Origin of the sequence: Bradyrhizobium ivorense, assembly GCF_900696085.1 — a bacterium.
Taxonomy (GTDB): Bacteria; Pseudomonadota; Alphaproteobacteria; order Rhizobiales; family Xanthobacteraceae; genus Bradyrhizobium; species Bradyrhizobium ivorense.
This window is the reverse complement of record NZ_CAADFC020000004.1, coordinates 1,079,769-1,193,664: the sequence shown is the minus strand read 5'-3', so window position 1 is coordinate 1,193,664 and position 113,896 is coordinate 1,079,769. Positions and strand designations below refer to the sequence as shown.

Sequence of the window (113,896 nt, the reverse complement as noted above, 5' to 3'; positions counted from 1 at the left end):
GAGGTCAGTCAGCTCAACATCAAGGCGATGGTCGAAGGCGACTTCGCCCGGACCTATACCGATGCCGACAACAGCATGACGGTGTCGACCGATACCATCAAGAACATCGTCAATGTCGTCGCGCGTGAAAACACCGGGCTTTGTGCCGAGGAGTTCTGCCAGGTGCTGGCGAGGAAATATCTCGACACCTATCCGCAGATTTCATCCGTCGCTCTCACCTCGCACGAGACCAGATGGACCCGCCTGAGTTTCGACGGCAAGCCACATCCGCACAGCTTTGTGCTCGACGGCAACGGCCGTCCGACGGTCGAGGTTGCGATGGCGCGGGGCGAAGCGCCGACGCTGGCGTCAGGCGTCGACGGGTTCGCATTCATGAAATCGACCCAGTCGGGCTGGGAAAGCTATGTCAAGGATCGCTACACCACGATCCCGGAGACCGCGGATCGCATCTGCGCGACCAGCATGGTGGCGTCGTGGGCGTGGTCCGCAAAGCCGGCGAGCTATCCGGCGGCGAATGCAAGGATCCTCGATTCCTTGCTGAAGGTCTTTTCGACCACCTACAGCAAGAGCGTGCAGGACAGTCTCTACCGCATGGGCGAGGCAGCGCTTGCCGCGGTCTCCGAGATATCGGAGATCAGCATGGCCTGCCCCAACATGCACTTCATCCCGATCAATCTTGCGGCCTTTGGACTGGACAACAACAACGACGTGTTCCTGCCGACCGACGAGCCCCATGGGCAGATCGAGTGTACGGTGGGACGCGGCTAGCCCGATTGCGCTCCCGCCGGTGCAGGATCGATCCATTCTATCGCCGCCCGGCGGCGTCAGACGCTAGCCAAATTTGTTCAGCAGCGCCGGAAACAGCCGGTCGGGCTTGAAGGGAACGTCGGTGAAGCGAATGCCCGTCGCGTTGGCGATGGCGTTGCCGAGCGCGGCAGCGACGGGGTTGTAGGGGCTCTCGCTCATCGATTTCGCCCCCATCGGGCCGACACTGTCTGATGTGTCGGCAAAATAGACCTCGGTGCGCGGAACGTCGGCGAAAGAAGGTACGTGATAGTCCCGGAATTTTGGATTGATCACGCGGCCGTCGTCGCCGATCACCAGTTCTTCGTAGAGCGCCGCACCGAGCGATTGTGCGACGCCGCCCTCGACCTGACCGCGGCACTGCATCGGGTTGGCGACACGGCCGGCGTCCGCGGCCTGCACGCTCTTCAGGATCTTCAGCGCGCCGGTGCCCTTGTTCACGGCAACGCGAAACCCCTGCACGTTGAAGGCAACCGAACGCGGCGTTCCGCTCGACGTACCGCTTGCCTGCAGGGGGTGACCACCGGCACGCGCCGCTCGCGCAAGCTCGGAGTAGGGCAGTCGGTGCCGGCCGCAAACCGCATGATCGGCCTCCAGCAGGCAGATGCTCGGGTCATTTCCAGTCATCTGGCAGGCCAAAGCCTTCAGATTGCGCGCCAGGTTTTCGGCAGCCGCTTGCGTTGCACTACCGGCGACGAAAATCCCGGCACTTCCATAGGCGCCGGTGTCGTGGCCGCCATGCGCGGTGTCGGACTGTCGCAGGAGGATGCGGTCGACCGACGTTGCCAACGCGGTCGCTGCGATCTGACGATGGACCGTGCTCGTACCGTTGCCGAATTCGGCGGTGCCGACGGTCAGCTCGAAGCGTCCGTCGTCGCATAGCCTGATTGCGCAGTCCGCGATGTGGCCGGCCGGTGGCACGGTGTCGATCATGGTCAGGGCGATGCCATCACCGATCAGCCAGTCGGCGGAGAGCTGTGGTCGGGGGGCATCCTCCGTCATCGCGCGCTCGACCAGATCAAGACATTGGTCGAGGCCGTAGGAGCCGTACTCCACGTCGTGATATTCGGAGCCGGGCGGCGAGAGCATGGGATCGCCCGGCCTGACCACATTGCGACGGCGCATATCGAACGGCGAGATGCCGAGTTGCTTGGCCAACTCGTCGATCGCGGCCTCGACGGCGATCAGCGTCTGGGGCAGGCCATAGCCGCGGAAGGCGCCTGCCGGCAGCGTGTTGGTATAGCAGGCGACGGCGTCGACCTTCTTGTTGGGGCAATTGTAGACGCTGATGCATTCGCTGACCGCATGGAATAGCACCGGCCCCGCATGATTGCCGTAGGCGCCGGTGTCTGAGAGCACGCCGAGTTGCAGCGCGGTCAACCGGCCGTCCTTGTCTGCCCCGGCCTTTACGGTGATGCGCATCGGGTGCCGTGTCGAGGTCGCGATGAATTGCTCCTCGCGTGTGAGCTCGAGCTTGACCGGCCGGCCGGTGCGAAGCGCGGCGAGCGCGAGCACGTCCTCGACAAGCATCTCCTGCTTGCCGCCGAAGCCGCCGCCGACACGCTCGCAGAACACCCGGACCTTGTCGGGCGGCAGCTGGAAAATGCCCGCCAGCGCCCGGCGGGTGAGGAACGGGACCTGCGTGCTGGAGCGGACGTTGAGCACGCCCGAGGCATCAAGCCATGCCAGCCCGCCATGGGTCTCCAGCGCCGCATGCTGGACGCGCTGGGTGGTGAAGGTGCCTTCATAGGTGACGGCCGCCTCTGCGAGTCCGCGCGCGACATTGCCAAATTCACCATGTGTTTCGGCGACGATGTTGCGCGCGGCATTGGCGACGCGGTGCGTGGTCGTCTTGTCGGGATGAATCGGCGGGGCGCCGTCGGCGATCGCCGCGATTGGATCGAACACCGCGGGAAGGATCTCGTAGTCGACCCTGAGGCGGCGGCATGCGTCCTCTGCGGCAGGTTCGCTGTCCGCAACCACCGCAGCGACTTTCTGACCGACGAAGCGAACGATCGTGTCGAACACCCTGGTGTCATCGGGATCCATCCAGTCGCGCTCATGGCGGGCCGTCGAGAACAGGCAGTCGGGCGCATCCTCATGCGTCAGCACCGCGTGGACGCCTGCGACCTTCAATGCATCCGTCTTGTCGATCGCAACGATTCGTGCGTGAGCGTGGGGTGAACGCAGGAGCTTGATGTGCAGCAGGCCGTCGATCGCCGTATCGAAGGTGTAGGGCGCGGCACCGCGTACGATGAGCGGGCCCGCGGGGGCGGGAAGGCTGCGGCCAAAAGCCGGGCCGGCCACAGCATCCTCGATGTTGGTCTTGCCGTCGAGCGCGTCCTGGATCGAACGATAGCCGGTGCAGCGGCAGATATTGCCCTTTAGCGCAGCGTCCAGATCCTGTCGCTGCGCCTGATTCAGTGAGGCGCAGGTGAGGATCATGCCGGCCGTGCAGAAGCCGCACTGAAATCCTTGCGCATCGAGGAACGCGCGCTGCAGCGGATGCGTGCCGCCGATACCGCCCAAGCCCTCGATTGTGGTCACCGCATGGCCATCGGCGCGGAAGGCCGGGATCAGGCAGCTATGGACCGGCTCGCCGTCGAGCAGCACCGTGCAGGCGCCGCAATCGCCGGCGTCGCAACCCTTCTTGACGCCGAGATGACCGAGCTCGCGCAGGAACGTGCGCAGGCATTGTCCGGGACGCGGTAGAGTCGAGAACGTGTTGCCGTTGATCTCGAACGTCATGGGCGCGCCTGCAATTCGTCGCGGATCTCCTCGGCAAGCCGCAGCGTCATGTGCTTGCGCCACAGCGGTCTGCCGTGGACGTCGGTGTGGTAGAGGTCGTCCGCAATGTTCCGCAGGATCGTGTTACGCAGTTCGTCGGCACGAGGAATGGCTGGAAACGACAATTGCACAGGGCGGACCGTCGAGGCGGTGACGGTCAGTGTGAAGATGCCGTTATTGTCGAGGCTGCCGATCAGCAGTGCGGCTGAGCGGCCGACGGGCGTCAGCGAAATCTGGCGGAACGCCGAACGCCGCCTCAGGGCGGCGATCGGGATATCGATTTGCCGCAGCAGGTCACCGTGGGCCAGCACGTTTGCATGATCACCGGCCACGAAGTCCACGACCGGGATGGTCCGCTCGCCGCCGCCAGCCATCCAGATCGTGCACACGCCATCGAGTGCCGAGGTCAATGAAATCATCGGTCCCGCCGGAAGCGACATGCAGATGTTGCCGCCGACGGTCGCGGTCTTCCAGATCTTGAACGAAGCCAGAAAAGCACGACAGCACTGGCTGATCAGCGGCGCGGCCATCCAGTCCGGCGGGCAGGCGAGGGCATCGAGCTGCGCGACCGTACAGGTCGCCGCGATGCTCAGATGCGCGTCACCGATCGTGAGTGCCGGCCAATTCAGGTCGGCGAGATCGATCAGCCGGGTGAGATGCACCTGGGGCTCCGAGAACAGCCAGGTGCCGCCCGCGAGCCATGCATCGCCTGCCGTCCAAACGGGCAGTTGCGCCCGCGAGAGCGGATGGACGACCTCGGTGACGGTGTTCAAGTCCATGGATACGCCAACGCTTTCAACGAGATGCATCATTGACTATGAAGGCTTGCAAGAGCAACGCCAAGTCTCGCGGGACGTGGGATGTTCCTTGCAGGCGGGATGGGCGGTCGCCGGCCCGGGAGACGAAATGATGGATCAAATGCAGGCAATCTGGATCAAGGATCCACTGTCGATTCTGGCCGAGGGAGCCGAACGCGGCGTTGTGGTCCATGGCGGCAAGGTCGTCGAGTGCGTGGGGGCCGGGCATCAGCCGTCGACGGCAAATGTTGCGGTCTACGACGCGAGCGCCCATGTCGTGCTGCCCGGGCTGATCAATACCCACCATCACCTCTATCAGACGCTGACGCGGGCGCTGCCCGCCGCGATGGATCGCGAGCTGTTTCCCTGGCTGCAGGCGCTGTATCCGGTGTGGGCGCGACTGACTCCGCAATCGCTCGAGCTCGGCGTCAGCGTCGCGATGTCCGAGTTGCTGCTGTCTGGTTGTACTACGACCACCGATCACCACTACGTCTTTCCGGCGGGCCTCGAAGAGGCGATCGACATCGAGGTCGAGGTAGCAAAGCGACTGGGTATCCGTGTGCTGCTCACACGCGGCTCTATGAACCTCTCGCAGCGTGACGGCGGGCTGCCGCCGGATAGCGTGGTGCAGGACGAGGATGCGATCCTTGCCGACAGCGCGCGGCTGGTGTCGAAACATCATCAGCGTGGTGAGGACGCGATGGTGCAGATCGCGCTGGCGCCATGTTCGCCGTTCTCGGTGACAACGTCGCTGATGCGCTCGACCGCCGATCTCGCCCGCAAGCTCGACGTCCGGCTGCACACGCATCTTGCCGAGACTGAAGACGAGAACAGGTTCTGCCAGCAGATGTATGGCTGCCGCCCGCTCGATTACCTCGAGCAATGCGGCTGGTTGAATGCCCGGACCTGGCTCGCCCACGGCATCTTCTTCGAGGCGGCGGAGATGAAACGGCTGGCCGCGGCCGGAACGACGGTCAGCCATTGTGCCTGCAGCAACCAGATCCTGGCCTCGGGTTGTTGTCCGGTCTGCGAGATGGAGGAGGCCGGCGTCGCGATCGGGCTCGGCGTCGACGGTTCGGCGTCGAACGACGGGTCCAACCTGATGCAGGAAGTCCGTGCCGCGTTCCTGCTGCAGCGCGCCCGCTATGGCGTGACGAAGGTCAGCCACAGGGATGCGCTGCGATGGGCAACCAAGGGCTCGGCCGCCTGTGTCGGTCGCCCCGAACTCGGCGAGATCGCGATCGGCAAGGCTGCCGACCTCGCGCTGTTCAAGCTTGATGAGTTGCGGTTTTCCGGTTCCGGCGACCCGCTCGCCGCGCTGGTGCTCTGCGGCGCGCACCGGGCCGATCGTGTGATGGTCGGCGGCAGATGGGCCGTGATCGACGGCGCCATTCCCGGGCTCGATGTCGCTGACCTGATCCGCCGCCACAGCGCGGCCGCCGCTGCGATGCGCGCGGGATAGAGCACGAGGCGGGAGGCTCGGGCGGAATTGCCCGAGCCGAAGCCTTCTCAGACCTACTTCCCGGGAATCTTGTCGTCGATCCCCTTGATGTAGAAGTTCATGCCGAGGATCTGGGTATCCTCGAGATGATCGCCGCCCTTGCATTCGACGTCCTTGCCGTCCTGCGCGACGACGGGACATTTGAATGGATGCAGCTTGCCGGCCGTGATGGCGGCCTGGGTGTCCTCCGCCATCTTCTTCACGTCGTCAGGCATGTTGGTGTAGGGAGCCATCTCGAACATCTTGCTTTCGAGGCCGCCCCAAGTGTCTTCCGACTTCCAGGTGCCGGCGAGCTCGGCCTTGACGCGCTCGATGTAGTAGGGCGCCCAGGTGTCGAGGATCGAGGTGAGCTGCGCCTTGGGACCAAACTTGATCATTTCGGAGTCCTGGCCGAACGCGAGCTTGCCGCGTTCGCCCGACACCTGCATTGCGGCCGGGCTGTCGGTGTGCTGCATGATGATATCGGCGCCCTGGTCGAGCAGCGCCTTGGCCGCATCGGCTTCCTTGCCGGGATCGAACCAGGAGTTCACCCAGATGATCTTGACCTTGATGTTCGGATTGATGGTCTGGGCGCCCAGCATCGTCGCGTTGATGCCCGACACGACCTCCGGAATTGGGAAGGAGCCGATGTAGCCGAGCACGCCGGCCTTCGACATCTTGGCCGCGATCTGACCCTGGATGTAGCGGCCCTGGTACCAGCGCGCCGAATAGGTCGACATGTTCTTGTCACGCTTGTATCCCGAACAATGCTCGAAATGCACATTGGGATATTTTTTCGCGACCTTCAGCGTCGGATCCATGTAGCCGAACGAGGTGGTGAAGATCAGCTTGTTACCGGCGCGCACGAGTTGCTCGATCGCGCGTTCGGCGTCCGGTCCTTCCGGCACGTTCTCGAGGAACGTCGTTTCGATCTTGTCGCCAAGTTCCTTCACCAGGGCTTGCCGAGCCTGTTCGTGCTGATAGGTCCAGCCGAGGTCGCCGACCGGTCCGAGATAGATAAAGCCGACCTTCAATTTGTCGGCGGCCCAGGCGCCGCTATTGATGCATCCGGCCAGGAGAACCGCTGCGGCCGCTGCAAATAACGTTCTCTTCATCTCAATCTCCAAACGGGGAAACCATAGTTCGGAACGTGGGCGCCCCATCGCGGCACGTCCCGACTTCAAGCTAGCGGTCCGGCACGAATACGGTTCCGAGCGCGGCGGGCGCCGTCGAGCCGCCGGTGCGCGCGCGCGAGAGCAGAACCAGAACGATAATGGTCGCGAGATAGGGCAGCGACGACATGAACTGTGAGGGAATTCCGATGCCGGCGCCCTGTGCGTGGAGCTGAAGAATGGTGACGGCGCCAAACAGGTAGGCTCCGACGACCAGCCGGGCCGGCCGCCAACTCGCAAAAACGGTCAGCGCAAGCGCGATCCACCCGCGTCCTGCGGTCATGCCGGGAATGAAGAAAGGGGTGTAGGCAAGCGGCAGATAGGCTCCGGCAAGCCCGGCGCAGGCACCTCCGAACATCACCGCATAGAGCCGAATCCGCAGAACCGGATAGCCGAGCGCATGGGCGGAGATGTGGTTGTCGCCGCAGGCGCGCAAGATCAGCCCGGCACGCGTCCGATACAGGAACCACCAGACGCCGACCACCAGGGCGATCGAAAGATAGATAAATCCGTCCTCCCCGAACAGGATGCGCCCAGCCAGCGGAATATCGCTGAGGCCCGGAATGTGGAGGTGCGGTGCAGGCGTGATGCGTTCGCCGACGAAGCCCGCGCCGATCAGGCCGGACAGCCCGATCCCGAGGATGGTCAGCGCGAGGCCGGTCGCGACCTGATTGACCGCGAGCCCGAGCGCCATCAGCGCAAAGATCAGCGACATCAGGATGCCGGCAACCATGCCGCAGAGTGCGCCGACGATGATCGAACCGGAGAGCCAGGCGCCGCCGAAGCCGCAGGCGGCACCGACGATCATCATGCCTTCGACGCCGAGGTTGAGCACACCCGAGCGCTCGGTCACGAGCTCGCCGGTAGCTGCGAGCAGCAGCGGCGTGGAGGCCGCCAGCACCGACAGGATGATGGCCTCAATGAGCCCCACTTTGCACCTTTGGCGATGTGGAAATAAGCCGAAAGCGGTAGAGGATCAGGGAATCGCAGGCGAGCACGTAGAACAGCAGGATGCCCTGGAACACCTTGGTGACGTCCAACGGGATTTTCATCGCGATCTGGGCCTGCTCGCCGCCGATAAAGGTCAATGCGAGGAATAATCCTGCAATTAATATTCCAATTGGGTTCAGCCGCCCGAGAAAGGCGACGATGATCGCCGTGAAGCCATAGCCCGGCGAAACGCCTGGCTGCAGATGGCCGACTGGGCCCGCCACCTCGATGATGCCGGCGAGCCCGGCCAGCGCGCCGGAGATTGCAAAGGTCAGCAGCACCAGCTGGTTGGCGTTGAACCCGCCGAACCGCGCTGCCCGCGGCGCGGCGCCGACGACCCGGATCTCGAAGCCCTTGATGGTCCTGCCGAGCAGCACCGCGCCGGCGGCCACCACGAGCAGTGCGATGATCGAGCCAAGATGCAGCCGGCCGCCTTCGATCAGGGTCGGCACGGTCGCCACCGGATCGAACTCGGCCGTGGTCGGGAAGTTGAAGCCCTGCGGATCACGCCAGGGGCCGCGCACGAGATAGTCCAGCAGGAGGTCGGCGACATAGACCAGCATCAGCGAGGTCAGGATCTCGCTGGCGCCGAACCGCACCTTGCAGATCGCCGGAATCAGCGCGTAGAGCGCGCCCGCGACCGCACCGAGCACCAGCATCGCCGGCAACACCCAGTGGCCGGCATCGGTGCCCTGGGTCTTCACCGCGAGCCAGCTTCCGGCGACCGCGCCGATCAGGAATTGGCCCTCGGCGCCGATATTCCAAGCGTTGGCGAGATAGCACAACGACAGGCCGATCGCGATCATGACCAGCGGCGTCGCCTTGACTGCGATTTCCTGCAGCGAGTAGCCGTCGGTGAGCGGATCGATGAAGTAGACGGCGAGCGCGGCAATCGGATTCTTGCCGAGCACCGTGAACACGATGCAGAGGGTGAGGATCGTCAGCCCGATCGCGATCAGCGGTGAGATCAGCGCGATCGTGGTCGAGCGCTCGGCGCGCTTCTCAAGCACGAGTTGCATGAGCTGTCTCCGCCGCTTCAATGCTGCTGCCGCCCATCAGCAGGCCAAGTGTCTCGCGGCTGGCCTCGCGGGTTGGCACTGGGACCGACAAGCGGCCATGGAACATCACGGCGATGCGGTCGGTGATTTCGGCGAGTTCATCGAGGTCCTGGCTCGTCACCAGCACCGCGGCGCCGCCCGCGGCAAGGTCGAGCAGGGCCTGCCGGATCACGGCGGCCGCACCCGCGTCGACGCCCCAGGTCGGCTGGTTCACGATGAGCACGACGGGATCGCGGAGGATCTCGCGGCCGACGATAAATTTCTGCAGGTTGCCGCCCGACAGGCTCGCCGCTTCCGGATCGCGCTTGGCCTTGCGCACGTCGAAGGTCTCGGTGGTGAGGTCGACGGTCTTCAGGGTAGCTGCGGTGTTCACGAAGCCATGAAGCACCATGTTGCCGATGGCATGGCCGGTGAGGAGGGCGTTTTCCGACAGCCGCATGCGCGGTGCCGTACCGTGGCCGAGCCTTTCCTCCGGGATGAAGGCGGCTCCCAGCCGGCGGCGCTTGGTGATCGACAGATGTCCCGCCGCGTGTCCGTCGATCACGATGGTGCCCGGGTCTTTCGCCAGCCGTTCGCCTGAGAGGGCTGCGAACAATTCGTCCTGTCCGTTACCGGCTACACCGGCAATACCCAGTATTTCGCCACCGCGGAGCTCGAACGAGATGTGCTCGAGGCGCACACCATGCGGATCGTCGGGCGCGAGGCTGAGATCGTTGACCAGCAGGCGGGGCACGGTGATCTGCCGGCTCGCTGCCGCCTTCACCTCCTTGATCTCGCCGCCGACCATCATGCGTGCGAGCGACGCCGCCGTCTCGGCCTTCGGGTTGCAGGTCTCAACCTTCCGCCCGCCGCGCAGGATCGTTGCGGTGTCGCAGAGCCGTTTCACCTCTTCGAGCTTGTGGCTGATGTAGAGAATCGCTCGACCTTCGGCCTTGAGCCGGTCCAGGACGGTGAAAAGCTGGTCGGCCTCCTGCGGCGTCAGCACGGCGGTGGGCTCGTCGAGGATCAGGAACTGCGGAGTCTGCATCAGTGCGCGCACGATCTCGATACGCTGCCGCTCTCCGACCGAGAGCTGCCAGACTTCTCGCTTCGGATCGAGTGGAAGCCCGTAGGTGCGGGACACCTGCTCGAGCCGCGCCGAGATGTCCCTGAAGGCCTCCTTGCCGTCGAGGCCGAGCGCGACATTCTCTGCGACCGTCAGATTGTCGAACAGCGAGAAATGCTGGAACACCATGCCGATGCCGTGTGCGCGCGCATCCGAAGGACCCGACAGCACGATGGTCCGGCCCTGCCAGCGGATCTCGCCCTCGCTCGGCTGGATCAGGCCGTAGATCGCTTTGACCAGCGTCGATTTTCCGGCGCCGTTCTCGCCGAGCAGTGCATGGATCTGCTGTGGCCGGATTTCGAGATCGATCTTGTCGTTGGCGAGAAACGTACCGTAGCGCTTGGTCAGGCCGACCGTCTGCAGAAGCGGCGTTGCACCTGTGTGCTGCGCGGCAGATGTCGTGTCTAGCATCCCGGGATGTCGCATGCGTGAGGAGAGCAGGCAGCAATAGTGGGCCAGTTTTGCCGCACGCGTAAGTAGGGAAAAAGCGCCATTGCTTGCTTAAGCCTTCGGCAGGATTGAGCCTTTTCCGTAGATTTGCAGGGCGTTGGTCGTTCGGGCCACCATTCAGTGCGGTATGCGTTGTTGCAGAACTGCAACTGTCGATTCCAATTCGAATTGGGGTAGTCAGCGATGACGCGAAGTTGAGCAGGGCGCAATTGCGCGATTCCTGCGGATTTTACGCACGCCAGGCAGCGCCCTCCGCGGTGCGCGGAAATGTCGCGGAAATCGAGCAATGATGGGCATAATTCGAAAATTTCTGAATTTCATCGAAACCGAATTTCGCAACGATCGACGCTGACAAAACCGGTCGGGCTCGGCCGATCTCGCGGAGGCTGTTGATCAAACGCGCGTCAGCACGTGGAAAAACTTCAGGCTTCCCGTTCGCCCCGAAGCTGCGCAACGCTGTTGCGGAAGCAACGAACTCCTTGCGCTTCACTCTGGGGGTCTTTCACGATGTTCAACATTCGCCGAACCTTGTCGGCCGCTGTCTTGTCATTGGGGTTGGTACCGGCCGCCAATCTCGCGAGCGCCGCTGATCTGCCGGTCAAGGCGCCCAAGCCGCCCAAGCCGCCCGCCGACTTGCCCTTTTTCTTGGTCGTCGACAATCGCGTGACCTACTCCTACATTTTCTCCGGCACCGATCCGGGCGTATTTTCCGTCCGTCCTGACGGCAGCATCGATGGAAAGACCGCCAAGCAGGTCTATTCGTTCACGCACTTCGACATCTGGGCCTACGGCCAGAACTTCTTCACGATCTCGATGTACAAGTCGGACCACAACGACCCGGCATCGCCGTGTTCGAATGTCGGTGTAACCATCACCGGAGCTCCAGCAACCTGCGCCGGCGCCACCGAAATTTATGGCCTGTTCCGATCCACCTTCGGCTGGAACCAGATCTTCAACACGAAGGCGTTCAGCATGGGACCGCTGAACAATATCTCGTTCGAAGTCGGCATGGACGCCAACACGGAGAACAACTTCCTCGCGCCCGCCAAGCGTGACGTCGTCGCCGGTCTGCAGTTCGAGTTCAACCTTCCCTATAAGGGTTACATCAACGTGGCGCCGTTGATGTACTACGAGTTCGCCAATCACAACGCGTTCGACCAGTGCGGTCTGTTCGGGCCGGGTGTGGCTGGCGTGACCTGCATCAGCGACGGCAATACCAAATTCAAGCCGACCTGGGCCGTCGAAGTGAACTACTACATGGATCTCGGCTTCCTGCCCGAGAACATGCAGTATTTCTCGATCAGTGGCCGCGCCGGCTGGTACGGCAAGAAGGGTACCGAGAACGAACCGATGGCGTTCAATCCGGTCACCAACATCAGCACCGCGGTGGAGCTCAACTCCGAGCCGATCCGTTTGACCTTCGACGCGAGCAAGGCGTTCTGGGGACCGAAGTACTCGCACTTCGTGGACGTCTGGGTCGCCTATCGCTATTGGCAGAACAAGTTCGGCCTCGACCACGCCAAGAGCGTTGTCTGTAATGTCGCGCCGGGCGTCAGCAACAATTCCTGCACCGAGGAATCGCTCTATTCCGGTATCTCGGTGAAGTTCTGATCCACCTGACCCGTTCCGTCGGTGGATCCCCGGTGGCGCCGCGACACACCGCGGCGCCACTTTCACGTTCCCGCACGGCGGGGTTCTGGCCGCCGGAGCCGCTGCGCGACTATCGGGTCCAGGCGCCCTCGTGCACGATCGCGGCTTCCTCTTCAAGCAACGGGCCGACAACCTCGGTCTTGCGTTGACCGCTGTCGAACACGTTGCGACACGGCAGGTCGAGCGTCGGATTGTCGGGGTGATTGCCGGTCAGTTCGCGCAGCCGCTGCTCGCCCAGTCCGTAGACCACGCGGCCGATGCCTGCCCAATAGATTGCGCCGGCGCACATTGCGCAGGGCTCGGCGGATGAATAGAGCGTCGCGGCCGCCAGCACTTCGGGGGACAGCGTCGTACATGCCACGGTCGCCAGCAGTCGCTCGGCATGGGCCGTGCCGTCGCGCGACGGCATGAAGCCGTTCTCGGCCTCGAGCAGGAGGCTGCCGTTCCGATCGACGAGAACGGCCCCGAACGGATGATTGCCATGGCTGACCGCCCGGCGCGCGATCGTGAACGAATGTCTGAGAAAGCGCTCGTCGTCACGCGCTTGATTGGAGTGGTTCGTCCCAGTCATGAAACATCTCCTTGCCGCCGCAAACCGATCGCCAAGCCAGGGGAGCAGGATTGTGAGCGGCCCTATTCTCTGGCGCAGCGCCCTACGATGCCACCATCGTCAGCGATGCCAAGTCCGCTGACCGATCCCCTTTGCAAATCTCCACAATTGGTGGAGCAGGAAGGCAAGACCGTCGATTGGCTGCGCGGTCTCGCGTCTGGTCGTGCCTGAAAGCTGTTGCTCCAGATTGCGAGCAAAGTCCGCGGTCAGGCGGGCCGCGAGGTTCCGTACCAATCCGTCGCGCGCGATCTGGGCCAAGATGCCTCGCAGGCTGTAGCCGATCGATAGTTCGACGCGGGTTGCGGCCCCGGCATCGATGGCAGCGAGGCGGTAGCGGATTTCGCCTGAGGTCGAGGACCGGCTGCGCTGGTCGTCACCGGTTCCGACGATCCGGCCCGACATCGTATCGGGATCGCGCGCGATCCTGGCGGCGCCGCGGAAGGTCGCGGAAATCGGACCGAGCTTGACGCGAATCTGGCCCTCGACATGCTCCGCCGTCGGGGTACCGGTCAGCGAAACGCCGCGAAGGCAGGCTGCAACCCGCTTGATGTCGCCGAACATCGCAAATACTTCCCCGATGGGGGCGGCGATGGTGAAACTCTCCTCGAAAGTCCTGTCAGGCGCGAACTCCGGAATTGCTACTTTGCGGCTCGGGCCTTCTTTCGGCTCGACAGCGGCCGCCGGTCGGATCGTCGCCGGACCTCCGATGGCTGCGCCATTGCCGGATCCCACAGGTCCAAGTTGCTCGCGGCCCGCACCCGGCACAGGCCGGATGCCGCGCTTGCGTCTGTCCTCAATGACCGAGTGCACGGCGCGGACGATCCCGACATAGCCGGTGCAGCGGCAGAGATTGCCGCTCAAGCCAACGCGGATCGCGTGGTCGTCGGCGGCTTCGAGGCGCAGCACGAGATCGCGCGCCGAGATCAGCATCCCCGGCGTGCAATAGCCGCATTGCAAAGCGTGCTCGCGGGTGAATGCAGCGCGAAGTTCGGCTGCGATCTCATCCCTGTCGAGGCCTTCGATTGTGGTGATGCGAGCGCCGGCGCAGGCGGCTACAAAGGTGATGCAGGACCGTGCCGGCATGTCGTCGATCAGCAGCGTACACGCCCCGCAGACACCATGCTCGCAGCCGAGATGCGTGCCGGTGAGGTCGAGATGGTCACGCAGGAAGTCGGCGAGATGCGTGCGCGGTGCGACGGATGCCTTCACGGTACGCGCATTGACGTTGATGTCGATTGTCGTCACGCCGCCGCCTCGTCGATCGCCCGGCGCAGCACCGTGACATGGATGTGGCGGTCGGCAGGGCTCGTCATCCCGGCCTGAGCCAGGAGCGCATCTGCAGCGTGGGCGTCGAACTGTTGCCTGAAATTGTGGGTGATGCGGCCGCCGAACAGCTCCGCTGCGTCGACAAGGAAGATCGGTGCGGCCTCGACGGCGCCGATCACTACACGCGTTGTACCCAGCTCCGGATCGATCATCACGGCGGCGATCGCATGCGCAAACTCGCCCGGCTTGCGGCAGGCCTTGACGTAACCCCAGCGGGCCGAAGCGCGCATCACAGGCACGCGCACGGCCTCGACGATCTCACCCGCCTGCAGCACCGATTCCAGCGCGCCGGCGATGAAATCCTCGACGGCAAGGTCGCGGACACCGTGTGCGCTGCGCAGCGTTACCTTTGCGCCAAGAGCGGGAAGGGCCGAAACCCAGTCCGCGGCCGGATCGGCATGACTGAGCGAGCCGCCGATCGTGCCGCGGTTGCGCACGGCGCGGTAGGCGATGGCGCTGGCCACCCGCTGCATGGCGCCGCGCGTGACGTCGGGGATACGCCCGTCCTCGATGTCGCCGTGGGTCACGCAGGCGCCGATCACGAGTTCGTCGCCGCGGCGCTCCGCCTGTTTCAGCTCGGCAAGCCCCGAGATGTCGATGATCAACTCGGGCTGGACAAGGCGGAGGTTCAGCATTGGGCCGAGCGACTGGCCGCCCGCCATGATTTTCGTCGATTCGCCTGCCTCCGCCATGAGCGCGATTGCCGCCTTCAGGTCGGCAGGACGTTCGTAGGCAAAGGGAGCTGCCTTCATGCGGCCGGTCTTTCCGCCTCGCGTGCCGCGAGAACGGCTTCCACGATCCGCCGCGGCGAGATCGGCGAGTGCAGAAGCTCGACGCCGAGCGGCCGCAACGCATCGTTGACGGCATTGGCGATCGCAGCCGGCGGCGCGATGGCGCCGCCTTCACCGATGCCCTTGACGCCGAACATGGTGTAAGGCGAGGGGGTCTCCATGTGATCGAGCCGCGGCGCCGGGACTTCCGTCGGCCCAGGGAGCAGGTAATCCGCAAGCGTTGTCGCAAGCGGCTGGCCTGCACCGTCGAACGGCATTTCCTCGTAGAGCGCAGTGCCGATGCCTTGTGCGAGGCCGCCAAAGATCTGGCCGTCGACGATCATCGGATTGACCAGCACGCCGCCGTCCTCGACGATGACGTAGTCGAGCAACTCGACTTCGCCGAGATCGGGGTCTACCGCAACGGCGACGGCATGCACGGCATAGCTAAAAGTGCCGCTGTCGCGGCGCGGCTTGTAGCCGCTGGTGGACTCCAGGCCTGCCGGATCGACGTCGGGCGGCAGGTCTTGCGGCCGGCGGTACCAGGTATGCGCGATCTCGGAAAGCGCGATGCTGCTGTTCGGTCCGCACACGCGGCCGTCGCACAGCGAGACTGAGGCGGGATCAAGCTGCAGGAGCTTGGCGCCGATGCGCTTCGCACGCTCGGCGATTTCCGCGCAGGCCGTCCCAACCGCGCCGCCTGCCATCACCATCGCGCGCGAGCCCCACGTCCCGGTCGAATAGGGGGTCAGTGCGGTGTCGCCGTGGATCACCCGCACTTTGGCGGTGTCGATACCGAGAATTTCGTGCGCGACCTGCGCCAGAGTGGTCTCGAGGCCCTGGCCGTGCGAATGCACGCCGACCCGGATCTCCAGCCCGCCATCCGGCGTCATGCGCGCGGTGGCCTGTTCATGACCTGGCACCATCGGAATGCCCCAACCGGCATAGACGGAGGTGCCGTGCGCGGCCTGCTCGCAATAGACCGAAAGACCCAGGCCGATCAGCCGCCCGTCGACCTCCTTGAGACGCTGGCGCTCGCGCCACGAGGCGACGTCGATCGTCGCAACGGCGCGCCTGATGGCTTGGGGATAATCGCCGCTGTCGAAGTGCTTCCTGGTGATGTTGTCGAACGGCATTTGCTCAGGCCGGACCAGATTACGCAGCCGCACTTCCGCGGGCTCGAGCCCTGCTTCTCTTGCCACCGCGTCGAGCATCAACTCCAGCGCGAAGCAGACCCCGGTTCGGGCCACACCGCGATAAGGCAGGATCGGGCACTTGTTGGTTGCGACCGAATATGTCCGGCAGCGATAGGCAGGCATGCGATAAGGCCCGGGCAGGATACTCGCGACTTGCGCAGCTTCCAGACAGGCCGAGAAGGGATAGGAGGAATAGGCCCCGGAATCGACGATCGCCTCGCAATCGATGCCGCACAAGGTGCCGTCGCGGTCGGCATAGACGGTGATGTTGTAGTGGTGTTCGCGGCAGTTGGCGCTGGCGGTCAAGTGCTCGCGTCGATCCTCGATCCAGCGGACGGCAAGGCCCTTTTGCATCGCAAGCCATGCCAGGCATACTTCCTCGGGCAGCAGGATTCCCTTGTGCCCGAATCCGCCACCGATATCGGGTGAAACGATGCGGATGCGTCCTTGCTCGATGCCGAGACAATCCGACAGGCCGTTGCGCACGATATGCGGCATCTGCGCGCCGGTGTAGAGCGTGAGCTGGTCGAGGCGGTGATCGAAGCTTGCGACCACGCCGCGTCCCTCGAGCGGGGACATGCATTGCCGTGCCGTCGATATTTCACGCGTCACCTTGATGGGGGCGTCGAGCGCAGGGGCGATGTCGACCTCGAACAGGGTTTCGAGGAAGACATTGTCGCCCCAATGCTCGTGAACCAGTGCGGTTCCGGCCTCGCGCGCCTTGCACATGTCGTGCACGGCGGGCAGCGGTTCGAGCTCGAGCCCGACGCAGGCCGCGATATCTTCAGCTTCTGCCCTTGTCGGCGCCACGCACATGGCGACGAGCTCACCAACATGCCGAACTTTTCCGGTCGCGAGCACCGGCTGTTCCGAGCTCTTGAATCCCGGCAGCCCGGACACGGCGCGGATCGGTGCGACGCCGGTGAGATCGGCTGCCGTGAACACGACATCGGAAAACCGCTCCGGCACGTGAATGGCCTTGATGTGCGCATGTGCCAGCGGACTGCGAACGAACGCGACGTCCTTCAGCCCGGCAATGCGGATATCGGCCACATACTGTCCGCGCCCGCGCAGGAAGCGGTCGTCCTCCTTGCGCGGCAATCGCGCACCGACGCCCTGACCGCCGCCAGCGGTCACGCCCGAAGCGGAAACGCACTCGACGTCAGACATTCTTGCTCGCCCCTGCTTGAGCCGGCATGAAGCGGTCAGGCCGCCACGGCCTGCGGAAGGATGGGCGCGACAGCGTCGTGGCGGACGCCGGCGCGCAGGCAGAACACCGGCTGCAACAGCCGGTCGGCGACCACTTCGGTCTTCTCATTGTCGCGCAGGACATGGCGGCCCGGCTTCTCGGCGAGCACGCTCACATCGGCCTCCATGCCGGGCTTGAGCGCACCAATCCGACCGGAAAGGCCGAGCATCTCGGCCGGATTCGAAGTCACCATCGGGACCACCTGCTCCAAGGTGAGGCCGAGCGCCATCATCGAACTCATCGCCTGCACCAGGCTGAATTTCGCCTGGCCGGCGAAAGGATGGTTCTCGTCGTCGGCGTGCTCTTCGGGTGTGCCGGCCGGTGCCGGCACATGGGTGTTGTAGCCGTGAATGTCGGCACCAAGCGTGGTCGGCACGATCCCGGAGGCAATCGCCTTGCGCGCGAGGCGGTAGGAGAAGTGGCTGCCGTGGCCGACATCGACGCGCAGCCCGCGGTCGAGTGCGGCCTGGATCACCGGATGCACGTCGCCCTCTCGATTGACGAAGCCGCCGGGGTGCCGCGTGAAGGGATGCGCCAGAATGTCGCCGGAACGCAGCAGCGGGATCACACGCTCCAGGATAGTGTCGACATTCTCGCCGTTGGTGCCGCTCTCCGGCAGGCCCCACAATTGTCCGAAATGTACGTAGACCGGGAGATCGGCGCGGCGCCCGATCTCCGCCGCCATCTCGATGACGCGGATGCCCCAACGCGCGAAGCCGCCGATCTCGGCATGGGCTTTGATGCCGCGGACGAGGTCGCGGTTCGCGGTCGCGGCCTTCACGGTGGCGTCGATATCGACGCAGTCGGGCCGGTAGAGGTTCGGATAATAATGTCCTTCCAGTCCACCGACGAGATAGGCCGAGAGGAAGGCGTAGGTGCGCGATGACGATTTCTCGGCAATGAAGTGACGAAAGCCGGGGAGGGTCATGCAGGAGGGGCCGCCCTGGTCGACCAGCGTGGTGACGCCGGACTGCACGCCGACCATGTCGGCGTTCATCCCGAAACGGCCGGTGACATACTGATAGACATGGGCGTGGGTGTCGATCAGTCCCGGCAGCACGATCATACCGCTCACGTCGACGATTTCCCGCGCGCTGCTCGGCAGGATATCCGATTGCACCGCGGCGATCTTGCCGTCGCGGATGGCGACGTCCTTCACGCCATCGAGGCCGGAGGCGGGATCGATGACGCGGCCGCCGCGCAGAAGCAGGTCGAAGCTGGTGCTCACCGACATCGCCGATCTCCTCTCCCGTCAGCGGCGTCCGCCGCCATGTAATTGCGAAGTATACTTCGTATTTTCTTACACCAGTTTCCGTGGCATAGACAGCTTCAAATTCATGCAGGCGGCACAGCACCGCGCCGAGGAACGAACCGGATGGCAGCAAGAAGCGGAAAGACCAAAGGCCTGTGGCCGCTCGAGGAGCGGCCGGGTTACCTGATCCGGCGGCTGCATCAGATCCACGTCGCCTTGTTCCAGGAAAGGTGTGCAGCGTTCGAGATCACGCCGCTGCAGTACAGCCTCCTCACCGCGCTCGCGAAGCGCGGAACCGCCGATCAGACGACCTTGGCTGCTGACATCGCGCTGGATCGCACGACGACCACGGGAGCGCTTAAGCGGCTGCAATCGCGTGGCTTTGTTGATCGCGCAACCGCACGCCATGATCGTCGGTCGCAGCTCTGCCGCTTGACCTCAGCCGGCGCCGCGTTGCTGCGCAAGATGGAGAGATCGGCGAGAGCGGCCCATCTGGAAACCGTGGCCGGTCTCGGCAAGGCGGACCAGAAGCGCTTCGTCGTCATGATGCAGAGGATCGTGGCGGCGCACTCGGGAACTGCCGGTGCTTCAGATGCAGTTGATTGATCCGATCTCCGTCGTGGTCGCGCGGCTATTATCTGTGCAATCTGCCTCAAAAGCGGCAGTGCGGACCTTGGCGAGGCCGCGCCGACGAGACTGCATGCGGATAATTACGAAGCATGCTTCGCATTCCTGATTGGTCAAAATCGACCGCGGCGAGCGATTCATCTTATTGTCCCTGTGTTTCGCAGGACGATTTGGCTGGAAAGCCCGCGCACGCTGTCGCCGGACGCGCAGGGACCCATCTGGCATGTCCCTTGCTCCAATTCTCCAGACGTTGAGTTGGTCGGACGAAATCCCGGGACAGCCAGACGTGGCAACTCCGGTCGATACCAATTCCGGGGTTTTGGAAGGCCAGTGTGGAGTTGGCGATGGACTGTCTCGAACCACAACCGGCAACACTGGCCGTCACCGCATCGCGGCCGCGCCCAGCGATCATCCGCAGATCTACCGGGAGGACCAGCTGATGTCGGCCTGTTCGGAGGCGGTTGCACGGCGTTTTGGTGATGGTGGCCCTTCGGGTGCGGGGGCCGAAGAGAGTGATCTGATTTGCCGCGTCTTGTCGCGGAAAACCGTGCGGCGCTACAGCGACAGGATGCCGGCCGAGGCGCTGCTTGACCTGCTCGTCGCCTGCGCCCTCAGTGCCTCGGCGAAATCCGATTTCCAGCAGGCCTCGATCCTGCGCGTGCGCGATCCTGAGAAGCGCGCCGCCATCGGCAAGCTGTTTCCTGCGATGCCGTGGATCGGGATCGCGCCGGTCTTCTTCGTCTTCTTAGGCGACGCCAGGCGCTTGCAACGCATCGGCGAGATGCGCGGCAAGCCTGTCGAGAACGGAACGCTGGAAGGCCTCTTCAACGCCAGCATCGACGCGGCGCTCGCCATGCAGACCATGATCCTGTCGGCTGAATCAGTCGGCCTCGGGGTCTGCCCAATCAGCGTGCTCCGCAACGAGATCGACGGCGTCGCCGGCATCCTCGGCCTGCCCAACCTCGTCTTTCCCGTCGCCGGGCTCTGTCTCGGCTATCCGCAAGCTGAGGGCCATGTGAGCCTGCGGTTGCCGCGTGGCGTGACGGCGCATAGCGACAGCTATGACGATAGCGGGCTCGCGGCCGCTATTGACGATTACGACCGGAGACGAGACGCGCTGCACGCGATCCCGAAGGAGCAGCAGCGCGCCAACGCCGAGTTCGGCGAAGCTGCCTTCTACGGCTGGTCGGAAGACAAGGCGCGTCAGGCAGCAAAGGCTGAAGGTGCGGCGTTTCCGCCCTATCTGCGTGCCCACGGATTTAGCTTGGACTGATCTTTGAATGATAAGCCAACGAAAGGGAGACTCATGATGACGACCTGTTCGCTTGCTCGCGTCAATTCGATCTCGGGACGCCTGACGCTGAGCCTCCTGGCCGCGCTCACTGTCATACCCCTGCTTGCCGGGAGTGCCCAGGCCGGCAGCCTCGACGAGATCAAGAAGCGCGGATTGATCGTCGCGACCGAGGATGATTTCCGTCCCTTCGAGTTTGTAAAGGACGGCAAGCCGACCGGCTTCGACAACGAACTGATCGAGGACCTGCGCAAGTCCGCCCCATTCGAGATCAAGCAGCAAATCCTGCCCTGGACCGGCATCCTCGCCGGCGTGAGCACCGGCAAATACGATGTGGCCATTACCGCCGCGATCATCACCAAGGAGCGCAAGCAATCGCTCGATTTCACGAGCCCGATCGCCGACGCCACGCACTATTATGTCAAGCGCAAGGACGACAAGAGCATCGCTGCGATCAAGGACCTCAACGGCAAGACGGTGGGTGTCCAGGCGGGCAGCGCCCTGCTGGCGCGGTTGCCTGAACTCGGAACGTTGCTGGAGAAGGAGGGCGGCAAGCTCGGCAAGGTCGTCGAATATACGTCATATCCGGAAGCTTATCAGGATCTGGCGCTCGGCCGCGTCGACTATGTCGTCAACACGATCATCAATCTGCAGACCCTGGTCACCGAGAAGCCAGGCGTCTTCGAACTGGGACAGGCCGTGTCCGGAAAATCGTTCCCGGCTTGGGCGGTGGCCAAGGGCAACACCGAGCTGCTCGAATTCCTGAACGGCTTCATCGCCAAGGAGAAGGAGAACGGCCGGTTCGCCGAACTGCAGAAGAAGTGGTTCGGACAATCGTTCCCCGATCTGCCGGTTTCGTTTCAGCCCGAGTTCTGACGTTTCGGGCGCGGTTGATCGGTCATGACCGGTGGCGACATATTGGCCATGCTTGGGGGTGCCGTGGTGACAGTGACATTGTCGCTCGTCGGCATCCTGATCGGTCTGCCGATCGGGCTGGGCCTCGCGGTGCTGCGCTGGGCCGACGTGCCGGTCATTGCGCGCATCGTCGCCGTCTATGTCAGCATCCTGCGCGCAACCCCGCTCGTGACCCTGCTGCTTCTGTTGTTCTTCGCGCTCCCCAATATCGGGATCGCGATCGGACCGATCTCGGCCGCCATCCTCGCGCTGGTGATGAATACGGCGGCGTTCAACTGCGAGGTCTGGCGCGCGTCGCTGATGAATTTCCCCAGAGATCAATATGAGGCCGCGCAGTCGGTCGGCATGACCGCTGCACTGCGCTTTCGCCGCATCGTGTTGCCGCAGATCGCGCGCGCGAGCCTGCCCGGCCTCGTCAACGAGATGTCGCTCTTGATCAAGGTGACGCCGGTGCTGGCGGTGGTGGGCGTCGTCGACATCACGCGGGCGGCGGTGCGGATCGGCGCCGAGACCTACGATCCGCTGCCGCCGTTCCTGGTCGCGGTGGCGCTCTATGCGCCGATCGTGTTTGCGCTTGTCTCGCTGCAGCGCTGGATCGAGCGGCGCCAGCTGATGGCCGAGGCGGCCGCATGATCCACGATTTCGGCGTTGTATGGAGCGAACGCGCCCTGCTGCTGAGTGGGCTCGGCAACACCACGGTCCTGTCGGTTCTGTCGGCTGCGGCCGCGCTCCTGATCGGATTCGTCCTGACGCCGGCCTTGATGTCGAAGCAGCGCTGGCTTGCCGGCGTCGCGCACGGCTTTGTCGACGGCATGCGCTGCGTCCCGTTCCTGCTGTTCGCCTATATCGTGTATTACGGGCTGCCGTCGCTCGGAATCAGGCTGGACAACTGGACCTCCGGTCTCGTCGCCCTGACGATCTACAACGCCGCCTATATGGCCGAGATATTGCGCGGTGCCTGGATGGCACAGCCGCGCGAGCCGATCGAGGCCGGGGTCGCATTCGGCTTTACCAACGTCGCGCTGTTCCGCCGCATCGTGCTTCCGCCGCTGCTGCTTGCCGCCGGGCCCGTGATCGGCAACCAGATGATCCAGATCATCAAGGACAGCGCATTCCTGACCATCATCGCCCTGCCGGAGCTGACCCACGCCGCAAGCTCGATCCAGTCTCGGCATTATGTGCCGTTCGCGGCCTTCATCACCGCGGTGTTTCTCTATTGGGGCCTGTGCCTTGTGATCGAGGCGGGCGTCGGCTCCATCGACCGCCTGGCCGCGGCGAGACGCTAGGTATCCGAGATGACAGTGGCGAGCAGGGTTCTCGACGTGGCCGGGGTATCGAAGCGCTTTGGCGCGCTCGAGGTGCTCTCGGACATCAGCTTTCAGGTCGCGAAAGGCGAGACGGTCTGCGTGCTCGGTCCATCCGGCTCGGGGAAATCGACGCTGCTCCGCTGCATCAATTGGCTCGAGCGGCCCGACGCCGGCCAGATCTATCTGAACGGCGCGCAAATCGGCGTCAATGGAGCCGGGCTGGTCATGAACGACCGCGAGCTGTCGCGGATCAGGACCCGGATCGGCATGGTGTTTCAGCATTTCGCGCTCTGGCCCCACCTCACGGTGCTGCAAAACCTGATGGAGGCGCCGGTGCAGGTGCAGAAGCGGCCGAGGTCCGAGGTGCGGGACGAGGCGCTGGAACTGCTCGCGAAGGTCGGACTTGGCGACAAGCGCGATTCGTTTCCGGCAAAATTGTCCGGAGGACAGAAGCAGCGCGTCGGAATCGCACGTGCGCTCGCGATGCGGCCCGATCTTCTCCTGTTCGACGAGCCGACCAGCGCGCTCGATCCCGAGCTTGTCGGCGAGGTGCTTGTGGTGATGCGCGAGCTCGCCCGTGAGGGCAGGACGATGGTGGTGGTGACCCACGAGATGGGATTTGCGCGCGATGCGGCGACGCGGATCCTGTTCCTCGACCGAGGGCGGGTGGTCGAGACGGCCGCGCCCGAGCCGTTCTTCTCCAGTCCCGAAACCGAGCGTGCGCGCCAATTCATCCAGCGCTACGCAGGACACGCCGCGAACGGCGGATGCTGAAGCTTGATCAAGGAGGAATGCCATGGATCCGATTTTCCATCTTTTGCCCGATGCGCCGAAGCCGGTTGCGCCCTATAGCCACGCCGTCGAGGCCGGACCGTTTGTGTTCGTGACGGGACAGCTTGCCACCGATCCCGATGATGACGCCCTTCCGATTCCGCCGGGCATCGAGGCGCAGACCCGCAAGGTGATGGACAATCTGGCGCGCGTGCTCAAGGGCTGTGGGCTGACCTTCGCCAATGTCGTTTTCGTCCGCATCTACCTGACCGATTTCAAGCGCGACTACGCCGCCATGAACGCGATCTTCTCGACATACTTTGACGAAGATCGCCGGCCCGGACGGACCACGGTCGGTGTGACCGACCTGGCGCGCGGAGGGATCATCGAGATCGACTTGATCGCCTTCAAAGCGTGAGGACCGGTGTCATGGAGACGCGCATCGAAATTCCGGCGCGCCGCGGCAAGGCTGCCTTCGTCGCCGCCGGGCAGACCATCACCGTCATCAACACCCATGGCGAGCAGGTCGTTGACACCTGGGCCTTCAACCGCGGCGATCTCGCCGAATTCATGTCGAACGAGCACACCCGGGCTCATACGCCTCATCTGGTGCCGAAACCCGGCGACATCCTGCGCACCAACAAGCGCCGGCCGATCCTGACCATGACTGAAGACACATCGGGCGGCGTGCATGACACGCTGATCGCGGCCTGCGATCGCTATCGTTACAGCTTCCTCGGTGTCGAAGGCCACCACGACAATTGCACCGACAATCTGTTTGCCGGAATGGCGGAGCTCGGCCTCGTGCCGCCGGAGGTCCCAAGCCCACTCAATCTCTTCATGAATATTCCCTGGAGCGCGGAGGGGACACTCGGCTTTGCGGCGCCGCCACGGCCGGTGCCCGGCGGCTATGTATGCCTGCGCGCCGAGATGGACCTGGTGATCGCCTTCTCAGCCTGTCCGCAGGACATCCTGCCGATCAACGGCAAGGCCGGAAGACCGGTCGAAGCACATTTCACGGTGACACGAATTTTAGCGAGTGGGTAGGAAAAGCTATCCAGATAGCTACCTGCCATTTGCGGGCAATGGCAGTGAATGAGATGCCGCGTCTGGGAATCTCACCTAGCCAGATTGCTCTCTCCGGCTCAGTTGCACCAAGCCTGCGTGGTAACCGTGTTGCGATGTTCGCGCGAAGCTTAGTGATGCGGCTTCTCGCGCTTGAGAGCGTCCTTGTTACCGGTCGGAAATTTTCTGTTGTGATACAGCTCGATCGTGCGGAGCGTCTCGTATGCCAGTACTTGGACCTCTCCCGTGTGAAGGTCAACCAGTCCGTGCTTCAGGCCGTTGCCTCAAGTAGTAATTTGAGATGGTTGCGCCTCCCCGCAACCAAATCTCTCGACCGGTGAGATGAGAAAGCCCGCCTCTCGGCGGGCTTTTTCGTATGCGCTGCGCGGCTCAATCTACGCCTGGCTGACGACGCGCAGGCGCTCGGGCTGCTCGTCGATCTTCGGGCGATCGCGGGTGCGCTCGAAGCTGGTGCATAGGAGTTCGGTCTCTTCGAGCGCGATCGGGGCGCGGTAGAGCCGGCAGACGAATTCGGCGGTGCGGCCCCTGCCGGGTGCCGGGCCGCGTTCGGCGAGGAACATGCAGTCGCGGCAGGTGCTGGCATTGAGTCGCTGATGCGCCGCGTCGAGATGATTGAGCACCCGCGTGAGGGAATCGTGCAGCCGGACGCAATCGTCATTGCCGAGCGCCGTCACTGCATTCAGCACATGATTGATCGGATCATGCTGGCTCAGGCATTTTTCGCCCTGCGGCGTCACGCAGAGCACCACCGAGCGCTTGTCTTCGTGTGACGGCTTTCTGACCAGATAGGATTTGTTCTCGAGCGTCTTCACGATCTGCGAGGCGGTGGCCTTGGTGGCGCCGATGAAGCCTGCCAGCGCGGTTGGTGTCCGCGAAAATCGGTTGGCGCGCCCGAGGAAGCGCAGCGCCATCCATTCGCGATCGCGCAGCCCGTGTTGATCGCCTTCGAAGTACCAGGCTCTCGCGGCCTGAACCAGCAGTTCGACTGCTTCGCGCGTCAAGGCCATGACCTACCTCGCCGCAATCTGCTGCGCGGCGTCCCGATGCCGCGACAGGCCATGGTTGGCGCACAGCTCGAGGTAAGCGCGACTGCCGGCGAAACCTTGCGAGCGGCGCAAAGAGCTTTGCCGCTGATCGCGCGCCGATCGCAAGGGTATTGAACGGGAGCCGCAGTGATCCTCACCGCCGGACGATGGATCCGAACTCTTCAACTGAAGCCCCTAAGTCCAAGTCTCAAGTAAACGTTTTCTGAGTTACGCCGAACGATGAATCAGCTTCCCAAGAAAAGCAAGTAAAGACGCACCTGGAAAGGTTTGAACGCAAGAGTAGTACACAGCGTTCAAGTCGTATGGCCTGCTCTTGTCACAAAACTCTTCGTCAAACGACTATACCGAAGTATGTGACAGTTCTAATGCACGCAAGTCGCTGCCTATCATTGATGCAGCGCGCTGACGGAAAACGTGCATCAACGAAGTTGGCAACCAGCGCGATCGACAATCGAAATGGAGAATTTTGCAGGAATGCGCGGACAAGGTGTATTGCGCCGGCGCTCACCAACGAGTCCAGCTGCTGTTCCGGGAAAGTGATTCGCCGGATCGCCGCGTCAGTCGGCCTTCATCGCGTCGCGCAGCTCGCGGAATGGGTCGGTGCTGGGCGGAGCCGAGGCGTTCTGCCTCATCGCGGCGTAGATCTTCGGCACAATCTCGACCGACTGGTCGAGCGCCGAATCGCGCCCGGACTGATAGCCGCCCATCAGACGAAGATCGCTGGTGTCTTCATATTTGGCGATCATGGCGCGCAGCTTGCTCACCAGCTCGCGTTCCTCGGGATCCCAGACGCAATGCGCCAGGCGTGAGACCGAGGCAAGAACGTCGACCGCCGGATAGCGCGCCTGGTCGGCAATGTGCCGGCTGAGCACGATATGTCCGTCGAGCGTGCTGCGAATCGTGTCGGCGACCGGATCATTGTGGTCATCGCCATCGACCAGCACGGAAAAAATGCCGGTGATCGTCCCCGATCCTTCCTCGCCGGGCCCGGCCCGCTCAAGCAGGCGCGGCAGATCGGTGAACACGGTCGGGGCGTAGCCGCGCGCGACCGCGGGCTCGCCGGCGGCCAATGCCACCTCACGGGAGGCATGAGCGAATCGGGTGATCGAGTCGACCACCAGCAGCACTGATTCGCCGCGGTCGCGAAAATATTCGGCGACCGCCATCGCGGTCTTCGGCGCCAGCCGCCGCATCATCGGGCTTTCGTCACCGGTCGAGACGATGGTGACGGCGCGGGCGCGGTTATGGCCGAGCACGTCCTCGATGAACTCCCGCACCTCGCGGCCGCGTTCGCCGACCAGCGCCAGCACCACGGTGTCGAAACCTTGGCTCTTGGCGAGCATCGCCAGCAAGGTCGATTTGCCGACGCCGGAGCCAGCAAAGACGCCGACGCGCTGGCCGGCGCAAATCGGCGCGAACAGATCGATCACGCGCACGCCGCTGCGCAGCGGCTTGTGAACGCGCGCCCGCTTCATGGCCGGCGGCGGCTCCGCCTCGGCCGAGACGGCGCGCGATCCCGGCACCAGCGGGCCCTGTCCGTCCAGCGGCGCGCCGAGCGCGTTGATGACACGGCCTTTCCAGCTCGGGTCCGGCGCGAAGGTCAGCGGCGGCATCCGGAAGGCGACCGAGCCCAGTCCGCCGGCAAATTGCCGGTCGAACGGCTTTGCGACGACGCCGTCGCTGTCGATGCGGACCACTTCGCCGATCTGGGTGCGATCAGCCGAATTGACGCCGATCAACTCGCCGAGGCGCACGAAGCGCGACAGGCCCGAGATCCGGAAATGCGTCGGCGCGATCTCCGAAATGGCGCCGCTGACGCTTGCCAGCGGCGTGTTCTGCTGCAGTTCCTGCAGCGCCCATTCCAGTTGCCGTAGCGCGTTCAAGAGAATTCCCCGCGTTCGCAGCGAGATTTATTTCGCGGGCTCACCCAGCGTGCGGATCGCATCCTGCAGCGAGCTCTCGGTGCCCTCTACCATCGAATTGGTGCCGTCGAAGGCGCGCGACGCCGAGATCAGCCGGGTCAGTTCGAGCATCGGATTGGCGCCCGATCCCTCCACATAGCTCTGCCGGAAACCGTCGCGGGTGAAATCGGTCACGGCGGTGGCGGCGCGATCGGGCACGACGCCGGAATTGCCGTAGCGCTCGAGATTGGCGTCGGCGGGGATCGTGAACAGGCCGATCGTGCCGACCTCGGCGCGATCCTGGGTGATCGCGCCGTTGCGCGCGATCGAGATCGGCCCGCCGTTCGGGTCGAGCGTGATCTGGGCGCCGCCGGAATCGACGACGGGAAAGCCGGTCACAGTCTGCAGGTCGCCGTTGGGCGCGATCTGCAGCCGGCCGTCGCGGGTATAGACCGTGCCGTTGGGGCCGGCGAAGGCGAGCCAGCCCTGTCCGGCCACCGCGACATCGAGCGGGTTCCCGGTCTGGGTCACCGTGCCAGCCTCGCGCGAGATGATGTTGTCGCCCGGCGAGGAGAACGCCACGGGATTGGCACCGGCACGCGACAGCACGGTCTCGAACTTCACCACGTCGGTGCGGAAGGCGGCCGTGTTGACGTTGGCGACGTTGTTGGCGATCGTCTGCAGGCGCTTTTCCAGCGCGACCTGGGCCGACAGACCGACATAGAGAGCCGATTGCATGGTGCTATCTTCCGAACCGGAGGGATTGCAGCTTTGACAGCAGGTCGGTGTCCATCCCCGACGTCGTCTGGCCGCCGATCAGGATCAGCGCAGAGCTGTACGGGTTGTTGCCGGTACCGTCGGCGGCCTGGCTCGCGTCCCACATCGCGGCAAAGCGCTGCGCGAACTTGGCGACCTTGGCCGGGTCCTTGAAGTCCGCGATGTTGATCATCTTGGAGAGCATCGCGGCCTGCTTGTCGATATCGGCCGCGCTGACGTTCGGCGACAGGCCGAGCGCGGTCTGCACCACCTGGGTCAGCGCCTTGTCCGCGAGGATCTGGTAGGGGCTCGTGATCGAGGACGCCTTGCGGGTGAAATAGAGTGCGAGGCGCACGCCCTCGTTCTGGTCGCCGGCGTCCTGCTCCATCACCTGCTGGACATAGTTGGTCGCGGTACCGGTCTGAGCCGCGGTAGTCTGGGTCGCCTTGGGGCCGAGCGCGGCGAAATTGAATGCCTTGGCGAATTCCCGGTAGCGCGGGTCCGACAGCTTATTGGCAAAGCTGTTGGTGTTCGTGACGCCCTCGGTCAGCACCTTGCGCATGAACGCCTTGGCGTAGGTCATGTCGCTCAGCCCGTAGGCCTTCATCGCGTAAGAGAAGAGGCGGTAGTTGTTCAGGAAGTCGTCGATGCTGGTGACCTTGCCGATGTTGGCCAGGTAGTACGTGGTCTCGCGGCTGACATCCGGCTTCTTCGCGGTGAGCGAGAGCGACCGGGTCATGTTGTTCGATATTCTGGTGTAATCCGCGATCGTGGACAGCATGAGAGCCCTCGCCGGCTATTGCGACGTGGCGCCAAGCTGCGCCCGATAGCTTGCGCGGGGCTGGCGCGGCGTGAAGCCAGCTTCGCGCAAGCGTCGCCGAATAGAGATCGTCGATGGGATCGGCGATGGAGCGGCGCGTTGGGCAGTTTCGTGGGCATCTTGATCACGGTTGCGGCGTTGCTCGGCGGCTTTGCCGCCATGGGCGGGCACCTTGGCGTGCTGATGCAGCCCTGGGAGTTCGTGATCATCCTGGGTACCGCGGTGGGCACCTTCATCGTGGCCAACCCCTGGAAAGTGGTGATGGATACCGGGCTCGCGTCGGTGCAGGCAGTGACCGGCGCGGTCCCCGGCGAGCGCTATTACCTCGATTTGCTCGGGGCGCTGCATGCCCTGATGCGCGAGTTGCGCGGCAAGGGCCGCAACGAGGTCGAAGCGCATATCGACGATCCCTCGAACTCGGAAATCTTCAAGAGCTTTCCCAGCGTGCTGGCCGACCCCGCCCTGCTGCATTTCATCTGTGACTATGTCCGCCTGATCATCATGGGCAATGCCCGCACCCATGAGATCGAGGCGCTGATGGATGAGGAAATCCACACCATCGTGAAGAGCAAGCTCGCGCCCTACCACGCCCTGGTGATCGTGGCGGAGGCGCTGCCGGCGCTCGGCATCGTCGCCGCGGTGCTCGGCGTCATCAAGGCGATGGGCGCGCTCGATCAGTCGCCCAAGCTGCTCGGCGGCTTCATCGGTGCGGCGCTGGTCGGCACCTTCGCCGGCATCTTCCTGTCCTACGGCATCATCTCGCCATTCGCGATCAAGATTAAGATGACGCGCGAGAAGCGCTGCCGGCCCTACATCATCGTCAAGCAGACCCTGCTGGCGTTCATGAACGGCGCGATGCCGCAGATCGCCGTCGAGCACGGCCGCAAGATGATTGCCGGCACCGAGCGGCCCTCGATCGACGTCGTCGAGAACGAGACCATCGCCGGACCGGGCAAGGCCGCCGTCGCCGAGGTCGAACCGAAGGTTGCGCGGGCATGATGATGGACGAGCTCGGCACCGAGACGCAGCAGAAGCGCCTGCCGAATTACCTGCTCGATGCGGCGGGTATTTCGATCGAACGCATGCCGATGCTCAATGTGATCTTCGATCGCATGGCAGCATCGTGCACCGACAGTCTGCAACCGATGGCGGGCACGCCGTGCTACTTCTCGGTCAGCGGCATCAGCAACGGCCGCGTCGGCGATATCATCAAAGAGTATGAGGGCAACGCGCTGGCCGCGGTGCTCTATGCCGAGCAGTGGGACGCCCGGGTCCTCATCATGCTCGATCGCGACTTCGTGTTCACGATGGTCGAGGCGCTGTTCGGCTCCGACGGCGCGGAGCCGCCGATCGACGTCGAGCGGGCGTTCTCCAACATCGAGCTGCGTCTGGTGCATGTGCTGTTCGAGCGATTCGCCAAGGCGCTGCAATCTGCCTTCGCCGCCACCGCCGACGTCACCTTCCGGCTCGAACGGGTCGAGACCGCGATGGCGTCGCTGGCGATCGGCCGCAGCGGCAACATGTCGATCTGCGCCAACATCATGCTGCAGGCGCTGTACCGCGGCGGCCAGATGTTCCTGATTATCCCGCATTCGGTGCTCAATCCGCTGCGCCAGAAGCTCGCCCATGTCGTGGTCAGCGACGGCCGGGCGGCCGATCCGAACTGGCGCGAGCAGATGGAGAGCGAGGTTCAGCGCACCGAGGTGACGCTGAATGCGGTGCTCGACGAGCGGATGATCACCCTCGACGACGTCGCGAAATTCCACGTCGGACAGGTGCTCGAGCTCGACGCCACGCCGCGCACGCTGGCGCGGCTCGAGAGCAACAACCAGGTGCTGTTCTGGTGCCAGATCGGCCAGCTTGATGGCTATTACGCCATGCAGGTGGCGGATCCCGTCGATCAGAAGCGGGAGTTTGTCGATGATATCCTATCTCGTTGATGCCGTGCTGCTGATCGCGCTCGCCTTCACCAGCCTGCGGGTGACCAGGATGCACCGCGAGCTGGCGCGGCTGCGCAGCTATCACGGCGAGTTCTCGACCGTCGTCAACGAGACGGCGGGGGCCTTCGACACCGTCATCACCGCGGCGCGCGAATCCACCGCCAATCTCGGGCGGCTCGCCAACGTGCTGGGCGCCAAGATCGACCAGGCTCACGAGGCGATCGCGGCGCTCGACGCGCGGCGGCCGCAGCCGCTGCCGGCGACCGGCAGCGTCGATACGGAAAGGCCGTAAGGCTAAGGGCTTGCGCCTGTCTCGGGCCGTCATCCGACGGTAGCGCACGGGCACGGAGATGATCCAGGGCCGTGCCCCTGGAAGGGGAATGACCAAGAGGCAACATCAAGATGACGCAACCTTTCGACTACGAGCCCTCTGCCAGCCGGGCTGGCGTGACCGGCGAGCCGCACATCGACACGTCGCCGCTGGAGCGGCTGGCGGAGATCGCGGCCCGAACCGCCGAAGAGACCGGCAAGTTTGCCAACGTCGATGCGATCATGCGGATTCCCGTCACCATGCAGGTGGTGCTGGGTTCTGCGACCATTCCGGTGGCCAATCTGATGAAGCTCGGCCGCGGCGCGGTGGTGCCGCTCGATCATCGGGTTGGCGAACCCGTCGACGTCGTGGTCAACGGCCGGATCGTCGCGCGCGGCGAGGTCGTAGTGGTCGAAGAGGACAATTCCCGGTTCGGCGTCTCCCTGACGGAAATCGTCGGGCCGCTCGGTCAAGGTGAAGTCTGACCGTGGCGGCAGCTCAAGGCATCGCTCCGGCCAAGCCGCGCGGTATCGCGCCGCTGGGCGGGACGGAAAAGGTCGCGGCGCTGCTGCTGGCCATGGGTCGGCAGGCGGCCGCGAGCGTGCTGGCGCAGTTCGAGCCGCAGGAAATCCGCATCGTCACCAAGGCCGCGGCCGAGCTGCGGCCGATCACGGCGCAGGAGCTCGAGGCGATCGTCGAGGAATTTGCCCAGCAATTCTCGATGGGCGCCAACATTCTCGGCAGCCTCGGCGGGCTCGAGGCCGTACTCGGCGACGTGTTGCCGCCCGAGCAGGTCTCGCAGATCATGTCGGATCTGCTCGGCAATTCCAGCCGCTCGGTGTGGGATCGCGTCTCGTCGGTGTCGGAAAACTCGCTGGCGAGCTATCTCTCCAAGGAACACCCGCAGACCGCGGCGCTGATCCTCTCCAAGGTCAAGCCGACCTGCGCCGCCAAGGTGATGAGCCAGCTGCCCTCCAGCCTGCGCAACGAGCTGATGCGGCGCGTGCTCAGCCTGAAGCCGATCGTCGACGATGCGATGCGGATCGTCGAGAAGACGCTGCACGAGGACCTGACGCTGAATTTCGCCCGCAATCTCGGCGCCGATACCTATGCGCGCGTAGCCGACATCATCAACAAGATGGAGCGCGGTCATATCGAGGACATCCTCAAGAGCCTGTCGGAGAAGCGGCCGAAGTCGGCGGAGGTGCTGAAGGAGCTGCTGTTCACCTTCGACGACGTCGTCAACCTGACGCCGAAGGCGCGCACCATGATCTTCGACCAGGTGCCGACCGACCGCATCGTCGTCGCGCTGAAGGGCACCGACAAGGCCTTCCGCGAGCTGATCCTGTCCTCGGTGGCGTCGCGCGTCAGGCGTGTCGTCGATCACGAGCTGGCAGTCGGCGAGCCCTCGAACCAGCGCGACGTGCTGGAGGCGCGGCGCGTGATCACCGATCTCGCGCTCGAGCTCGCTGAGCGCGGCGAAATCGAGCTCAATCCCGAGCAGGAGGATGAGCTGGTCTTTCGCTGACCGCTGACCCCGCATGGCAGAAGCATCCGATCAGGAGAGCAAGACAGAACAGCCGACCGAGAAGAAGATCCGCGATGCGCTCGAACAGGGCAAGATTCCGGTCTCTCGGGAGGCGTCCACCTTCGCCTCGATGGCGGCGTTGATGGTGATCCTGTCGTTCCTGATCGGCCAGGGCGCGCAGCGCCTGGTGCCGAGCTTGAAGAGCCTGCTCGACGATCCCGACGGCTTTCGTCTGAGCACGGCAGCAGATGCGCAGAACCTGTTGACGGTGATTGGGCTCGAGGCGGGGCGCTTCATGGTTCCGCTGCTCGTCGTCCTGATCGCGTTCGGGCTTGCGGCATCGCTGCTGCAGAACGCGCCGCGGCTGGTGCTCGACCGCATCCAGCCGAATTTCTCGCGGATCTCGCCCGCGCAGGGCTGGAGCCGGATCTTCGGCGCCCAGGGGCTGGTCGAGTTCGCCAAATCGGTGTTCAAGCTGGTCTCGGTCAGCCTCGTGGTCGGCTTCGTGCTGCATTCCTCCGAGGCGCGGGCGTTCGAGGCGATGTTCACCGATCCGGTGGCGCTGCCGGAGATGATCCTGACGATTGCGATGCGGGTCGTCTCGGCGATCTGCATCACCACGATCGTGCTGGTTGCGGTCGACCTCGCCTGGGCGCGCTTCCACTGGCGGCGCGAGCTGCGCATGACCAAGCAGGAGATCAAGGACGAGCACAAGCAGGCGGAAGGCGATCCGCTGATCAAGGCGCGGCTGCGCTCCTTGGCGCGCGACCGCTCGCGCCGGCGCATGATCGCCGCCGCCTCGAAGGCGTCGCTGGTGATCGCGAACCCGACTCACTTTGCGGTGGCACTGCGCTACCAGCGCGACGAGAATCCGGCGCCGCTGGTGCTCGCCAAGGGCATGGACGCCATCGCGCTGAAGATCCGCGCCGTTGCCGAAGAGAACAACATCCCGATCATCGAGAACAAGGCGCTGGCGCGCGCACTCTATGAGGCGGTGCAGGTCGACCAGGTGATCCCGAGCGAGTTCTTCCGGCCCGTCGCCGAAATCATCTACTTCCTGCAGTCGCGGCAATCGCCGCGTGCCGAGCGGGTTCAGTAGATCAGGGTGACGGTCTTGGCGGCGTCATGTCGCGAGAAATGCACAGCTGCGTCCTCACCCGCACCTGTCATCGCCCGGCTCGACCGGGCGATCCAGTACGCCGAGGCCTCTCGGTTCAAGCACTGCCGTCTCTGGAATACTGGATCACCCGCATGCGCGGGTGATGACACCGAGCAGCTGTTTGACACGTGAACCAGCCTCTGACCGTCAGTCATGCATTCTCTTAGGACAACGTTCGACGCGCCAGCCTGGGAAAAGCTTGCCTACCTATGGTCGTCCCGAATAGCCGGATTGGGCCGCCGTGGGACCGCTTTACCTCTTTGACCTTGCTTCGTCACAGGCGCGCTGGCTCGAGCTACGCCAGTCGACGATCGCAACCAATGTCGCCAATGCCAACACGCCCGGCTTCAAGGCGCGCGACGTCGAACCGTTCAACAAGGTGCTCGACGGCATGCCGGTGAGGCTGGCGATGACGTCGCCGGCGCACATGCAGCTCAGCGCAACCGAGACCGATACGCGCGCCACCGCCAAGAAAGACAGCTGGGAGGTGGTGCATTCCGGTAACTCAGTGAGCATCGAGCAGGAAATGCTCAAGGGCGGCGAGGTCAATCGCGACTACTCGATGAACGCGGCGATCGTGCGGTCGTTTCACCGCATGCTGATGACGGGCGCGAAGTGAGGTGATTTGAAATGGTGGATTCCCTGCAGGCGTCGATGATGGTTGCGAGCTCGGGGCTCGAGGCGCAATCGACCCGGATGCGGATCGTCTCGGAAAACCTCGCCAACGCCAACGCCACCGGCCGCGCCGCCGGCGCCGATCCCTATCAGCGCAAGACCGTGACGTTCGACGCGGCGATGGACCGCGCCGCGGGCGCGCAGCTGGTCAAGGTCAAGGATGTCGGCGTCGACAGCTCGCCGTTCCGCGTCGAGTACGATCCGGGCCATCCCGCTGCCGACAAATCCGGCTACGTCAAGCTGCCCAACGTCAACATGATGATCGAAATGGCCGACATGCGCGAGGTCAATCGATCCTATGAGGCCAATCTCCAGGTCATGAAGCAGGTGAGGTCGATGCTCGGCATGACCATCGATCTCTTGAGGAGCTGACAATGTTGGAAGCGATTTCGTCGACCGCGATCTCCGCCGGCAAGGTTGCGTCGCGTGGCATTGAGACGGAGATGACGGCGCCGGCGCCCGCGGCGAGCGCCGCGCAGTCGAGCAACGATGTCGGTTTCGACTCCGTGATGAAGCAGGTGACGTCGGATGCGATCGGCACGCTGAAGGCCGGTGAGGCGGCGTCAATCTCGGCGATCCAGGGCAAGGAATCGACCCGGCGCGTGGTCGAGGCGCTGATGTCGGCGGAGCAGGCGCTGCAGACCGCGGTCGCGGTGCGCGACAAGGTCGTGCAGGCCTACCAGGAAGTCGTTCGGATGTCGATTTGATTGAAGGAATCACGCTGTGAAATCGCTCGCCATCGCGGCCACCGGAATGAACGCGCAGCAGACCAATATCGAGGTCATCGCGAACAACATCGCCAATATCAACACCACCTCGTTCAAGCGGGCGCGCGCCGAGTTCACCGACCTGTTCTATCAGATGGACCGCATGCAGGGCGTTCCCAACGTGCAGGGCTCGTCGCCGATCCCGGAAGGCGCCAATCTCGGCCTTGGCGTCCGTTCGGCGGCGATTCGCAAGCTGCACATCCAGGGCACGCTGACGCAGACCGGCAACACCTACGACATGGCGATCAACGGGCGCGGCTGGTTCCAGATCCTCGGTCCGAACAACGAGGTGCTCTACACCCGCGCCGGCTCGTTCAACACCAACGCCGACGGCCAGCTGGTCACGCTGGACGGCTACCAGATCGATCCCTCGATCACGGTGCCGCAGGGCACGGTCGAGGTCACGGTCAACCAGACCGGCCAGGTGTTTGCAAAGCTCGACACCGAGGTGAATCCGCGCCAGATAGGCCAGCTCAACCTCGCCAACTTCGCCAATGAGGCGGGTCTCGAACCGCTGGGCGGCAATCTGTATCGCGAGACCACGGCGTCGGGCACGCCGGTCGTCGGCCTGCCCGGCGATGCCGGCTACGGCAAGATCAACCAGCATTACCTGGAGTCCTCGAACGTCGATCCGGTCAAGGAAATCACCGAGCTGATTTCCGCGCAGCGCGCCTATGAGATGAATGCCAAGGTCATCCAGGCGTCGGATGAGATGGCGTCGACGGTATCGAAGGGTCTTCGCTAGTTCCGGTGCAGGCATGCTGAACACGATCGTGCGAGGCGTCGTCGCGGCGCTGCTGGGGCTGGCCTTCGCCGGCCCGGTGGCGGCCGACGAACGGCGGCTGCCGGTGCCCGCGGTGACGATACGCGCGGGCGAGGTGATCAGGGACGACATGATCACCGAACGCGCCTTCGCGTCGAATCTGCTGGGCGTCGCCCTGTTCATCGATGGGCGTCCGACGCTGGTCGGACGGATGGCGCGGCGGACGTTGCTGCCGGGTCAGCCGATTCCGACCAACGCCGTCGAGGATCCCTGGGCCGTCGCGAGGGGCGCCACCGTCAAGGTGATTGTCGAAGAAAGCGGCCTGTCGATCGTGACCTACGGCTCCGCCATGCAGTCGGGCGCGGTCGGCGCGCTGATTCCGGTGCGCAATACCGACACTGGCGTCGTCATCCGCGGCATCGTCCAGCCGGACGGCACCATCAAGGTCGTTGACGGATGATGACCCGGCTTTTGCTTACGCTGATCCTCATCTGCTGCACTGCCAGTGCGCAGGCCGCCGTCCGCATCAAGGACATCGCCGACATCAGGGGATTGCGCGAAAACCAGATCGTCGGCTACGGCCTCGTGATCGGCCTCAACGGCACCGGCGATACGCTGCGCAACGCGCCGTTCACCGAGCAATCGCTGCAGTCGATGCTCGACAACATGGGCATCAACGTCAGGAACGACAACACGGGCGGCACCACGCCGACGCGGCCGACCACGCTGCGCACGCGCAACGTCGCGGCGGTGATGGTGACGGCGGACCTACCGCCCTCGATCGCGCCGGGTGAGCGCATGGACATCACGGTGTCGTCGCTCGGCGACGCCACTTCGCTGCTGGGCGGCACGCTGGTGATGACGCCGCTGCGCGGCGCCGACGGCGCGGTCTATGCGGTGGGGCAGGGCGCCGTTACGGTGGCCGGCTACAGCGTGCAGGGCCAGGCCCAGAGCGTCAGCCAGGGCACGCCGACCACCGGCCGCATTCCGAACGGCGCATTGGTCGAGCGCGAGGTACAGGGGCGTCTCCATGACATGGAATTCCTGGTGCTCGAACTGAAGAACCCCGATTTCGTCACGGCGACGCGGATCCTCGATGCCATCAACCGTTTTGCCGGCGGCCGCTACCGGTCGCAGATCGCGTTCGAGCGCGACTACCGCACCATCGTGCTGTCGAAGCCGCGCTACATCGGCCCGGTGCGTTTCCTCGCCGAAATCGGCGAGCTGACCGTCGAGCCCGATACCCCGGCGCGGGTGGTGATCAACGAGCGCACCGGCACGGTGGTGATCGGACGCGACGTCCGGATCTCGACCGTCGCGGTGACGCACGGCAATCTGACGGTCCGCGTCACTGAGCTCCCCGTGGTGTCGCAGCCGGCGCCGTTCTCGCGCGGCGGACAGACCGTGGTGGTCCCGCAGACCGCGATCGAGGCCAACGAGGCCGGGTCGCAGGTGGCGATCCTCAGTGGCGTCGACCTGCAGCGCCTGGTCCGCGGGTTGAACCAGATCGGCCTGAAACCGTCCGGCATCATCGCGATCCTGCAGGCGATCAAGACCGCCGGCGCGCTGCAGGCGGACGTCATCGTTCAATGAAGCATAAGCGTCGTGCAAGCTTGGTCGCGCATTGCTGTGTTCTCGACCGAGAATCGCACGCCGCCCGATGCTGAAGCTGGATCACAAATCGCAAGTTCTCGTCCTGGTCGCGGCGTTTGCATTGGTGAGCGCCGCGCCGCTTTGGGCGCTGGACACCGCCAAGCCGCTCGATCTCAAGTCTTTTGCACGACCGCGTAGCGCCGGCGCTCCGAAGCCGGTTGCGCCGGTCGCGCCGTCCGCCGCCGACAGCGGGTCGGCCAGGGCGACGGCCTGGGCGCCCGAAGACACCGGCCCGCTGATGACCGGCGCGGTGCCGGCGCCCGAGAATCCGCCTGCCGCGGCTCGCCCAGCCAGGACCGGTAACAGCGCTGCGCCGAAGCCGGCCCCGGTCGCCGCGACCCCGGCTCCGGAGAACGAGGTTGCCCAGTTCTGCAGCAACGTCGCCGATCCTGCCGTCGACGCCCGCCTGGCCTGGCAGCTGAAGGAACTGGAGAAGGCCGAGGCCAAGCTGCGCGAGCGGATCGCGGAAGTCGAGGCCAAGCGCGTCGAATACGAGCAGTGGATGGCGCTGCGCGACGAATTTCTGAAGAAAGCCGAAGCCTCGATGGTCGAGATCTATTCGCGCATGCGGCCCGAGGCCGCCGCCACCCAGATCGCCGGCATGGCGGATGAGACCGCGGCCGCGGTGCTGGCCAAGCTGAGCCCGCGCAACGCCAGCGCAATCTTCAACGAGATGGAATCGGCGCGCGCGGCGCATCTCGCCGATCTGCTCGGCGGCATGCGGCGCGTCGACGACGGAAAGACCAACAGATGAAAAAGCCGATGCTGATCCTCTCGCTGCTGCTGCTCGGCGGCTGCGCCCAGGAGGTGGCCGACACGCTGAAGGGACCGCAGCTGTCCCCGGTCGGCGACGGCTTGCGGACGCAGGCCTTGCCTATACCGGTGACGCCGCGGGTCCACACCCCGGTCAGCTATCGCTCGACCTGGGACGACGGCACCGACCTTTACCGCGATCCGCGCGCCAAGCGCGTCGGCGATGTCGTCACCGTGGTGATCTCCATGCAGGACAAGGCCAAGCTCGACAACAAGACCGATCGCTCACGCGACTCGCAGATCAAGTTCGGTCTGGACTGGCTGATGAATGCCGCCGGCTGGCAGAACACCGGCCAGACCAACGCCAATTTGAGCTCGAGCACGTCGACCAAGGGCGCCGGCCAGATCGACCGCACCGAGGACATCAAGCTGTCGGTCGCCGCGATCGTCACCGACGTGCTGCCGAACGGCAACATGATGATCAGCGGCTCGCAGGAATTTCGCGTCAATGCGGAAATGCGCGTGCTCAATGTCGGGGGCATCGTTCGTCCCCGCGACATCTCGCGCGGCAACACCATTTCCTATGAGAAGATCGCCGAGGCACGTGTCTCCTATGGCGGCCGCGGCCGCCTGACCGACGTGCAGCAGCCGGCATGGGGACAACGGATCTATGACGTCGCGGCGCCATTCTGATCGCGGGGCGGAGCAGGCCGCGTCACCGGGACGAGGGACGCCATGCGCCTGATCGTCGCGATCGTTGTCCTGACGCTGATCGCGATCGGCGCCGGCGCGCTCGCGGGCCTGCAACTCATCGCGGCGGCGGAGCGCGTCGCCGACACCCGCAAGAACGTCACCCAACCGCCGGTCGCGGCCAGCTACGCCGGCAGCGCGCGGCTGCGCAGGCTGTCGCCGGTCGTGACCAATCTGGCCGCGCCGCCGAACAACTGGGCGCGGGTCGAGGCCTCGATGGTGACCGAAACCATGAACGACGAGGAGGCCGGCATCCTCGCCGCCCATATCAGCGAGGACATCGTCGCTTATCTCAGGTCGGCCACGGTTGCCCAGTTCGAGGGCGCCCGCGGGCTGCAGCATCTGCGCGACGATCTGACCGAACGCGCCAATGTCAGGTCGTCGGGCAAGGTGCGCGAATTGATCATTGAGACGCTGGTGATCCAATGAGAGTGCTTTTCCTCGTCGTGGCGGTGGTGCTGGTCTTGCTGCCCGAGGCGGCGTCGGCCCAGATTCCGGATCTCAACTCGCTGCTGCCGCCGGGCAACGGCAGCACCAGCGGACGCATCGTCCAGCTGATGGCGCTGATCACGGTGCTGTCGGTGGCGCCGGGGCTGCTGATCATGGTGACGAGTTTCACGCGATTTGCCGTCGCGCTGTCGTTTCTGCGCGCCGGGCTCGGCCTGCAGACGACACCGGCAAATCTCGTCCTGATCAGCCTCGCGCTATTCATGACCTTCTATGTGATGGCGCCGACCTTCGACCGCGCCTGGGAGACCGGCGTTCAGCCGCTGATGAAGAACGAGATCTCGGAGGAGGACGCCTATCTGAAGATCACCGATCCATTCCGCGAGTTCATGCTGGCCCATGTCCGCGAGAAGGACCTGCAGACCTTCGAGGCGCTGGCCGCCGAAAGCTTTCGCAAGAAATTCGACGACAAGCGGATCGACATGCGGGTCATCATTCCGGCCTTCATGATCTCCGAGCTGCGTCGCTCGTTCGAGATCGGATTCTTGATCATCCTGCCGTTCCTGGTGATCGACATGATTGTGGCGACGCTGACCATGTCGATGGGCATGATGATGATGCCGCCGACGGTGATCGCGCTGCCGTTCAAGATGCTGTTCTTCGTCTTGATCGACGGCTGGAATCTGCTCGCCTCCGGCCTGGTCCGGTCGTTCTCGTAGCGGGCGCAGGATAAGCGGCGCGGCGCGACCTGTGCCATCCTGGGGCGGTCGTGGCCTCGTCATCGTTACCGGATCGCAAACTGGCGGCCGCGCTATTGCGGCGAAATAAAATCCCGTCTTAAGCCACGGCTAACGTTCGGCTGCTACGACAGCGGCTACGGAAGGTTGGACCTTAACCCACACACGTCCAAAGGCATGATGCCGCCCTGCCGTACCGGTGCAAGTCCGGTATGTCCCCTCATGAAAAAGTTAACGCGTACATAAAGGGACATGCTTCATGTCAAGCCTGCTTACGAATACGTCCGCCATGACCGCGCTGCAGACCCTCCGGTCGGTCAGCGCCAGCATGGCCACCACGCAGAACCGGATCTCGACCGGCCAGCGCGTGGCGTCTGCCTCGGACAACTCCGCCTACTGGTCGATCGCGACCTCGATGCGCGCCGACAACTCCGCGCTCTCCGCCGTCTCCGACTCGCTCGGTCTGTCGGCCGCGACCGTTGACACGCAGTACACCGCGCTGTCCACGGTTCTCGGCAGCGACGGCAACAGCGGTCTCACCAAGATGCAGTCGCTGCTGGTCGAAGCCAAGACCGCCGGTATCGACCGCAAGAAGATCCAGACCGAAATCACCCAGATCCAGCAGGACATGAAGAACACCGCCAACGCGGCGACCTTCAACGGGGTGAACTGGCTCAGCACCACCGCGACCACGCCGACCAGCGTCGACCTGGTGTCGTCGTTCTCGCGCGTCGGCGCCGTGCCGACCACCGGCAAGATCACGCTGACCGTTGCCAACTACTCGCTCTATACCGCCACCTCGAGCGGCTTCCTCGACACCGCCGGCGGCGGCAGCTCGATCGACACCATCAACATCGGCGCGCTGACCGATTCGGCTGCCGACCAGACCACGCTCGATGGCTACATCGCGCAGGTCACCGGCGCGATCAACTCGGTCAGCCAGGCGGCTGCCGACCTCGGTGCCGTCAAGAACCGTATCGACAACAACTCCAACTTCGTGAAGTCGCTGATGGATTCGGTGAGCCGCGGTATCGGCCAGCTGGTCGACGCCGACATGAACGCGGAATCGACCCGTCTGCAGGCCCTCCAGGTCCAGCAGCAGCTCGGCGTCCAGGCGCTCTCGATCGCCAACCAGAACAGCCAGAGCCTGCTCTCGCTGTTCCGCTAAGCTAAAGCATCCGGTACGGAAGGCCGCGCTCTCCGGGGCGCGGCCTTTCATTTTTTGCCCGCTGCGACGCAAGCCTCGCACAAGCCTCAGTCCCTAGCTTCGTCGCCACGACAGGTTGGGCCCTTGCTGCGATAGCCGGCCCAAAGGCATGACGCCGCTCTGCCGTACCGGTGCAAGTCCGGTATGTCCCCCCGCACAACTCACCTCAAGGGACATCCAAGATGGCTTCCAGCCTGCTCACCAACTCGGCGGCGATGACCGCGCTGCAGACCCTGCGCTCGGTCAGCACCAACATGCAGACGACCGAGAACCGGATCTCGACCGGCCAGCGCGTCGCGACCGCCTCCGACAATTCCGCCTACTGGTCGATCGCGACTTCGATGCGCGCCGACAACGCCGCGCTTTCCGCGGTCTCCGATTCGCTCGGCCTGTCGGCTGCGACCGTCGACACCGAATACACCGCGCTGACCTCGGTGCTCGGCAGCGACGGCAACAGCGGCCTCACCAAGCTGCAGTCGCTGCTGGTCGAAGCCAAGACCGCCGGCATCGACCGCAAGAAGATCCAGACCGAAATCACCCAGATCCAGCAGGACATGAAGAACACCGCCAACTCGGCGACCTTCAACGGGGTGAACTGGCTCAGCACCAACGCGACCACGCCGACCACCGTCAACCTGGTGTCGTCATTCTCGCGCGTCGGCGGCGTCCCGACCATCAACACGATCTCGGTGACCGTCGCCAGCTACTCGCTCTACACCAGCACCCAGACCGGCTTCCTCGACACCGTGGGTGGCGGCGGCAGCTCGATCGACAACCTCAACATCGGCGCGCTGACCGATTCGGCGGCCGACCAGACCACGCTCGACGGCCTGATCGCGCAGGTCACCGGCGCGATCAACACGGTCAGCCAGGCCGCCGCCGACCTCGGCGCCATCAAGAACCGCATCGGCAACAACACCGATTTCGTCAAGTCGCTGATGGATTCGGTGACCCGCGGTATCGGCCAGCTGGTCGACGCCGACATGAACGCGGAATCGACCCGCCTGCAGGCGCTCCAGGTCCAGCAGCAGCTCGGTGTCCAGGCGCTCTCGATCGCCAACCAGAACAGCCAGAGCATCCTGTCGCTGTTCAAGTAAGCTAGCGGCTTCGCAACCGACCGTGCTCCTCGCGGAGCACGGTCCTAGCCGCAAGATATCGGCCGTGAAAGACGGCCACGACGCCGGCATCGGCGCGGCCCCGGGCGGGGGGCGATCATCCGCTCGCAAACCCCTTGCCAAATTGCCACGCCTGTAGCGCGAACTGATGCGCCGGCGCACCCGCGCAACCTTCAGACAAGGTTGGCAGCGGAGTGTTCTGGCCATTCGCATCGGTACGAGGTCATATGCTCAGTCGCGCGCAGATCCAGCAGCTGCTCAACAATCTGCTGCAGCTTGGGCCGCGACGCCTGATGGCCCTCGGTCTGATCGGCTTTGCCGTTCTGGTCACGGTGGTCGGCGGCGCCTATTACCTGAGCCGGCCCGAATTCGAGGTGCTTTACAACGGCCTCGCCCGCGAGGACGTGACCCGGATCGGAGCTGCGCTGCGCGAGCAGAACATCGCCTTCGACGTCAACGCTGCCGGCGATGCGGTCTCGGTCCGCCCGAGCCAGACCATGCAGGCGCGGATGCTGCTGGCCGAGAAGGGGCTGCCGACCAGCGCCAATTCCGGTTACGAGCTGTTCGACAAGATCGGCTCGCTCGGCCTGACCTCGTTCATGCAGGAGGTCACCAAGCTCAGGGCGCTCGAAGGCGAGATCGCCCGCACCGTTCAGCTGATGAAGGGCGTGAAGGCGGCGCGGGTCCATATCGTGCTGCCGGTGCGCGGCTCGTTCCGGGCGACCCAGCAGCCGCCATCGGCGTCGGTCGTGCTGCGCACCGACGGCGCGATCGAGGCCCGCACCGCGCAGTCGATCCGCCATCTCGTCGCGGCGGCGATCCCCGGCATGTCGCGCGACAAGGTGACGGTGCTGGATGCCGACGGCTCGATGCTGCTGGCCGAGGAGGACGAGGCCAGCGCCGCGCCGACCAAGATGGCGAGCCTGCAGAAGATGGTCGGCCAGATGGTGCAGGAGAATATCCGCAAGGCGCTGACGCCCTATCTCGGGCTCGACAATTTCGAGGTCAGCGTCGCGCCGCAGCTCTCGACCGACAAGCGGCAGACCAACGAGACCATCTACGATCCGGAAAGCCGCGCCGAGCGCTCGGTGCGCAACGTCCGCGAAAAGGAGACCTCGCAGAACGCCGACCGCCAGACCCCGACCACGGTGCAGCAGAATCTCCCGGACCAGCAGGTCAATGCCGGCGGAACCAAGAACTCCGCCGAGGAGAAGCAGCGGCGCGAGGACATCACCAATTTCGAGGTGTCGTCCAAGACCACGACCACCGTGAGCGACGGCTATGCCGTCAAGAAACTGTTCATCGCCGTGCTGATCAACCGCACCCGGCTGGTCGCCGATCTCGGCGACAAGACCAACCAGGCGATCGTCGACAGCAAGATCGCCGAGATCAGCCAGCTTGCGGCGACTGCCGGTGGCATCGACAAGCAGCGCGGCGACCAGATCCAGGTGACGGCGGTCGACTTCGTCGAGGGCTCGCGTGAGCTGGCGCCGGTGCCGCCGATCGGATTTGTCGAGATGCTCAACCGTCAGATGGGCAGCTTCATCAATGCGGCGACCATCCTTGCCGTCGCCGCGATGCTGGTCTGGTTCGGCCTGCGGCCCGCGGTCAACGGCATCCTGACCCACCGTGCGGAGCAGGAGCAGGTCGAGGCGGCGGAAACCGCCGCCGAATTCGAGGCCGCTGCCGCGCTGTCCCTGCCGGAGCAGGGCGAGTTGAACCTGGTGGAAGACCTCGAGGGCAAGCTGCAGCGCACGCCGCAGAAGCGGCTTGAACAGATCGTGCGTCTCGACCAGACGCAGGCGGCGGCGATCCTGAAAGATTGGATGCGTCGGGAGGAGGCGGCATGAACGCGGCGATCGGAAAACTCCTCACCCAGTTCGACGCCAGCGGCCGCGTCACGCCGCCGGCTGAGCGGCCGAAACCCGCGGAGCAATTTGCGAGGCCAATGGAAGCCAGGCGAGAGCCGGCGCCGGCACCGCAGCCTGTACCCATGCCCGCTCCGCAGGCCGAAGCGCCGCCGGTCAATCTTTTGGACGAGGCCTATCGGCGCGGCTATTCCACCGGTGTCTCGGAAGGCAACGCCAGCCTCGCGGAGGAGCGCGTTCGCAGCGCGATCCGGCTTGGCGAAGAGCGCGCCAAATGGTCGGATCAGCAGGCGGCCGTCATCGTCAATGGTTTCGCCGCGGCCTGCCGCGAGCTCGAATCGAACATCGCAAGCTCGGTTGCCCGCATCCTGCAACCGTTCCTGGCCGAGGCGGTCCGCGACAAGGCCGTCGCTCCGCTGGTCGAGCAGATCGCGGCGCTGACCTCAAGCTCACCCGTACCCGTGTTCAAGATCAGCGGCCCTGGCGATTTGCTCGAGCGGGTCAAGGCGCAGCTCGATGCCGTGCAGCGCACCGGCATCGACTACCGGGCCACCGACACTGTGGAGATCCGCGTCGTCGCCGACCAGACCGTGATCGAGACGCAGCTGTCGGCTTGGATCGAGCGTCTCAATGAAGCGCGCCGGTAGTTCTTCATGAACGAGGTCAAGCAAGAGCTCGTCATCATCCGGCGGCGCAGCGCGTTCGAGGACGCGCCGCACAAGGGTGGCGTCTGGAAGATTGCTTACGCGGACTTCATGACCGCCATGATGGCGTTCTTCCTGGTGATGTGGCTGCTCACCGCGCTCAACCAGGACCAGCGCCAGATCGTGGCGAGCTACTTCAACCCGATCAAGCTTGCCGAGAATTCACCTGCCCCGAAAGGCCTCAGGGATTTCCCCAAGAAGGATTCACCGGTGTCCGAGGGCCAGGACGGCAAGCGCCAGCCTGCCGGCCCCAATGAAGAGCGCCGCGGCGATTCGCCGACCGCGGAGCAGCCGCCGTTCTATGAAGAGAAGGTGCTGTTTCGCGATCCCTACGCGACGCTGACCGAGATCATGGCGAGCTCGAGCCAGGCGTCGGGCCAACGGCGCGCCGGCGCTCTGACCTCTGCCGAAGAGGACGGCCTGAAGGGCGGCGAGGCCTACCGCGATCCGTTCGATCCCGGCTACTGGAAGCTGGCGCCACAGGCCGGCAAGGATGCCGAGCGGGTGATCGAGAGCGAGCCCGCGCCAAAGCCCGTGCGTGAAATGCCGCAAGCGTCTAGTCAAGGCGAGCCATCGCCCGCACGTCGCATTAAGTTGGACGATTCCGGCAGCAGCGCTGCAGCAAGCACGGAGGCGCAGTCCGCCAGCGGAACGCCGCTGCTGCCGCCCGGGTCGGCACCGTCGCAGCCCGGTCGCGACGGCAACGCCCAAGGCAATGTCCAGGCTAACGTCCAATCCAACGCTCAGCCCAATGCAGCAGCCCAGCCGCGTCCGGGCGAGGCTGCGAAGGATGCCCTGCCGCGCGACGCGCAGGCGCAGCTGACCGTCAAGCAGCTGCAGGCGGCGATCAGCGATGCGCTGTCGGGCACCAAGGCGGGCACCGGGCCGGTCGCGGAAGTCCGCCAGGTCGAGGAGGGCCTGCTGATCAGCCTCACCGACGATGCCAATTTCGGCATGTTTGCGGTCGGCTCCGCCGAACCGCGTCCCGAGTTGATCCGCGTCATCGACAAGATTGGACCGTTACTGACCAGGCGTTCGGGCGTGATCATCGTCCGCGGCCACACCGACAATCGGCCGTATCGCTCGGACACCTACGACAATTGGCGGCTGTCGACCGCGCGCGCGCAGATGGCGTATTACATGCTGGTTCGATCCGGCGTCGATGCGCAGCGCATCGAGCATGTCGAGGGTTATGCGGACCGGCGTCCCAAGCTTCCGAACGATCCGGCGGCGGCGCAGAATCGCCGGATCGAAATCCTGATCAGGGACAAGCGCCCATGATCAGGCTGCGATCTCTCGCTACGCTGTTGCTTGCATTGTCCTCGGCGCCGGCGCTCGCCGCCGCGCCGGATCCGGTGTCCCTGTCCGGCGAGCCGTACGAAATGGTTCGGAGGTTGCAGGAGGTGCAGGACGGGATCGCAAGAGGCGACACCGCCGCGCAAAACGGTCACCTCGTGCTGATCCGGCAGGTCGGCGAAAAATTTCTCGCCGCCGATCCGGCCGTGTGGGGCAATCCGCAGAACGGCCAGGCCGTCGTCGTCTATCTCCTGAGCGGCGGCGCGCCGCAGCTCGTGCGCAAGCTGCCGCGCGACCGGCTGAAGGTCGACGAGCGGCTGTTCAATGCCGCGCTGGCCTATGTCGAGGGCCGCCAGGACGAAGCCCGCGAGCTGCTCAAGGACGTCAAGCCGCGCGCCGTCCCCTCGAGCATGAGCGGACACATCGCCCTGGTGCAGGGCGCGCTGCTGGCGAACTCGGACGTGCCGGCTGCGATCGAGCGGCTCGACGAAGCGCGCCTGCTGCTGCCGGGCACGCTGGTGGAAGAGGCCGCGCTGCGCCGCGAGATTTTGCTGGTCGGGCAGGCCGAGGATTTCGACAAGTTCGAGTTTCTCACCGAGTCCTATGTCCGCCACTACCGCAACTCGATCTATGCCGGCGACTTCTGGCAGCGGTTTTCCTCGGCGCTGACGCGCTCGAGTCTTGCGCTCGATGAGCGGCGCTTTGCACGGGTCGCGGCCATGCTGGAGCGGCTCGACCGCGCGAGCCGCCTGAAGCTTTATGTGGTGATCGCGCGAAGTGCGCTGATCCGTGGCCGGCTCGCCGTGGTGCGGCTCGCCGGCGAGCAGGCGCTCTCCCTCAGCGCAGACGGCAGCCCCGATCGCGAGCGCGCGCATCTGTTCCGCGGCGCCGCGCGTGCGCTCGGCGATGAATATGACGGCGGCGTCGCCGAGCTCAAGGCGGTTGACCGCGCCAAGGTCGGGGAGCGCGACGTCGCGCTTCTGAACGCAGGCCTGCAACTCGCGCTCGACATTCGCAAGCCGACCACCGGACCATCGAGCGTGCTCGCCGCCGACAAGCCGCCGCCGACGCCGGCGCGCCTCGATCTGGCCCGCTCGGCGACCCTGCTGGCGCGCGCGCAGAAGCAACTCAGCGAACTGGAGCTGCTCACCAGGGATCGTCGCCCATGACCAGGCTCACATGATCAAGCTCACATGACCAAGCTCAGCGGAACGTCCGGTCAGCTTTTCTCGGCCACCGCCGAAACTTTTTCGCGCGGCAGCCGCGCTGGAACCAGCGCGGCCAAGCAGGCGACCGGCGACAAATCATTCCAGGATCTGATTCACACCGTGTCGAACCAGGCGAAGCGGACATCGGACGATCAGGACAAGGCCGTGTCGCTGAAGCCGGTCGCGCTGCGCACGCGCATCGCGGAACTGGCGGAACGCGATGAGCCCCGCGACGAGCCGGTGCGCGAGCAGCCGGAGACGGCCGAGGAGCGGCACACCTCGCCGGCATCGCCGACGCGCGACCACGCGGCCACGCTGGATGTCCCGAGCCGATTGACCCAGCCGTCGATCGTTGGCCAGGAACTCGCCGCCGCGCCGCTCGTGAAGCCGCAGGCGCAACCGCAACCGGCTGCGCGCGACAAGGCCACGCCTGACCGCGCCGAGCGGTCCTCGACCGCACATGATCTTTCGGCTACGCGCGCTCCGACTGCGGCAAACGCCGATGTTGTGGACGCCGGCAGCCGCCCGCCGGTCGATGCCCCGCGCCCAGCGGCGTCCCCGCAGGCCGACGCAACGCCCAAGGCTGCACCGGCCGTGTCCGGCTTCGAGACCGTCGCAGCCAATGTCGGGCGCGCGGCAAAAGTCTCGGCGCGCGAGGCGCTGCCGGAAGCCACCAAGGTCACCGTGGTGCAGCAGGAGACCCATCTGCCGCCGCTGCAGCAATTCACCGCGCCCCAGCAGGTCGCGAATGCCGTGGTGGCCGAGCTGGAGGGCGCCGCGCAGCCCGCGCCAGCGGCGGCGCCCGATCTCGCGTCATCGCAAAGCAATACACCTGATCAGCCGCTCAAGATCCTGACCATCAGTCTCGAGCCACCTGATCTCGGCAACGTCACCGTGCGCCTGCGTCTGGTCGGCGAAGCGGTCTCGGTCCATCTTGCGGCGGATCGCAAGGACACCAGCCAGATGCTGGACCAGCAGCGCGACTCGATCCGCGAGCTGATGCAGTCGGCAGGTTACGTCGCCGACGTCGCGCCAGTCCGCCACGGATCGCTGGACGGATTTCAGACCGGCTCGAGCCAGTCGCAAGCCTCATTCGCCGGGCAGCAGCAATCGTCACAGCCGCAGGGCGGGCCCGGCGGCTCCGGGACATCGTCCGGCCAGCCGCAGGACGGCGCGAAGCAGCCGCGGCAGGAGCATCAGAACCACCGGGAGACACGTCATGATCAGGACGTGGCGCTGCGCGATCGTCGCGGCGCTGTCTATCTGTAGCGTCACCGCCGGCGCGGCGAGGGCGGACAGCGCGCGTCCCTGCGAGCGCGAGATGGCGCGCGCCGCAAGGGTTCATGGCATTCCGCTCGGCATTCTTTATGCCGTCGGCCTGACTGAGACCGGGCGCCGCGGCGCGCTGCATCCTTATGCGCTCGGCGCCGAAGGCCAGACGGTGTTTGCCAAAGACATCGACGACGCCATCGCCAATTTCGAGGCGATGAGGCGCCGCGGCACCAAGCTGATCGACCTCGGCTGCATGCAGATCAATCACTATTATCACGGCGACAAGTTCGCCTCGGTCAAGGCGATGTTCGATCCCGCCAGGAATGTCGACTACGCCGCGCGCTTTCTCAAGGAGTTGAAGCAGCGCGAGGGCAGCTGGACCATGGCGGTCGCCCGCTACAATGCCGGTCCCAACAACCAGCCCGCGCAGAAGCGTTACGTCTGCCACATCGTCGCGCACCTCGTCTCCAGCGGCTTCGGTGCCTGGACCGACCAGGCGCGTTCGCTGTGCCAGCCGCGAACGATTTGAGGTTGCGCCGCACCAGCGACCGTCAGCCCCGCGCAAGCAAGAGCCGCCATTGTAGCGGCAAACTACCAAAGGAGCCCAATCCATGAGCCTGTATGGTGTGATGCGCACCGGCGTTTCCGGGATGTCTGCGCAGTCCAACAAGCTGTCGACGGTCTCGGACAACATCGCGAACGTCAACACGACCGGCTACAAGCGGGCCTCGACCGAGTTCTCCTCGCTGATCCTGAAGAGCGGCTCGGGCAAATACGATTCGGGCGCCGTCGAAACCAACGTCCGCTACGCCATCACCGATGCCGGCAATCTGCAGTTCACGACCTCGACGACCGATCTCGCCGTGCAGGGCAACGGCTTCTTCGTGGTGCAGGATTCATCGGGCAACAACTTTCTGACCCGCGCCGGCTCGTTCGTGCCCGACAGCCAGGGCAATCTGGTCAACGCCGCCGGCTTCCAGCTGATGGGCTACGACGTTCGCAACGGCGCCGCTCCTTCGGTCGCCGCCAATGGCTTCGCCGGCCTTCAGGTCATCAACGTCAACCAGGCGGCGCTGCAGGCGCAGCCCTCGACCAAGGCGACCGTCGCCGCCAATCTCGATCCCAGCGCCGCGATCAGCGCCGGTCCGCCGGCCTACACCTCGAAGACCTCCGTCGTCACCTACGACAACATCGGCAACGCGGTCACGCTCGACGTCTACGCGTTCAAGACCGGCGCGAACACCTGGCTGGTGCAGACCTACGACGCCTCGACCTCGACGTCGGGCACCGGCGGCTTCCCCTATTCGGGCGGCCCGCTCGCCTCCAACACCTTCACCTTCGACGTCAGTGCCACCGGCAAGGGTGCGCTTGCCGCGGCAAGTCCGAAGTCGTTGACCATGACCATTCCGGGCGGTTCGGCCTTCACGATGGATCTCTCGGCGATGACGCAGGTCGCCTCCGGCTTCGACTTCAAGGCCACCGTCGACGGCAACGCGCCGTCCGCGGTCGAGAAGGTCGATATCGACGAGACCGGCCTCGTCACCGCGATCCTGCAGAACGGCACCAAGATCCCGAGCTACCGGATCGCGCTCGCCGACGTGCCGAGCCCCGACAATCTGACCCCCGAAGTCGGCAACGTCTATTCGCCGAACCTGAAGTCCGGCAACGTCCAGGTCGGCCTTGCCGGTCAGGGCGGCATGGGCGCCATCCAGTCCGGCGCGCTGGAGGAATCCAACGTCGACCTCGCGGACGAGCTGACCTCGATGATCGAGGCGCAGCGCGGCTTCACAGCCAACTCCAAATCCTTCCAGACCGGCGCGGACCTGCTGGACGTCGTCGTCAACCTGAAGCGCTGATCGCAGCGGCGCTTTCCCTGGCCAAGAGCACGCAATGTCCCTGACCGCCGCTCTCGATTCCGCCCGCAACTCCCTGATGGCGTCGGGCGTCCAGTCGTCGGCGATATCGCGCAATATCGCCGGCGCCGGGCAGGCCGGCTATTCGCGCAAGATCGCGGTGCTGGACACGCTGCCCGGCGCCGGCGTCTATGTCGCGGCGATCCAGCGCGCCGCCAGCACCGGCCTGTTCACCAACGTCCTGACCGCGACCTCCGCCTCTGCCAAGCAGAGCGCGATCTATGACGGCCTGCAGCAGATCGCCGCGACCACGGTGGACGATCCGGAGCAGGACCAGTCGCCGACCGCGATGCTGAACAAGCTGAAGCAAGCGCTGCATCAATACGCGACCGCGCCCGACAACGCGACGCTGGCGCAGGCCGCGGTCTCGGCCGCCAAGGACATGGCGTCGACGCTGAACCAGGCGACCCAGACCGTGCAGTCGGTCCGCGAGGGCGCCGATGCCGACATTGCGACCTCGGTCGCCAACATCAACCAGTTGCTCGCCCAGTTCGACACCGTCAACACCGCGGTGGTGAAAGGCACCATCGCCGGCGACGACGTCACCGACTATCTCGATCAGCGCGACAGCATCATCTCAAAGCTGTCGCAGGAGATCGGCATTTCGGTCTCGATCCGTCCCAACGGCGATGCCGCGCTCTACACCGACAGCGGCGTCGCGCTGTACGACAAGAAGGCGCGCACCGTCAGCTTCACGCCGACCAACACCTATACGCCGGGCACCACGGGCAACGCGGTCTATATCGACGGCGTGCCGGTGACCGGCGCTTCGTCGGTGATGCCGCTGAAATCCGGCAAGATCGCGGGCCTTGCCGAGCTCCGCGACAAGGCCACTGTCACCTATCAGAGCCAGCTCGACGAAGTCGCGCGCGGCCTGATCTCCGCCTTTGCCGAGAGCGATCAGTCCGGCGCCGCGCTGCCCGACGTGCCCGGCCTCTTCACCTATCCCGGCGCGCCGGGCATGCCCGCGAGCGCCGCCGTGTCGGTCGGCCTCGCCGGAACCATCCGGGTTGCCGCCTCGGTTGATCCTGCCGTGGGCGGCAATCCCAACCTGCTGCGTGATGGCGCCATCAGCGGCAACGCCGCCTACAACTACAATACCGCCGGCAATGCCGGCTATTCGACACGCCTGCAGCAGCTGATCGACAAGATGGACATGCCGCAGCCGTTCGATCCGGCGGCCGGGGGCAAGCCGAGCGGCGGCGTGATCGACTTCGCCTCGTCATCCGCGAGCTGGATCGAAACCCAGCGCAAGAGCGCCGACGACGGCATGCAATACCAGAACACGCTGCTCGACCGCAGCAACGCGGCGCTCTCCAACGTCAATGGCGTGAACATGGACGACGAGATGTCGCTGATGCTGCAGGTCGAGCGCACCTATTCGGCGTCGTCGAAGCTGATCTCGACCGTCGACGACATGCTGAACAGTCTGCTTGCCGCCGTGGGGGCCTCGACATGAGCGCGAACTACATCTCGTCCTACATGCTCACCTCGGCGCTGAGGTTCTCGATCACCAACAATCAGAGCCTGTTGAGCAAGGCCAGCAAGGAAGCGACCACCGGCCGCTTCGCCGATGTCGGGCTGCAGCTTGGCGCCGCCACAGGGCGCGACGTGTCGCTGCGGGCGGACATGAGCTACATCGACCAAATCGTCGACACCAACGAGCTCGTCTCCGGCCGCCTCGACGTGATCCAGAACCGGGTCACCCAGCTCGGCACCACCGCGCAGGATTTTCTCAAGAACCTGATCGCCGCGCGCGATACCGACGGCGGCGCGCGGGTGATTCTGCCGAGCGCGACCGCCAATCTGCAGGACCTCACCGGCGCGCTCAACGTCTCCTACAACGGCTCGTATTTGTTCGCCGGTATCGATACCACCAACGCGCCGGTGCAGAACTACACCGCGGGCTCGACCAGCAAGAACGCCGTCGACGCGGACTTTTTTGCGGCCTTCGGCTTCTCGCAATCGGCGGCCGGCGTCAGCGGTATCACGCCGGCGCAGATGCAGAGTTTCCTCAACGGCAGCTTCGACGCCGAGTTCGCCAGCCCGGCCTGGAACAGCAACCGGTCCTCGGCCACCGACCAGGTGCTGAGCAGCCGCATCTCCACCACCGAGGTCGTCGACACCTCGGTCAGCGCCAACCAGCCCGGCTTCCGCAAGCTCGCCGAGGCCTACACCATGCTCAGCGATCTCGGCAACACCAACCTGAGCAAGGCGACCTTCCAGGTCGTGGTCGACAAGGCGATCAGCCTCGTCAGCGGCGCCATCAACGATCTCGCGGTGCTTGGCGGCAGCGTCGGCGCGATCCACCAGCGGGTCAGCAGCGCGACCGACAAGCTGAAACTGCAGCACGACATTCTCAACAATCAGGTCGTCGGCATGGAGAATGTCGACCCGACCGAGGCGTCGGTGCGCGTCAACACCTTGCAGACCCAGATCAACACGGCGCTCGCGCTCACCGCGCAGCTGCAGAAGATGAGCCTCATCAATTATCTCTGAGCCGGGAATGCAGCACTTGTCCTCCTCTACTGTGCAGAGTGGTCTCGATGACCTTTGAAGCTTACGAGACGATTGCCGAGGACAGCAGCCTCGAGGCGCGCTCGCGCGAGCGGCAGGCCTTGACGATCGGCATCGACCGGCTGGAGCGGCTGCAGGACGGCGTCTTCAGCAATGTGGATCTGATCGAAAGCCTGCTCTACATCAGGAAGCTGTGGACCCTCCTGATCGAGGATCTTGCGCATCCGGACAACGGGCTGCCCGACAAGCTGCGCGCCGACATCATCTCGATCGGCCTGTGGGTGATCCGGGAAGCCGACCGCCTGCGCGAGACCAAGTCGAACGACGTGGTGCGGCTGGTCGAAATCAACCGCCTGATCCGAGACGCGCTGCAATGAAGGTATCGCTGCGGGCAGGCGAATTGATCTACATAAACGGGGCGGTGCTGCGCGTCGACCGCAAGGTCGCGATCGAGCTCGTCAACGACGTGATGTTCCTTTTGGAAAATCAGATCATGCAGGCCGCCGACGCCACCACGGCGCTGCGCCAGCTCTATTTCATGGTCCAGCTCATGCTGATGAACCCGACCGATCATCAGGATGCCGCCGTGCTCTACAAGCAGCATCATGCCGCGCTGAAGGCGGTGTGCGAGAACCGGCAGATGCTCGACGGCCTCGATCAGGTCGGCGAGCTGGTGGCCGCGACGCGTTACTACGAAGCGCTGAAGCGGATACGGGCGCTGTTCCCGGTGGAGCAGGCGATCCTGTCCGGCACGGCGATCGAACTCCCAATCGAGGCTGCCTGACAGCGGAGAGAGACATGAACGTCACCAGCGCGACCGACAAGACCAGCACGGAATCCTCGGCGAGTTCGTCCACCAAGAGCACCAGCACGGTCGACTACAACACCTTCCTGCAGCTCCTGATCGCCGAGATGAAGAATCAGGATCCGACCAATCCGATGGACACCTCCCAATATATGAGCCAGTTCGCGCAGCTATCCTCGGTCGAGCAGGCGATGCAGACCAATTCGAAGCTCGACGCGCTATTGTCGTCCTCGGCGCTGTCGCAGGCCGACGGGCTGATCGGCCGCACCGTGAGCTTCACCGACACCACCGGCGCCAGCGTGACCGGCAAGATCGCGTCGGTCTCGATCAACACCGACGGCGCCGTCGCCACGCTCGAGAACGGCACCAAGGTCATGGTTGGACCCGGCCTGACCTTGAGCTAACCATGAACGAGAGAGACGCCCTCGATATCGTCCAGGCGGCAATCTGGACCATCATTGTCGCCTCCGGCCCCGCGGTCGGTGCGGCGATGCTGGTCGGCACCATCATCGCGCTGATCCAGGCCCTGACCCAGGTGCAGGAGATGACGCTGACCTTCGTGCCGAAGATCATCGTCATCCTGGTCGTCGTCGCCGCCTCCGGCTCGTTCATCGGCGCCCACATCTCGACCTTCACCGAGATGGTCTATTCCCGGATCGAACACGGATTCTGATCCGCAGCGCGCGAAGCCGCCACCCTCGCGTAAGCTTTGCACGGCAGATTGCCTGACTGAATCTGCTGCCGGTGCCCCATGGCCGATACGTTGACTGCTGGTCTGCCAACCCCGCGACGCCTCGGCGCGGACGCCTTCTTTGCGGGCGGCATCGTGGTCATGCTCACGATCCTGTTCCTGCCGATTCCGCCGGTGCTGATCGACCTTGGCCTCGCGTTCTCGATCGCGCTGTCGGCGCTGATCCTGATGGTTGCGCTGTGGATCCAGCGGCCGCTCGACTTCTCGGCGTTTCCGACCGTGCTGCTGATCGCGACCATCCTGCGGCTCGCGCTCAACATCGCCACCACCCGCCTGATCCTGTCGCGCGGCGGCGAGGGCGAGCACGCCGCCGGCTACGTCGTGGCGGGCTTCTCCAAATTCGTGATGGGCGGCGATTTCGTCATCGGCCTGATCATCTTCGCGATCCTGGTCACGGTGAATTTCGTCGTCATCACCAAGGGCGCCACCCGTATCGCCGAGGTCGGTGCCCGCTTCACGCTGGATGCCATTCCCGGCAAGCAGATGGCGATCGATGCCGACCTCTCCGCCGGCCTGATCGACGACAAGGAAGCCCAGCGCCGCCGCCGCGAGCTCGAGGAAGAGAGCGCGTTCTTCGGCGCGATGGACGGCGCCTCGAAATTCGTCCGCGGCGACGCCATCGCCGGCTTGCTGATCACCGCGATCAACATCTTCGGCGGCATCGTGATCGGCGTGACGCATCACGGCCTGAGCCTGGCGCGCGCCGCCGACGTCTATACAAAACTGTCGGTCGGCGACGGCCTGGTGTCGCAGATGCCGGCGCTGATCGTGTCGCTGTCGGCGGGCCTCCTGGTCTCCAAGGGCGGCACCCGCGGATCGGCGGAGCAGGCGGTGCTGCGGCAGCTCGGCGGCTATCCGCGCGCGGTGTCGGCCGCGGCGCTGATGATGTTTGTGCTGGCGCTGATGCCCGGGCTACCGATGCTGCCGTTCGTGCTGCTCGGCGCCGTGATGGGATTTGTCGGCTACTCGCTGCCGAAGCGGCAGGCCGCCGAGCTTCAGAAGGAAGAGGCGCGCAAGGCCGACGAGCGGGCCCAGACCGAGGCCAAGGACTCGGTGAAGGAATCGCTGAAGACCGCCGAGATCGAGCTCTCGCTGGGCAGCCAGCTTGCGGTTCACCTGCTCGGCTCGCGCACCGAGCTCGCGCATCGCGTCAGCAAGATCCGCAAGAAATTCGCCAAGCAATACGGCTTCGTGATTCCGGAGATCAAGCTCACCGACAATTTGTCGATCGATCCGAAGGGATACCAGATCCGGATCCACGACACGCGGGTGGCGCATGGCGAGCTCAGGCTCGGCGAAGTGCTGGTGCTGGTCGATCAGGACGGCAAGCCCGACGTGCCCGGCGACGAGGTGATCGAGCCGGCCTTCGGCATGAAGGCGCTCTGGGTCACCGAAGCGTTCACCGAGGAAGTGAAGCGGCAGGGCTGCAAGCCGGTCGACAATCTGTCGGTGCTGCTCACCCATCTCAGCGAAGTGATCAGGGCCAATCTCGCTCAGCTGCTCTCCTACAAGGACATGCGCGGCCTGCTGGACCGGCTGGATCCGGAATACAAGCGCCTGCTCGACGACCTCTGCCCGTCGCAGATTTCCTATTCGGGCCTGCTGGCGATCCTCAAGATCCTGCTGGCCGAGCGCGTGTCGATCCGCAACCTGCACCTGATTCTCGAGGCGATCGCCGAGATCGCGCCGCATGTACGGCGCTCCGAACAGGTCGCCGAGCATGTCCGGGTCCGCCTCGCCCAGCAGATCTGCGGCGATCTCGCCGACAACGGGGTGCTCAACGTGGTCCGGCTCGGCAACCGCTGGGACCTCGCGTTCCACAAGAGCCTGAAGCGCGACGCCAAGGGCGACGTCGTCGAGTTCGACGCCGATCCCCGCCTGATCGAGCAGTTCGCCACCGAAGCCACCGCCGCGGTCCGCAAGTTCACCGAGAAGGGCACCAGCGTCGTGCTGGCGGTGACGCCGGAAGCGCGGCCCTATGTCCGGATGATCCTGGAGCGGGTTTTCCCGACCCTGCCGATCCTGTCGCATGTCGAGGTCGCGCGCAGCGCCGAGATCAGGGCGCTCGGAGCCGTGTCGTGATCGCTGGCCTCACTGATACCGTGCTCGCGACCTTCATCGTGTTCTGCCGGATCGGCGCCTGCCTGATGCTGGTGCCGGGGTTCTCCAGCGTCAACGTTCCGCCGCAGGTCCGCCTGTTCGTCGCCGTCGTCACCACCTTCGCGCTGACGCCATTGCTGGTCACGATGCTGCGGCCGCTGCTGGCGGACGCCTCGCCGTTCCGGCTTGCGTTCCTGATCGGCTCCGAACTGCTGGTCGGCAGCGTCATCGGGCTTGCGGGGCGCGTGTTCTTCCTGGCGCTGCAGACCATGTCGACGATGATGGCGGGTGCGATCGGGATGAGCAACATCCCGGGAACGCCGGTCGGCGACACCGATCCGGCGCCGGCGCTGGTGCCGCTGATCATGGCGGCGGTCACCACGCTGTTCTTCATGACCGACCAGCACTGGCAGGTGCTGCGCGGCCTGATGAACTCCTACGACGTCTGGCACCCCGGCAACCGGCTCGAGGGCAACCTGGCGCTGATGCAGCTCGTCAATCGCCTCGCCGAGGCGTTTGTGCTGACGCTGCGGATCACCAGCCCCTTCATCGTCTATTCGGTGATCGTCAATCTCGCGGTCGGCCTCATCAACAAGCTGACGCCGACGATCCCGGTCTATTTCATCTCGATACCCTTCGTCATGTTCGGCGGGTTCCTGCTGCTTTATCTCACCAGCGACGAGCTGCTGACCCAGTTCATGCTCGGCCTGTCGTCATGGCTGGCGGAGTGACCGGCGATGGCGTCACGCGCGGAAAAGCTTGCTCGCCTGGTCTCGCTGATGAAGCTGCAGTTGCGGCTGTCCGAATGGCAGCTCGCGCAATTGCGCCAGCAGGAGCAGGCCTTGCAGGATGAGGAAGCCTGGCTGATCGGCGCGCTCAACGCGCTGCGGCCCCCGGCGGGATCGTCGAGCGCATCGATCGCGCGGCGGCTGACCACGACCAGCGTCGGGGCGCGCGCGGTCCAGGCCGAGGCCTCGCGGCAACTCGACCAGGTGCGGACCGAGAACCGCCGCGTCAAGCAGGTCGAGCAGGTCGCCAGGGCCGCGGCTGCCGACCGGCGTCGTGAGGCGGAGAAGCGCTCGCTCGAGGAGATCGCAGGCAGGCCCGTGCGCCGGCATGATTGGCTGGCTGCGACCAAGGGAGCCGGGTCCAGGCAATGATCGTGACACCCACAACCGACGTCGTCCTCGACGTTCTGCAGGCCGCCGACCCGGTGGCGCAGCGCGCCGCGACCGCAAAGCTCGACGCGCTGAAATCCGCCGCGGCGGATTTCTCCACGATGCAGTCCGAAGTCGGCAAGGCCGCTGCAGCCGATGGTCAAGCCGCGGCAGATGCCGAACTGGGCGCGTCGAACATGAACGCGCCAGGAACCTTCAAGGCGGCCGCCTCGGGCGATGTGTATCGCAAGTTCGAGGCCTTCGTGCTGCAGGTGTTCGTCGAGACGATGCTGCCGCAGCAGACGCAGGAGCTGTTTGGGAAAGGCACCGCAGGCAATGTCTGGCGGTCGATGCTGGCCGAGCAACTCGGCAACCAGCTGGCGCAGGGCAAGGGGATCGGCATCGCGAAACAACTCGCCGCCGCGCATCCGGCAGCGCGCAACGGTTCAGGAAAGGCAGAATGATGCAATTGGGATGGCTGAGCAAAGCCGCGGGGGGAACTTCAATGCAGGCAAGTGACGGCGCAGTGGCCATGGTGGCCGAACAATTCGGTGCGGAGACCGAAGGCCGGGAGGGCACCACGTTGCCGGTGCTGGTGCCCGACGTGAGCAGAGAGACCGTCGAGGCCGACGGCGTGCGATCGGACGAGGTGCGCGGCCTGCTGGCGTCGATCCAGCGGCTCGAGGCCGTCATCGAGGAGGAAACCAGCGCGCTCGAGACCGGCAAGAAGATCGACTTCGACGATTTCAGCGCGCGCAAGAGCCGCAGCATGCTGGAATTCGTCCGCCTGATGCGGGCGCGGGTCTATCTCGGCAGCGAGGCCGAGATCGCCGAGGAGATCCGCCAGCTGCGCGACAAGCTCAAGCGCAACCGCGCCATCCTGGAGCGGCACTACGACGCCGTGCGTGAGGTCGCGACCATCATCGTCAGGGCGATCCGCGAGGCCGAATCGGACGGCACCTACGCCCGCCGGGCACAGGACAGCAAATGATCAGGCTGGTGCTGGCCGGGCTCTGGGTGTGCATCCTCACGGCAGGGACGAGCTACGCCGTTGCCTACTGGAAGGAAAACGGCAGCCTGCTGTCGGCAAAGGACGACTATCTCGAGGGCCTGCAGTCGCAGAAGACGCGGGCGCTGAGCGTGCCGATGGTCGAGAACGGCAATGTGCAGGGCTACATCATCGCGCGCTTCGCTTACACCGTCGACGCCAAGACCATGCACCAGCTCAACGTTCCGCCCGAGCCGTTCATCGTCGACGAAGCCTTCCGCAAGATCTATGCCGACGAGCGGCTGGATTTCAGGAAGCTCGCCCGCTACGACCTGTCGATCCTCACCGCCGCCATCAAGCAGCGCGTCAACGCGCGGATGCAGGCCGACGTCGTCCAGGACGTCCTGATCGAGGATTTCAACTACGTCTCCAAGGACGAATTCCAGCGCAAGCCATAACGCCGGCTGCGAGGCTCCGCTTCACCTCGCCCCGCTTGCGGGGAGAGGTCGGATCGCATCGCAGATGCGATCCGGGTGAGGGGGGGCCTCCGCGAATCCAATTGTCGCCGTCTATGCGGAGGCAGCCCCTCACCCCAACCCTCTCCCCGTAAGGACGAGGAGAGGGAGCGCAGCGCCGTCATATCGCCGCTAGCTGCCGGCGGAGTACATCGCCGGACCCGCCGGGGTCCTGTTCATGCGCATGCTGACATTGCCGAAATCCGCCACCTGCAGCTCGATCGGATCATTGGCCGGGATGTCGAGCCGGTAGCCGACATAGCGCCGCGCCACGATGGCGTCGAAGCCGAGACGGTCGCGCAGCTTCTTGCGCAGCTTGCTGACATGGCTCTCGATCACGCTCTCGTCGAATGTCGACTCGAAGATGCCGTAGACCGCGTTGAAGATCTGCGTCTTGGTGATCCACTTGCCGTGGTTGCTGACCATGTATTCGAGAATCCGCAGCTCGCGGCGCGGCAAGGTGAGGGCACGGCCGCCGATCTCGGGATCGCGCCCGTTGAAGAACACCTGGATGCGGGTCTCGCACGGCCGCGGCGCGTCGCCGAGCCGGCGGCGTGCGATCGCCGCGGTCCTCGCCAGAATCTCGCGCAGGTGAATCGGCACGTGCACGACGTCGTCGACGCCGGACTCGAACAGCTCCAGCGTGCTCTTCAGCATCTTCTGGCTGCTCATGGCGATGATCGGCGCCGACGATCGCCGGCGCACCGCCCGCGGCAGGCTGCCGCGCGCGTCGAATTCTCCGACCAGGAAGGCGTCCACGGCCGCCAGGTCGGGTTCACTTGCGGTTCGCAGCCAGTCCCAGAATTCGTTGGAAGAGAAGCCGATCGATGAAACGCCTTCACGAACCAGGCCTCCAACATAGCTGTTCGTGACGCTCTCGCGGTCATCAACGATGATATACATTTAGTTTTTCGCCCCTGTTTCGCACTCGCTGAGACCCGGCCGGTTGGTTTGTTGTGATGCCCGGCGCGGGCAGCCATGCTGTTTGACGACATTCCCCTGCGAACGGTTGTTCTGGTTGAGTTGTTCGCAGGCAGCCCTACGCATTCAGCGCCTGCGCTTGCAGGCCTGTTACTTCGACGCCGATACCGAACGCTACGACATGATGCCTGGCGGGTGTCTTACGGATCACCGCGCGAAGCTGTTGAGAAACGACCTAGAACGGTTGCGCCAACTGGCTGATCGTGTCCAATCAGCGCTGTGATCTGTGTCAGTTTCTCCTCGCCAACTGGCGAGAATCACTAGGCAAACCGTAACAACTGGCAATTTCTGATCAAGCGCACGAAACGAATCTGTTGGTAAACTTGCTTTATGTTATTGTTGTTTACTGATCGTTTCTTGGTGTTTCGATGAATACCAATTGGTTTGGAAATCGAACTATATCTATTCGCGCATCGTTTGATCTTGTTAAGTGGCGGTGAAATCCGAGCAGTTTGAACGGGTTCGTCCTCGCGCTCGTTGAGCGGTTTGCAATCCCGGATTGACGCCTGAAACGCCGCGCGGCACCGCGAAGCTTCGCCGAGGTGTCGCGGTGCAAATAGACTTTCTTAAATCTTGCGGCGGCGGTGTGTCTTTTCAGACTCATCTTTGCCTTGGATGTGTCGAACTGCATTGAGCTTGCAACGTCGCATCGACGTCTTGCCGTGCACCGGCTTCGGGCAAGCTTTGGCAACTAGCCTCGCTCAGCAGAATCAAATCGAGGCGGAGCATTTCAGATGTCGTCCGGCGGCAAAGCTCGTCCCAATGACACCGTGAATACGCTAGGGGCGGCGAAGCAGGCCACCGAGCCGCGCGACCCGAAGCAGGCTTCGACGCAGACCGCTAGCCCTGCGACAGGTGCGAAGGCTTCGACCGCGACGGCCGACGAAGTGCTGGCAAAGCAGGCGCTCGAGGGTCTCAAGCGCATTCGGGCCAAGGCGCGCATGGACAAGATGGCGATCTCGACACCCGCGCCGGCCGTGGTGCGGCCTGCCGTGATCGTGGCCAAGCCGCCGCCGCCGCGCCCGCCCTGGGTGGTGCCGCTCGCAAGCCTCGCGGTTGCCGTCGGCGTCGTGGTCAGCGTCTGCACGGGCGTCATGGCCTACCTCATCACCATGCAGCCGGCGCCGACCAACACCGCGGCCAATGCCGAGATCAGGAGCCTGCGCGATACGGTGGCGCAGCTGCGCAAGCAGATGTCGGGCGTCACCGAAAACCTCGACGGCTTGCGCACGGCGGTCGATCAGTCGAGCAAGGCGACCAACGATCGCTTCGGCCGGTTCGCTGAGAATCTGGACCGCATCGAGCGGGTCAGCTCGTCCTCGACGGTAAAGCTCGACAGGCTGGCGCAAGCGCAGGCCCAGGCGGCCGCGCCGGTCGCGCCGCAATCGCAGCCATCGGCGCAGGCGATGCCGATGCTGGCGTCGGCCGCCGCGGCTGCCGACATCAGCGTCACCGGTTCGGTATCGCCGCCCGAGCACGCACAGGCGCCGCGCAAGGTGGTCAAGGGCTGGACGGTTCGCCAGGCCTATGAAGGCATTGCCATCCTGCAGGGACCGAACGGCGTGGTCGAGGCCATGCTCGGCCAGCAGGTGCCCGGGCTCGGCCGCATCGAGGACATCAGAAACGAGAACGGACGCCTGGTCGTGCTGTGCGGCAGCGGGGCGATCTACTCGGCGCGCAAGCCGACGCCGTGATCACGACGCTTGCGTTGGCCGCCGCGACTAAAAGCGCGATGACGATTCAACCCAATCTCATCGTGCTTTAGGGCCGGTGATGCTCGAAGCTCGTGCACAGCAGATCGGTCTCCGCCTCGGCGATCCCGGCGCGAAACAGCCGGCAGGTGAATTCCACCACTGTCTTGCCGGCGATGGTCGTGCGGTCCTCCCTGAGGAAGATGCAGCGCTTGCAGACATCGGCATGGTGCTTGCGATCGGCCTCGTCGGATTGATCGAGCACATGGCGGAGCGTGTCGCGGAAATGCAGCTTGCTGTCCTGGTCGAGCACGCCGAGCGCGTCGACCAGCGCCTTGACGGGATCGCGCGCCAGGAACTTCCTGCCCGGCTGTGTGACGTTGAGCATCACAGAGCGCTTGTCCTCGGCGGAGGGCTTGCGCTCCAGATATCCCAGCCGTTCAAGCTCGTTGATGATGAAGGACGCGGTGCCTCGGGTGGTGCCGACATAGCTCGCCAGCGCCGACGGCGTTCTGGAGAAGCGGTTGGCGCGGGAGAGGAAGCGCAGCGCCATCCATTCGCGGTCGCGCAGTCCGTGCCTGGTGCCTTCAAACCACAGGATCCGCGCCAGCTGGCCCAGTAACTCGATCGACTCGCGTGCTACGCTCATTTCCATTCCAGGGCCGAATAAAGCTTTGTCTTATTGAGCCGCCCGCAGCGCAAATGAGGTCGATGCGACCGAAATGCTCGCGTAGTCCGTAACCGGCCGAGAGAATGACCGCTGAAGGGGCGCCGCTCCGTTCTGGAGATGGGAACTTTCGGCGCTGCAGCTAGAGGGCCGCGACGGAAATTCGAGTAAAAGGCGGCGCCAAAATCTTCAGAAAATTTCAGTCGAAAGTGCTGGCGTTTTCCGCCGACGAGGTCTCTCCACTGATAAGACGAATGAGCAGGGGTAAACCTGCAATTTTGGGGTCGACCTTTGCCTTGGGCCGGCGGGCTTCAGATGATGCCGTGCTGTTGCAGGACGGCCTGCTCGTCGCCCGATACCCAGCCGAAGATCTTCGCCTGCGTGCCGAGTTGCTGCACCAGGTAATGCACCTCGAAGTCGATCGTCACATCGGGCAGGCCCTTGCGCGTATAGCTCGCCCGCCAGGCGACGTGGGTGACGCAGTGCTGTTCGTCGATTGGCGAGATCCGTAGATGTCGGATCTGCATGGCCTTGGTTCCGATTGACCGGTAGCGGGCATAGCCTTCGGCCATCACCTGCCTCAGCCGCGCATCGTTCTTTCCGGTCATGACTCCGTTCGGCGACGCCGCAATGAATTCGGCGGCATAGAACGATTCCGCCTCACCCATCGCGGCCTCGCCGGCAAGCGCGCGGCCGAAGAAGCGCTCGTAGGCGTCAAACAGGTCTTTGATATTGCTCTCCACGGCGTTCTCCCATCGTGGTCGATCCGGCAGCGCGTGGCGTCTGCTACCGCAACGAGGCTCAATCCACCTTGTTCCCCGCAAATTGCGCAACGGATGTGTCGTCGTGCAGGCCAATGACGGGAGCGGGGATCCGACGCGTGCGGCAATCTGTCGTCGGACGATGCGCATCGCTTTGCAAAATCTCGCGATGGCCGCCGCGGGGCGCGGAGCAAGACGTGATGAGATCAAGCTGAGCAGCAGCCGCAGACGACACTGCGCCCCCTCACCTCGTTCTTACGGGGAGAGGGTTGGGGTGAGGGGCTATCTCCTCGAACTCGCTGACAGGTGGATTTGCGGAGGCTCCCCCTCACCCGGATCGCATCTTCGATGCGATCCGGCCTCTCCCCGCAGGCGCGGAGAGGCATAAGGGCAGGGATCTACTCCGCCAGCTTCACCGCTGCCGGTGCCTTTGCCGGCGCCTTGTCGACCTTCTTCGACCAGGAGCGGTAATAGGCGAGTATCGTCATCAGCACGATGCCGATCACGCTGACCAGGATCTGCATCCACAGACTGCCGGAAACCTCGACCAGGATCACGTGGGCGACGACGGCAAGGAACACGCCGGAGCAGAACACCTCGAGCGACTGCTGGCCACACTTGATGATGGGCTGGAAGATCGGCCATTCGTAGCCGACCCACTCGCGCGGCAAATAGCGGGTGACGAAGAAGGCGAGCACCACGAAGTGCAGCACGCGATAGGGCGCGAGGTTGGTCTTGTCGTTCGGATTGAACGCATCGTAGAGCCAGGCCGGCATCGCCTGCCCGAGCTCGGGGAAGCGCCCCGCCAGCGTCATCACCAGCGCGAACAGCAGATAGGCCGCACCCAGCACCAGGAAGGCGCGCGAGCGGATGAATTTTATCGACTCGCTGGCGCCGCCAAGCGCGAACCAGCCGCCGAACACGAACAGGAACTGCCAGCAGAACGGATTGAAGTACCACGAGCCGCTCGGATAGGCCGGCACGTTCCAGCCGAAATGGCGTGCGGCGAGATAGAGCAGGAACGACAGCAGAAGCGTCAGATTGAGCCGCCGCAACATCATTGCGAGCACCAGCGGATATACCAGCATCAGCGCGATATAGAGCGGCAGCACGTCCATGTTGACCGGCTTGAACGCCAGCAGCAGGCCCTGATACAGCGTCTCGGCCGGGTTGTGCATGAAGCCCGCGACGTTGAATTCGTTCTCCAGGTTCGGGTCGTGGTAGTGCTGCGCGAGATAACCGATCTCGGCGATGTAGATCACGAACAGCAGGACATGCGCGACATAGATCTGCCAGGCCCGCTTGACCAGGCGGGTGGCGCCGATCACGAAGCCGCGCTCCATCATGATCCGCGCATAGACGAACGAGGCGGTGTAGCCGGAGATGAACACGAACAGGTCGGCGGCGTCGCTGAAGCCGAAGTTCTTCTGCGTGATCCAGTTGACCGCGTTGTTCGGGATGTGATCGAGATAGATCGCCCAGTTGGCGAACCCGCGCAGCAGATCCAGGCGATAGTCGCGTCCGCGCGGCGGCAGGACAGCCCTCACGTCCATCGGTTCATTCCCCTTGCCCGATCGCCGCGACATCAGGTTCGCGCGGTCTCCGCCAGTCATACTAGAGCATGATCGAGACAGCTGTGTAGGGGGTGCGAAGACTATCTTCTCGACCACGCTGTCGTCCCTGCTTTCGCATGGACGACAGCTAAACACCGGGAGGTGTTAACGCTGCACGAAGCCGTTATGCAGCGTCGTGAACAGCGCCTTGCCCTTCTTCACCAGATCGTATTTGCGGCCGTACAGCAGCCAGACCGCAGTGAGGTGGCACATCCCGCCCATCATCAGCGACATCGCGGTGTAGGGATCGAGATTCTTGCGATAGGTGCCGGCGCGGATCGCCTGCTTGATCAGCTGCACGTAGCGCAGCGCGTATTTGTCGACCGCCTTCTTGACCCGCGGCTCCGAGGCGAGGACGCTCGGCCAGATCTCGAGGAAGAACACGCGGCCCCAGCTCGGATTCTCCCTGATGTATTCGAAGTTGGTCATGAAGATGATGCGCAGCTGCTCGACGGCGTCGCCGCCCTTCACCAGCAGCGGCTCGGTCTTCTGATACAGCGCTTCGAAATTGCCCTCGGGCACCTCCAGCACCAGCGCCCGCTTGTCCTCGAAGTAATCGTAGAGGCTGGACAGCGGCACCTTGGCCGCCGCGGCGATGTCGGTGAGCGAGGTGCCGTCGATGCCCCGCTCGCCGAACAGTTTTGTCGCCGCGGCAAGGATCTGCTCGCGCCGCTCACGGCTGCGCTGCTGCTTGAGCTTGAGTGTCGTCCCCGAAGCCACCGGCGTTTCCTCGCGTCCCCCGAAAAAGAGTAAGGCAGGGACAGGAGAACACCAAGCGCTATTGCCATCGGATACAGCGCGGGTCTGCCATCAGGGCGGCGCATTGCGCCGTTCATGGGCCCGGAACGCGTTGCGGGCGATGATCTGGCGCATGATCTCGGATGTGCCATCCAGGATGCGGACCACCCGGGTTTCCCGCCAGATCCGTTCAATCGGCAGGTCTCTGGAATAACCGGCACCACCGAACAGCTGCATGGTGGTGTCGGCAACGCGCTGCACCATGTCGGCGCCGGTGTATTTCGACAGCGCCGCCGCCGCGGTTCGGGCCGCCGCGTCGCCCTGGTCGTAGCGCCAGGCCGCCTCATAGGCGACGAGGCGCGCGGCGTGCAGCGCGCTCGCCATGTCGGCGATCTGCCATTCGATGCCCTGGTGGTCGCGCAGCTTGCGTCCGAACGCCTCGCGCGCGGAGACATGGTCGAGGGCATAGTCCAACAGCTGGCTCGCCGCGCCGACGCAATAGGCGCCCCAATGCGTGCGCCCCGCATCCAGGCACCGCATCGCGATGGCAAAGCCTTCGCCTTCCTGACCCAGCAGGTTCTCGCGCGGCACACGGCAGTTCTCGAAGATCACCTCGGCATGCGCCGAGCCGCGCCCGGCGACCATCTCGACCACGCGGCCGATGCCGAGGCCCGGCGTCTTGGCGTCGACGGCGAACGCCGCAATGCCCCTGGCGCCGGCGGATGGATCGAGCGTGGCGAACACGGTGAAGACGCCGGCGACCGGCGCGTTGGTGATGTAGGTCTTGGTGCCGTCGAGGATGTAGCGGTCGCGATCGCGCCGTGCCGTGGTCTGGATCCGCGCCACGTCGGAGCCGGCATTCGGCTCGGTCAGCGCGAAGGCGCCGATCACCCGTCCGCTGGCGAGCTCGGGCAGCCAGCGGTCGCGAACCTCGGACTTGGCGAACAGCTCGATCGCCTTCGAGCCGATGTGAACGTTGACGCCGCTCAAATAGTAGAAGGCGGTATGGGCCTTCGCCAGCTCCTCGATCGCGATGCAGCTGCCCAGCATCGTGAGCCCAAGGCCGCCGAATTGCTTCGGCGTGTTGGTGCCGAACAATCCCATTTTGCGCAGGCCGGCCATCGCGACTTCCGGCACCTCGCCGGTCTCCTCGATTGCCCGGTCGTGCGGTTTGAGCTCGGTCTGTACGAATTCACGCATCCGGCCCTGCAGGACGAGGAGATCGTCGGGAAGCTGAAAATGCATCGTGCACCAAAAATTCGAATAATCTTCGAAAAACGTTTGCGCCGCCGTCCCGGCGATGTCAAGGTTTTACCCTGCAGGAATCCTGAAAGGCTGGATTGAGGCTGAGCATTCCGCCGGTCACATGGTCTGCCGCAAGTTTGTCCATTTGTTGCGCGACAAAACCACGAGTTGTGGCAGGCCAATGTGTCGCTGGGGGAAAGCAATGACGCCTCACTCGCTTCGATCGACCCGTTTTGCGCTGACGACCATCGGCGCCGCTTTCGTCCTCATGATCGGCTTGCTTGCGTCGCCCGCCGCCGCACAGCGCGCCTCGGACACCACGCTGGCGCGGGTGCTGGTGCTCGGCACCGGCGGCACCATTGCCGGGCAGGCCAGTGCGCGCGCCGGCAACGCCTATGACTCGGGCAAGGTGAACTCGGCGGACCTGGTTGCCGCAATTCCCGGGATCGACAAGCTCGCCCGGATCTCGGCCGAGCAGATCGCCTCGATCGGCTCGCAGGACATGAACGACAAGGTCTGGTTCGACCTCGTCAAGCGTATCCGCGCCGCTGTCGACAGCAAGGAGGTCGACGGTGTCGTCATCACGCACGGCACCGACACGATGGAGGAGACCGCGTTCTTCCTGCAAAACGTGCTCGACACCGACGTGCCGGTGGTGCTGGTCGGCTCGATGCGGCCCTCGACGGCGATCGGCGCCGACGGTCCGGCCAATCTTTACGAGGCGATGCGGGTCGCCTCTGCGCCGGAATCGCGCGGCCGCGGCGTGCTGGTGGTGCTCAACGACACCATCCATGGCGCGCGCTGGGTGCAGAAGACCAACACCACCAGCGTCCAGACTTTCGTTTCGCCCGATGCCGGGCCGGTCGGCTATGTCGACACCGGCTCGCTGCGCTATTTGCATCCGGCGGTCCCGGCCGAGCGTGCAAAGCTGAAGCTGCCGGAGGCGCCGCCGCTGCCGCGGGTCGACATCATCTACTCGCATGCCAATATGGACGCCGCGCCGATCGAGGACGCGGTCAAGCGCGGCGCCAAGGGCATCGTGCTGGCCGGGGTCGGCGACGGCAATTCGTCCAAGGCCGCGATCGATGCGCTGGCCGCGGCGGCGAAGCAGGGCGTCCTGGTGGTTCGCTCGAGCCGCGTCGGCTCCGGCTTCGTCAACCGCAACGTCGAGGTCGAGGACGACAAGCTCGGCTTTGCGGTCGCGCTCGACCTCAACCCGCAGAAGGCGCGCGTGCTGCTGCAGCTCCTGATCGCGGGCGGCATCACCGAGCCGAAGGCGGTTCAGCAGGCCTATGCGGCTAAGCCGTGATCTGACAGTGATGGTGAAATTCGATGCCCCTGTGGACCTGCGAACAATGCGGCGCGCAATTCCCTGAAACCGCGACACCGCCGGCGTCCTGCCCGATCTGCGAGGACGAGCGGCAATATGTCAACTGGAAGGGCCAGACCTGGCTGACGCGCGAGCAACTGGCGGCGCGGCATCACCTGGTGTGGCGCGACGATCTCGGGCTGACCGGGATCGCGCTGGAGCCGTCATTTGCCATCGGCCAGCGCGCGCTGCTGGTGCCGGGCCGCGGCGGCTGCGTGATGTGGGACTGCGTGCCGCTGGCGACGCCGGAGGCGATCGCCCATGTCGCCTCGCTCGGCGGCCTCAAAGCGATCGCGATCTCGCATCCGCATTACTATGGCGCGGTCGCCGACTGGAGCGCGGCGTTTGGCAACGTGCCGGTCTATCTGCACGGCGACGACGCGCAATGGGTGACGCGGCCGTATCCATCGATCGTGCCGTGGCAAGGCGACAGCCATCGCATCTCCGACGACATCTTGCTGATCCGGGCCGGCGGGCATTTTGCCGGCGCCACCGTGCTGCACTGGCGCGGCGGCGCCGACGGGCGCGGCGCGCTGCTCACCGGCGACATCGCGATGGTCAATATGGACCGCCGCTCGGTCAGCTTCATGTACAGCTATCCGAACTACATTCCGCTTAACGCCGCCGCGGTCCGCACGATTGCGGGCAGAGTGCAGCCGCTGGCGTTCGACCGCATCTACGGCGCCTGGTGGGGCAAGAACATCGCTTCCGATGCCAAGGCGGCGTTTGACCGCTCGGTGCGCCGCTACATCTCGGCGATTTCCGAGCGGAACTAAGGCGCGGCCCGCGGTGGAGCACCGGCGGAGCGCCGGGCCGGAAGCCTTCAATCTTGCCAGCCGGCATGGCAGCGCTATATCAGGGCTTTCCCGCCACCTCCCGGATTGCCCCGAGATCCCCATGACCACCACTGCCGCTGCCGAATCCCAGCCGTTCCAGGCCGAGGTCGCCGAACTGCTGGACCTGATGGTGCACTCGGTCTATTCCGAGACCGACATCTTCCTGCGCGAATTGATCTCGAACGCGTCGGATGCCTGCGACAAGCTGCGTTACGAGGCGATCGCCCATCCCGAGCTGATCGCCGACGGCGCGCCGCCCGCGATCAGGATCGCGCCGGACAAGGCCGCCAACACGCTCACCGTCGCCGATACCGGCATCGGCATGGACCGCCAGGAGCTGATCGACAATCTCGGCACCATCGCGCGCTCCGGCACCAAATCGTTCCTGGCAAAACTGACCGAGGCCAAGGACGGCGCCAATTTGATCGGCCAGTTCGGCGTCGGCTTCTATGCGGCCTTCATGGTCGCCGAGAAGATCGTCGTCACCAGCCGCCGCGCCGGCTCGGACGAGGTCTGGGTGTGGACCTCGGCCGGCGGCAGCGGTTTCGAGATCGCGCCCGCGAGCGAGGAAGATGCCAGGCGCGTCGCGCGCGGCACCGAGATCGTGCTGCATCTGAAGCCTGACGCCGCAAAATATCTCGAGGCTTACGAGATCGAGCGCATCGTCCGCGAATATTCCGACAACATCCAGTTCCCGATCCTTTTGGCGGCGGCGGAGGGCGAGCCGCGCCAGATCAATTTGGCGAGCGCGCTGTGGCAGCGCTCGAAATCCGAGCTGAAGCCGGAAGACTATGCGCAGGCCTACAAGCAGATCGCCGGCGCCTTCGACGAGCCGGCGATGACGCTGCATTACCGCGCCGAGGGCCGGCAGTCCTACGCCGTGCTGCTGTTCGCGCCGTCGCAAAAGGCGTTCGACCTGTTCCAGGTCGAGCGCAAGGGCAAGGTCAAGCTCTATGTCCGCCGCGTCTTCATCGCCGACGACGCCGAGCTGCTGCCGGCATATCTGCGCTTCATCCGCGGCGTGATCGACAGCGAGGATCTGCCGCTCAACATCTCGCGCGAGATGCTGCAGAACAATCCGCAGCTGGCGCAGATCCGCAAAGCCGTCACCGGCCGCGTCATCGGCGAGCTCGAAACGATCGGCGAGAAGGAGCCCGAGACCTTTGCAAAAATCTGGGACGCGTTCGGTCCCGTCATCAAGGAAGGCCTGTGGGAAGACTTTGAGCGCCGCGAAAAGCTGCTGGCGCTGTCGCGCTTCACCACGACATCGGGCGAGAACCGCTCGCTGAAGCAGTATGTCGATGATCTCAAGCCGAACCAGACCGAGATCTATTATCTGGTCGGCGACAGCATCGAGCGGCTGAAGTCGAACCCGAAGCTGGAATCGGCGCGCGCCCGCGGCATCGAGGTGCTGCTGCTGACCGATCCGGTCGACGCGTTCTGGACCTCGGCGCCGCTCGATTTCGGCGGCAAGCCGCTGAAGTCGCTGAGTCAGGGCGACGTCGATTTCGGCCTGATCCCGCTCACCGACACCGACGAGAAAAAGGACGAACCGGAAGCGGATGCGGCGACCACGATCGCGCTGATCAAGGATGCGCTCGGCGAGCGCGTCTCTGATGTGCGCGCCTCGCAGCGCCTGACCGCGAGCGCCTCCTGCCTGGTTGCCGGCGGCGATGCGCGCGACCGCGCGCTGGAGCGGTTGCTCGCCCAGCAGAACCGCGGCGCGGTGACAAAGCCGATCCTCGAGGTCAATCTGCGCCACCCGCTGGTCGCAGCCCTCGCCGGCGACACCGCGCAGGCAAAAGACCTGTCGCTGCTGCTGTTCGAGCAGGCCCAGATCCTCGACGGCGAAATGCCCGACGACCCCGCCGCCTTCGCCAGCCGCCTGAACCAGCTCGTGCTGCGCGGAATGGGGAAGTAGTCGCGCCGCATCCGGGCTACGGCCACTCCATCCCCGTCATCCTGAGGTGCGAGCCTCTTGGCGAGCCTCGAAGGATCGACGGCCACCGGCCGGGCCGATTCATCCTTCGAGGCTCGCAAGCGCTCGCACCTCAGGATGACGGGGCAATAAATTCGCTCGTGGCGAATCCGGGGCTCTTGCAAAACCGGATCGCAAACTGCTGCGTATCTGCTACAGATTCTCTCGGGTAGAACGGCGCGGCGGTGCGATGGCTGGCGGCAGCGAAAATTTTTACGGCGGCATCCCCGTGTTTCGCGGCTTCGCGCGCCTGATGGACCCGGCGCTGTATGCGCCGCTGCCCGACGACTGGAGCGTCGGCGTCGCCGATATCGTCGAATCGACCAAGGCGATCGCCGCGCAGCGCTACAAGGCGGTCAACATGGCCGGCGCCGCGGTGGTCGCCGCCGTCACCAATGCGCTGGAGGGGCGCGAGTTTCCCTTCGTGTTCGGCGGCGACGGCGCCAGCTTTGCGATCGCGCCGGCCGATTTCGACAAGGCGCGCGAGGCGCTGGCGGCGACCGCGCGCTGGGTCCGCGACGACCTCGATCTGGTGCTGCGGGTGGCGCTGGTGCCGGTTGCGGCGATCCGCGCCGCCGGCCTCGACGTGCGCGTCGCGCGGTTCGGGCCGTCGGCCAATCTGTCCTATGCGATGTTCTCCGGTGGCGGGCTGGCATTTGCCGATGCCGCGATGAAGCGCGGCGAGTTTGCCATCGATCCGGCGGCCGCCGGCACGCAGCCCGATCTGTCCGGCCTGTCGTGCCGCTTCGAGGTGATGCCCTCGGCGCGCGGCACCATCCTGTCGGTGCTGGTGCTGCCGGCGAAGGGTGCCGATCCGGCGGCGTTCCGCAAGGTGATCGAGGACATCGTCGCGCGGGTGGAGAAGACCCCGGAAGCCGGCCGGCCGGTGCCGGCAGGCGGCCCGCCGCTGCGCTGGCCGCCGCAGGGAGTCGAGTATGAGGCGCGCGCGCGGCGTGGCGGCTCGCTGGCGCTGCGGCGCGCCGTCGTGCTCAGCTTCACGCTGTGGGCCTATACCTTGATGCGGTTCAACATTCCGATCGGGAAGTTCGTGCCGAAGACCTATGTGCGGCAGGTGGTGGAAAACTCCGACTTCCGCAAATTCGACGACGGGTTGCGCATGATCCTCGACTGCACGGTCGAACTCGCCGCCGAGCTCGAGCAGCGCCTCGCGGCCGCCGCCGCACAGGGCATCGTGCGCTACGGCCTGCACCAGCAGGACGCCGCGATGATGACCTGCTTCACGCCGTCGGTGATGCGTGCCGACCACGTTCATTTCATCGACGGCGCCAGCGGCGGCTACGCCGCCGCCGCCACGCTGCTGAAGACCCGTGCGATGTAGTTGGTTTCTTTTCACCTCTCCCCGCCCTTTGCGGGGAGAGGTCGGATCGCCCCGGCAATGCGTAGCATTGTCCGGTGCGATCCGGGTGAGGGGCAGGGCACACTGCTCAACGATCGGCGAATTGCTCGCCGGATGGAGGCCCCTCACCCCAACCCTCTCAGAGCGAGCTTCGCTCGTCTCGGCCCCGCAAGAGCGGGGCGAGGGAGCGCACTGAGCAAGCGGGGAGAAGGAGAAGCGTACTACCGTCCCACCCGCGTCCAGGTCTCGCCGCCGCAGAGTGCGCCGACGCAGCCTTCGACGCGCAGCGTGCTTTCGCCGGTCACGGTGACGCTGCTGGCATAGGTGCCGCCGTCGTCGGCATTGTAGATCTGGCCCTGCCATTTGCCCGCCGCGACCGGATGCATGCCGGAGAACAGCGGCAGTCCGATGATCGGGCGGGTGGCCAGCGACGGGTTGGGATTCTTGTTGTCGACCTGCGGCTTGCCGGTCATCGGATCGATCGGCTCGCGCAGGCTGACGACCACGCCGCAGATGCCGCCGCCGCACTTGCTGATTTTGACGTGGGCATCGCCGGCCTGGGTCTGCCAGACGCCGGCCGGCTCCGGCGAGGTGCCTTGCGCATGCGCGACGGGCGCGGCGAGCGCCGCAACGAGTGCGATCACGTATCCGAATCGGCTGGCCATGATGGTTCCCCCAGAAGGCGGGCCTGCATAGCAAGTCGAACAATTTCTGCAATGTCATAATCTCGCGATCAGGCGAGCGTCGTCGGAAAAATTATGCAGCGCGTCGCCGACGAGGTCATGCTCAGGCAACGATCGGGTGCAGGGCGACAGTTGGTCGCGCTTCAGCCCCAGCGCGTCAGCCGGATCGACACGATCGTGGCAAGACCGAACGCCACCATCGCACCGCCGACCAGCGCAAACAGCGTCCAGGCCGGCGCGCTCACCGTCGCAAGCCACCAGCCGCCGATGCCGACCACCAGGAGGCGGATCGTGCCGGCCAGCACCGGGCCGCCGACTTTGGCGGCGCCCTGCGAGGAGAAGTAGAGGCAGACGCCGACGCCGAAGAAGCCGAAGCCGGGGCCGGCCAGCGCGAAATAGGACGAGGCCGCGGCGGTCACGCCGGGATCGCTGGTGAACAGCGCGATCCACAGCGTCGGCTTGAGCGCGACGATCAGTCCGACCAGCCCGACCACCAGCCCTGCGACGGTGCCGGCGGTCCAGGCCACCTTGCGCGCCCGTGCCGCAAGCCCCGCGCCAACAGCCATGCCGACCATCGGCACCGAGGCGACGCCGACCGCGAACGCGATCGGGATCAGCAAAAATTCCAGCCGCGAGCCCATGCCGTAGCCGGCCAGCGTCTCGGTGCCGAAGCCGGCGAGAATCTTGGTGAAGATCAAAATGGTCAGCACGCTCTGCAGCGGCGACAGGCAGGAGATCGCGCCGACCTTGAGGATGTCGAGAAACATCGCGCGCTGGAAGCTGAAGGCCTTGAAATCGAGCGTCAGCCGGCTGCGGCCGCTAACCAGATACCAGGCGAGGAAGACTGCGCCGAGCGTGAAGGCGGTGAGCTGGCCCGCGGCGACACCGCGCATGCCAAAACTCGGCACGCCGAACAGTCCGAGTCCCAGCACGCCGCCGACCGCGATCTGCACCAAGGAGACCGCGATCAGCGTCATCGACGGGATCCGCATGTCGCCGGTGCCGCGCACCACCGAGGCCAGCGTGTTGACCAGCCAGATCGAAACAGCGCCGGAGAACAACACCTGCGAATAATGCATGGATTGCTCGAGCACGCCGCCGCGGCCGCCGAGCAGCGCATAGAAGTCGCGGCCGAAGGTCAGCATCAGCACGGTGAAGAACAGCCCGGCGCCGGCGCCGATGATCGCGGCATGCAGCGCGAGGTCGGCGGCGCGGTCGCGCTCACCGGCGCCGATCGCGCGGCTGATCGCCGACGAGACGCCGCCGCCCATCGCGCCCGCCGACATCATCTGCGTCAACATCGCGAACGGAAACACAAGTGCGATCCCGGCCAGCGGCTCGGTGCCGAGCCGGCCGATATAGGAGGTCTCGGCCACCGCGACCAGCGTCGAGCCGAACATCGCGATGGTGTTGGGAATCGCCAGTCGCAGCAGCGTCGGCAGGATCGGCGCGGTCAGTAGCTGGTTGACCGGCACCGCGGGCGCCGCCGCGGCGGGACGCAAATGGTCGATCGAGGCTTCAATACTCATCCGCGCTTGCCTTCGCCTCTCCCGCTTGCGGGGGAGGCCGACACGCGCGCAGCGCGGGGCGGGTGGGGGTTTTTCCCGCGATGTGACTTGCGGAGGGAGCCCCCACCCGTAGCCGATGCTTCGCATCGGCGTTTTCTTAGAGAACGGCGGCCGAAGGCCGCCTGTGCCTCCTCCGCAAGCGGGAGAGGGGGCGCAGTCGGCTCGCGGCCGCTGTTGAAGGTCACGTTGTGAAGCTCGCGGTCAATAAATGATGCATGACATATTACGAGCCGCACGACGCTCCGGCCACCTCCACCCGCGCAGGGGTCACCACGGCAGACCGCATAGGTCGAGCTTGCCCTGGCGCGGCGCGCGGACGATGTCGTAGACGAACGGCGCCATCGCCTCGAACACGATTGGCCCGGAGGGCTGCTGGCAACGCAGCTCGCCGGTGAAAGCATGCCAGCCGCGGGCCTGGTAGAAGGCGAAATTATGCGGCTCGCACACCAGCAGAGCAAATTTTACCGCGTCATTGGCGCGCATGGTGTGCACGGCGGCGTCGATCGCGAGGCTGGCATAGCCGCGCCGCCGGCAATCCTCGCGCGTCGACACCCCGCCGATGCCGCCGATATGCACCTTGTGGCCGTTCCAGATGACGGTCCGGAAGTAGATACCGACATGGCAGGCGAGCCCGCCGTCGTCGGGCGCGTCGACCAGCACGCGCAGATCCGCATGCGCCCATTCGATGTGCGCCCAGGGCTGTTTTTCAACGACATCGCGGCGCCACACCGCCTCGAGCAGCGGCTTGGCCCGCGGCCATGACGCATCCCCGTTCAAAATGTCGATTTCGATGCTCATCGTCCTGATCCTCGACGCTTGTCCTTGAGCCCTGCCGATCCGTATACGCGATCTGAAAATGCGGTGTTTCTCCGCCCTGGAACCTTCTATAAGGGGGACCCGTTAAGTGTAGTCTCCCACCCTCTGTTGGACATTACCCCATGACCTTCACGCTACCCGATCTGCCCTACGCCCACGACGCCCTTGCGCCCTACATGTCCAAGGAAACGCTGGAGTTTCACCACGACAAGCATCACCAGGCCTACGTCACCAACGGCAACAACGCGATCAAGGGGACCGAATTCGAAGGCAAGTCCCTCGAGGAGATCGTGAAGGGCTCGTTCGGCAAGAACGCGGCCGTCTTCAACAATGCCGGTCAGCATTACAACCACATCCATTTCTGGAAGTGGATGAAGCCGAATGGCGGCGGCACCAAGCTGCCGGGCCGGATCGAGAAGAAGATCAACGAGGACCTCGGCGGCTTCGAGAAGTTCAAGACCGACTTCGCCGCTGCCGGCGCCGGCCAGTTCGGCTCGGGCTGGGCCTGGCTGCAGGTCAAGGGCGGCAAGCTCGAGATCGCAAAGACCCCGAACGGCGAGAACCCGCTGGTCCATGGCGCAGTGCCGATCCTCGGCGTCGATGTCTGGGAGCACTCCTACTACATCGACTACCGCAACCGCCGTCCGGACTACCTGAAGGCGTTCGTCGAAAATCTCATCAACTGGGATTATGTCGACGAGCTGTTCGGCAAGGCCGGCTGATCGCGCGCGGCCGCCATCCACCGGCGGCCTTCACCCTCCCCTGAAAGGGGAGGGTCGGTTCGCATGAAGCGAAGCGCAATGCGAACCGGGGAGGGTCAACTCTCTCAACGAGCAGTCTCTCGACGGCGAGACTGTGACCCCGCCCCGCCGCTCATTTCATTCGCGTCGACCCTCCCCTTTCAGGGGAGGGTGATGTCGCGGCAGGCATCACGCTCTTCCACCACACCAGCGGGGCAATGGTGGGTAACGCAGTAAGCTATCTTCTCGTCTTCGTCGGCGGCGGTCTCGGCGCGACGCTGCGGCATCTGATCAACCTCACCTGCGCGCGCTGCATCGGCACCGCGTTTCCCTGGGGCACCTTCATCATCAACATCACGGGCTCGACCGTGATGGGCCTGATCGCCGGCTACCTCGCCTTCAAGGGCCAGGCCGCGCAGCCGTGGCGGCTGTTCCTGATGACCGGCATCCTCGGCGGCTACACCACCTTCTCCGCCTTCTCGCTCGACACCGCGCTGCTCTACGAGCGCGGCGAACTCGGCCCGGCCGCGCTCTACGTGCTGGGTTCGGTCGCGCTGTCGATCGCCGGCCTGTTCGCGGGCCTCGCAATCGTGCGGCACCTGACGTGAGCTGAACATGCGTAAGGTGGGCAAAGCGTCAGCGTGACGCCTGTCTTCACGTAAGAGAGGCACCAGCGGCGGGCTCCCTCCCCCCTTGCGGGGGAGGGTTGGGGAGAGGGGTGGCCCCGGGCGAGATACGAGAGATCGTGCGCGCCTGCGTCAATGAACGTCACGCCTCGCCCATGGTGCTCCTGCCTTCGATGAACAGCGGAGCAAGCGGCACCCCTCTCCCCACCCTCTCCCACAAGGGGAGAGGGAACCTGACCGGTGTGCTCACCTCACCGCAATGACGGATGTGATGGTCATGTGACTGCCCGACGGGCAAGTCACCGCAAAAACCTGTCAATCCCCGCGCGCAAAAATATTTCGCTTTTTCGGAAGCGCAACTCAGTGTAGAGTTCGCCCGTCTCACCCGATCGAGGGGCGCTGGCCATCGTCGCGGTGTTGCGGTGAGATGCGGTGGACGCCGCGTGTGCCAGTGACGACAGCACGCGAGGCGGACGGTGAAGTCGTGCAGGCCTGACGCCCTAGTGGCAGGTGTCCCTCGCAAGACGCGTAGCGTCTTGTCGAGCGCGGTGACAAAAAAGCCCAGTCTCGCCGGGGAGAGCACGTATAAGCCGTAACCCATCGCGCAGGGAAAGCCGGGTTGTTTCCGGTTACACCTGTGGTCCTACCCCGGTGCTTTTTTTGTTGCACCGGGCCCATGGGTGCAATCGGCACCCGGCTTTCCCTGCGCCCTCTGATCAAGGAGAGGGCGAAACGAAATGCAAAGCTCGGACAAATCATGTCGCGAGATGGCGAAACTGCGTCCCCACCCACACCTGTCATCGCCCGGTTTAACCGGGCGATCCAGTACGCCGCGGCCCATCGGCTCAATCACGACCGTCTCTGGAATACTGGATCACCCGCCTGCGCGGGTGATGACACAGCGATGTTTGATGAACCGAGAACCACCCCCAACGTCGACCCGGCGTTCGATCCGGTGCCAGGCGCGCCCACGCACCGCGACAACCACCCTTCGGGAACCCGCCAACCGGCTCACCGGCCGGCATTTCCCGCCGCAGAATTTCCCTTTGGTAACCTCGCCTTAACCATGATTAGCGTTTGGTTAGGGTCGGAATGCCGCGAGAAAAGCCCTCGTTTTGACATGTTGGCAGGGGAAGCAGGTGCCGGCTTTGGACGGGCCCCCCATGCGACAGATGTAAGAAGGCCTTCGCGCAGCTTTGCCGCGCCGGGTGCCGATGCGCGGCCAGCCTGTTGGGACCATTCGTTGAGAGGATATTGCCGATGAATCCCGCCGATGTGGCTCAATCTACGCTGCCACTGGCATCGAGCGATGTGTCGCTGATCGCGTTGTTTTGGCAGGCCCATTGGGTCGTCAAATGCGTCATGCTGGGACTATTGTCCTGCTCGGTCTGGGTCTGGGCGATCGCGATCGACAAGATCCTGCTGTACGGGCGCACCAAGCGGGCGATGGACCGGTTTGAGCAGGCGTTCTGGTCCGGCCAATCGATCGAGGAGCTCTACCGGGCGCTGTCGGCCAAGCCGACCCAGTCGATGGCGGCCTGTTTCGTCGCTGCGATGCGGGAGTGGAAACGCTCGTTCGAGAGCCAGTCGCGCTCCTTTGCCGGTCTGCAGGCCCGGATCGACAAGGTCATGAACGTCTCGATCGCCCGCGAGGTGGAACGGCTGGAGCGGCGCCTGCTGGTGCTGGCCACCGTCGGCTCGGCCGGCCCCTTTGTCGGCCTGTTCGGCACCGTCTGGGGCATCATGTCGAGCTTCCAGTCGATCGCCGCCTCCAAAAATACCTCCTTGGCGGTGGTGGCCCCCGGTATCGCCGAGGCCCTGTTTGCCACCGCAATCGGCCTGATCGCCGCAATTCCGGCGACAATTTTCTACAATAAGTTCACCTCGGAGGTGAACCGGCAGGCCCAGCGCCTGGAAGGGTTCGCCGACGAGTTCTCCGCCATCCTGTCGCGTCAGATCGACGAACGGGGTTAAGAGGCGTGATGACGATAACTGCGAGCGCGCGATCATGGCGATGAGCATGGCAGGGTCTGGCGGTGGTGGCGGACGCCGCCGCGGCGGACGCAAGCCGGTGATGGCCGAGATCAACGTCACGCCGATGGTCGACGTGATGCTGGTGCTGCTCATCATCTTCATGGTGGCGGCGCCGCTGATGACGTCGAACATCGACATCGATCTGCCGATCGCCTCAGGCGGCAAGTCGATATCGTCGAACCAGCCGCCGCTGACGCTGTCGGTGAAGCGGACCAATGGCAGCTGCAATTCGAACGTCGAGCTTTACCTGGGCGATGCGCCGATCGCGGCCGCCGACCTGCTGCCGAAGATCAAGGCGATCAAGGAGACCCGGTCGGATGCCGAAAGCGTGGTCTATCTGCGTGGCGACAAGGACGTCTGTTACACGGATATGATGAAACTGCTCGGCCAGATCAGGACCGCGGGGTTCAAGGCGAATATCGTGATCATCCCGGAGGGGGGATCGTAAGAGCAAGCATGGCGGAAGGCACGGGGAAGCCTGACTTGAAGGTCAAGGTCGACAAGACACTGGCGGCATCGATTGTCCTGCACGTCCTCGTGATCGGGTGGGGCCTCGTGTCGTTTTCGACCAAGGCGTTCGTGATGCCCGAGGAAGACACGGTCGCCGTCGACGTGATCTCCTCCGACCAGCTCTCCCGTGCCATGGCCGGCCAGAAGGACGGCAAGAAGGAAAATCCCAAGCCGCTGGTCGAGAAGGTCGCTGAAGCCAAGCCGGTCGACGACGCCGTCGGCAAGATCGACGACAAGAAGCCGCCGGTGGTGACCGACACCGCGCCCGCGCCGACGCCGAAGGTCGAGAAGCCGGAAGACAAGAAGCCGGATCCGCCGAAGAAGGTCGAGAACAAGCCGAAGGAAGAGCCGAAGCCGGTCGAGAAGAAGCCCGATCCGGTGAAGCCCGACCCGATCGCGGAAGCGATCAAGAAGGAAGAGAAGAAGCCGCCGAAGCCGGTTGCGCAGGCCGCCAAGCCGCCGCCGGAGCAGAAGCCGAAGGACCGCGTGTTCGACAAGAGCAAGATCGCCGAGCTGCTCGACAAGCGCGATCCGACGCGCGCCTCGATGACCGGCGATACGCTGAACGCCAACGCCGCGCTCGGGACGTCAAAGGGCAAGGCCGCCGACAATTCGGCGACGTGGGGCGCGATGTTCAGACAGCAGGTCGAGGTGTGCTGGAAGAACAAACCTTATGGCGGGCTCGATGCTCAGAGGCCGGAGGTTGCGATTGATATTCGCCTGAAGCGCGACGGGGGTCTGGAGGGCATGCCGGTGCTGGATGGCACGCCGTCCACGCCTTACGCCCGCGCCTACGCGGAGAGCGCGATGCGGGCGATCATTCAGTGCCAGCCGTATCGCTTGCCAGCGGCATTCTTCGAAGAATGGAAGTCCTTCACGCCGGTCTTCCAGGAAAAACCACTTTGAGCCCGGTGCAACCATTATCCAAGCCAAAAGCGTCCGATGAGCAGTTCAGATAAGTTGCGAGAAAAGTTGTTTCGTCCCGACCGCCGCGAGATGATGTCCGGAATGGCGGCTCTTGTGGCGGCGTCGACGTTCGGCGCACGCGGAGCGTTGGCGCAGAAGCGGATCACCATCACCGAAGGCGAGTTCGCCCCGGTGCCGATCGCGATCCCGAATTTTTCCGCCGGCACGCCCGGCGATGCCGAGGTCGGCGTCGGCGTGGCGCAGGTGATCACCAACAATCTGAAGCGCAGCGGGCTGTTCGCGCCGATCGACCAGGCGGCCTATCTCGAGAAGCAGGTCAACATCGACGCGCCGCCGAATCTCAACAACTGGAAGAGCATCAACGCGCAGGCGCTGGTGGTCGGGCGCATGACGCGCCAGGCCAACGGCCGCGTGAAGGCGGAATTCCGGCTCTGGGACGTCAACACCGGCCAGCAGCTCGCCGGCAATGCGTTCGAGACCTCGGCCGAATACTGGCGGCGCATCGCCCACATCATCTCCGATCAGATCTATGAGCGGATGACCGGCGAGAAGGGTTATTTCGACACCCGCGTCGTGTTCGTCGACGAGAGCGGCGCCGCGCAGCGCCGCGTCAAGCGGCTGGCGCTGATGGACCAGGACGGCGCCAATGTGCGCTATCTGACCCGCGGCTCCGACCTCGTGCTGACGCCGCGGTTCTCGCCGACCACGCAGGAGATCACCTACATGGAGTTCGGGCAGGGCGACCCGCGGGTCTACCTGCTCAACATCGAGACCGGCCAGCGCGAAATCGTCGGCAATTTTCCGGGCATGTCGTTCTCGCCGCGCTTCTCGCCCGACGGCCAGCGCATCATCATGAGCCTGCAGCAGGGCGGCAACTCCAACCTGTTCGTCATGGATCTGCGCTCCAAGGCGATGACGCGGCTGACCGACACGCCGGCGATCGATACCTCGCCGTCCTATGCTCCGGATGGCTCGCGGCTCTGCTTCGAGTCCGATCGCGGCGGCAAGCCGCAGATCTATGTGATGCCGGGAACCGGCGGCGCGGCGCAGCGCATCTCGTTCGGCGACGGCAGCTACTCGACGCCGGTGTGGTCGCCGCGCGGTGACTACATCGCCTTCACCAAGCAGGGCGGCGGGCAGTTCGCGATCGGCATCATGAAGACCGACGGCTCCGGCGAGCGCATCCTGACCTCGGGCTTCCACAATGAGGGCCCGACCTTCGCGCCGAACGGGCGCGTCGTGATGTTCTTCCGCGACCCCGGCGGCAATAGCGGGCCGTCGCTGTTCACCGTCGACGTCTCCGGCCGCAACGAGCTCCGGGTGCCGACGCCGGGTTTTGCCTCCGATCCCGCCTGGTCGCCGCTGCTGTCATGAGGGGGTGTGCACAGTGCCGCAGGGAACGGGCGCGGGCCGGCAGTTCTCACCTAGCGCACTGAAACTGATGGTATATTTCTGATCTGAAATGTCCGCGACAACGACTCGCTAACGATATTCGCTCAGAAAGACTTCATCTGCGGTGGGTAAGAGTTGCGTCTGAGTAGGACGCGCGCCCCAACAATGCAGTTTGCAAGTCAGAGCGGACAGCCGGACCAGCGGCAGGTGTCGCCGTCGATTTCGGCGGCGCTGATCGATTCGCTGTTCGAGACGCCCGGTCCGCTGATGGCCGGGATCGTGTTCGTCGCGCTGTCGGCGGCGCTGACTGCGGTGCGAACCGGTCAGAACGTGATCTGGGGTTGCGTCGCCTGCCTCATCCTGGCCGGCGCGGCCCGCGCCATCGACCTGTACCGCTACCAGGCGCGGGTCCGCAAATCGGCGCTGACCGCCGACGAGGCCGCGCGGTGGCAGAAGCGCTATCAGATCGGCGCGATGATCCAGGCGGCGGCGATCGGCGCCTGGTGTTCCATCACGCTTCTGGTCACCGACGACGCGGTGGCCCACATGATCTGCCTTGCGGTGACCACCGGGATCGCCGCCGGCGGCGCCGGCAGGGCCTACGGCCGGCAGTGGATCTTCCAGCTCCAGGTGACGCTGGTGTTCGGTCCGACCGTGCTCGCGCTGGCCTGGCATGGCACGCCCTATTATCTGGCGATGTCGATCATCAGCACCGCGTTCCTGCTGGCCCTGATGGGCATCTCGGCAAATCTGCACAAGATCTTCATGCGGGCGATCATCGCCCGCGAGCGCGAGGCGGCGCTCGCCGCGCAGTTCGACAGCGCGCTGAACAACATGCCGCACGGCCTGTGCATGTTCAACCATGCTGCCCAGCTCGCGGTGATGAATCATCGCTTCAGCGAGATGATGGGCCTGCCGCCCGATCTCGTGACCAGCGGCGGCAGCGCCGCCGACATCATCGGCGCCTGCGTCAAGTTCGGCTCGATCTCGGTGGACAGCGGCCGGGTCATCCTCGACGAGATCGAGGATCCGCAGGCGCGGGACATCGTCACCTCCGACCCGCATCCGACCCGGAACCGGGCGCTGTCCTGGACGTTCCAGCCGATGGCCGACGGCGGCGCGGTGGTGCTGGTCGAGGACATCACCGAACGCCGCTCGGCCGAGGCCAAGATCAGCCATCTCGCGCGCTACGACGACCTGACCCAGCTGCCGAACCGGGTCAATTTCCGCGACGAGATCGGCCGCCTGCTGGCCCACGGCCGCAATCAATTGTCGGCGCTGCTGTTCGTCGACCTCGACCAGTTCAAGCAGGTCAACGACACGCTCGGCCATCCCTGCGGCGACCAGCTGCTGTGCGCGGTCGCCGGCCGGTTGCGCGAGATGCTGCGGCCCGAGGATTTCGTCGCGCGCTTCGGCGGCGACGAGTTCGTGGTGTTCCAGCAGAACATCCATTCGCACGAGGACGCCGCCGGGCTCGCCCGCCGCATCGTCGCGCGGCTCAGCGAGCGCTACAAGATCGACAATCATCTGGTCGAGATCGGCGCCAGCGTCGGCATCGCGATGACCGCGCCGGGCGTCAGCGCCGACACGTTGCTGAAGAACGCCGACATGGCGCTCTACCGCGCCAAGGCCGACGGCCGCGGCACCTTCTGCTTCTTCCGTGACGAGATGGCGCAAACCGTCGAGGCGCGGCGCATCCTCGAACTCGACCTGCGCAAGGCGCTCGCCAACGAGGAGTTCGAGCTGTTCTATCAGCCGCTGATCAATTTGAAGTCCGGCAAGGTCTCGACCTGCGAGGCGCTGCTGCGCTGGAACCATCCGGTGCGCGGCACGGTGTCGCCGGTCGACATCATTCCGGTCGCCGAGGATATGGGCCTGATCGTCGATCTCGGCCGCTGGATCCTGCGCAAGGCCTGCGTCGAGTGCATGAAGTGGCCCGGTGCGGTCAGCGTCGCCGTCAACTTCTCGCCGCAGCAGTTCCACCAGCGCGACGTGCTCAGCGAGGTGCGCTATGCGCTCGAGGTCTCTGGCCTGCCGGCGCACCGGCTCGAGATCGAGATCACCGAATCCTCGCTGCTGCACAACACCCAGCTGACCCACGACGTGCTGTCGCAGCTGCGCACCCTCGGGGTGCGGATCTCGCTCGACGATTTCGGCACGGGATATTCGTCATTGAGCTATCTGCACAATTTCCCGTTGCAGAAGGTCAAGATCGACCGGTCGTTCCTCGAAGGCATCGACAGCGACCGCCCGCTGACGCTGCTGCGCGGCGTCGCGCGGCTGTCCGCCGATCTCGGCATGTCGGTGGTGGTCGAGGGCATCGAGACCAACGAGCAGCTCGAATTGATCAGCGCCGACGGCGCGGTGACGGAGGCCCAGGGCTATCTGTTCAGCAGGCCGGTTCCCGCCACGCGCATTCGTCAGTTGCTGAACGCCTCGCACGGCCACCGCAGGCCCGACGATCACGTCGTCGCCATCGCTTCCAGATAGACACATGGGCGTCCATCGCAGCTTCGTCGCGACGCGGCCGGCGGGGTTAACCCTAACAATTCTAAGGCTTTGCAATTTCGTTAAGGAGCCGTTAATCTTTGCACTCGTTGTAGTTGCTCGGAACTGAGTAAGGGTAGCAAATGGCAAAAGCCGAGCGCACTTCGCCAACGATACGCGGCGCGGGGCTATTTGATCGCATCGACTACCGGCTCATCGAAACTCCCGAGGACAAAGATCAACTCTACCTGATGCGCTATCGCGCGTATTTGCACGGCGGACTGATCGTCCCGTCGGAGTCGCAGCGCGTCAGCGATCGCTATGACGACGCGCCGAACGCCTGGATCTTCGGCATCTATGTCGACGGCGAACTCTGCAGCTCGCTGCGCCTGCATGTCCTGACCTCGGAATGGCGGATGTCCTACGCCACCGAATTGTTCGGCGACGTGCTGCACGGCCGTCTCGACAAGGGCGAGGTGTTCATCGACCCGGCGCGCTTCGTTGCCGACCCCGACAAGGCCCAGCGCTTCCCCGAGCTTCCGTACCTGTCGCTGCGGCTGGCCTATCTGGCCTGCGAGCACTTCAACGCCGATACCGGGCTGGCGGTGGTTCGCGCCGAGCATCAGGCATTCTACCGCCGGGTGTTCCTGCACCAGACCATCGCCGAGCCGCGCGCGTTTCCGAACGTCCTGAAGAAGGTCGCGCTGATGGCGTCCGGGTTCCGCGACCTGCGGGAGCAGGTGCTGAACCGGTTTCCGATCATGCGCTCGAGCGCCTTCGAGCGGCGGATGCTGTTCGAGCGCCGGACCGGCCGCCAGATCTATCCGGCTCCGGTCGTGACGCCGGTCGAACGGCCGTCGATCGTGCCGAGCAATTAAAGGCCGCGCGTTCGCGATATCGGTCCCGGGGCCGGATTTCCCAGCAAGACCCGCTTGTTCCGGCAAACCTTGCTATCTCTTCACCATCGCGCCACATTTGCCACCCATTAACCATCGGGGGCGCTTTTCGCGGTTCGCTTGCATTTGATGGGGTCCGGCAAGGTCTCATCAAGGTTGACGGAACGTTCGCTTAACCATCGCCCTGTAGACCGGTTGGGTAGTACGAAGAGCGTGAGCGTGGAGGCTCCGGGAATGAATTATCTCCAGGGTTTGAAGCTGGTTGCGGTTCTGGCGGTGGCGCTGTCGATGGGCGCCTGCGCCAACAAGAATCCGTTGGACGCCAATGGCGCGATTGGGGGCGCCGCGGCCCCGGGCAGCCAGCAGGATTTCGTGGTCAATGTCGGCGACCGCGTGTTCTTCGAGAGCGACCAGACCGATCTCAGCCCGCAGGCGACCGCGACCCTCGACAAGCAGGCGCAGTGGCTGCAGACCTACAACCGCTACTCCTTCACCATCGAAGGCCATGCCGACGAGCGCGGCACCCGCGAATACAACATCGCGCTCGGCGCCCGCCGTGCCCAGTCGGTACGCGCTTATCTCGCCTCGCGCGGCATCGACCCGAGCCGCATGCGCACCATCTCCTACGGCAAGGAGCGTCCGGTCGCAGTCTGCAACGACATCTCCTGCTGGTCGCAGAACCGCCGCGCCGTCACCGTGCTCAACGCGAGCTCCTGACGCGATCGTTGCGAGATCATTGGATGACAGTTTCCGGCCGGCGCCTTTGGGCGCCGGTTTTGTTTTTGGCCGGCTGGAATAAGGCTTGGGCTCCGTCATCTTGATGAACGGCGCCGCGCGCAATTGGCTGCTTGCTTGTTTCGGCGCCGCGACTAAACCATGTCGTGAAGTCACGCCGGATTTGAAGCGCCAGTCACAATTCCGGCGTACTCCGTCCCTCAATGTGACCGGCTTTTCACGTCGATATCGTCGTCAGGGCAAAATGTCATCGAGACTTCAATTCCTTACCTCCGCCGCGGCGATCGCGGCGCTGTTCGCCGTTTCCGTTCCGGCCTTTGCGCAATCCGACGATGGCGGCGACTACGAAATGCGGATCCAGCGGCTCGAGAATCAGCTGCGGCAGCTGACCGGGCAGAACGAGGAGCTGCAGTACCGCAACCGCCAGCTCGAGGAACGGCTGCGCCAGCTCGGCGGCCAGCCGCCCGGTGCCGCCGGCCAGCCGCCCGCGGGTCCGTCCAATGTCGCGGTGGCGCCGCCGGCGCAGCAACCGCAGGGTTATCCGCAGCAGCAGCCCGGTTACCCGCAGCAAGGCTACGGCCAGCCGCAGCAGGGATATGGACGGCCGCAGGGCGGTTACGACCAGCAGCAGATCGCCGCTCCCGCGCCGATCGTGCAGGAGGCTGCGCCTCCGGCCGCAGCCGGCGGCCGCCGCGGCGGCCGTGGCGATGCCTTCGATCCGAACCAGAACCCGAACGCGCCCGGCGCGCCGCGCGCGCTCGGCGGCGGCCAGCTGCCGATCTCCAATGATGCCGCGGTCGGCGCGCCCGGCGGCCGTGGCGCGGGCGAACCGCTCGACCTCGGCAATGCCAGCCCGCAGCGTCCGCCCGGCGCCAGCGCCGCGCTGACCACATTGCCGCCGTCGGCGACACCGAAGGACGAGTTCGACCTCGGCATCGGCTACATGCAGCGCAAGGATTACGCGCTGGCCGAAGAGACGATGAAGAACTTCGCCCAGAAGTATCCGAGCGATCCGCTCGCCGCCGACGCGCAATACTGGCTCGGCGAGAGCTATTTCCAGCGCCAGCAATATCGCGACGCCGCGGAAACCTTCCTCGGCGTGACTACCAAGTTCGACAAATCGGCGAAGGCGCCCGACTCGTTGCTGCGGCTCGGCCAGTCGCTGGCGGCGCTGAAGGAAAAGGAAGCCGCCTGCGCCGCGTTCGGCGAAGTGACGCGGAAATATCCGCGCGCCTCCGGCGGCGTCAAAGCCGCGGTTGACCGCGAGCAGAAGCGCGTGAAGTGCTAAACCAGTCAGCGGGGAGGCCGCATCCGGCCTCCCGTGACACGCTGGTTCTGCGATGCCCGACGCTCCATCCGCCATCCCGGCCAGGGACGCCAAGCGCCTGTTCACGGGCCTCGCGTCCGCGCCGGCGATCGTGCTCGCGGTATCGGGCGGCCCGGATTCGGTAGCGCTGATGTGGCTGGCGGCGCGCTGGCGGCGCGCCCTGTCGCGCGGGCCGCGGCTGATTGCCGTGACGATCGATCATGGCCTGCGCCCCGAGGCCGCCCGCGAGGCGCGCGACGTCAAGCGGCTGGCGCAAAGCCTCGATCTGCAGCATCACACGCTGCGCTGGACCGGGAAGAAGCCGAAGACCGGAGTGCCGGCGGCGGCCCGCGAGGCCCGCTACCGCTTGCTGACGCAAGCCGCGCGCAAGCACGGCGCGACCCACATCCTCACCGCGCATACCCGCGACGACCAGGCCGAGACGCTGTTGATGCGGATGCTGCGCGGCAGCGGCATCGCGGGCCTCGCGGCGATGGCGCGCGAGACCGAGCGCGACGGCGTGCGGCTGGCGCGGCCGCTGCTTGATGTTTCCAAGGCGCAGCTGGTCGCAACGCTGCAGCGGGCACGCATCGGCTTTGCCGACGATCCGACCAATCGCGATCCGGCCTTCACGCGCCCGCGGCTGCGCGCGCTGATGCCGGCGCTGGCGGAGGAGGGCGGCGACGCGCGGAACCTGGCGCGGCTCGCCGCGCGGCTGGCGCGGGCCAATGCGGCCGTCGAGGTGCTGGTCGACGGCGCCGAGCGCTACCTCGCGTTGAAGGACGGCGACGGCGCCGGTTTCGACGCCTCCCTGTTCGCGGCGATGCCGGAGGAGATCCGTCTTCGTCTTCTGAAACGGGCGATCGACCGGACCGGACATGAAGGGCCTGCCGAGCTCGGCAAGGTGGAAACGTTGCTCGAGGCCCTCGATCTGACCTTGGCGGATCGTCGGCCCAAGCCAAACAGGCTAAAACAGACCCTGGCCGGGGCCGTGATCAGCGTGGCCCGCGGCCGCATCAGGGTCGAGCCGGCGCCGCCGCGCCGGGCGCGTTCCAGCTGAGCCGGATTGGATTGGTTCAATCGCTGTCATAATCCGGCAAAGAGGCTTAACCACCCCCGGAAAACACAGGGTTTTGCGCCATTATTTGACCGGGAATCGCGCTAGGATGCGGTAAATAGTCATGTGTGGTTCCCTTGGCATCGACCCCAGCGGCACCTAAATTGTATGCAGCGACGGGATGGATTCCCTGGGGATTCCCACAGAGCCTGCCCAAGGATAGGAGAGGCCGCGATCCGCGCGACCACGAAGGAAGACCATGAACGCCAATCTGCGGAATTTCGCCCTCTGGGTTATCATCGTTTTGCTGTTGCTGGCGTTGTTCACGCTTTTCCAGAATCCGGGCCAGCGCACCTCCTCGCAGGACATCTCGTTCTCGCAGCTTCTCACTGAAGTCGACCAGGGCCATGTCCGCGACGTCGTGATCCAGGGGCCGGAGATTCACGGCACCTTCACCAATGGCTCGAGCTTCCAGACCTATGCGCCCAGCGATCCGACGCTGGTGAAGCGCCTGTATGACGGCAAGGTCTCGATCACCGCGAAGCCGCCGGGCGACAACGTGCCGTGGTTCGTCTCGCTGCTCGTCTCCTGGTTGCCGTTCATCGCGCTGATCGGCGTCTGGATTTTCCTGTCGCGGCAGATGCAGGGCGGCGCCGGCAAGGCGATGGGCTTCGGCAAGTCGCGCGCCAAGATGCTGACCGAAGCGCATGGCCGCGTCACCTTCGAGGACGTCGCCGGTGTGGACGAGGCCAAGCAGGACCTGCAGGAGATCGTCGAATTCCTCCGCGACCCCGGCAAATTCCAGCGCCTCGGCGGCCGCATTCCGCGCGGCGTGCTGCTGGTCGGCCCTCCCGGCACCGGCAAGACGCTGATCGCGCGCGCGGTCGCGGGCGAAGCCAACGTGCCGTTCTTCACCATCTCCGGTTCTGACTTCGTCGAAATGTTCGTCGGCGTCGGCGCGAGCCGTGTCCGTGACATGTTCGAGCAGGCCAAGAAGAATGCGCCGTGCATCATCTTCATCGACGAAATCGACGCGGTCGGCCGTCATCGCGGCGCCGGCCTCGGCGGCGGCAATGACGAGCGCGAGCAGACGCTGAACCAGTTGCTGGTCGAGATGGACGGCTTCGAGGCCAATGAGGGCGTGATCCTGATCGCGGCGACCAACCGTCCCGACGTGCTCGATCCCGCGCTGCTGCGTCCCGGCCGCTTCGACCGCCAGGTCGTGGTGCCGAACCCGGACGTCGTCGGCCGCGAGCAGATCCTCAAGGTTCACGTCCGCAAGGTGCCGCTGGCGCCGGATATCAACCTCAAGACCATCGCGCGCGGCACGCCGGGCTTCTCGGGCGCCGACCTGATGAATCTCGTCAACGAGGCCGCGCTGACCGCCGCCCGCCGCAACAAGCGGATGGTGACGCAGGCCGAGTTCGAAGAGGCCAAGGACAAGGTGATGATGGGCGCCGAGCGCAAATCGCTCGTCATGACCGAGGAAGAGAAGCTGTTGACGGCCTATCACGAGGGCGGCCACGCCATCGTCGGCCTCAACGTCGTCGCGACCGATCCGATCCACAAGGCGACGATCATTCCGCGCGGCCGTGCGCTCGGCATGGTGATGCAGCTGCCGGAGCGCGACAAGCTGTCGATGTCGCTGGAGCAGATGACCTCGCGTCTCGCCATCATGATGGGTGGCCGCGTCGCGGAGGAGCTGATCTTCGGCCGCGAGAAGGTGACCTCGGGCGCCGCCTCCGACATCGAGCAGGCGACCCGCCTCGCCCGCATGATGGTGACGCGCTGGGGCCTGTCCGAGGAACTCGGCACCGTCTCCTACGGCGAGAACCAGGACGAGGTGTTCTTGGGCATGTCGGTCTCGCGCACGCAGAACGCGTCGGAGGCGACCGTCCAGAAGATCGACTCCGAGATCAAGCGTCTGGTCGAGGAAGGCTACAAGGAAGCGACCAAGATCCTCACCGAAAAGCGCGAGGATCTCGAGGCGCTGGCCAAGGGCCTGCTCGAGTTCGAGACCCTGACCGGCGACGAGATCATCGACCTGTTGAAGGGCAAGAAGCCCAACCGCGAGTCGGTGCTCGAGCCGTCGACGCCGCGCGCCTCCGCCGTGCCGCCGGCCGGCAAGCCGCGCCCGCGTCCCGATCCGGACACCGGCCTGGAGCCGCAGCCGCAGGCCTAAAGCCCGGCGTGCTCCCGCAGAGCAGTTTGCAGAAGCCCGGCCTCGAGCCGGGCTTTTGTATTTTGTGACCGGCGGCCGGTATGGCATCCTCGCCTCAAGCCGCTGAGCGGCACCTCCGCGTCGTCTGAGAAGCGCGGCAACGAAGAACAAGGGAGGGGAGGCCGATGCGCAACGCATTTGGTGGGCTGATCGCCGTTTCATTCCTGCTGCTATCAGCCGCCTCGCACGCCGCCGAGATGCGCGGCGTCACCGCAACCGAAATCAGGATCGGCCAGACCATGCCCTACAGCGGACCGGTGTCGGCGTTCGGGGCGCTCGGCAAGGGCGAGGTCGGCTATTTCAAAATGCTGAACGAGCGGGGCGGCATCAACGGGCGCAAGATCAATTTCATCTCGCTCGACGATTCCTACGCGCAGCCGAAGACGGTGGAGCAGACCCGCCGCCTGGTCGAGAGCGACGAGGTCGCGCTGATCTTCTCCTCGATCGGCACCGCGCATAACACCGCGATCGCAAAATATCTGCAGAGCAAGAACATCCCGCAGCTGTTCCTGGCGTCCGGCGCCTCGAAATTCGGCGATATCGCGCAGTTTCCGCAGGCGACGATGGGCGTGCAGGCGCCGTTCCGCTACGAGGCACGGCTCTATACGCGCTACGCGCTGGCGAAGATTCCGAACGCCAAATTCGCGGTGATCGCGCAGAACGACGATTACGGCCGCGACTATCTCGCCGGCCTGAAGGACGTGCTGGGCGAGAAATACGACGCGCTGGTCACGGTCGCGACCTACGAGATCACCGACCCGACCATCGATTCGCAGATCGTGAAACTGAAGGCCTCCGGTGCCGACGTCTTCGTGATCGCGGCGACGCCGAAATTCGCGGCGCAGTCGATCCGCAAAGCCTACGAGATCGGCTGGCGGCCGCTGACATTCCTGTCCAACACTGCGGTGTGGATCTCGACCGTGATGCAGCCCGCCGGCGTCGAGGCCGGCACCGGCATCATCTCGACCGCCTATGTGAAGGACCCCGATGACCCGGCCTGGACCGACGATCCCGGCATGAAGGGCTGGCGCGAGTTCATGACCAGATACGTGCCCGACGGCGACCAGCACGACACCAACTACGTCAACGCCTACAACAGCGCGATGGCGCTGGAGGCGGTGCTGAAAGCCTGCGGCAACGACCTCTCGACCGAGAACATCTTGAAGCAGGCCTTTGCGATCAAGGACCTGGAATTGCCGATGCTGCTGCCGGGCATCAAGGTCAACACCTCGCCGACCGATCATGTGCCGGTCGACCAGATGCAGTTCATGCGCTTCAACGGCAAGAATTGGGACCGTTTTGGCGAATTGCAGACGGGGAATTGAGGGGGACGACCCAATCAATCTATCACCGTCATCCTGAGGTGTGAGCCTTGCAGCGCATTGCGCTGCTGGGCGAGCCTCGAAGGATGCACGGCCCCGCCGGTGGCCGTCGATCCTTCGAGGGCCGCTGAAGAAGCGGCCACCTCAGGATGACGGGTAGGCAGCGGTGTAGTTGAGCTACTTCACGTTCTCAGCCGCCGGAAGCGTGCTCCCCTTCGCCTCATCCGACCGGACGTGAATGACGGCGACGTCGTCCCGGTACAGCCGCTTCCAGCCCTTGAGGTGATCCAGCGCGTAGCCGGCCGGCGAGGTCGCGCCCAGCAGCGTGGCGTCGATGTTGTACTTGTCGAGCAGCGCCAGGAACTCGCCGAGGTTCTTGGCGTCGAGCGCGTCGTAATAGTCGAGCACGAACTGCTCGCCATACAGCTCGGCGCGGCCGTCGATGAACACCTTCATGTCGCGGCTGACCATGTAGCCGCCGAACGGCGCGGTGCTGAACACGCGGTGCGCCTTCTGCTGCTGCAGCACGTCGACCGCCGCGGCGGGCTCGAAGCTCGGCAGGAATTTGAAGTGATGCTGCGCCACGAACATCGTGGTCGTTACCCATGCGCCGATCACGATCGCGATCGCCGCGAGAATCGTGACGACCGGCAGCGCGCGCGCTTCGCCGAAGCGCGGCTCGGCGGGCTCCGCCGTGCCCCATTGCTCGGCGATCGGTTTCGCCAGCACCAGCGGCGCGATGAAGGCGAATACCTCGATGTTGCGGACATGGGTCAGCGCCATCCAGATCAGGCCGAGCAGCAGCAGGATCCGCGGCACCGAGAGCGTCAGCTTGCGATAGAACGCAACGCCGATCAGGCCGAGCAGCGTGGCTTCGAAGAACGAGAACTTGCTGAAATCGGCCGGCATCCATTCGCCGATCAGCGTGAGCAGCTTGCCGAGGCTCATGATCTTCATCGCGCCGAGCAGGCTGCCCCAGCCATAGGGCGTGATGCAGCTCGCGGCGAGTGCGGCCAGGCCGAACAGTCCCCAGCGCATCACGAGCTCGCGACGCTGGCTGCGCTCCACGCTCCACACCGCCTCAAGTCCGATCGGCCCGATCAGCGCCAGGCCGAGCACGAAGCCGCCATGCAGATTGGCCCACAGCGTCATCAGCGGCAGCAGCCACCAAGATGGAGAGGAGCGGCGATCCGCGGCCGCCATCAGCCCGCCGATGAACATCAGCAGCACCGGCAGCGCCAGCACATGCGGACGCGCGAAGAAATGGATGGTCGACAGCAGCAGCGCCAGCGCCGCGATCAGGAACGCGCGCGCCGGATCGAAATACGGGCGCAGCAGATGCAGGAAGATCGCAACCGTCGCGCCGATCGCCATCGACGAGATGATCACCGGGCCGGCCCAGTCTCCGCCGTAGACGAGCGCGTAGAGCACCTGCGACAGCCACGAACTCGAGATCCACGGTTCGCCGTAGCGCGTGAACGAGAACACGTCCGTGGTGGGCATCGCGCGGTGGTCGAGGATCCATTGCCCGACCTTGATCTGCCACATCGTGTCGGAATCGCGCAGCAGGATTTCGCCCGCCGCCAGATAGAACAGATACGCGCCGACGCCCGCGCACAGCGGCATCAGCCCGCGCGCCGCGCTACGGTTGCTCACGCTGCTGGTGATGGAGAGTGACATGTTTTGGCGTGTGGGCTTTCCTGGTTGACCGCGGAGCTGCGCAAAGGCGCGGCGCTGCGGCCACTGGACCATGGCCACCGATAAATTCGGGTAAATGCGGCCGCGCGATTGCAGCCTTTCGGCGCCGGAACCCGCCACGCGATTGTCGCAAAATCCTTACAATTCCACCTTGTCAACCGGTCTGAATAGTTGTTCACTTCTTCACGCGATTGCGGGATCAATCGCGCAAAACATTGAATACGCGTGCGTTCTCTGCCGGTGGGCGCCGGCCGGGCGCATGGTGGGGGGATGGCAACGCCATGGTTTATCGGCGAACACATCAGGTCGTGAAACGACTGGCTGCCCGGCGCAGCGCAATCCTGTCGGCGGCGCGGGACGCCGCGGCCGATGGCGGCATGGCGGCGGTGCAGATCGCGCCGGTCGCGATCCGGGCCAATGTCGCGGCGGGGACGGTCTATCGCTATTTCCCGTCCAAGGCCGAGCTGATCTCGGAGCTGATCACCGAGGTCTCGCGGGATGAGCTGACCGCGATCCGGCGCGCCGCGGATGCTGCGCCCGGGCCGTCATCGGCACTGGCCGCCGCGGTCACGACGATCGCGGTTCACGTGCTGTCGCAGCGCAAGCTCGCCTGGGGCATTCTGGCCGAGCCGGTCGATGTCGACGTCACCGCCTCGCGGCTCGCCAGCCGCCGCGATATTTCCGGCGAGCTCGCCACGCGCATCGATGCGGCGGTGCGGGCCGGGCATCTGCCGGCGCAGGACACCGCGCTCGCCGCCACGGCGCTGCTCGGCGCGCTGCATGAGGCGCTGGTCGGCCCGCTGGCGCCGGCCAATCTCGACGATCCGATCAAGCTGCGCGACGCGGTGCAGACTGTCACGCTGCTGGCGCTGCGCGCCGTCGGGGTGATGGACGCCCGCGCCCGCGGCCTCGTCGTCCAGGCGACAGCGCCGGCGAAGGCGCTGGTGGGGGCGGGGGCCTGAAGCGCGAGCGTCCGCGCCGAACACTTTCTGTCGTATTGGCGTTGTAGGTGTTGCGGGCTGGGTGAACCCAACCTCACGGAGCAACGCATGACGACGACCCATGGCTCGGCCAAATGGCAGGGCGGCATCAAGGACGGCAAGGGCGCGATCTCGACCAAGAGCGGCGCGCTGACCGACTATCCCTATGGCTTCGCCAGTCGCTTCGAGGGCAAGCCGGGCTCGAACCCCGAAGAGCTGATCGGTGCCGCGCACGCCGCCTGCTTCACGATGGCGCTGTCGCTGATCCTGGGTGAAGCCAAGCTCACCGCCGAGCACATGGAGACCAAGGCCGACGTGACCCTGGAGAAGGTCGCCGACGGCTTTGCCATCACCGCGGTGCACCTGACGCTGAGCGCGAAGATCCCGGGTGCCGACGACGCGACGTTCCAGGAACTGGCCGGCAAGGCCAAGGCGGGCTGTCCGGTGTCGAAGCTGCTCAACACCAAGATCACGCTCGACGCGTCGCTGCAGGGCTAGAATAAGAAGCGTCATTCCAAAGTCCCGGGTCAGCTAATGCCGGCCCGGGAGCGCGGAACGCTCGTCACATCTGCGCGTCGCCGTTCGGGCCGACCGAGGCGATGCGCAGCATGTTGGTGGTGCCGGGCGCGCGCAGTGGCACGCCGGCGACGATGATGACGCGCTGGCCGGCTCTGGCAAAGCCGTCGCGGAAGGCGATCGAGCCGGCGCGGTTGACCATGTCGTCGAGATCGTGGGCGTCTTCGGCGACCACGCAATGCACGCCCCACACCACCGACAGCTTGCGCCCGGTGACGAGGTTCGGCGTAATCGCGACCACCGGCACCTTGGGCCGCTCGCGCGCCACGCGGATCGCGGTCGAGCCGGAGGAGGTCCAGCAGATGATCGCCGACAGATCGAGCGTCTCGGCGATCTGCCGCGCCGCATCCGCGATGGCATCGCCGACGGTCGCTTCGGGATCGACGCGCTGCGCGTTGAGCACGCCGCGATAGGTCGGGTCGCGCTCCACTTCCTCGCCGATCCGGTTCATGGTCGAGACCGCCTCGACCGGATATTTGCCGGCGGCCGATTCAGCCGACAGCATGATGGCGTCGGCGCCCTCATAGACTGCGGTCGCGACGTCGGAGACCTCGGCGCGGGTCGGCACCGGCGCCTGGATCATCGATTCCAGCATCTGGGTAGCGACCACCACCGGTTTGCCGGCGCGGCGCGCCATCCGGGTCATCTGCTTCTGCAGGCTCGGCACCCGCTCCAGCGGCAGCTCGACGCCGAGATCGCCGCGCGCCACCATCAGCGCATCCGACGCCTCGATGATGTCGGCGAGGCGGTCGATCGCCTGCGGCTTCTCGATCTTGGCCATGATCGCGGCGCGGCCGCGGATCATCTTCCGGGCCTCGAGCACGTCCTCGGCGCGCTGCACGAAGGACAGCGCGACCCAGTCGATGCCCTCGGGCAGTGCAGCTTCCAGATCGGCGCGGTCCTTCGGCGTCATGGCGGAGACCGGCAGGTCGGTATCGGGCAGGCTGACGCCCTTGCGGTCCGACATCTTGCCGCCGATCACGACGCGGGTCACCGCGCGCTCCGGCGAGGTCTCCTCGGCGATCAGCCGCACCTTGCCGTCGTCGAGCAGGAGCGCGTGGCCGGGCCTGAGCGCCGCCAGAATCTCCGGATGCGGAAGATTGACGCGGCTGTTGTTGCCCGGCGTCTTGTCGGAATCGAGAATGAAGGACTGGCCGTTGTTGAGCTGGGTCGAGCCGCTCTCGAACGCGCCGAGCCGCAGCTTCGGCCCCTGCAGATCGACCAGGATGCCGATCGGCCGGCCGTAACTCGATTCGACATTGCGGATGGTCTTGACCAGCTCCCGCATCTTGTCATGCGGGGTGTGGCTCATGTTGATGCGGAACAGGTCGGCGCCCGCCTCGAACAGCTTGCGGATCATCGCGCTGTCAGAGGAGGCCGGGCCGAGCGTTGCGAGGATCTTGATTCGACGCAGTCGTCTCATTGCTTGTTTCCGGGCGGCGGTGCGGCTGGCGGCAGACCAGACGCGCCCGGTGGCGCTGCTCCGGGCGGATTGGGCAGGCCCGGCATCGTTCCCGGATTTCCCGGCCCGACGCCGCCCGGCATTCCCGGTACTTTCTGCGGCTGTTGTTCGTTGGCTTCGGTCAGCTGGACGGTCCATGCACGCTGCTCGCCGGTGTCGACCTCGAAGAAGCCGGTGCGGTCGAAACCGCGCGCTAGGCAATTCTCGGTGCCCTTGATGGTGAATTCCTTGTCGCGCGAGCACATGAAGGCCTGGCCGGACCACTCGCCGCCGCGATCATAGTCGAGCGCGTAGATGTAGTAATAGCGCGCCACCAGATTGCCGCGCAGCAGGGTTTCGCAGCTGCGCGAGGACACGTTCCACCAGCCCTCGGTGGTCCAGCCCTCGGCGTCCTTGTAGCCGAGCGCGATCCCGACCCGGCTCGAGGTGTTGTTGCACAGCCGGAAATCGGCCGCCGCCGGGCTCGCCCAGACACATGCCGCAACCAGCGCCAGCATCGGCAGCGCGCCGGCCATCGCGAGGCGGGCGATTCGGGAGGCCAAAACCGGGGGATCTGCTGGAGTCATGCGGCGAAGCTATATCAAATCATTGACGATTTCGCGTGTTCCGACGGGCCGTGTCAACGGTCGGGCGCGCATCCTCGATGTGTTGGGGCCGGTGGGACCGTCACACAATTCGGCCGAGCGGGGCCCGTATTGCGCGGCGATATGGCAAAATCTGTGACAATTCCCACCTGATATCAATATGGTGACGACGACAGCGGGATGACGGCGATGAGCATTGACGACAAAACCAGAACGGAACTCGAGGCTGCGGTCTTCCGGCGCCTCGTCGACCACCTGCGCAATCGCACCGATGTGCAGAATATCGACCTGATGAACCTGGCCGGCTTCTGCCGCAATTGCCTCTCCAACTGGATGAAGGAGGAGGCCGACGCCAAGGGCCTTGCCGTCAGCAAGGACGAGAGCCGCGAAGCGGTCTATGGCATGCCCTACGAGGAGTGGAAGGCCAAATATCAGGGCAGCGCGACGCCGGAGCAGCTGGCGGCGATGAAGAAGGCCCAAAGCGGGCATTAGGACTCAGAGCAAACCAGCAGCGTCGTTTCGGGGCGATGCGCAGCATCGAACTGCGGGGCGCCATTGCGCCCCTGGGAATCTCGAAATTCCGGGTCTGGTGCTGGCGCACCATTCCGGAATGACGACATCCCGATGAATCCCTCTTGTATCTCCTGTGGGCGCGCTGTGGATGAGCGCGATGTTTCCTTGACGGAAGGCGCCTCAAAATCGAGGGTCGCCAGCAACAAGCGGTGCGCGTGGCGCGTATTCGCGCGACACATCAATGCCAGTTCAGGAGTACCGGATGGCCACCACGTCTGCCGCCCTTCAGGAAGAGCCCGCAACGCGATTTGCCAAGGATCAGCTCAAGTCCATCATCGAGCGCATCGAGCGGCTGGAAGAGGAAAAGAAGACGATCTCGGACGACATCCGCGACGTCTATGCCGAGGCCAAGGGCAACGGCTTCGACGTCAAGGCGCTGCGCACCATCGTGCGCCTGCGCAAGCAGGATGCCAATGAGCGCCAGGAGCAGGAGACCATCCTGGAGACCTACATGCAGGCGCTCGGAATGCTCTGAGCCGGGGGGCTTCCCGACCTGCAGGGGACCTGCTTCAGGGCACCAACGCAATACTCCGGACATGACTCCGGGACATGACTCCGGACTTGGGCCGGTTCCTGGGATTTGCTAGACTGTGCGGTGAGATAACCGGGCAGATCACAGATGGATGTGCCAGGACCAGAGCGCCGGCTCGCTGCGGTGCTCGCGGCTGACATGGTCGGCTATAGCCGGCTCATGGAGGCTGACGAGACGGGAACGCTCGCGCGCCTGAAGACCCACCGGATCGAGCTGATCGATCCGGCCATCGCCAAGAATCGCGGGCGCATCATCAAGACCACCGGCGACGGCCTGCTGGTCGAATTTCACAGCGTGGTCGATGCGGTGCTGTGCGCCGCGGAGGTGCAGCGCCGGATGGCGAAGCGCAATGTCGACGTCGCGCCGGCGCGGTGGATGCAGTTTCGCATCGGCATCAACCTTGGCGATGTGATCGTTGACGGCAACGACATCTTCGGCGACGGCGTCAATGTCGCGTCCCGCCTGGAAACGCTGGCCGAACCGGGCGGCATATGCGTTTCGGGCGCGGTCCGCGACCAGCTCGGCGATCGCCTGGAAGATCTGAGCTTCGAGGATCTCGGCGACCAGACCGTCAAGAACATCGCACGCCCGATCCGCGTTTTCCGGATCCACCTTGGGCCGGACGCAAGATCCACTCCCGCGCACCCCAAGGACACGGCGACGCCGGCGATCGCCAGGAAACCCTCGATCGCGGTGCTGCCGCTCGTCAACATGAGCGGCGACCCCGAGCAGGAGTTCTTCGCCGACGGCCTGACCGAGGACATCATCACCGAGCTGTCGCGCTTCCGCGACCTACTGGTGATTTCGCGCAACTCGACCTTCGTCTACAAGGGCAAGGCCGTGAAGGTGCAGGAGGTCGCGAAGGAATTCGCCGTCGACTACGTGCTGGAAGGCAGCGTGCGAAAGTCGGGCGAGCGCATTCGCGTCACGGTGCAGCTGATCGACGCCGAAGCCGACCGGCACGTCTGGGCCGAACGCTACGACCGGGAGCTTGCCGATATCTTCGCCATCCAGGACGAGATGACGCGCGCGATCGTGGCGACCTTGCCCGGCCGCGTCGAGGCCGCCGCCCATGACCGCGTCAAGCGCAAGCCGACCGACAACATGGCGGCTTACGAGTGCGTGCTGGCCGCCAAGGTGCTGCATCACCGCTCGGTGCGGGAAGACAATGCGGAGGCGCAGCGGCTGCTCGAACGGGCGATCACGCTCGATCCCAATTATGCGCATGCGCACGCCTGGCGGGCCTGCGTGCTCGGGCAGAGCTGGGTCTACAGCTGGTGCGCCGATCGCGACGCGACCTTCGCGCAGGTGGCCGCGGAACTCGAGATCGCGCTCAAGCTCGACGACAATGACAGCGACGTGCACCGCATCCTCGCCGCGGTGAACCTCAATCGCGACGATCACGACAGGGCGGCCTACCACCAGGAGCGCGCGCTCGCGCTCAACCCCAATTACGACCTGGTCGTCGTGCAGCAGGGCGAGCTTCTGACCTGGCTCGGCCGGCCGGAGGAGGGCATCGACTGGATCAAGCGGGCGATGCGCCTCAACCCGTTCCACCCCGAACGGTTCTGGAGCCACCTCGGGCGGGCCTGCTATTGCGCCGAAAAATACGCCGAAGCCGCCGAGGCGTTCTCACGCATCACGCGGCCCGACCACACCCATCACGCCTTCCTCGCCGCAACATTGGCGCAGATGGGTAACGCGGTGGCGGCGGCCGCGCATGCCGCCGAAGTGCGCAAACGCGAGCCGACGTTCTCGATCGCCACGCACCTCGCCACCCAGCACTACAAGCGCGACCTCGACCGTGCCCGCTACGAGGCCGGCCTGCTCAAGGCAGGACTGCCGGCTTGAGGCGGAGCGACTGAGAACGAACTTGCGTGGAGATCAGCGAAGCGAGGCGGTGCGCAGCACGAACGACTGGGTCGGTAGCGTAGCGGTGGCGGTGCCCGAGAAGCGGTCGCAGGTCATGCCCATCATCGGGTCATCCGAGAAGGTCATGGCGACGGAGGCCGCCGGCTTGATGAAATGCGCGCGCATCAGGCTCATGTCGGTGTCGCCCAGCACCGTGGTCAGCATGCCGTTGCTGGCGCTTGGCGCGAGCATCACGACACGCATCCAGAGATCGTTGCCCTTGGCGGCCGCGAGGCGCGCCGACGTCGTGACCACGCCCTGACCCTGCGCGCCCTTGGCCACGACAGTGTTGATTTCGGTGGATACGACGGCGGGATTGCGGGCCGGGCGCACGTTGCGCGGGATCAGCGCGGTGGCCGCGACGATGTTGGCGCGGTCAACCGGCGAGGCCGCCGGCGGCGCGAAGGCGAGCGCCTTGTTGAAGTTGTCCGTGGCGGTCGCGGTGGTCTGCGGATCCGCGGCGCCAACGGCTTCGCGGGCCTTCAGCGCCGCGATCTGCGCCGCGGAAGCCTGCTTGGCCGTGCCCGGCTCGTCACCCCAGAAGCCGCGGGCGTTGATGATATCGGCGGGCGAGGTCGGCTTCGGATCGGTGGTGGTATCGGCGGCCTGAACCGGCTTGGGCTTCGGCGCCGGGATGGGTTGCGCATCGGCGGCGGCGAGCTGGATGGTCGCGGCGATCTGCGGCTTGGCGCGCGGCATCGGAACCGGATCGGCGGCCTTGGCGGGAACTGCTGCGGCGACCACGGTGTTGGCCGCGGGCTTGCTGCTCACAGCAACGGATGCTTCCTCGTCATCCTCGCTCGACTTGCCGCCACCGAACAGCTTGGCGAACAGGTTCGGCTTGGCGACGGTCGCGGCATCGTCGCCATTGCCGCGGCGCTCGATGTCGGCCCGGGCGAGCTCATATCCCTTCAGCGGGTTGCCGTCGGTCGGCAGATGCACGGTGCGGCCATCCGGGAACACCCTGGCCAGCTGGTCACGCGTCATGCGCGGCCAGTGCCGAATGCTGCCGGTGTCGAGATGGACGAACGGCGAGCCGGAGGTCGGATAGAAGCCGACGCCACCGCGCTGCAGGCGCAGGCCGGCGTAGCGGATCTGCTCCAGCGGCACGCCGGGAATGAAGAAGTCCATCGCATGGCCCAGCATATGCTGGCTGTGGCGCGCCACACCCGAGGAGCGGCGGCGGAGCATCGCGTTGGTGGCGGGCGAGCGATAGGCGGAGATGATCTGGATCGGCTGCTTGCCGCCGACGTCGCGATAGACGTCCCAGAGGATGTCGAACAGGTGACGGTCCATCACCGTCTCATCCTGGTTGCGCCAGTCGCGCAGGAAATGATTGAGCTGCTTCAGCGCGGCCTCGTCATAGCGGCCTTCGCGCTTGAAGGTGACGGTGAGGTCTTCGCCGGAATGGGTGTGGTGGAAGGAGAGGGTGCGGGTCTCGTTCAGCGCGGTCGCGTCATGCACGGATCCGGCGCCCGCCAACAGCAATAGCGAGGTCAGGCCGACGCGGTATCCGGCCTTAGGCAGCAATAGCGAATTGAAGCGGCGTGCGAAGACAGCCAGCACTATGAGCCCACCCAAGTCGACGAGCGTTCGGTCGGCACCTTTCGCAGACCCCCCGCGAAAGACGGTGAACGCTTTCTTAAAGCGGGAGGGTTAACCGAGGTTTACCGACCCGCCCCCAAGTTAGCCTTAACTAACTTCTTGAGTGTGGCAAAAAAGAGCCCTGTTCCCCAGCAGAGACGGGTAATGGTTAACGTAAACGATCCCGCCTTGGGAGGTGAGATCGTTGATTTCACTTCAAAATTTACCCGAATCAGCCCCGCAACAGGGGTCAGCGGGTGATCACCCGGCGCTGCGGTTGGGCCTGGCCGCGGCGGACCGGCGGCGGTGCCGGCTGTGCAAAACCCCCGCCGAACAGCCGTTCGAAGAACGACGGTCCGGAGGAATTGAAGCCGGTGTTGTCGCCGCTGGCATAGACGTTGGAGGGCAGGCTGCTGCTCGGCGGGCGCGAGTAGCTCGGCTGCGAATGCGCGACCACCATCTCGAGATCCTTGCCGCGGTTGTTCTTGAGCAGCGACAGCATGGTGGCGTCGCGGCCGTAGACGTCCCTGCGGAATTGCAGCTTGCCGGCGTCGTCGACGAACGCGGTCTGGTAGGTGATGTTGACCGGGATCGGCGTCGGGAATTTCAGGTCGATCTCGCTCGAGCCGTACATGCTGCGGATCTTCTCCGGCGTGTAGCGCTCGTTCGGCATCGTGATGTTGAGCAGCACCGAGGCGTACTGATCCGGGTTCTGCACGCGCATGCAGCCGTGGCTGAAGGCGCGCTCGTCCTTGCCGAACAGGTACTTGTCCGGCGTGTCGTGCTGATAGACCAGGAACTTGTTCGGGAAGTTGAAGCGGATGCGGCCGAGCGCATTGGCTTCACCCGGCGGCTGCGAGATGTGGATCGAGCCGTCGCGGTTGCGCTCGAGGCGCAGGCCCATCCGCTGCAGCACCGTCGGGTCCTGCTGCAGCGCCGGCAGATACTCGTTGTAGATGATCGAGGGCGGCACGTTCCAGGTCGGGTTGACCGTGATGTACTTCATCGTCTCGGTCAGCAGCGGCGTGGCATGGGTGCCCGGCTTGCCCGTCACCACGCGCGTGGTCCAGACCTGCGCTCCGTTCTGCATCACCTTCAGCGTATAGTCGGGGATGTTGAGGATCACATAGGCGTTGCCGACATTGGCCGCGCCGAGCTGGCGCGGCAGCCAGCGCCAGCGCTCCATGTTGACGATCACGGTGTCGATCTGCTTGTCGCGCTTCGGGCTGTTCAGCGCCTTCACCGTGCGTTCGTCGAGCACGCCGGTCGGCTTGAGATCGACGCTGTTCTGGAATTTCTCCACCGCCCTGGCGACGGTCGCGTCATAGGTCGTGCTGTCGGGATTTTCCGTGATGCCGAGCTTGTTGCGCAGGTCCGGCACGCGCGGATCGTCCATCTCGACGGCGGGCTGCTTCTTCTTCGCGGCGACGTATTTCAGCGCAGGTCCCTCGGCGATCGTGATCACTGGGCCGTCGCCCTGGCCGCGCAGCTCGGCGAGCTTCTTCTTCAGCTCCTTGTAGAGTTTTTGCGGCGGGTTGTAGCCGTCGAGCGCCGTCGAGGCGTCCTTGGCGGAGGTCACGTTGGCGAACACTTCCGCCGGATCGATCGGATGTTCCGGATAGAGGATATCGCCCGACACCTGCGACCAATGCATGCGGCCGCTCTGCGCCTGGCGCGCGTAGTCCAGCATGCTGGCGGCGAGCTTCAGCTCGGCGTCGGCCAGCGCATCCGGCGAGGTTGCGGCGGCGAAATCCGGCACCGGGTATTCGGCCGGATCGAGGCCGTCGGCGGCGGCGTCCTTGAGGCGTGCGATCACGCCCTTGCCGGTCTCGGTCAGCTTGCCGCCATGCGTGAACACCGGCGCGTATTCGCGCGCCGAATAGAATTTCTCGGCCGCCGGACGTTCGTTCTTGCGGTCGAAGGTGCGCAGCGACTTGTTGGCGAGCATTTCGCGCAGCTTGTCGGCGACAGGCTGATCCTCGGCCGGAACGTTGCTGGCGGCCTTGACCGGCTCGGCGGCCGGAGCCGCAGCGGTCGCGGGAGCGGGAGTTGCGGCGGGCGCGGTGGCGGTGGCCGGGGCGGGCGCAGCCGCAGGCGGTGCGATGGCCGTGTCCGTCTTCGGCGCGTCGGCGGGCTTGGTTGCCGGCGCGGTGGCAAGATCGGCGGGCTTGGCTTCCGGAGCCGTGGCCGGCGCAGTGGGCTCGGCCGGCTTGGCATCGGCGGCTTGCGCATCGACCGGCTTGGTGTCGGCCGGCTTCGCGGCGTCGGGCAGCGCGGCGGTGGTATCCGCCTTGAAATCGGCAGCGGTCGGCGGCGGTACGTTGGCAGGTTCGGGGCGCGGGACCGCGGCGTCGATGGCAAGCTCCGCGGCACTGGTGCGAGGCGTGTCCTGTGCGAGGGCCGAGCTCGCGGACACCGTGAGGAAGGTTGCCGCGACGGCCATCAAGACGCGGTCAAATCCCCGACGGTTGTTCGAACAGTCACGCATCGTCACACCCCCTGGGTGAAACTGCCCCGGCTCTTGGAGCAGTTCAAATCAGCATCTGGTTTCACAGCTTGCGCGATAGCGCCGGCCTTCTTGATCGATTCGCACGCCTGCAACGCAACGAACGCAGACGATACATAGGCCCCTCTCATGCAGCCAGCGCCATGCGGGGCAACTCACGACAAACTGACCTCGAACCAACTGAATTCATTCGGGCTGTGCGTTTTTGCCACGCGGCACAGGCTTTGTCTGTCACCGCCAAGCCACGGTTCAAATGGTTCCCATCATTGCGGCCTTGAGGCCACAAGGCCTTGTTTCTCGTTCGAGCGTGATCTTCGGAGAACCGCATCACGCTCCAACTGGCGTTAGCTGGCGTCGCTGGTGCGCGTGCCGGCCGCGGCTTCGTCGAGCTTGCGGTAGAGCGTGGAGCGGCCGATTTTGAGGCGGCGCGCGACCTCCGACATCTGTCCACGATAATGCGAAATCGCGAAGCGGATGATCTCGTTCTCCAGATCTTCCAGCGGGCGCACATCGCCTGACGCGTTCAGCATCGCGAGGCCGCCCGCCGTGGGCAGGGGCGCCGGCGTTGGTATTTCGTTACCGGAATTCATCGCGGGTGCGGTCGACGGCGACACGATCAGCGGCTCGCCCTGCAGCGACTTGCCCTCGGGGACGGCGTGCGCCGTCGCCTGCGGGAAGTCGGCGAGGCCGAGCTGGTCGCCGTCGCTCATCACCACGGCGCGATACACGGTGTTCTCGAGCTGGCGGATGTTGCCGGGCCAGTCGAGTTGCGCGAGATGCGCCATCGCCTCGCCGCTGATGCCGCTGATGTTGCGGTTTTCCTCGGCGCAGAACCGGGCTAGGAAATGCCGCAATAGATGCGGGATGTCCTCGCGCCGTTGCCGCAGCGCCGGGATCGTCAGCGGCAGCACGTGCAGGCGATAGAACAGGTCCTCGCGGAACTGGCCGCCCTTCACGAGATCGAGCAGCTTGCGGTTGGTCGCCGAGATGATGCGGACATCGACCTTGACCGGCTTGCGTCCGCCGACCGCCTCGACGGTGCCCTCCTGCAGCGCGCGCAGCAGCTTGACCTGGGTCGCGAGCGGCAATTCGCCGACCTCGTCGAGAAACAGCGTGCCGCCATGGGCTTCGACGAACTTGCCCTGGTGTCGTTCGGTGGCGCCGGTGAAGGCACCCTTCTCGTGGCCGAACAGGATCGACTCGACGAGATTGTCCGGGATCGCGCCGCAGTTCACCGCGACGAACGGCTTGGCCTTGCGCTCGCCGCTGCCGTGGATGGCGCGCGCGAACAATTCCTTGCCGACGCCGGATTCGCCCTCGATCAGCACCGGGATCGTCGAGGATGCCGCCTTCTGCGCGGTGCGCAGCACGCCGGCCATCGCCTCGCTGCGGGTGATGATGTCGGAGAAGGTCAGCCGGCCCTCGCGGCTGTGCCGGATGCGCTGCAACTCGCCCTTCAGCGCGGAGGCGTTCAGCGCGTTGCGCAGCGAGACCTGCAGCCGCTCGAAGCCGACCGGCTTGACCACGAAATCCTGGGCCCCGGCACGCATCGCCGACACCACATTGTCGATGCCGCCATGCGCGGTCTGCACGATGACCGGGACGTTCAAACCAGCTTCACGAATCTTTGCGAGGACACCGAGGCCGTCGAGGCCGGGCATCACGAGGTCGAGCACCACGGCGTCGATGGTCTGGGTCTCGGATGCGGTCAGTGCAGCGACCGCCGCGTCGCCGGAGTCGACGACGAGGGGCTCATAGCCGCACTTCTGCACCATGTTTTCAACCAATCGGCGCTGTACGGCGTCGTCATCGGCGATCAAAATGGTGGCAGCCATGGTTTTCCCCGCACGCTACGATTATTTGTCTCGAATCGGGGCACTGTCGCCGATGCCGATTAACGCACTCTTAAACGTTGAACTCCCGCTTTGATTTCGCCGCAGCCGCCGTCTTACCGACTGAAGTAAGGTTTCGAACAAGATGACCTCGCGCTCCAAATCTGCTCTCGACAAGTCCGCTCTCCGCAAGGAAGCCACGCTTCGCAAGACAATTGCTGAACGCAAGACGACCGCACAACGCAAATCGGCCGCCGCAAAACCTGCGGCGAAAAAGCCGTCCGGCAACACGGCCAAGCTGCCCGAATGGAATCTGGCAGATCTCTACGCCGGTATCGACGCGCCAGAAGTCGCACGCGACCTCCAGAAGATGGATGCAGATTGCGTCGCGTTTGAGACCGAGTACAAGGGCAAATTGGCCGAAAATACCGCTCGCGACGGCGGCGGGAAGTGGCTTGCCGAGGCCGTCAGGCGTTACGAGGCGATCGACGATCTCGCCGGCCGTCTCGGCTCTTACGCCGGCCTCGTGCATGCCGGCGACAGCGTCGACCCCGCGATCTCGAAATTCTACGGCGACGTGTCCGAGCGGCTGACCGCGGCATCGGTGCATTTGCTGTTCTTTTCGCTCGAGCTGAACCGCGTTGACGATGATGTGATCGCGCGTGCGCTGGCCGAGCCCGAGCTCGGCCATTACCGGCCGTGGATCGAGGACCTGCGCAAGGACAAGCCGTACCAGCTCGAGGACCGCGTCGAGCAGCTCTTCCACGAGAAGGCGCAGAGCGGTTACGCGGCCTGGAACCGGCTGTTCGACCAGACCATCTCCGGCCTGCGCTTCAAGGTCGCGGGCAAGGAGCTCGCGATCGAGCCGACGCTCAACCTGCTGCAGGACAAGGCGGGCGACAAGCGCAAGGCCGCCGCGCAAGCGCTGGCAAAGACCTTCAAGGACAATGAGCGCACCTTTGCGCTCGTTACCAACACGCTCGCCAAGGACAAGGAGATTTCCGACCGCTGGCGCGGCTTCCAGGACGTTGCGGATTCCCGCCATCTCAACAACCGCGTCGAGCGCGAGGTGGTCGATGCGCTGGTCGCCTCGGTGCGATCAGCCTATCCCAAGCTTTCGCACCGCTACTATGCGCTGAAGGCCGGCTGGTTCAAAAAGAAGAAGCTGCCGCACTGGGACCGCAACGCGCCGCTGCCGTTCGCGGCAACAGGCACCATCGCCTGGCCGGAGGCGCGCAACATGGTGCTGACGGCCTATCGCGGCTTCTCGCCGCGGATGGCCGAGATCGCCGAGCGCTTCTTCGCTGATCGCTGGATCGATGCGCCGGTCCGGCCCGGCAAGGCGCCCGGCGCGTTCTCGCATCCGACCACGCCGTCGGCGCACCCCTATGTGCTGATGAACTACCAGGGCAAGCCGCGTGACGTGATGACCTTGGCGCACGAGCTCGGCCATGGCGTGCACCAGGTGCTGGCCGCGAAGAACGGTGCGCTGATGGCGCCGACGCCGCTGACGCTGGCCGAGACCGCCAGCGTGTTCGGCGAGATGCTGACCTTCAAGCGGCTGCTGTCGCAGACCAAGAACGCAAAGCAGCGCCAGGCGCTGCTCGCCGGCAAGGTCGAGGACATGATCAACACCGTGGTGCGGCAGATCGCGTTCTACTCGTTCGAGCGCGCGGTGCACACCGAGCGCAAGAACGGCGAGCTCACCGCCGAGCGCATCGGCCAGATCTGGCTCAGCGTGCAGGGCGAGAGCCTTGGACCCGCGATCGAGATCAAGCCGGGCTACGAGACGTTCTGGATGTACATCCCGCACTTCATCCATTCGCCGTTCTACGTCTATGCCTACGCGTTCGGCGATTGCCTGGTGAACTCGCTCTATGCGGTCTACGAGCACGCCTCCGAAGGTTTTGCCGAGCGCTATCTCGACATGCTCGCGGCCGGCGGCACCAAGCACTATTCCGAACTGCTCAAGCCGTTCGGGCTCGACGCCAAGGATCCGAAATTCTGGGATGGCGGCCTGTCCGTCATCGCCGGCATGATCGACGAGCTGGAGGCGATGGGCTGAGGCCGGCCATCGCCTGATCTCGCCCGCGCGTCACGCGCGCTGATCGGCGCCGCGGCCGAGGCTGTTCGGCCCGGCGGCCTCGGCGTTGACGTCGACAAAACCGAGCATCGCGGCCAGCCGGTCGCTCGCCGGCCGGTCGAACCCCGCCTCGCCCTCGAAGCTTGCCGGATTGCGGAACGTGCCGAGCAGCATGTCCCAGATCGGCAGGTCGCCGTAATTGTAGGCGTGCACGTCGCGCTGATGATGGATGCAATGCGCTTCCGGCCGCTGGATCAAGTAGCCCAGCCATTGCGGCGTCCGGATATTCATGTGCTGGAAGTAGCCATAGAACGCGGCGATGTAACCGGTCAGTGCCGCCGCGACCGGATCGAGGCCGAGCACGAGCGTCGTGGTGACGGTCGAGATCGTCAGGAAGACCAGGGTCTCCAGCGGGTGGAACAGCGCCGCCCCCGACATGTCGACGCGCTGCGGGCTGTGATGGATCTGGTGGAATAGCCGCCACATCAGCGGAAAGCTGTGCGCGCTGCGGTGCCAGGCGTAGCTGATCAACGACACCACGGCGTAGCCGAGCATCGCGCCGCCGATCACGCCAAGGCTCTCGAGATTGATCAGGCGGTGCTGCACAAGCCACGGCTCGGGGATCAGCAGCGGCGTCAGCGCCGCGAGCAGCCCCTGCACGATCAGGAAGGCGAGGCCCTTCAGCCGCCAATAGGGCACGGCGGGAAACGCCCGCGCCGGAAACAGCGTCTCGATACCGAGCATGACGAGATAGGTGACGGGGACGAGCAGGCCAAACACGTCGACTGCAGACATCGGAGCCCTCCGACCTTACGGTGTAAGTCTGATTTCACGATACAGCCTTCCAGTGTAAGGTTGCAAGCGATTCCTCGGAGGCGACGACATTGGCGAAATCGAAGCCGACGGCGGGCCGGCCGGCCCGGCCGTCACGCCGCAAGCCGAAGACCCGTCCGGCGTCCGGCCTGTCGCGGGAGCGGATTGCCGCCGCGGCGATGGCACTGGTCGATCGCGAGGGATTGGCGGCGCTCAGCACGCGCCGGCTCGGCAGCGAGCTCGGCTGCGAGGCGATGAGCATCTACCACCATTTCCCGGGCAAGACGCATCTGATGGATGCGCTGGTCGACCTGATGCTGAAGGCGGCCGAGGTCCCGATCATCGGGGAGCAGGGCTGGCTCGAGCGGCTGCGCCGCGCGGCGCACGGCTTTCGCGCCATGGCGCTCAAGCATCCGAAGTTCTTTCCGTTCTTTGCGACCCACCGCCTCAACACGCCGGCCGGCGTCGCCTTCATCGACGGCATCATCGGCATCCTGCGCGACGCCGGCTTTTCCGATCGCGACGCCGCGACCTATTTTCGCGAGATCGGCTACTACCTAACCGGCGCGGCGCTGGACGAGACCGCGGGCTATGCCAGGGGGCCGTCGGCCGCGGAACCGGTCTCCGGCGAGATGATCGCGGCGAATTTCCCTCACCTTGCGGCCGCCGCGCCCTATTTCCAGCCGCAGCATTTCCAGGCGACCTTCGAGACCGGGCTCGAAATCCTGCTGGACGGCATCTGGCAGGCGCATCGGTCTCGGCGCCGGGCGCCATAGCGGTTTGCGAACCCCGGCGGATTCGGGTCGATTGGCCTTCCAAATGGCCCGATTGGGACCGCGCCGTTGCCCTGTCTCCCCGTTTGCGGTAATGCCTCGCCGAACGCGAATTTCTGACTGGGGACAACGATGGCAGACCATAACGAAGTGGCCTACACGACCGCCGACGGCAACGATTACATCGCGCACGAGCAGACCTATGAAGGGTTCATCAAGCTCGTCAAATACGGCACCATCACCGTCGCCATCATCCTCATCCTGATGGCCTATTTCCTCGTCTGATCTCCTGATCGGTCAACGGTCCCGCCGTCCCGCGGCGGTGCCGGTATTCCTGTCGAGCCCGGTCCAAAGAAACCGGGTATCCAACCTGGCGAAAATAACGCTAGTTTGAAGACGCGTGCGCTGCTCGCGCCGCCGGAGGGCCCATGAAGATTGCCGTTGCCAAGGAAATCGATCCGTCCGAGCCGCGGGTTGCGGCTTCGCCTGATACCATCAAGAAATTCAAGGCGCTCGGCGCCGAGGTATTGGTCGAGCCGGGCGCGGGCATCAAGTCCGGCCTGCCCGATTCGGAGTTCACCGCGGCGGGCGCGACCGTCACCGCCGACGCGCTCAAGGACGCCGACATCGTCATCAAGGTGAAGCGGCCCGAGGCCTCCGAGCTTGCCAAGTACAAGCGCGGCGCGCTGGTCATCGCGATCATGGACCCCTACGGCAACGAAGCCGCGCTGAAGACGATCGCCGATGCCGGCGTCTCCGCCTTCGCGATGGAGTTGATGCCGCGCATCACTCGCGCCCAGGTGATGGACGTGCTGTCGTCGCAGGCCAACCTCGCCGGCTACCGCGCAGTCATCGAAGGCGCCGAGGCGTTCGGCCGCGCCTTCCCGATGATGATGACCGCGGCCGGCACCGTTCCGGCGGCAAAGGTGTTCGTGATGGGCGTCGGCGTCGCCGGCCTGCAGGCGATCGCGACCGCGCGGCGCCTCGGCGCAGTGGTCACCGCAACCGACGTCCGCCCCGCCACCAAGGAGCAGGTCGAATCGCTCGGTGCAAAATTCCTCGCCGTCGAGGACGAGGAGTTCAAGAACGCGCAGACCGCCGGCGGCTACGCCAAGGAAATGTCCAAGGAGTACCAGGCCAAGCAGGCTGCGCTGACCGCCGAGCACATCAAGAAGCAGGACATCGTGATCACCACCGCGCTGATCCCGGGCCGTCCGGCCCCGAAGCTGATCAGCGCCGAGATGGTCCGCTCGATGAAGCCGGGTTCGGTGCTGGTCGATCTCGCCGTCGAGCGCGGCGGCAATGTCGAGGGCGCCAAAGCCAACGAGGTCGTCGACATCGACGGCGTCAAGATCGTCGGCTACACCAACGTCGCCGGCCGGGTCGCGGCTTCGGCCTCGGGCCTCTACGCGCGCAATTTGTTCTCGTTCATCGAGACCATGGTCGACAAGGCCAACAAGGCGCTCGCGGTCAATTGGGACGACGAGCTGGTGAAGGCCACCGCGCTGACCAGGGACGGCGCCGTCATCCATCCCAGCTTCCAGCCGAAATAAGGAGACAAGCCATGGAGCATCTCGCGCAGGCCGTCGATCCCTTCGTGTTCCGGCTGTCGATTTTCGTTCTCGCCGTGTTCGTCGGCTATTTCGTGGTGTGGTCGGTGACGCCTGCGCTGCACACCCCGCTGATGAGCGTGACCAACGCGATCTCCTCGGTGATCGTGGTCGGTGCGCTGCTCGCGGTCGGCGTTGCCATGGTGTCGAGCGGCTCGGGCTGGGCCCGCGGCTTCGGCTTCGTCGCGCTGATCTTCGCCTGCGTGAACATCTTCGGCGGCTTCCTCGTCACCCAGCGCATGCTGGCGATGTACAAGAAGAAAGCCAAGTAAATGGCAACCACCTCGGGGTGATGCAAGAATTTGGGGGGACCTGAGATGAGCGCCAATCTCTCTGCACTGTTGTATCTCGTGGCGGGGGTGCTGTTCATCCTGTCGCTGCGCGGGCTGTCGAGCCCGGCGTCGTCGCGCCAGGGCAATATGTTCGGCATGATCGGCATGGCGATTGCGGTCGCCACCACGCTGGCCAGCCATCCGCCGGCCGACGGCGTCGCCTGGCTCTTGGTGATCCTCGCGGTCGCGATCGGCGGCGGCATCGGCGCGGTGATCGCGCGCCGCGTGCCGATGACCTCGATGCCGGAGCTGGTCGCCGCGTTCCACTCGCTGGTCGGCATGGCCGCGGTGCTGGTCGCCGCCGGCGCGTTCTATGCGCCGGAAGCCTTCGACATCGGCACCCCCGGCAACATCCACAAGCAGAGCCTGGTCGAAATGTCGCTCGGCGTCGCGATCGGCGCCCTGACCTTCACCGGCTCGGTGATCGCGTTCCTGAAGCTGTCGGCGCGGATGAGCGGCGCGCCGATCATCCTGCCGTTCCGTCACGCCATCAACATCGTGCTCGGCGTGCTGCTGGTCGTGTTCATCGTCGGCCTGGTGATGAGCGGCAGCGCGCTCGACTTCTGGCTGATCACCATCATCGCGCTGGCGCTCGGCGTCCTGATCATCATCCCGATCGGCGGCGCCGACATGCCGGTCGTGATCTCGATGCTGAATTCCTACTCCGGCTGGGCCGCGGCCGGCATCGGCTTCACGCTCGGCAACTCGGCGCTGATCATCACCGGTGCGCTGGTCGGTTCCTCGGGCGCGATCCTGTCCTACATCATGTGCCACGCGATGAACCGCTCGTTCATCTCGGTGATCCTCGGCGGCTTCGGCGGCGAGACCGCAGCCGTCGGCGGCGGCTCGGGCGAGCAGAAGCCGGCCAAGCTCGGCTCGGCCGACGATGCCGCCTTCATCATGAAGAACGCCTCCAAGGTCATCATCGTGCCCGGCTACGGCATGGCGGTGGCGCAGGCGCAGCACGCGCTGCGCGAGATGGCCGACATCCTGAAGAAGGAAGGCGTCGAGGTGAAATACGCCATTCACCCGGTGGCCGGCCGCATGCCCGGCCACATGAACGTGCTGCTCGCCGAAGCCAACGTGCCCTATGACGAGGTGTTCGAGCTCGAGGACATCAACTCCGAGTTCGCGCAGGCCGACATCGCCTTCGTGATCGGCGCCAACGACGTCACCAACCCGGCGGCGGAGGAGGACAAGACCTCGCCGATCTACGGCATGCCGGTGCTGCAGGTCTGGAAGGCCGGCACCGTGATGTTCATCAAGCGCTCGCTGGCCTCGGGCTATGCCGGCATCGACAACCCGCTGTTCTATCGCGACAACACCATGATGCTTCTCGGCGACGCCAAGAAGGTCACCGAGAACATCGTCAAGGCG

The 113,896-nt window shown here is 65.1% G+C and carries 109 protein-coding genes (2 of these 109 only partly in view); 77 read left to right on the top strand and 32 right to left on the bottom strand.

The window, feature by feature from the left end; translation table 11 throughout:
* Window positions 1-768 carry the 3' portion of a factor-independent urate hydroxylase gene (gene pucL / locus CI41S_RS06355; protein ID WP_139857871.1) on the top strand. It extends 75 nt beyond the left edge of the window, so only the last 768 of its 843 coding nucleotides appear in the window; its start codon lies beyond the left edge, outside the window; it ends in the stop codon at window positions 766-768.
* A gap of 63 nt (window positions 769-831) precedes the next feature.
* Here the strand turns inward: pucL and CI41S_RS06350 are convergent, their stop codons facing one another.
* Both CI41S_RS06350 and CI41S_RS06345 read right to left on the bottom strand, forming a co-directional pair.
* Window positions 832-3,552 carry a molybdopterin-dependent oxidoreductase gene (locus CI41S_RS06350; protein ID WP_139857870.1) on the bottom strand — a complete coding sequence of 907 codons (2,721 nt, stop codon included), beginning with the start codon at window positions 3,550-3,552 and terminating at the stop codon, window positions 832-834.
* Window positions 3,549-4,370, bottom strand: a complete 822-nt coding sequence (locus CI41S_RS06345) for an FAD binding domain-containing protein (RefSeq protein WP_139857869.1) — start codon at window positions 4,368-4,370, stop codon at window positions 3,549-3,551. Before CI41S_RS06345 ends, CI41S_RS06350 begins: the two co-directional genes overlap by 4 nt.
* Before the next feature lie 130 nt (window positions 4,371-4,500).
* Here CI41S_RS06345 and CI41S_RS06340 point away from each other — a divergent pair, with 130 nt between their 5' ends.
* Entirely contained in the window at window positions 4,501-5,850 is a 1,350-nt protein-coding gene (locus CI41S_RS06340) for an 8-oxoguanine deaminase (protein ID WP_139858583.1), read from the top strand.
* A gap of 53 nt (window positions 5,851-5,903) precedes the next feature.
* Here the strand turns inward: CI41S_RS06340 and CI41S_RS06335 are convergent, their stop codons facing one another.
* The 5 genes from CI41S_RS06335 to CI41S_RS44155 all read right to left on the bottom strand — a co-directional run bounded on the left by CI41S_RS06335 (window position 5,904) and on the right by CI41S_RS44155 (window position 11,302).
* Window positions 5,904-6,983: a BMP family ABC transporter substrate-binding protein gene (locus tag CI41S_RS06335; protein WP_139486680.1), complete on the bottom strand. Its 1,080-nt coding sequence runs from the start codon at window positions 6,981-6,983 to the stop codon at window positions 5,904-5,906.
* A 70-nt stretch (window positions 6,984-7,053) separates the two neighbouring features.
* Window positions 7,054-7,971 carry an ABC transporter permease gene (locus tag CI41S_RS06330; protein WP_139857868.1) on the bottom strand — a complete coding sequence of 306 codons (918 nt, stop codon included), beginning with the start codon at window positions 7,969-7,971 and terminating at the stop codon, window positions 7,054-7,056.
* On the bottom strand, window positions 7,958-9,049 hold the full coding sequence (locus CI41S_RS06325) for an ABC transporter permease (protein WP_139857867.1): 1,092 nt from the start codon (window positions 9,047-9,049) through the stop codon (window positions 7,958-7,960). The genes CI41S_RS06330 and CI41S_RS06325 overlap by 14 nt, the downstream gene beginning before the upstream one ends.
* Window positions 9,033-10,604, bottom strand: a complete 1,572-nt coding sequence (locus CI41S_RS06320; protein ID WP_139857866.1) for an ABC transporter ATP-binding protein — start codon at window positions 10,602-10,604, stop codon at window positions 9,033-9,035. The genes CI41S_RS06325 and CI41S_RS06320 overlap by 17 nt, the downstream gene beginning before the upstream one ends.
* Window positions 10,605-11,065: 461 nt before the next feature.
* Window positions 11,066-11,302 (bottom strand): hypothetical protein, encoded by a 237-nt coding sequence (locus CI41S_RS44155; protein WP_244626449.1) that lies wholly within the window; start codon window positions 11,300-11,302, stop codon window positions 11,066-11,068.
* A gap of 4 nt (window positions 11,303-11,306) precedes the next feature.
* Between CI41S_RS44155 and CI41S_RS06310 the strand changes: the two genes are divergently transcribed.
* Window positions 11,307-12,254 (top strand): hypothetical protein, encoded by a 948-nt coding sequence (locus tag CI41S_RS06310; protein ID WP_430649999.1) that lies wholly within the window; start codon window positions 11,307-11,309, stop codon window positions 12,252-12,254.
* 109 nt (window positions 12,255-12,363) lie between these two features.
* Here the strand turns inward: CI41S_RS06310 and CI41S_RS06305 are convergent, their stop codons facing one another.
* The 5 genes from CI41S_RS06305 to CI41S_RS06285 all read right to left on the bottom strand — a co-directional run bounded on the left by CI41S_RS06305 (window position 12,364) and on the right by CI41S_RS06285 (window position 18,678).
* Entirely contained in the window at window positions 12,364-12,864 is a 501-nt protein-coding gene (locus tag CI41S_RS06305; protein ID WP_139857864.1) for a nucleoside deaminase, read from the bottom strand.
* A gap of 99 nt (window positions 12,865-12,963) precedes the next feature.
* Window positions 12,964-14,148 (bottom strand): xanthine dehydrogenase family Fe-S subunit, encoded by a 1,185-nt coding sequence (locus CI41S_RS06300; RefSeq protein ID WP_139857863.1) that lies wholly within the window; start codon window positions 14,146-14,148, stop codon window positions 12,964-12,966.
* Window positions 14,145-14,981 carry an FAD binding domain-containing protein gene (locus CI41S_RS06295; protein WP_139857862.1) on the bottom strand — a complete coding sequence of 279 codons (837 nt, stop codon included), beginning with the start codon at window positions 14,979-14,981 and terminating at the stop codon, window positions 14,145-14,147. Before CI41S_RS06295 ends, CI41S_RS06300 begins: the two co-directional genes overlap by 4 nt.
* Window positions 14,978-17,365 carry a xanthine dehydrogenase family protein molybdopterin-binding subunit gene (locus tag CI41S_RS06290; RefSeq protein WP_139857861.1) on the bottom strand — a complete coding sequence of 796 codons (2,388 nt, stop codon included), beginning with the start codon at window positions 17,363-17,365 and terminating at the stop codon, window positions 14,978-14,980. The genes CI41S_RS06295 and CI41S_RS06290 overlap by 4 nt, the downstream gene beginning before the upstream one ends.
* Window positions 17,366-17,400: 35 nt before the next feature.
* A complete protein-coding gene (locus CI41S_RS06285; protein WP_139857860.1) occupies window positions 17,401-18,678 on the bottom strand; it encodes an amidohydrolase/deacetylase family metallohydrolase in 1,278 nt (425 codons plus the stop codon).
* 141 nt (window positions 18,679-18,819) lie between these two features.
* Here CI41S_RS06285 and CI41S_RS06280 point away from each other — a divergent pair, with 141 nt between their 5' ends.
* The 8 genes from CI41S_RS06280 to CI41S_RS06245 all read left to right on the top strand — a co-directional run bounded on the left by CI41S_RS06280 (window position 18,820) and on the right by CI41S_RS06245 (window position 24,654).
* Window positions 18,820-19,302 (top strand): MarR family winged helix-turn-helix transcriptional regulator, encoded by a 483-nt coding sequence (locus CI41S_RS06280; RefSeq protein ID WP_139857859.1) that lies wholly within the window; start codon window positions 18,820-18,822, stop codon window positions 19,300-19,302.
* Between the two features lie 307 nt (window positions 19,303-19,609).
* Window positions 19,610-20,596: a nitroreductase family protein gene (locus tag CI41S_RS06275; protein WP_244626416.1), complete on the top strand. Its 987-nt coding sequence runs from the start codon at window positions 19,610-19,612 to the stop codon at window positions 20,594-20,596.
* A gap of 36 nt (window positions 20,597-20,632) precedes the next feature.
* A complete protein-coding gene (locus tag CI41S_RS06270) occupies window positions 20,633-21,490 on the top strand; it encodes a transporter substrate-binding domain-containing protein (protein ID WP_139857858.1) in 858 nt (285 codons plus the stop codon).
* A gap of 24 nt (window positions 21,491-21,514) precedes the next feature.
* Window positions 21,515-22,162 carry an amino acid ABC transporter permease gene (locus tag CI41S_RS06265; protein ID WP_139857857.1) on the top strand — a complete coding sequence of 216 codons (648 nt, stop codon included), beginning with the start codon at window positions 21,515-21,517 and terminating at the stop codon, window positions 22,160-22,162.
* Window positions 22,159-22,815, top strand: a complete 657-nt coding sequence (locus CI41S_RS06260) for an amino acid ABC transporter permease (protein WP_139486666.1) — start codon at window positions 22,159-22,161, stop codon at window positions 22,813-22,815. The genes CI41S_RS06265 and CI41S_RS06260 overlap by 4 nt, the downstream gene beginning before the upstream one ends.
* Before the next feature lie 9 nt (window positions 22,816-22,824).
* Window positions 22,825-23,610 (top strand): amino acid ABC transporter ATP-binding protein, encoded by a 786-nt coding sequence (locus CI41S_RS06255; RefSeq protein ID WP_139857856.1) that lies wholly within the window; start codon window positions 22,825-22,827, stop codon window positions 23,608-23,610.
* Between the two features lie 22 nt (window positions 23,611-23,632).
* Window positions 23,633-24,025 carry a RidA family protein gene (locus tag CI41S_RS06250; RefSeq protein WP_139857855.1) on the top strand — a complete coding sequence of 131 codons (393 nt, stop codon included), beginning with the start codon at window positions 23,633-23,635 and terminating at the stop codon, window positions 24,023-24,025.
* 11 nt (window positions 24,026-24,036) lie between these two features.
* Window positions 24,037-24,654 carry a DUF1989 domain-containing protein gene (locus CI41S_RS06245; protein ID WP_139857854.1) on the top strand — a complete coding sequence of 206 codons (618 nt, stop codon included), beginning with the start codon at window positions 24,037-24,039 and terminating at the stop codon, window positions 24,652-24,654.
* A gap of 413 nt (window positions 24,655-25,067) precedes the next feature.
* On the opposite strand, the gene CI41S_RS06240 is transcribed toward CI41S_RS06245, so the two are convergent.
* The 4 genes from CI41S_RS06240 to CI41S_RS06225 all read right to left on the bottom strand — a co-directional run bounded on the left by CI41S_RS06240 (window position 25,068) and on the right by CI41S_RS06225 (window position 29,177).
* A complete protein-coding gene (locus tag CI41S_RS06240) occupies window positions 25,068-25,700 on the bottom strand; it encodes a MarR family winged helix-turn-helix transcriptional regulator (RefSeq protein ID WP_139857853.1) in 633 nt (210 codons plus the stop codon).
* A gap of 596 nt (window positions 25,701-26,296) precedes the next feature.
* Complete coding sequence (gene fliI / locus CI41S_RS06235) at window positions 26,297-27,622, bottom strand: flagellar protein export ATPase FliI (protein WP_139857852.1); 1,326 nt, start codon at window positions 27,620-27,622, stop codon at window positions 26,297-26,299.
* A 27-nt stretch (window positions 27,623-27,649) separates the two neighbouring features.
* On the bottom strand, window positions 27,650-28,378 hold the full coding sequence (flgF, locus tag CI41S_RS06230) for a flagellar basal-body rod protein FlgF (protein WP_139486660.1): 729 nt from the start codon (window positions 28,376-28,378) through the stop codon (window positions 27,650-27,652).
* Between the two features lie 4 nt (window positions 28,379-28,382).
* Window positions 28,383-29,177, bottom strand: a complete 795-nt coding sequence (locus CI41S_RS06225; protein ID WP_139857851.1) for a DUF1217 domain-containing protein — start codon at window positions 29,175-29,177, stop codon at window positions 28,383-28,385.
* 138 nt (window positions 29,178-29,315) lie between these two features.
* Between CI41S_RS06225 and motA the strand changes: the two genes are divergently transcribed.
* The 37 genes from motA to CI41S_RS06040 all read left to right on the top strand — a co-directional run bounded on the left by motA (window position 29,316) and on the right by CI41S_RS06040 (window position 60,057).
* Complete coding sequence (motA, locus tag CI41S_RS06220; RefSeq protein WP_139857850.1) at window positions 29,316-30,215, top strand: flagellar motor stator protein MotA; 900 nt, start codon at window positions 29,316-29,318, stop codon at window positions 30,213-30,215.
* A 2-nt stretch (window positions 30,216-30,217) separates the two neighbouring features.
* Window positions 30,218-31,156, top strand: coding sequence for a flagellar motor switch protein FliM (locus tag CI41S_RS06215; RefSeq protein WP_372482721.1), 939 nt, complete (start codon window positions 30,218-30,220; stop codon window positions 31,154-31,156).
* Entirely contained in the window at window positions 31,137-31,448 is a 312-nt protein-coding gene (locus CI41S_RS06210) for a hypothetical protein (protein ID WP_139857849.1), read from the top strand. Before CI41S_RS06215 ends, CI41S_RS06210 begins: the two co-directional genes overlap by 20 nt.
* A 110-nt stretch (window positions 31,449-31,558) precedes the next feature.
* On the top strand, window positions 31,559-31,951 hold the full coding sequence (gene fliN / locus CI41S_RS06205) for a flagellar motor switch protein FliN (protein ID WP_139486655.1): 393 nt from the start codon (window positions 31,559-31,561) through the stop codon (window positions 31,949-31,951).
* A gap of 2 nt (window positions 31,952-31,953) precedes the next feature.
* On the top strand, window positions 31,954-32,994 hold the full coding sequence (locus CI41S_RS06200; RefSeq protein ID WP_139857848.1) for a flagellar motor switch protein FliG: 1,041 nt from the start codon (window positions 31,954-31,956) through the stop codon (window positions 32,992-32,994).
* A 13-nt stretch (window positions 32,995-33,007) separates the two neighbouring features.
* Window positions 33,008-34,093, top strand: coding sequence for a flagellar biosynthesis protein FlhB (gene flhB, locus CI41S_RS06195; protein WP_139486653.1), 1,086 nt, complete (start codon window positions 33,008-33,010; stop codon window positions 34,091-34,093).
* Window positions 34,094-34,394: 301 nt separating this feature from the next.
* Window positions 34,395-34,772, top strand: coding sequence for a flagellar basal body rod protein FlgB (gene flgB / locus CI41S_RS06190; RefSeq protein ID WP_139857847.1), 378 nt, complete (start codon window positions 34,395-34,397; stop codon window positions 34,770-34,772).
* 11 nt (window positions 34,773-34,783) lie between these two features.
* Window positions 34,784-35,200 (top strand): flagellar basal body rod protein FlgC, encoded by a 417-nt coding sequence (gene flgC, locus CI41S_RS06185; RefSeq protein WP_139857846.1) that lies wholly within the window; start codon window positions 34,784-34,786, stop codon window positions 35,198-35,200.
* 2 nt (window positions 35,201-35,202) lie between these two features.
* Window positions 35,203-35,535 (top strand): flagellar hook-basal body complex protein FliE, encoded by a 333-nt coding sequence (fliE, locus tag CI41S_RS06180; RefSeq protein WP_139857845.1) that lies wholly within the window; start codon window positions 35,203-35,205, stop codon window positions 35,533-35,535.
* A gap of 16 nt (window positions 35,536-35,551) precedes the next feature.
* On the top strand, window positions 35,552-36,340 hold the full coding sequence (gene flgG, locus CI41S_RS06175; RefSeq protein WP_139486649.1) for a flagellar basal-body rod protein FlgG: 789 nt from the start codon (window positions 35,552-35,554) through the stop codon (window positions 36,338-36,340).
* A 13-nt stretch (window positions 36,341-36,353) separates the two neighbouring features.
* Entirely contained in the window at window positions 36,354-36,818 is a 465-nt protein-coding gene (flgA, locus tag CI41S_RS06170) for a flagellar basal body P-ring formation chaperone FlgA (RefSeq protein WP_244626414.1), read from the top strand.
* Complete coding sequence (gene flgI, locus CI41S_RS06165) at window positions 36,818-37,951, top strand: flagellar basal body P-ring protein FlgI (protein ID WP_139857843.1); 1,134 nt, start codon at window positions 36,818-36,820, stop codon at window positions 37,949-37,951. Before flgA ends, flgI begins: the two co-directional genes overlap by 1 nt.
* Before the next feature lie 67 nt (window positions 37,952-38,018).
* Window positions 38,019-38,765: a MotE family protein gene (locus CI41S_RS06160; protein ID WP_172627930.1), complete on the top strand. Its 747-nt coding sequence runs from the start codon at window positions 38,019-38,021 to the stop codon at window positions 38,763-38,765.
* Complete coding sequence (gene flgH, locus CI41S_RS06155) at window positions 38,762-39,457, top strand: flagellar basal body L-ring protein FlgH (protein ID WP_139857841.1); 696 nt, start codon at window positions 38,762-38,764, stop codon at window positions 39,455-39,457. The genes CI41S_RS06160 and flgH overlap by 4 nt, the downstream gene beginning before the upstream one ends.
* A gap of 42 nt (window positions 39,458-39,499) precedes the next feature.
* Complete coding sequence (locus tag CI41S_RS06150; protein ID WP_139857840.1) at window positions 39,500-39,943, top strand: flagellar basal body-associated FliL family protein; 444 nt, start codon at window positions 39,500-39,502, stop codon at window positions 39,941-39,943.
* Window positions 39,940-40,680 (top strand): flagellar type III secretion system pore protein FliP, encoded by a 741-nt coding sequence (gene fliP, locus CI41S_RS06145; RefSeq protein WP_139486644.1) that lies wholly within the window; start codon window positions 39,940-39,942, stop codon window positions 40,678-40,680. The genes CI41S_RS06150 and fliP overlap by 4 nt, the downstream gene beginning before the upstream one ends.
* A 277-nt stretch (window positions 40,681-40,957) precedes the next feature.
* Complete coding sequence (locus CI41S_RS06140) at window positions 40,958-41,866, top strand: flagellin N-terminal helical domain-containing protein (protein WP_139857839.1); 909 nt, start codon at window positions 40,958-40,960, stop codon at window positions 41,864-41,866.
* A 221-nt stretch (window positions 41,867-42,087) separates the two neighbouring features.
* Entirely contained in the window at window positions 42,088-43,002 is a 915-nt protein-coding gene (locus tag CI41S_RS06135) for a flagellin N-terminal helical domain-containing protein (protein ID WP_139857838.1), read from the top strand.
* Between the two features lie 245 nt (window positions 43,003-43,247).
* Window positions 43,248-44,870 carry a flagellar basal-body MS-ring/collar protein FliF gene (fliF, locus tag CI41S_RS06130; RefSeq protein ID WP_172627929.1) on the top strand — a complete coding sequence of 541 codons (1,623 nt, stop codon included), beginning with the start codon at window positions 43,248-43,250 and terminating at the stop codon, window positions 44,868-44,870.
* Window positions 44,867-45,535, top strand: a complete 669-nt coding sequence (locus CI41S_RS06125; RefSeq protein WP_139857836.1) for a hypothetical protein — start codon at window positions 44,867-44,869, stop codon at window positions 45,533-45,535. Before fliF ends, CI41S_RS06125 begins: the two co-directional genes overlap by 4 nt.
* Before the next feature lie 6 nt (window positions 45,536-45,541).
* Entirely contained in the window at window positions 45,542-46,873 is a 1,332-nt protein-coding gene (locus tag CI41S_RS06120; RefSeq protein ID WP_139857835.1) for a MotB family protein, read from the top strand.
* On the top strand, window positions 46,870-48,057 hold the full coding sequence (locus CI41S_RS06115; protein ID WP_139857834.1) for a chemotaxis protein: 1,188 nt from the start codon (window positions 46,870-46,872) through the stop codon (window positions 48,055-48,057). Before CI41S_RS06120 ends, CI41S_RS06115 begins: the two co-directional genes overlap by 4 nt.
* Window positions 48,058-48,081: 24 nt before the next feature.
* Entirely contained in the window at window positions 48,082-49,365 is a 1,284-nt protein-coding gene (fliK, locus tag CI41S_RS06110) for a flagellar hook-length control protein FliK (protein WP_139857833.1), read from the top strand.
* Window positions 49,316-49,897, top strand: a complete 582-nt coding sequence (locus CI41S_RS06105) for a transglycosylase SLT domain-containing protein (protein ID WP_139857832.1) — start codon at window positions 49,316-49,318, stop codon at window positions 49,895-49,897. The genes fliK and CI41S_RS06105 overlap by 50 nt, the downstream gene beginning before the upstream one ends.
* Before the next feature lie 82 nt (window positions 49,898-49,979).
* Window positions 49,980-51,224, top strand: coding sequence for a flagellar hook protein FlgE (locus CI41S_RS06100; protein WP_139857831.1), 1,245 nt, complete (start codon window positions 49,980-49,982; stop codon window positions 51,222-51,224).
* Window positions 51,225-51,258: 34 nt separating this feature from the next.
* On the top strand, window positions 51,259-52,740 hold the full coding sequence (flgK, locus tag CI41S_RS06095) for a flagellar hook-associated protein FlgK (RefSeq protein ID WP_139857830.1): 1,482 nt from the start codon (window positions 51,259-51,261) through the stop codon (window positions 52,738-52,740).
* On the top strand, window positions 52,737-53,780 hold the full coding sequence (locus CI41S_RS06090; RefSeq protein ID WP_139857829.1) for a flagellar hook-associated family protein: 1,044 nt from the start codon (window positions 52,737-52,739) through the stop codon (window positions 53,778-53,780). Before flgK ends, CI41S_RS06090 begins: the two co-directional genes overlap by 4 nt.
* 47 nt (window positions 53,781-53,827) lie before the next feature.
* Entirely contained in the window at window positions 53,828-54,175 is a 348-nt protein-coding gene (gene flaF / locus CI41S_RS06085) for a flagellar biosynthesis regulator FlaF (RefSeq protein ID WP_139486632.1), read from the top strand.
* A complete protein-coding gene (gene flbT, locus CI41S_RS06080; protein WP_139486631.1) occupies window positions 54,172-54,582 on the top strand; it encodes a flagellar biosynthesis repressor FlbT in 411 nt (136 codons plus the stop codon). Before flaF ends, flbT begins: the two co-directional genes overlap by 4 nt.
* A gap of 14 nt (window positions 54,583-54,596) precedes the next feature.
* A complete protein-coding gene (flgD, locus tag CI41S_RS06075; RefSeq protein WP_139486630.1) occupies window positions 54,597-55,007 on the top strand; it encodes a flagellar hook assembly protein FlgD in 411 nt (136 codons plus the stop codon).
* A 2-nt stretch (window positions 55,008-55,009) separates the two neighbouring features.
* A complete protein-coding gene (gene fliQ / locus CI41S_RS06070; protein ID WP_139857828.1) occupies window positions 55,010-55,276 on the top strand; it encodes a flagellar biosynthesis protein FliQ in 267 nt (88 codons plus the stop codon).
* Between the two features lie 78 nt (window positions 55,277-55,354).
* Window positions 55,355-57,436, top strand: coding sequence for a flagellar biosynthesis protein FlhA (gene flhA, locus CI41S_RS06065; RefSeq protein ID WP_139857827.1), 2,082 nt, complete (start codon window positions 55,355-55,357; stop codon window positions 57,434-57,436).
* Window positions 57,433-58,185: a flagellar biosynthesis protein FliR gene (gene fliR, locus CI41S_RS06060; RefSeq protein ID WP_139857826.1), complete on the top strand. Its 753-nt coding sequence runs from the start codon at window positions 57,433-57,435 to the stop codon at window positions 58,183-58,185. Before flhA ends, fliR begins: the two co-directional genes overlap by 4 nt.
* A gap of 6 nt (window positions 58,186-58,191) precedes the next feature.
* Window positions 58,192-58,614 (top strand): hypothetical protein, encoded by a 423-nt coding sequence (locus CI41S_RS06055; RefSeq protein WP_139857825.1) that lies wholly within the window; start codon window positions 58,192-58,194, stop codon window positions 58,612-58,614.
* Window positions 58,611-59,075 (top strand): rod-binding protein, encoded by a 465-nt coding sequence (locus CI41S_RS06050; RefSeq protein ID WP_139857824.1) that lies wholly within the window; start codon window positions 58,611-58,613, stop codon window positions 59,073-59,075. The genes CI41S_RS06055 and CI41S_RS06050 overlap by 4 nt, the downstream gene beginning before the upstream one ends.
* Window positions 59,076-59,116: 41 nt before the next feature.
* Complete coding sequence (locus CI41S_RS06045; RefSeq protein ID WP_139857823.1) at window positions 59,117-59,602, top strand: flagellar biosynthesis protein FlgN; 486 nt, start codon at window positions 59,117-59,119, stop codon at window positions 59,600-59,602.
* Window positions 59,599-60,057, top strand: a complete 459-nt coding sequence (locus tag CI41S_RS06040; RefSeq protein ID WP_139857822.1) for a hypothetical protein — start codon at window positions 59,599-59,601, stop codon at window positions 60,055-60,057. The genes CI41S_RS06045 and CI41S_RS06040 overlap by 4 nt, the downstream gene beginning before the upstream one ends.
* 189 nt (window positions 60,058-60,246) lie before the next feature.
* Here CI41S_RS06040 and CI41S_RS06035 read toward each other — a convergent pair whose 3' ends face one another.
* Window positions 60,247-61,017: a response regulator transcription factor gene (locus tag CI41S_RS06035; protein ID WP_139857821.1), complete on the bottom strand. Its 771-nt coding sequence runs from the start codon at window positions 61,015-61,017 to the stop codon at window positions 60,247-60,249.
* Between the two features lie 812 nt (window positions 61,018-61,829).
* On the opposite strand from CI41S_RS06035, the gene CI41S_RS06025 reads away from it, so the two are divergent.
* On the top strand, window positions 61,830-62,789 hold the full coding sequence (locus CI41S_RS06025) for a hypothetical protein (protein ID WP_139857820.1): 960 nt from the start codon (window positions 61,830-61,832) through the stop codon (window positions 62,787-62,789).
* A gap of 67 nt (window positions 62,790-62,856) precedes the next feature.
* Here CI41S_RS06025 and CI41S_RS06020 read toward each other — a convergent pair whose 3' ends face one another.
* From CI41S_RS06020 to CI41S_RS06000, 5 genes are all read right to left on the bottom strand, one after another.
* Entirely contained in the window at window positions 62,857-63,435 is a 579-nt protein-coding gene (locus CI41S_RS06020) for a MarR family winged helix-turn-helix transcriptional regulator (protein WP_139857819.1), read from the bottom strand.
* Window positions 63,436-63,764: 329 nt separating this feature from the next.
* On the bottom strand, window positions 63,765-64,196 hold the full coding sequence (locus CI41S_RS06015; RefSeq protein ID WP_139486618.1) for a DUF6841 family protein: 432 nt from the start codon (window positions 64,194-64,196) through the stop codon (window positions 63,765-63,767).
* Between the two features lie 416 nt (window positions 64,197-64,612).
* Window positions 64,613-65,767: an OpgC domain-containing protein gene (locus tag CI41S_RS06010; RefSeq protein WP_139857818.1), complete on the bottom strand. Its 1,155-nt coding sequence runs from the start codon at window positions 65,765-65,767 to the stop codon at window positions 64,613-64,615.
* Between the two features lie 165 nt (window positions 65,768-65,932).
* Window positions 65,933-66,547: a TetR/AcrR family transcriptional regulator gene (locus tag CI41S_RS06005; RefSeq protein ID WP_139857817.1), complete on the bottom strand. Its 615-nt coding sequence runs from the start codon at window positions 66,545-66,547 to the stop codon at window positions 65,933-65,935.
* Window positions 66,548-66,637: 90 nt separating this feature from the next.
* Complete coding sequence (locus CI41S_RS06000; protein ID WP_139857816.1) at window positions 66,638-67,810, bottom strand: acyl-CoA dehydrogenase family protein; 1,173 nt, start codon at window positions 67,808-67,810, stop codon at window positions 66,638-66,640.
* A 202-nt stretch (window positions 67,811-68,012) separates the two neighbouring features.
* Between CI41S_RS06000 and CI41S_RS05995 the strand changes: the two genes are divergently transcribed.
* From CI41S_RS05995 to CI41S_RS05980, 4 genes are all read left to right on the top strand, one after another.
* The gene (locus CI41S_RS05995) at window positions 68,013-69,119 is read left to right on the top strand and encodes an asparaginase (RefSeq protein ID WP_139857815.1); all 1,107 of its coding nucleotides are present in this window, start codon (window positions 68,013-68,015) and stop codon (window positions 69,117-69,119) included.
* A gap of 23 nt (window positions 69,120-69,142) precedes the next feature.
* Entirely contained in the window at window positions 69,143-69,955 is an 813-nt protein-coding gene (locus CI41S_RS05990; protein WP_139857814.1) for an MBL fold metallo-hydrolase, read from the top strand.
* 121 nt (window positions 69,956-70,076) lie between these two features.
* Window positions 70,077-71,936, top strand: coding sequence for a molecular chaperone HtpG (gene htpG / locus CI41S_RS05985; RefSeq protein WP_139857813.1), 1,860 nt, complete (start codon window positions 70,077-70,079; stop codon window positions 71,934-71,936).
* A 247-nt stretch (window positions 71,937-72,183) separates the two neighbouring features.
* Complete coding sequence (locus CI41S_RS05980; protein WP_139857812.1) at window positions 72,184-73,332, top strand: DUF3095 domain-containing protein; 1,149 nt, start codon at window positions 72,184-72,186, stop codon at window positions 73,330-73,332.
* A 239-nt stretch (window positions 73,333-73,571) separates the two neighbouring features.
* Here the strand turns inward: CI41S_RS05980 and CI41S_RS05975 are convergent, their stop codons facing one another.
* From CI41S_RS05975 to CI41S_RS05965, 3 genes are all read right to left on the bottom strand, one after another.
* A complete protein-coding gene (locus tag CI41S_RS05975; RefSeq protein WP_139857811.1) occupies window positions 73,572-74,015 on the bottom strand; it encodes a DUF2147 domain-containing protein in 444 nt (147 codons plus the stop codon).
* A 161-nt stretch (window positions 74,016-74,176) separates the two neighbouring features.
* Window positions 74,177-75,562 carry an MATE family efflux transporter gene (locus tag CI41S_RS05970; protein WP_139857810.1) on the bottom strand — a complete coding sequence of 462 codons (1,386 nt, stop codon included), beginning with the start codon at window positions 75,560-75,562 and terminating at the stop codon, window positions 74,177-74,179.
* A gap of 306 nt (window positions 75,563-75,868) precedes the next feature.
* Window positions 75,869-76,399, bottom strand: a complete 531-nt coding sequence (locus CI41S_RS05965) for a GNAT family N-acetyltransferase (protein WP_139857809.1) — start codon at window positions 76,397-76,399, stop codon at window positions 75,869-75,871.
* Window positions 76,400-76,539: 140 nt separating this feature from the next.
* Between CI41S_RS05965 and CI41S_RS05960 the strand changes: the two genes are divergently transcribed.
* The 13 genes from CI41S_RS05960 (at window position 76,540) to CI41S_RS05900 (ending at window position 92,673) form a co-directional block, all read left to right on the top strand.
* Complete coding sequence (locus tag CI41S_RS05960) at window positions 76,540-77,139, top strand: superoxide dismutase (protein ID WP_139857808.1); 600 nt, start codon at window positions 76,540-76,542, stop codon at window positions 77,137-77,139.
* Between the two features lie 239 nt (window positions 77,140-77,378).
* Window positions 77,379-77,765: a fluoride efflux transporter CrcB gene (gene crcB, locus CI41S_RS05955; RefSeq protein WP_244626412.1), complete on the top strand. Its 387-nt coding sequence runs from the start codon at window positions 77,379-77,381 to the stop codon at window positions 77,763-77,765.
* A gap of 1,278 nt (window positions 77,766-79,043) precedes the next feature.
* Complete coding sequence (gene tolQ, locus CI41S_RS05950) at window positions 79,044-79,757, top strand: protein TolQ (protein WP_139486548.1); 714 nt, start codon at window positions 79,044-79,046, stop codon at window positions 79,755-79,757.
* Between the two features lie 34 nt (window positions 79,758-79,791).
* The gene (locus CI41S_RS05945) at window positions 79,792-80,265 is read left to right on the top strand and encodes a biopolymer transporter ExbD (RefSeq protein WP_139486549.1); all 474 of its coding nucleotides are present in this window, start codon (window positions 79,792-79,794) and stop codon (window positions 80,263-80,265) included.
* A gap of 35 nt (window positions 80,266-80,300) precedes the next feature.
* Window positions 80,301-81,233: a cell envelope integrity TolA family protein gene (locus tag CI41S_RS05940; protein WP_244626411.1), complete on the top strand. Its 933-nt coding sequence runs from the start codon at window positions 80,301-80,303 to the stop codon at window positions 81,231-81,233.
* Window positions 81,234-81,326: 93 nt separating this feature from the next.
* Window positions 81,327-82,628 carry a Tol-Pal system beta propeller repeat protein TolB gene (gene tolB / locus CI41S_RS05935; RefSeq protein WP_244622510.1) on the top strand — a complete coding sequence of 434 codons (1,302 nt, stop codon included), beginning with the start codon at window positions 81,327-81,329 and terminating at the stop codon, window positions 82,626-82,628.
* Between the two features lie 183 nt (window positions 82,629-82,811).
* Window positions 82,812-85,136, top strand: coding sequence for a putative bifunctional diguanylate cyclase/phosphodiesterase (locus CI41S_RS05930; protein WP_139857805.1), 2,325 nt, complete (start codon window positions 82,812-82,814; stop codon window positions 85,134-85,136).
* A gap of 140 nt (window positions 85,137-85,276) precedes the next feature.
* Entirely contained in the window at window positions 85,277-86,011 is a 735-nt protein-coding gene (locus CI41S_RS05925; protein ID WP_139857804.1) for an N-acyl amino acid synthase FeeM domain-containing protein, read from the top strand.
* A 252-nt stretch (window positions 86,012-86,263) separates the two neighbouring features.
* Window positions 86,264-86,746, top strand: coding sequence for a peptidoglycan-associated lipoprotein Pal (gene pal / locus CI41S_RS05920; RefSeq protein ID WP_139486554.1), 483 nt, complete (start codon window positions 86,264-86,266; stop codon window positions 86,744-86,746).
* Window positions 86,747-87,008: 262 nt separating this feature from the next.
* Window positions 87,009-88,052, top strand: coding sequence for a tol-pal system protein YbgF (gene ybgF / locus CI41S_RS05915; RefSeq protein ID WP_172627928.1), 1,044 nt, complete (start codon window positions 87,009-87,011; stop codon window positions 88,050-88,052).
* Window positions 88,053-88,104: 52 nt separating this feature from the next.
* Window positions 88,105-89,130 carry a tRNA lysidine(34) synthetase TilS gene (gene tilS / locus CI41S_RS05910; protein ID WP_139857803.1) on the top strand — a complete coding sequence of 342 codons (1,026 nt, stop codon included), beginning with the start codon at window positions 88,105-88,107 and terminating at the stop codon, window positions 89,128-89,130.
* Window positions 89,131-89,386: 256 nt separating this feature from the next.
* Entirely contained in the window at window positions 89,387-91,309 is a 1,923-nt protein-coding gene (gene ftsH, locus CI41S_RS05905) for an ATP-dependent zinc metalloprotease FtsH (RefSeq protein ID WP_139486556.1), read from the top strand.
* A 164-nt stretch (window positions 91,310-91,473) separates the two neighbouring features.
* Window positions 91,474-92,673, top strand: coding sequence for an ABC transporter substrate-binding protein (locus CI41S_RS05900; RefSeq protein WP_139857802.1), 1,200 nt, complete (start codon window positions 91,474-91,476; stop codon window positions 92,671-92,673).
* Between the two features lie 174 nt (window positions 92,674-92,847).
* Here CI41S_RS05900 and CI41S_RS05895 read toward each other — a convergent pair whose 3' ends face one another.
* A complete protein-coding gene (locus CI41S_RS05895; protein WP_139857801.1) occupies window positions 92,848-94,350 on the bottom strand; it encodes a hypothetical protein in 1,503 nt (500 codons plus the stop codon).
* A 299-nt stretch (window positions 94,351-94,649) separates the two neighbouring features.
* Between CI41S_RS05895 and CI41S_RS05890 the strand changes: the two genes are divergently transcribed.
* Window positions 94,650-95,330 (top strand): TetR/AcrR family transcriptional regulator, encoded by a 681-nt coding sequence (locus tag CI41S_RS05890; protein WP_139486559.1) that lies wholly within the window; start codon window positions 94,650-94,652, stop codon window positions 95,328-95,330.
* Window positions 95,331-95,417: 87 nt separating this feature from the next.
* On the top strand, window positions 95,418-95,846 hold the full coding sequence (locus tag CI41S_RS05885) for an OsmC family protein (RefSeq protein WP_139857800.1): 429 nt from the start codon (window positions 95,418-95,420) through the stop codon (window positions 95,844-95,846).
* A gap of 64 nt (window positions 95,847-95,910) precedes the next feature.
* On the opposite strand, the gene pyk is transcribed toward CI41S_RS05885, so the two are convergent.
* Together pyk and CI41S_RS05875 are read right to left on the bottom strand one after the other, a co-directional pair.
* Complete coding sequence (gene pyk, locus CI41S_RS05880; RefSeq protein ID WP_139857799.1) at window positions 95,911-97,347, bottom strand: pyruvate kinase; 1,437 nt, start codon at window positions 97,345-97,347, stop codon at window positions 95,911-95,913.
* A complete protein-coding gene (locus CI41S_RS05875) occupies window positions 97,344-97,901 on the bottom strand; it encodes a DUF1036 domain-containing protein (RefSeq protein WP_139858580.1) in 558 nt (185 codons plus the stop codon). The genes pyk and CI41S_RS05875 overlap by 4 nt, the downstream gene beginning before the upstream one ends.
* A 258-nt stretch (window positions 97,902-98,159) precedes the next feature.
* On the opposite strand from CI41S_RS05875, the gene CI41S_RS05870 reads away from it, so the two are divergent.
* The 3 genes from CI41S_RS05870 to CI41S_RS05860 all read left to right on the top strand — a co-directional run bounded on the left by CI41S_RS05870 (window position 98,160) and on the right by CI41S_RS05860 (window position 100,926).
* Entirely contained in the window at window positions 98,160-98,462 is a 303-nt protein-coding gene (locus CI41S_RS05870; protein ID WP_076862154.1) for a DUF1244 domain-containing protein, read from the top strand.
* Window positions 98,463-98,745: 283 nt separating this feature from the next.
* The gene (locus tag CI41S_RS05865) at window positions 98,746-99,018 is read left to right on the top strand and encodes a DUF2312 domain-containing protein (RefSeq protein ID WP_139486562.1); all 273 of its coding nucleotides are present in this window, start codon (window positions 98,746-98,748) and stop codon (window positions 99,016-99,018) included.
* A gap of 144 nt (window positions 99,019-99,162) precedes the next feature.
* Complete coding sequence (locus CI41S_RS05860) at window positions 99,163-100,926, top strand: adenylate/guanylate cyclase domain-containing protein (protein WP_139857798.1); 1,764 nt, start codon at window positions 99,163-99,165, stop codon at window positions 100,924-100,926.
* Between the two features lie 33 nt (window positions 100,927-100,959).
* Here the strand turns inward: CI41S_RS05860 and CI41S_RS05855 are convergent, their stop codons facing one another.
* The 3 genes from CI41S_RS05855 to CI41S_RS05845 form a co-directional block, all read right to left on the bottom strand.
* Window positions 100,960-102,552: a peptidoglycan L,D-endopeptidase MepK gene (locus tag CI41S_RS05855; RefSeq protein ID WP_139857797.1), complete on the bottom strand. Its 1,593-nt coding sequence runs from the start codon at window positions 102,550-102,552 to the stop codon at window positions 100,960-100,962.
* Between the two features lie 268 nt (window positions 102,553-102,820).
* A complete protein-coding gene (locus CI41S_RS05850; protein ID WP_139857796.1) occupies window positions 102,821-105,058 on the bottom strand; it encodes a L,D-transpeptidase family protein in 2,238 nt (745 codons plus the stop codon).
* A 362-nt stretch (window positions 105,059-105,420) separates the two neighbouring features.
* Window positions 105,421-106,911 carry a sigma-54-dependent transcriptional regulator gene (locus tag CI41S_RS05845; protein WP_139857795.1) on the bottom strand — a complete coding sequence of 497 codons (1,491 nt, stop codon included), beginning with the start codon at window positions 106,909-106,911 and terminating at the stop codon, window positions 105,421-105,423.
* A 142-nt stretch (window positions 106,912-107,053) separates the two neighbouring features.
* Between CI41S_RS05845 and CI41S_RS05840 the strand changes: the two genes are divergently transcribed.
* Entirely contained in the window at window positions 107,054-108,973 is a 1,920-nt protein-coding gene (locus tag CI41S_RS05840) for a M3 family oligoendopeptidase (protein ID WP_139857794.1), read from the top strand.
* 30 nt (window positions 108,974-109,003) lie between these two features.
* On the opposite strand, the gene CI41S_RS05835 is transcribed toward CI41S_RS05840, so the two are convergent.
* On the bottom strand, window positions 109,004-109,786 hold the full coding sequence (locus tag CI41S_RS05835; RefSeq protein WP_139857793.1) for a sterol desaturase family protein: 783 nt from the start codon (window positions 109,784-109,786) through the stop codon (window positions 109,004-109,006).
* Window positions 109,787-109,875: 89 nt separating this feature from the next.
* On the opposite strand from CI41S_RS05835, the gene CI41S_RS05830 reads away from it, so the two are divergent.
* The 5 genes from CI41S_RS05830 to CI41S_RS05810 all read left to right on the top strand — a co-directional run.
* Complete coding sequence (locus CI41S_RS05830; protein WP_139857792.1) at window positions 109,876-110,580, top strand: TetR/AcrR family transcriptional regulator; 705 nt, start codon at window positions 109,876-109,878, stop codon at window positions 110,578-110,580.
* A 129-nt stretch (window positions 110,581-110,709) separates the two neighbouring features.
* Window positions 110,710-110,862, top strand: a complete 153-nt coding sequence (locus tag CI41S_RS05825) for an aa3-type cytochrome c oxidase subunit IV (protein ID WP_139486570.1) — start codon at window positions 110,710-110,712, stop codon at window positions 110,860-110,862.
* Between the two features lie 143 nt (window positions 110,863-111,005).
* On the top strand, window positions 111,006-112,130 hold the full coding sequence (locus tag CI41S_RS05820) for a Re/Si-specific NAD(P)(+) transhydrogenase subunit alpha (protein WP_139857791.1): 1,125 nt from the start codon (window positions 111,006-111,008) through the stop codon (window positions 112,128-112,130).
* An 11-nt stretch (window positions 112,131-112,141) separates the two neighbouring features.
* On the top strand, window positions 112,142-112,459 hold the full coding sequence (locus CI41S_RS05815; protein WP_139857790.1) for a proton-translocating transhydrogenase family protein: 318 nt from the start codon (window positions 112,142-112,144) through the stop codon (window positions 112,457-112,459).
* A gap of 45 nt (window positions 112,460-112,504) precedes the next feature.
* Window positions 112,505-113,896, top strand: partial view of an NAD(P)(+) transhydrogenase (Re/Si-specific) subunit beta gene (locus CI41S_RS05810; protein WP_139857789.1) — the 5' portion only. Its footprint extends 6 nt past the window's final position; 1,392 of the gene's 1,398 nt are visible here — the first part of the coding sequence; the start codon lies at window positions 112,505-112,507; the stop codon falls past the right edge of the window.

Excerpts from the sequence above, each read along its gene's own strand:
- CI41S_RS06090 (WP_139857829.1), top strand. The coding sequence starts at position 52,737 with ATGAGCGCGAACTACATCTCGTCCTACATGCTCACCTCGGCGCTGAGG.
- CI41S_RS06000 (WP_139857816.1), bottom strand. The coding sequence starts at position 67,810 with ATGCATTTTCAGCTTCCCGACGATCTCCTCGTCCTGCAGGGCCGGATG.
- CI41S_RS05875 (WP_139858580.1), bottom strand. The coding sequence starts at position 97,901 with ATGGCCGGCGCGCTGCCGATGCTGGCGCTGGTTGCGGCATGTGTCTGG.
- CI41S_RS06350 (WP_139857870.1), bottom strand. The coding sequence starts at position 3,552 with ATGACGTTCGAGATCAACGGCAACACGTTCTCGACTCTACCGCGTCCC.
- CI41S_RS06260 (WP_139486666.1), top strand. The coding sequence starts at position 22,159 with ATGATCCACGATTTCGGCGTTGTATGGAGCGAACGCGCCCTGCTGCTG.
- CI41S_RS05840 (WP_139857794.1), top strand. The coding sequence starts at position 107,054 with ATGACCTCGCGCTCCAAATCTGCTCTCGACAAGTCCGCTCTCCGCAAG.
- CI41S_RS06115 (WP_139857834.1), top strand. The coding sequence starts at position 46,870 with ATGATCAGGCTGCGATCTCTCGCTACGCTGTTGCTTGCATTGTCCTCG.
- CI41S_RS05865 (WP_139486562.1), top strand. The coding sequence starts at position 98,746 with ATGGCCACCACGTCTGCCGCCCTTCAGGAAGAGCCCGCAACGCGATTT.
- flhA (WP_139857827.1), top strand. The coding sequence starts at position 55,355 with ATGGCCGATACGTTGACTGCTGGTCTGCCAACCCCGCGACGCCTCGGC.
- CI41S_RS05925 (WP_139857804.1), top strand. The coding sequence starts at position 85,277 with ATGGCAAAAGCCGAGCGCACTTCGCCAACGATACGCGGCGCGGGGCTA.
- CI41S_RS06020 (WP_139857819.1), bottom strand. The coding sequence starts at position 63,435 with ATGAGCGTAGCACGCGAGTCGATCGAGTTACTGGGCCAGCTGGCGCGG.
- CI41S_RS06120 (WP_139857835.1), top strand. The coding sequence starts at position 45,542 with ATGAACGAGGTCAAGCAAGAGCTCGTCATCATCCGGCGGCGCAGCGCG.
- CI41S_RS05885 (WP_139857800.1), top strand. The coding sequence starts at position 95,418 with ATGACGACGACCCATGGCTCGGCCAAATGGCAGGGCGGCATCAAGGAC.
- CI41S_RS05965 (WP_139857809.1), bottom strand. The coding sequence starts at position 76,399 with ATGAGCATCGAAATCGACATTTTGAACGGGGATGCGTCATGGCCGCGG.
- htpG (WP_139857813.1), top strand. The coding sequence starts at position 70,077 with ATGACCACCACTGCCGCTGCCGAATCCCAGCCGTTCCAGGCCGAGGTC.
- CI41S_RS06105 (WP_139857832.1), top strand. The coding sequence starts at position 49,316 with ATGATCAGGACGTGGCGCTGCGCGATCGTCGCGGCGCTGTCTATCTGT.
- CI41S_RS06160 (WP_172627930.1), top strand. The coding sequence starts at position 38,019 with ATGCTGAAGCTGGATCACAAATCGCAAGTTCTCGTCCTGGTCGCGGCG.
- tolQ (WP_139486548.1), top strand. The coding sequence starts at position 79,044 with ATGAATCCCGCCGATGTGGCTCAATCTACGCTGCCACTGGCATCGAGC.
- fliN (WP_139486655.1), top strand. The coding sequence starts at position 31,559 with ATGACGCAACCTTTCGACTACGAGCCCTCTGCCAGCCGGGCTGGCGTG.
- CI41S_RS06255 (WP_139857856.1), top strand. The coding sequence starts at position 22,825 with ATGACAGTGGCGAGCAGGGTTCTCGACGTGGCCGGGGTATCGAAGCGC.
- CI41S_RS06010 (WP_139857818.1), bottom strand. The coding sequence starts at position 65,767 with ATGGACGTGAGGGCTGTCCTGCCGCCGCGCGGACGCGACTATCGCCTG.
- CI41S_RS05860 (WP_139857798.1), top strand. The coding sequence starts at position 99,163 with ATGGATGTGCCAGGACCAGAGCGCCGGCTCGCTGCGGTGCTCGCGGCT.
- flgK (WP_139857830.1), top strand. The coding sequence starts at position 51,259 with ATGTCCCTGACCGCCGCTCTCGATTCCGCCCGCAACTCCCTGATGGCG.
- CI41S_RS05995 (WP_139857815.1), top strand. The coding sequence starts at position 68,013 with ATGACGCCTCACTCGCTTCGATCGACCCGTTTTGCGCTGACGACCATC.
- CI41S_RS06215 (WP_372482721.1), top strand. The coding sequence starts at position 30,218 with ATGGACGAGCTCGGCACCGAGACGCAGCAGAAGCGCCTGCCGAATTAC.
- CI41S_RS06285 (WP_139857860.1), bottom strand. The coding sequence starts at position 18,678 with ATGTCGGTGAGCACCAGCTTCGACCTGCTTCTGCGCGGCGGCCGCGTC.
- flaF (WP_139486632.1), top strand. The coding sequence starts at position 53,828 with ATGACCTTTGAAGCTTACGAGACGATTGCCGAGGACAGCAGCCTCGAG.
- CI41S_RS06140 (WP_139857839.1), top strand. The coding sequence starts at position 40,958 with ATGTCAAGCCTGCTTACGAATACGTCCGCCATGACCGCGCTGCAGACC.
- CI41S_RS06270 (WP_139857858.1), top strand. The coding sequence starts at position 20,633 with ATGACGACCTGTTCGCTTGCTCGCGTCAATTCGATCTCGGGACGCCTG.
- pal (WP_139486554.1), top strand. The coding sequence starts at position 86,264 with ATGAATTATCTCCAGGGTTTGAAGCTGGTTGCGGTTCTGGCGGTGGCG.
- fliE (WP_139857845.1), top strand. The coding sequence starts at position 35,203 with ATGTTGGAAGCGATTTCGTCGACCGCGATCTCCGCCGGCAAGGTTGCG.
- CI41S_RS06340 (WP_139858583.1), top strand. The coding sequence starts at position 4,501 with ATGGATCAAATGCAGGCAATCTGGATCAAGGATCCACTGTCGATTCTG.
- CI41S_RS05970 (WP_139857810.1), bottom strand. The coding sequence starts at position 75,562 with ATGAGTATTGAAGCCTCGATCGACCATTTGCGTCCCGCCGCGGCGGCG.
- fliQ (WP_139857828.1), top strand. The coding sequence starts at position 55,010 with ATGAACGAGAGAGACGCCCTCGATATCGTCCAGGCGGCAATCTGGACC.
- CI41S_RS06035 (WP_139857821.1), bottom strand. The coding sequence starts at position 61,017 with ATGTATATCATCGTTGATGACCGCGAGAGCGTCACGAACAGCTATGTT.
- CI41S_RS06135 (WP_139857838.1), top strand. The coding sequence starts at position 42,088 with ATGGCTTCCAGCCTGCTCACCAACTCGGCGGCGATGACCGCGCTGCAG.
- fliF (WP_172627929.1), top strand. The coding sequence starts at position 43,248 with ATGCTCAGTCGCGCGCAGATCCAGCAGCTGCTCAACAATCTGCTGCAG.
- CI41S_RS06125 (WP_139857836.1), top strand. The coding sequence starts at position 44,867 with ATGAACGCGGCGATCGGAAAACTCCTCACCCAGTTCGACGCCAGCGGC.
- CI41S_RS05980 (WP_139857812.1), top strand. The coding sequence starts at position 72,184 with ATGGCTGGCGGCAGCGAAAATTTTTACGGCGGCATCCCCGTGTTTCGC.
- CI41S_RS05845 (WP_139857795.1), bottom strand. The coding sequence starts at position 106,911 with ATGGCTGCCACCATTTTGATCGCCGATGACGACGCCGTACAGCGCCGA.
- CI41S_RS06040 (WP_139857822.1), top strand. The coding sequence starts at position 59,599 with ATGATCAGGCTGGTGCTGGCCGGGCTCTGGGTGTGCATCCTCACGGCA.
- flgI (WP_139857843.1), top strand. The coding sequence starts at position 36,818 with ATGACCCGGCTTTTGCTTACGCTGATCCTCATCTGCTGCACTGCCAGT.
- CI41S_RS06225 (WP_139857851.1), bottom strand. The coding sequence starts at position 29,177 with ATGCTGTCCACGATCGCGGATTACACCAGAATATCGAACAACATGACC.
- ftsH (WP_139486556.1), top strand. The coding sequence starts at position 89,387 with ATGAACGCCAATCTGCGGAATTTCGCCCTCTGGGTTATCATCGTTTTG.
- CI41S_RS05895 (WP_139857801.1), bottom strand. The coding sequence starts at position 94,350 with ATGTCACTCTCCATCACCAGCAGCGTGAGCAACCGTAGCGCGGCGCGC.
- CI41S_RS06345 (WP_139857869.1), bottom strand. The coding sequence starts at position 4,370 with ATGGACTTGAACACCGTCACCGAGGTCGTCCATCCGCTCTCGCGGGCG.
- CI41S_RS06290 (WP_139857861.1), bottom strand. The coding sequence starts at position 17,365 with ATGTCTGACGTCGAGTGCGTTTCCGCTTCGGGCGTGACCGCTGGCGGC.
- CI41S_RS06050 (WP_139857824.1), top strand. The coding sequence starts at position 58,611 with ATGATCGTGACACCCACAACCGACGTCGTCCTCGACGTTCTGCAGGCC.
- CI41S_RS05975 (WP_139857811.1), bottom strand. The coding sequence starts at position 74,015 with ATGGCCAGCCGATTCGGATACGTGATCGCACTCGTTGCGGCGCTCGCC.
- CI41S_RS06100 (WP_139857831.1), top strand. The coding sequence starts at position 49,980 with ATGAGCCTGTATGGTGTGATGCGCACCGGCGTTTCCGGGATGTCTGCG.
- tilS (WP_139857803.1), top strand. The coding sequence starts at position 88,105 with ATGCCCGACGCTCCATCCGCCATCCCGGCCAGGGACGCCAAGCGCCTG.
- CI41S_RS06265 (WP_139857857.1), top strand. The coding sequence starts at position 21,515 with ATGACCGGTGGCGACATATTGGCCATGCTTGGGGGTGCCGTGGTGACA.
- CI41S_RS06280 (WP_139857859.1), top strand. The coding sequence starts at position 18,820 with ATGGCAGCAAGAAGCGGAAAGACCAAAGGCCTGTGGCCGCTCGAGGAG.
- ybgF (WP_172627928.1), top strand. The coding sequence starts at position 87,009 with ATGTCATCGAGACTTCAATTCCTTACCTCCGCCGCGGCGATCGCGGCG.
- flgA (WP_244626414.1), top strand. The coding sequence starts at position 36,354 with ATGCTGAACACGATCGTGCGAGGCGTCGTCGCGGCGCTGCTGGGGCTG.
- CI41S_RS05990 (WP_139857814.1), top strand. The coding sequence starts at position 69,143 with ATGCCCCTGTGGACCTGCGAACAATGCGGCGCGCAATTCCCTGAAACC.
- CI41S_RS06055 (WP_139857825.1), top strand. The coding sequence starts at position 58,192 with ATGGCGTCACGCGCGGAAAAGCTTGCTCGCCTGGTCTCGCTGATGAAG.
- CI41S_RS05870 (WP_076862154.1), top strand. The coding sequence starts at position 98,160 with ATGAGCATTGACGACAAAACCAGAACGGAACTCGAGGCTGCGGTCTTC.
- flgH (WP_139857841.1), top strand. The coding sequence starts at position 38,762 with ATGAAAAAGCCGATGCTGATCCTCTCGCTGCTGCTGCTCGGCGGCTGC.
- CI41S_RS06250 (WP_139857855.1), top strand. The coding sequence starts at position 23,633 with ATGGATCCGATTTTCCATCTTTTGCCCGATGCGCCGAAGCCGGTTGCG.
- flgF (WP_139486660.1), bottom strand. The coding sequence starts at position 28,378 with ATGCAATCGGCTCTCTATGTCGGTCTGTCGGCCCAGGTCGCGCTGGAA.
- CI41S_RS06210 (WP_139857849.1), top strand. The coding sequence starts at position 31,137 with ATGATATCCTATCTCGTTGATGCCGTGCTGCTGATCGCGCTCGCCTTC.
- CI41S_RS05820 (WP_139857791.1), top strand. The coding sequence starts at position 111,006 with ATGAAGATTGCCGTTGCCAAGGAAATCGATCCGTCCGAGCCGCGGGTT.
- CI41S_RS06335 (WP_139486680.1), bottom strand. The coding sequence starts at position 6,983 with ATGAAGAGAACGTTATTTGCAGCGGCCGCAGCGGTTCTCCTGGCCGGA.
- CI41S_RS06025 (WP_139857820.1), top strand. The coding sequence starts at position 61,830 with ATGTCGTCCGGCGGCAAAGCTCGTCCCAATGACACCGTGAATACGCTA.
- CI41S_RS06295 (WP_139857862.1), bottom strand. The coding sequence starts at position 14,981 with ATGAAGGCAGCTCCCTTTGCCTACGAACGTCCTGCCGACCTGAAGGCG.
- tolB (WP_244622510.1), top strand. The coding sequence starts at position 81,327 with ATGTCCGGAATGGCGGCTCTTGTGGCGGCGTCGACGTTCGGCGCACGC.
- CI41S_RS06150 (WP_139857840.1), top strand. The coding sequence starts at position 39,500 with ATGCGCCTGATCGTCGCGATCGTTGTCCTGACGCTGATCGCGATCGGC.
- CI41S_RS05835 (WP_139857793.1), bottom strand. The coding sequence starts at position 109,786 with ATGTCTGCAGTCGACGTGTTTGGCCTGCTCGTCCCCGTCACCTATCTC.
- CI41S_RS06305 (WP_139857864.1), bottom strand. The coding sequence starts at position 12,864 with ATGACTGGGACGAACCACTCCAATCAAGCGCGTGACGACGAGCGCTTT.
- CI41S_RS05890 (WP_139486559.1), top strand. The coding sequence starts at position 94,650 with ATGGTTTATCGGCGAACACATCAGGTCGTGAAACGACTGGCTGCCCGG.
- flgD (WP_139486630.1), top strand. The coding sequence starts at position 54,597 with ATGAACGTCACCAGCGCGACCGACAAGACCAGCACGGAATCCTCGGCG.
- fliP (WP_139486644.1), top strand. The coding sequence starts at position 39,940 with ATGAGAGTGCTTTTCCTCGTCGTGGCGGTGGTGCTGGTCTTGCTGCCC.
- fliK (WP_139857833.1), top strand. The coding sequence starts at position 48,082 with ATGACCAAGCTCAGCGGAACGTCCGGTCAGCTTTTCTCGGCCACCGCC.
- flhB (WP_139486653.1), top strand. The coding sequence starts at position 33,008 with ATGGCAGAAGCATCCGATCAGGAGAGCAAGACAGAACAGCCGACCGAG.
- CI41S_RS06325 (WP_139857867.1), bottom strand. The coding sequence starts at position 9,049 with ATGCAACTCGTGCTTGAGAAGCGCGCCGAGCGCTCGACCACGATCGCG.
- flbT (WP_139486631.1), top strand. The coding sequence starts at position 54,172 with ATGAAGGTATCGCTGCGGGCAGGCGAATTGATCTACATAAACGGGGCG.
- CI41S_RS05815 (WP_139857790.1), top strand. The coding sequence starts at position 112,142 with ATGGAGCATCTCGCGCAGGCCGTCGATCCCTTCGTGTTCCGGCTGTCG.
- CI41S_RS06240 (WP_139857853.1), bottom strand. The coding sequence starts at position 25,700 with ATGGCCTTGACGCGCGAAGCAGTCGAACTGCTGGTTCAGGCCGCGAGA.
- CI41S_RS05930 (WP_139857805.1), top strand. The coding sequence starts at position 82,812 with ATGCAGTTTGCAAGTCAGAGCGGACAGCCGGACCAGCGGCAGGTGTCG.
- CI41S_RS05945 (WP_139486549.1), top strand. The coding sequence starts at position 79,792 with ATGGCGATGAGCATGGCAGGGTCTGGCGGTGGTGGCGGACGCCGCCGC.
- CI41S_RS05900 (WP_139857802.1), top strand. The coding sequence starts at position 91,474 with ATGCGCAACGCATTTGGTGGGCTGATCGCCGTTTCATTCCTGCTGCTA.
- CI41S_RS05960 (WP_139857808.1), top strand. The coding sequence starts at position 76,540 with ATGACCTTCACGCTACCCGATCTGCCCTACGCCCACGACGCCCTTGCG.
- CI41S_RS06320 (WP_139857866.1), bottom strand. The coding sequence starts at position 10,604 with ATGCTAGACACGACATCTGCCGCGCAGCACACAGGTGCAACGCCGCTT.
- CI41S_RS05850 (WP_139857796.1), bottom strand. The coding sequence starts at position 105,058 with ATGCGTGACTGTTCGAACAACCGTCGGGGATTTGACCGCGTCTTGATG.
- CI41S_RS06045 (WP_139857823.1), top strand. The coding sequence starts at position 59,117 with ATGCAGGCAAGTGACGGCGCAGTGGCCATGGTGGCCGAACAATTCGGT.
- CI41S_RS05825 (WP_139486570.1), top strand. The coding sequence starts at position 110,710 with ATGGCAGACCATAACGAAGTGGCCTACACGACCGCCGACGGCAACGAT.
- flgC (WP_139857846.1), top strand. The coding sequence starts at position 34,784 with ATGGTGGATTCCCTGCAGGCGTCGATGATGGTTGCGAGCTCGGGGCTC.
- pyk (WP_139857799.1), bottom strand. The coding sequence starts at position 97,347 with ATGAGACGACTGCGTCGAATCAAGATCCTCGCAACGCTCGGCCCGGCC.
- CI41S_RS06245 (WP_139857854.1), top strand. The coding sequence starts at position 24,037 with ATGGAGACGCGCATCGAAATTCCGGCGCGCCGCGGCAAGGCTGCCTTC.